This window comes from Streptomyces sp. NPDC048637 (assembly GCF_040650675.1).
Taxonomy (GTDB): Bacteria; Actinomycetota; Actinomycetes; order Streptomycetales; family Streptomycetaceae; genus Streptomyces.
On the sequence record NZ_JBEZHQ010000012.1, the window covers coordinates 1 to 114,548 of the forward strand.

96 protein-coding genes, 3 pseudogenes and 1 riboswitch are annotated in these 114,548 nt (G+C 71.5%); of the genes and pseudogenes, 52 read left to right on the forward strand and 47 right to left on the reverse strand.

Annotated elements, in window-relative coordinates; translation table 11 throughout:
* Positions 1–65: 65 nt before the first annotated feature.
* Positions 66–716: an NAD(P)H-dependent oxidoreductase gene (locus tag AB0C46_RS17495; protein ID WP_362828665.1), complete on the reverse strand. Its 651-nt coding sequence runs from the start codon at positions 714–716 to the stop codon at positions 66–68.
* A 126-nt stretch (positions 717–842) separates the two neighbouring features.
* Here AB0C46_RS17495 and AB0C46_RS17500 point away from each other — a divergent pair, with 126 nt between their 5' ends.
* A complete protein-coding gene (locus tag AB0C46_RS17500; RefSeq protein ID WP_362828666.1) occupies positions 843–1,205 on the forward strand; it encodes a helix-turn-helix domain-containing protein in 363 nt (120 codons plus the stop codon).
* 80 nt (positions 1,206–1,285) lie between these two features.
* Here the strand turns inward: AB0C46_RS17500 and AB0C46_RS17505 are convergent, their stop codons facing one another.
* Complete coding sequence (locus AB0C46_RS17505) at positions 1,286–1,720, reverse strand: MarR family transcriptional regulator (protein WP_362828667.1); 435 nt, start codon at positions 1,718–1,720, stop codon at positions 1,286–1,288.
* Between the two features lie 121 nt (positions 1,721–1,841).
* Between AB0C46_RS17505 and AB0C46_RS17510 the strand changes: the two genes are divergently transcribed.
* From AB0C46_RS17510 to AB0C46_RS17525, 4 genes are all read left to right on the forward strand, one after another.
* A complete protein-coding gene (locus AB0C46_RS17510) occupies positions 1,842–3,242 on the forward strand; it encodes an ABC transporter permease (RefSeq protein ID WP_362828668.1) in 1,401 nt (466 codons plus the stop codon).
* Positions 3,243–3,374: 132 nt separating this feature from the next.
* Entirely contained in the window at positions 3,375–4,817 is a 1,443-nt protein-coding gene (locus AB0C46_RS17515; protein ID WP_362828669.1) for a DUF2252 domain-containing protein, read from the forward strand.
* Between the two features lie 412 nt (positions 4,818–5,229).
* Complete coding sequence (locus AB0C46_RS17520) at positions 5,230–6,309, forward strand: J domain-containing protein (RefSeq protein ID WP_362828670.1); 1,080 nt, start codon at positions 5,230–5,232, stop codon at positions 6,307–6,309.
* 10 nt (positions 6,310–6,319) lie between these two features.
* Positions 6,320–6,664 carry a rhodanese-like domain-containing protein gene (locus AB0C46_RS17525; RefSeq protein WP_362828671.1) on the forward strand — a complete coding sequence of 115 codons (345 nt, stop codon included), beginning with the start codon at positions 6,320–6,322 and terminating at the stop codon, positions 6,662–6,664.
* A gap of 350 nt (positions 6,665–7,014) precedes the next feature.
* Here AB0C46_RS17525 and AB0C46_RS17530 read toward each other — a convergent pair whose 3' ends face one another.
* The 6 genes from AB0C46_RS17530 to paaA form a co-directional block, all read right to left on the reverse strand.
* Positions 7,015–8,148 (reverse strand): acyl-CoA dehydrogenase family protein, encoded by a 1,134-nt coding sequence (locus AB0C46_RS17530; protein ID WP_362828672.1) that lies wholly within the window; start codon positions 8,146–8,148, stop codon positions 7,015–7,017.
* Between the two features lie 502 nt (positions 8,149–8,650).
* Entirely contained in the window at positions 8,651–9,694 is a 1,044-nt protein-coding gene (paaE, locus tag AB0C46_RS17535; protein ID WP_362828673.1) for a 1,2-phenylacetyl-CoA epoxidase subunit PaaE, read from the reverse strand.
* Complete coding sequence (paaD, locus tag AB0C46_RS17540; protein ID WP_362828674.1) at positions 9,694–10,191, reverse strand: 1,2-phenylacetyl-CoA epoxidase subunit PaaD; 498 nt, start codon at positions 10,189–10,191, stop codon at positions 9,694–9,696. Before paaD ends, paaE begins: the two co-directional genes overlap by 1 nt.
* Positions 10,185–10,904, reverse strand: a complete 720-nt coding sequence (gene paaC / locus AB0C46_RS17545; protein WP_362828675.1) for a 1,2-phenylacetyl-CoA epoxidase subunit PaaC — start codon at positions 10,902–10,904, stop codon at positions 10,185–10,187. The genes paaD and paaC overlap by 7 nt, the downstream gene beginning before the upstream one ends.
* Entirely contained in the window at positions 10,901–11,227 is a 327-nt protein-coding gene (paaB, locus tag AB0C46_RS17550) for a 1,2-phenylacetyl-CoA epoxidase subunit PaaB (protein ID WP_362828676.1), read from the reverse strand. The genes paaC and paaB overlap by 4 nt, the downstream gene beginning before the upstream one ends.
* Positions 11,224–12,174 carry a 1,2-phenylacetyl-CoA epoxidase subunit PaaA gene (gene paaA / locus AB0C46_RS17555; protein WP_362828677.1) on the reverse strand — a complete coding sequence of 317 codons (951 nt, stop codon included), beginning with the start codon at positions 12,172–12,174 and terminating at the stop codon, positions 11,224–11,226. The genes paaB and paaA overlap by 4 nt, the downstream gene beginning before the upstream one ends.
* 170 nt (positions 12,175–12,344) lie before the next feature.
* On the opposite strand from paaA, the gene AB0C46_RS17560 reads away from it, so the two are divergent.
* The 3 genes from AB0C46_RS17560 to AB0C46_RS17570 are packed head-to-tail and all read left to right on the forward strand — an operon-like array spanning position 12,345 to position 15,135.
* A complete protein-coding gene (locus tag AB0C46_RS17560) occupies positions 12,345–13,016 on the forward strand; it encodes a DUF5819 family protein (protein ID WP_362828823.1) in 672 nt (223 codons plus the stop codon).
* Complete coding sequence (locus AB0C46_RS17565) at positions 13,013–14,464, forward strand: HTTM domain-containing protein (RefSeq protein ID WP_362828678.1); 1,452 nt, start codon at positions 13,013–13,015, stop codon at positions 14,462–14,464. The genes AB0C46_RS17560 and AB0C46_RS17565 overlap by 4 nt, the downstream gene beginning before the upstream one ends.
* Complete coding sequence (locus AB0C46_RS17570) at positions 14,461–15,135, forward strand: TrmH family RNA methyltransferase (protein ID WP_362828679.1); 675 nt, start codon at positions 14,461–14,463, stop codon at positions 15,133–15,135. The genes AB0C46_RS17565 and AB0C46_RS17570 overlap by 4 nt, the downstream gene beginning before the upstream one ends.
* Before the next feature lie 72 nt (positions 15,136–15,207).
* Here AB0C46_RS17570 and paaN read toward each other — a convergent pair whose 3' ends face one another.
* Positions 15,208–16,890: a phenylacetic acid degradation protein PaaN gene (gene paaN, locus AB0C46_RS17575; RefSeq protein WP_362828680.1), complete on the reverse strand. Its 1,683-nt coding sequence runs from the start codon at positions 16,888–16,890 to the stop codon at positions 15,208–15,210.
* A 160-nt stretch (positions 16,891–17,050) separates the two neighbouring features.
* On the opposite strand from paaN, the gene AB0C46_RS17580 reads away from it, so the two are divergent.
* A complete protein-coding gene (locus AB0C46_RS17580; RefSeq protein WP_362828681.1) occupies positions 17,051–18,571 on the forward strand; it encodes a 3-hydroxyacyl-CoA dehydrogenase in 1,521 nt (506 codons plus the stop codon).
* Between the two features lie 2 nt (positions 18,572–18,573).
* Positions 18,574–19,164, forward strand: coding sequence for a TetR/AcrR family transcriptional regulator (locus AB0C46_RS17585; RefSeq protein WP_362828682.1), 591 nt, complete (start codon positions 18,574–18,576; stop codon positions 19,162–19,164).
* Between the two features lie 124 nt (positions 19,165–19,288).
* Here AB0C46_RS17585 and AB0C46_RS17590 read toward each other — a convergent pair whose 3' ends face one another.
* A complete protein-coding gene (locus AB0C46_RS17590; protein ID WP_362828683.1) occupies positions 19,289–19,825 on the reverse strand; it encodes an Lrp/AsnC family transcriptional regulator in 537 nt (178 codons plus the stop codon).
* Positions 19,826–20,050: 225 nt separating this feature from the next.
* On the opposite strand from AB0C46_RS17590, the gene pdhA (AB0C46_RS17595) reads away from it, so the two are divergent.
* From pdhA (AB0C46_RS17595) to AB0C46_RS17635, 9 genes are all read left to right on the forward strand, one after another.
* A complete protein-coding gene (gene pdhA / locus AB0C46_RS17595; protein WP_362828684.1) occupies positions 20,051–21,244 on the forward strand; it encodes a pyruvate dehydrogenase (acetyl-transferring) E1 component subunit alpha in 1,194 nt (397 codons plus the stop codon).
* On the forward strand, positions 21,241–22,275 hold the full coding sequence (locus AB0C46_RS17600) for an alpha-ketoacid dehydrogenase subunit beta (RefSeq protein ID WP_362828685.1): 1,035 nt from the start codon (positions 21,241–21,243) through the stop codon (positions 22,273–22,275). Before pdhA (AB0C46_RS17595) ends, AB0C46_RS17600 begins: the two co-directional genes overlap by 4 nt.
* Positions 22,275–23,882 carry a dihydrolipoamide acetyltransferase family protein gene (locus AB0C46_RS17605; RefSeq protein WP_362828686.1) on the forward strand — a complete coding sequence of 536 codons (1,608 nt, stop codon included), beginning with the start codon at positions 22,275–22,277 and terminating at the stop codon, positions 23,880–23,882. Before AB0C46_RS17600 ends, AB0C46_RS17605 begins: the two co-directional genes overlap by 1 nt.
* A 126-nt stretch (positions 23,883–24,008) precedes the next feature.
* Positions 24,009–24,929 carry an NTP transferase domain-containing protein gene (locus AB0C46_RS17610; RefSeq protein ID WP_362828687.1) on the forward strand — a complete coding sequence of 307 codons (921 nt, stop codon included), beginning with the start codon at positions 24,009–24,011 and terminating at the stop codon, positions 24,927–24,929.
* Positions 24,926–26,584, forward strand: coding sequence for a molybdopterin molybdotransferase MoeA (locus AB0C46_RS17615; RefSeq protein ID WP_362828688.1), 1,659 nt, complete (start codon positions 24,926–24,928; stop codon positions 26,582–26,584). Before AB0C46_RS17610 ends, AB0C46_RS17615 begins: the two co-directional genes overlap by 4 nt.
* Entirely contained in the window at positions 26,581–27,720 is a 1,140-nt protein-coding gene (locus AB0C46_RS17620) for a potassium channel family protein (protein WP_362828689.1), read from the forward strand. The genes AB0C46_RS17615 and AB0C46_RS17620 overlap by 4 nt, the downstream gene beginning before the upstream one ends.
* Positions 27,721–27,813: 93 nt before the next feature.
* Positions 27,814–28,791 (forward strand): NAD(P)H-quinone oxidoreductase, encoded by a 978-nt coding sequence (locus AB0C46_RS17625; protein ID WP_362828690.1) that lies wholly within the window; start codon positions 27,814–27,816, stop codon positions 28,789–28,791.
* A gap of 152 nt (positions 28,792–28,943) precedes the next feature.
* A complete protein-coding gene (locus AB0C46_RS17630; protein WP_362828691.1) occupies positions 28,944–29,867 on the forward strand; it encodes a hypothetical protein in 924 nt (307 codons plus the stop codon).
* A gap of 140 nt (positions 29,868–30,007) precedes the next feature.
* On the forward strand, positions 30,008–30,571 hold the full coding sequence (locus AB0C46_RS17635; RefSeq protein ID WP_362828692.1) for a bacterial proteasome activator family protein: 564 nt from the start codon (positions 30,008–30,010) through the stop codon (positions 30,569–30,571).
* Positions 30,572–30,707: 136 nt separating this feature from the next.
* Here the strand turns inward: AB0C46_RS17635 and AB0C46_RS17640 are convergent, their stop codons facing one another.
* Complete coding sequence (locus AB0C46_RS17640; RefSeq protein ID WP_362828693.1) at positions 30,708–32,366, reverse strand: protein kinase; 1,659 nt, start codon at positions 32,364–32,366, stop codon at positions 30,708–30,710.
* A gap of 313 nt (positions 32,367–32,679) precedes the next feature.
* Between AB0C46_RS17640 and AB0C46_RS17645 the strand changes: the two genes are divergently transcribed.
* Positions 32,680–34,251, forward strand: coding sequence for a protein kinase (locus tag AB0C46_RS17645; RefSeq protein WP_362828694.1), 1,572 nt, complete (start codon positions 32,680–32,682; stop codon positions 34,249–34,251).
* A 19-nt stretch (positions 34,252–34,270) separates the two neighbouring features.
* On the opposite strand, the gene AB0C46_RS17650 is transcribed toward AB0C46_RS17645, so the two are convergent.
* Both AB0C46_RS17650 and AB0C46_RS17655 read right to left on the reverse strand, forming a co-directional pair.
* Positions 34,271–35,314, reverse strand: coding sequence for a phosphotransferase (locus tag AB0C46_RS17650; RefSeq protein WP_362828695.1), 1,044 nt, complete (start codon positions 35,312–35,314; stop codon positions 34,271–34,273).
* Between the two features lie 168 nt (positions 35,315–35,482).
* Positions 35,483–36,142, reverse strand: a complete 660-nt coding sequence (locus AB0C46_RS17655; RefSeq protein ID WP_362828824.1) for a response regulator transcription factor — start codon at positions 36,140–36,142, stop codon at positions 35,483–35,485.
* 327 nt (positions 36,143–36,469) lie between these two features.
* Here AB0C46_RS17655 and pdhA (AB0C46_RS17660) point away from each other — a divergent pair, with 327 nt between their 5' ends.
* From pdhA (AB0C46_RS17660) to AB0C46_RS17680, 5 genes are all read left to right on the forward strand, one after another.
* Positions 36,470–37,687: a pyruvate dehydrogenase (acetyl-transferring) E1 component subunit alpha gene (gene pdhA / locus AB0C46_RS17660; RefSeq protein ID WP_362828696.1), complete on the forward strand. Its 1,218-nt coding sequence runs from the start codon at positions 36,470–36,472 to the stop codon at positions 37,685–37,687.
* Between the two features lie 2 nt (positions 37,688–37,689).
* Complete coding sequence (locus tag AB0C46_RS17665) at positions 37,690–38,673, forward strand: alpha-ketoacid dehydrogenase subunit beta (protein WP_362828697.1); 984 nt, start codon at positions 37,690–37,692, stop codon at positions 38,671–38,673.
* A gap of 23 nt (positions 38,674–38,696) precedes the next feature.
* Positions 38,697–40,175 carry a dihydrolipoamide acetyltransferase family protein gene (locus tag AB0C46_RS17670; RefSeq protein WP_362828698.1) on the forward strand — a complete coding sequence of 493 codons (1,479 nt, stop codon included), beginning with the start codon at positions 38,697–38,699 and terminating at the stop codon, positions 40,173–40,175.
* Between the two features lie 257 nt (positions 40,176–40,432).
* Positions 40,433–40,621 (forward strand): hypothetical protein, encoded by a 189-nt coding sequence (locus AB0C46_RS17675; RefSeq protein WP_362828825.1) that lies wholly within the window; start codon positions 40,433–40,435, stop codon positions 40,619–40,621.
* A gap of 50 nt (positions 40,622–40,671) precedes the next feature.
* Positions 40,672–41,094 carry a VOC family protein gene (locus AB0C46_RS17680; protein ID WP_362828699.1) on the forward strand — a complete coding sequence of 141 codons (423 nt, stop codon included), beginning with the start codon at positions 40,672–40,674 and terminating at the stop codon, positions 41,092–41,094.
* Between the two features lie 27 nt (positions 41,095–41,121).
* Here AB0C46_RS17680 and AB0C46_RS17685 read toward each other — a convergent pair whose 3' ends face one another.
* On the reverse strand, positions 41,122–41,298 hold the full coding sequence (locus AB0C46_RS17685) for a hypothetical protein (protein ID WP_362828700.1): 177 nt from the start codon (positions 41,296–41,298) through the stop codon (positions 41,122–41,124).
* A 197-nt stretch (positions 41,299–41,495) separates the two neighbouring features.
* Between AB0C46_RS17685 and AB0C46_RS17690 the strand changes: the two genes are divergently transcribed.
* From AB0C46_RS17690 to AB0C46_RS17700, 3 genes are all read left to right on the forward strand, one after another.
* Positions 41,496–42,359 carry a GNAT family N-acetyltransferase gene (locus AB0C46_RS17690; protein ID WP_362828701.1) on the forward strand — a complete coding sequence of 288 codons (864 nt, stop codon included), beginning with the start codon at positions 41,496–41,498 and terminating at the stop codon, positions 42,357–42,359.
* Between the two features lie 167 nt (positions 42,360–42,526).
* Positions 42,527–43,210 (forward strand): GntR family transcriptional regulator, encoded by a 684-nt coding sequence (locus AB0C46_RS17695; RefSeq protein ID WP_362828702.1) that lies wholly within the window; start codon positions 42,527–42,529, stop codon positions 43,208–43,210.
* 122 nt (positions 43,211–43,332) lie between these two features.
* Positions 43,333–44,586 carry an MFS transporter gene (locus AB0C46_RS17700; RefSeq protein ID WP_362828826.1) on the forward strand — a complete coding sequence of 418 codons (1,254 nt, stop codon included), beginning with the start codon at positions 43,333–43,335 and terminating at the stop codon, positions 44,584–44,586.
* Between the two features lie 168 nt (positions 44,587–44,754).
* Here the strand turns inward: AB0C46_RS17700 and AB0C46_RS17705 are convergent, their stop codons facing one another.
* Both AB0C46_RS17705 and AB0C46_RS17710 read right to left on the reverse strand, forming a co-directional pair.
* Positions 44,755–45,579: a maleylpyruvate isomerase family mycothiol-dependent enzyme gene (locus AB0C46_RS17705; protein WP_362828703.1), complete on the reverse strand. Its 825-nt coding sequence runs from the start codon at positions 45,577–45,579 to the stop codon at positions 44,755–44,757.
* A gap of 151 nt (positions 45,580–45,730) precedes the next feature.
* Positions 45,731–46,261 carry an LURP-one-related family protein gene (locus AB0C46_RS17710; protein ID WP_362828704.1) on the reverse strand — a complete coding sequence of 177 codons (531 nt, stop codon included), beginning with the start codon at positions 46,259–46,261 and terminating at the stop codon, positions 45,731–45,733.
* A gap of 64 nt (positions 46,262–46,325) precedes the next feature.
* Between AB0C46_RS17710 and AB0C46_RS17715 the strand changes: the two genes are divergently transcribed.
* The gene (locus tag AB0C46_RS17715) at positions 46,326–48,134 is read left to right on the forward strand and encodes an NHL domain-containing thioredoxin family protein (protein WP_362828705.1); all 1,809 of its coding nucleotides are present in this window, start codon (positions 46,326–46,328) and stop codon (positions 48,132–48,134) included.
* Between the two features lie 113 nt (positions 48,135–48,247).
* On the opposite strand, the gene AB0C46_RS17720 is transcribed toward AB0C46_RS17715, so the two are convergent.
* From AB0C46_RS17720 to AB0C46_RS17750, 7 genes are all read right to left on the reverse strand, one after another.
* Entirely contained in the window at positions 48,248–48,895 is a 648-nt protein-coding gene (locus AB0C46_RS17720; RefSeq protein ID WP_362828706.1) for a DUF4232 domain-containing protein, read from the reverse strand.
* Between the two features lie 242 nt (positions 48,896–49,137).
* A complete protein-coding gene (locus AB0C46_RS17725; RefSeq protein WP_362828707.1) occupies positions 49,138–50,031 on the reverse strand; it encodes a helix-turn-helix transcriptional regulator in 894 nt (297 codons plus the stop codon).
* A 167-nt stretch (positions 50,032–50,198) separates the two neighbouring features.
* Complete coding sequence (locus tag AB0C46_RS17730) at positions 50,199–51,227, reverse strand: hypothetical protein (RefSeq protein WP_362828708.1); 1,029 nt, start codon at positions 51,225–51,227, stop codon at positions 50,199–50,201.
* Positions 51,228–51,599: 372 nt separating this feature from the next.
* Positions 51,600–52,421 (reverse strand): DUF4232 domain-containing protein, encoded by an 822-nt coding sequence (locus AB0C46_RS17735; RefSeq protein ID WP_362828709.1) that lies wholly within the window; start codon positions 52,419–52,421, stop codon positions 51,600–51,602.
* Between the two features lie 156 nt (positions 52,422–52,577).
* Positions 52,578–54,638: a BTAD domain-containing putative transcriptional regulator gene (locus tag AB0C46_RS17740; protein ID WP_362828710.1), complete on the reverse strand. Its 2,061-nt coding sequence runs from the start codon at positions 54,636–54,638 to the stop codon at positions 52,578–52,580.
* A gap of 1 nt (position 54,639) precedes the next feature.
* Positions 54,640–55,935: a M18 family aminopeptidase gene (locus tag AB0C46_RS17745; RefSeq protein ID WP_362828711.1), complete on the reverse strand. Its 1,296-nt coding sequence runs from the start codon at positions 55,933–55,935 to the stop codon at positions 54,640–54,642.
* Between the two features lie 306 nt (positions 55,936–56,241).
* Entirely contained in the window at positions 56,242–58,068 is a 1,827-nt protein-coding gene (locus AB0C46_RS17750; RefSeq protein WP_362828712.1) for an acyl-CoA dehydrogenase, read from the reverse strand.
* Positions 58,069–58,230: 162 nt separating this feature from the next.
* Between AB0C46_RS17750 and AB0C46_RS17755 the strand changes: the two genes are divergently transcribed.
* From AB0C46_RS17755 to AB0C46_RS17765, 3 genes are all read left to right on the forward strand, one after another.
* Positions 58,231–58,704, forward strand: coding sequence for an SseB family protein (locus AB0C46_RS17755; protein ID WP_189096659.1), 474 nt, complete (start codon positions 58,231–58,233; stop codon positions 58,702–58,704).
* A gap of 211 nt (positions 58,705–58,915) precedes the next feature.
* The gene (locus AB0C46_RS17760) at positions 58,916–59,869 is read left to right on the forward strand and encodes a pirin family protein (protein WP_362828713.1); all 954 of its coding nucleotides are present in this window, start codon (positions 58,916–58,918) and stop codon (positions 59,867–59,869) included.
* A gap of 98 nt (positions 59,870–59,967) precedes the next feature.
* A complete protein-coding gene (locus AB0C46_RS17765) occupies positions 59,968–61,104 on the forward strand; it encodes an AI-2E family transporter (RefSeq protein WP_362828714.1) in 1,137 nt (378 codons plus the stop codon).
* Here the strand turns inward: AB0C46_RS17765 and AB0C46_RS17770 are convergent.
* Positions 61,044–63,215, reverse strand: a complete 2,172-nt coding sequence (locus AB0C46_RS17770) for a SpoIIE family protein phosphatase (RefSeq protein WP_362828715.1) — start codon at positions 63,213–63,215, stop codon at positions 61,044–61,046. The two genes, AB0C46_RS17765 and AB0C46_RS17770, sit on opposite strands and share 61 nt — an antisense overlap.
* A gap of 279 nt (positions 63,216–63,494) precedes the next feature.
* Here AB0C46_RS17770 and aspS point away from each other — a divergent pair, with 279 nt between their 5' ends.
* Both aspS and AB0C46_RS17780 read left to right on the forward strand, forming a co-directional pair.
* Complete coding sequence (gene aspS, locus AB0C46_RS17775; RefSeq protein WP_362828716.1) at positions 63,495–65,258, forward strand: aspartate--tRNA ligase; 1,764 nt, start codon at positions 63,495–63,497, stop codon at positions 65,256–65,258.
* 234 nt (positions 65,259–65,492) lie between these two features.
* Positions 65,493–67,202, forward strand: a complete 1,710-nt coding sequence (locus AB0C46_RS17780) for a hypothetical protein (protein WP_362828717.1) — start codon at positions 65,493–65,495, stop codon at positions 67,200–67,202.
* A gap of 155 nt (positions 67,203–67,357) precedes the next feature.
* Here AB0C46_RS17780 and metG read toward each other — a convergent pair whose 3' ends face one another.
* From metG to AB0C46_RS17795, 3 genes are all read right to left on the reverse strand, one after another.
* On the reverse strand, positions 67,358–69,073 hold the full coding sequence (metG, locus tag AB0C46_RS17785) for a methionine--tRNA ligase (RefSeq protein ID WP_362828718.1): 1,716 nt from the start codon (positions 69,071–69,073) through the stop codon (positions 67,358–67,360).
* Between the two features lie 139 nt (positions 69,074–69,212).
* Positions 69,213–70,682 (reverse strand): MFS transporter, encoded by a 1,470-nt coding sequence (locus tag AB0C46_RS17790; protein WP_362828719.1) that lies wholly within the window; start codon positions 70,680–70,682, stop codon positions 69,213–69,215.
* 343 nt (positions 70,683–71,025) lie between these two features.
* Positions 71,026–72,936 (reverse strand): VWA domain-containing protein, encoded by a 1,911-nt coding sequence (locus AB0C46_RS17795; RefSeq protein ID WP_362828720.1) that lies wholly within the window; start codon positions 72,934–72,936, stop codon positions 71,026–71,028.
* Between the two features lie 541 nt (positions 72,937–73,477).
* Between AB0C46_RS17795 and AB0C46_RS17800 the strand changes: the two genes are divergently transcribed.
* From AB0C46_RS17800 to AB0C46_RS17810, 3 genes are all read left to right on the forward strand, one after another.
* Entirely contained in the window at positions 73,478–75,553 is a 2,076-nt protein-coding gene (locus AB0C46_RS17800) for a PhoX family phosphatase (RefSeq protein WP_362828721.1), read from the forward strand.
* A gap of 293 nt (positions 75,554–75,846) precedes the next feature.
* Complete coding sequence (locus AB0C46_RS17805; protein WP_362828722.1) at positions 75,847–77,142, forward strand: alpha/beta hydrolase-fold protein; 1,296 nt, start codon at positions 75,847–75,849, stop codon at positions 77,140–77,142.
* A gap of 172 nt (positions 77,143–77,314) precedes the next feature.
* Positions 77,315–77,884, forward strand: coding sequence for a VanZ family protein (locus tag AB0C46_RS17810; RefSeq protein WP_362828723.1), 570 nt, complete (start codon positions 77,315–77,317; stop codon positions 77,882–77,884).
* A 48-nt stretch (positions 77,885–77,932) separates the two neighbouring features.
* Here the strand turns inward: AB0C46_RS17810 and AB0C46_RS17815 are convergent, their stop codons facing one another.
* Positions 77,933–78,757, reverse strand: a complete 825-nt coding sequence (locus AB0C46_RS17815; RefSeq protein ID WP_362828724.1) for a polysaccharide deacetylase family protein — start codon at positions 78,755–78,757, stop codon at positions 77,933–77,935.
* A 323-nt stretch (positions 78,758–79,080) separates the two neighbouring features.
* On the opposite strand from AB0C46_RS17815, the gene AB0C46_RS17820 reads away from it, so the two are divergent.
* Genes AB0C46_RS17820 through AB0C46_RS17830 form a run of 3 tightly spaced genes read left to right on the forward strand, consistent with a single transcriptional unit; the run spans position 79,081 to position 81,451 of the window.
* On the forward strand, positions 79,081–79,833 hold the full coding sequence (locus tag AB0C46_RS17820) for an ABC transporter permease (protein ID WP_362828725.1): 753 nt from the start codon (positions 79,081–79,083) through the stop codon (positions 79,831–79,833).
* On the forward strand, positions 79,830–80,504 hold the full coding sequence (locus AB0C46_RS17825) for an ABC transporter permease (RefSeq protein ID WP_362828726.1): 675 nt from the start codon (positions 79,830–79,832) through the stop codon (positions 80,502–80,504). The genes AB0C46_RS17820 and AB0C46_RS17825 overlap by 4 nt, the downstream gene beginning before the upstream one ends.
* Positions 80,501–81,451, forward strand: a complete 951-nt coding sequence (locus tag AB0C46_RS17830) for an ABC transporter substrate-binding protein (RefSeq protein WP_362828727.1) — start codon at positions 80,501–80,503, stop codon at positions 81,449–81,451. Before AB0C46_RS17825 ends, AB0C46_RS17830 begins: the two co-directional genes overlap by 4 nt.
* A 193-nt stretch (positions 81,452–81,644) precedes the next feature.
* Here the strand turns inward: AB0C46_RS17830 and AB0C46_RS17835 are convergent, their stop codons facing one another.
* Positions 81,645–82,802: a betaine/proline/choline family ABC transporter ATP-binding protein gene (locus tag AB0C46_RS17835; protein ID WP_362828728.1), complete on the reverse strand. Its 1,158-nt coding sequence runs from the start codon at positions 82,800–82,802 to the stop codon at positions 81,645–81,647.
* 74 nt (positions 82,803–82,876) lie between these two features.
* A complete protein-coding gene (locus tag AB0C46_RS17840) occupies positions 82,877–83,584 on the reverse strand; it encodes a response regulator transcription factor (protein WP_362828827.1) in 708 nt (235 codons plus the stop codon).
* A 345-nt stretch (positions 83,585–83,929) separates the two neighbouring features.
* On the opposite strand from AB0C46_RS17840, the gene AB0C46_RS17845 reads away from it, so the two are divergent.
* Positions 83,930–84,871 carry an NADP-dependent oxidoreductase gene (locus AB0C46_RS17845; protein ID WP_362828729.1) on the forward strand — a complete coding sequence of 314 codons (942 nt, stop codon included), beginning with the start codon at positions 83,930–83,932 and terminating at the stop codon, positions 84,869–84,871.
* Between the two features lie 7 nt (positions 84,872–84,878).
* Here the strand turns inward: AB0C46_RS17845 and AB0C46_RS17850 are convergent, their stop codons facing one another.
* The 3 genes from AB0C46_RS17850 to AB0C46_RS17860 all read right to left on the reverse strand — a co-directional run bounded on the left by AB0C46_RS17850 (position 84,879) and on the right by AB0C46_RS17860 (position 87,866).
* Positions 84,879–85,877 carry a hypothetical protein gene (locus AB0C46_RS17850; protein ID WP_362828730.1) on the reverse strand — a complete coding sequence of 333 codons (999 nt, stop codon included), beginning with the start codon at positions 85,875–85,877 and terminating at the stop codon, positions 84,879–84,881.
* 165 nt (positions 85,878–86,042) lie between these two features.
* Positions 86,043–86,654, reverse strand: coding sequence for a hypothetical protein (locus AB0C46_RS17855; RefSeq protein ID WP_362828731.1), 612 nt, complete (start codon positions 86,652–86,654; stop codon positions 86,043–86,045).
* Positions 86,655–86,846: 192 nt separating this feature from the next.
* Complete coding sequence (locus AB0C46_RS17860; protein WP_362828732.1) at positions 86,847–87,866, reverse strand: cation diffusion facilitator family transporter; 1,020 nt, start codon at positions 87,864–87,866, stop codon at positions 86,847–86,849.
* Positions 87,867–88,092: 226 nt separating this feature from the next.
* On the opposite strand from AB0C46_RS17860, the gene AB0C46_RS17865 reads away from it, so the two are divergent.
* The 3 genes from AB0C46_RS17865 to cobM all read left to right on the forward strand — a co-directional run bounded on the left by AB0C46_RS17865 (position 88,093) and on the right by cobM (position 90,611).
* Positions 88,093–88,365 (forward strand): hypothetical protein, encoded by a 273-nt coding sequence (locus AB0C46_RS17865; RefSeq protein WP_362828733.1) that lies wholly within the window; start codon positions 88,093–88,095, stop codon positions 88,363–88,365.
* A 111-nt stretch (positions 88,366–88,476) separates the two neighbouring features.
* Positions 88,477–89,817, forward strand: coding sequence for a precorrin-6y C5,15-methyltransferase (decarboxylating) subunit CbiE (cbiE, locus tag AB0C46_RS17870; protein WP_362828734.1), 1,341 nt, complete (start codon positions 88,477–88,479; stop codon positions 89,815–89,817).
* Entirely contained in the window at positions 89,814–90,611 is a 798-nt protein-coding gene (gene cobM, locus AB0C46_RS17875; protein ID WP_362828735.1) for a precorrin-4 C(11)-methyltransferase, read from the forward strand. The genes cbiE and cobM overlap by 4 nt, the downstream gene beginning before the upstream one ends.
* A gap of 206 nt (positions 90,612–90,817) precedes the next feature.
* Here the strand turns inward: cobM and AB0C46_RS17880 are convergent, their stop codons facing one another.
* Positions 90,818–91,033, reverse strand: a complete 216-nt coding sequence (locus tag AB0C46_RS17880; RefSeq protein ID WP_362828736.1) for a hypothetical protein — start codon at positions 91,031–91,033, stop codon at positions 90,818–90,820.
* A gap of 642 nt (positions 91,034–91,675) precedes the next feature.
* On the opposite strand from AB0C46_RS17880, the gene AB0C46_RS17885 reads away from it, so the two are divergent.
* Positions 91,676–92,041, forward strand: coding sequence for a hypothetical protein (locus tag AB0C46_RS17885; RefSeq protein WP_362828737.1), 366 nt, complete (start codon positions 91,676–91,678; stop codon positions 92,039–92,041).
* Positions 92,042–92,063: 22 nt separating this feature from the next.
* On the opposite strand, the gene AB0C46_RS17890 is transcribed toward AB0C46_RS17885, so the two are convergent.
* Positions 92,064–93,257 (reverse strand): cobalt-precorrin-5B (C(1))-methyltransferase, encoded by a 1,194-nt coding sequence (locus AB0C46_RS17890; RefSeq protein WP_362828738.1) that lies wholly within the window; start codon positions 93,255–93,257, stop codon positions 92,064–92,066.
* Positions 93,258–93,274: 17 nt separating this feature from the next.
* On the opposite strand from AB0C46_RS17890, the gene AB0C46_RS17895 reads away from it, so the two are divergent.
* A complete protein-coding gene (locus AB0C46_RS17895; RefSeq protein WP_362828739.1) occupies positions 93,275–94,054 on the forward strand; it encodes a cobalt-precorrin-6A reductase in 780 nt (259 codons plus the stop codon).
* A gap of 114 nt (positions 94,055–94,168) precedes the next feature.
* Here the strand turns inward: AB0C46_RS17895 and AB0C46_RS17900 are convergent, their stop codons facing one another.
* The 5 genes from AB0C46_RS17900 to AB0C46_RS17920 all read right to left on the reverse strand — a co-directional run bounded on the left by AB0C46_RS17900 (position 94,169) and on the right by AB0C46_RS17920 (position 99,647).
* The gene (locus AB0C46_RS17900; RefSeq protein ID WP_362828740.1) at positions 94,169–94,396 is read right to left on the reverse strand and encodes a hypothetical protein; all 228 of its coding nucleotides are present in this window, start codon (positions 94,394–94,396) and stop codon (positions 94,169–94,171) included.
* 361 nt (positions 94,397–94,757) lie between these two features.
* On the reverse strand, positions 94,758–95,528 hold the full coding sequence (locus tag AB0C46_RS17905; RefSeq protein ID WP_362828741.1) for a DUF817 domain-containing protein: 771 nt from the start codon (positions 95,526–95,528) through the stop codon (positions 94,758–94,760).
* A gap of 128 nt (positions 95,529–95,656) precedes the next feature.
* Complete coding sequence (locus AB0C46_RS17910) at positions 95,657–97,264, reverse strand: precorrin-2 C(20)-methyltransferase (RefSeq protein WP_362828742.1); 1,608 nt, start codon at positions 97,262–97,264, stop codon at positions 95,657–95,659.
* A gap of 2 nt (positions 97,265–97,266) precedes the next feature.
* Complete coding sequence (locus tag AB0C46_RS17915) at positions 97,267–97,935, reverse strand: precorrin-8X methylmutase (protein WP_362828743.1); 669 nt, start codon at positions 97,933–97,935, stop codon at positions 97,267–97,269.
* Between the two features lie 71 nt (positions 97,936–98,006).
* Positions 98,007–99,647 carry a cobalamin biosynthesis protein CobG gene (locus tag AB0C46_RS17920; protein ID WP_362828744.1) on the reverse strand — a complete coding sequence of 547 codons (1,641 nt, stop codon included), beginning with the start codon at positions 99,645–99,647 and terminating at the stop codon, positions 98,007–98,009.
* 189 nt (positions 99,648–99,836) lie between these two features.
* Positions 99,837–99,948: riboswitch (cobalamin riboswitch) on the forward strand.
* A 44-nt stretch (positions 99,949–99,992) separates the two neighbouring features.
* Between AB0C46_RS17920 and cobN the strand changes: the two genes are divergently transcribed.
* Positions 99,993–103,595: a cobaltochelatase subunit CobN gene (gene cobN / locus AB0C46_RS17925; protein ID WP_362828745.1), complete on the forward strand. Its 3,603-nt coding sequence runs from the start codon at positions 99,993–99,995 to the stop codon at positions 103,593–103,595.
* An 18-nt stretch (positions 103,596–103,613) separates the two neighbouring features.
* On the opposite strand, the gene AB0C46_RS17930 is transcribed toward cobN, so the two are convergent.
* Both AB0C46_RS17930 and AB0C46_RS17935 read right to left on the reverse strand, forming a co-directional pair.
* Positions 103,614–104,750, reverse strand: a complete 1,137-nt coding sequence (locus AB0C46_RS17930) for an MFS transporter (protein WP_362828828.1) — start codon at positions 104,748–104,750, stop codon at positions 103,614–103,616.
* Between the two features lie 281 nt (positions 104,751–105,031).
* Entirely contained in the window at positions 105,032–105,763 is a 732-nt protein-coding gene (locus tag AB0C46_RS17935) for a DUF4097 family beta strand repeat-containing protein (RefSeq protein ID WP_362828746.1), read from the reverse strand.
* 218 nt (positions 105,764–105,981) lie between these two features.
* On the opposite strand from AB0C46_RS17935, the gene AB0C46_RS17940 reads away from it, so the two are divergent.
* From AB0C46_RS17940 to AB0C46_RS17955, 4 genes and pseudogenes are all read left to right on the forward strand, one after another.
* A complete protein-coding gene (locus tag AB0C46_RS17940) occupies positions 105,982–106,254 on the forward strand; it encodes a DUF1876 domain-containing protein (RefSeq protein ID WP_362828747.1) in 273 nt (90 codons plus the stop codon).
* Between the two features lie 433 nt (positions 106,255–106,687).
* Positions 106,688–107,215 (forward strand): CGNR zinc finger domain-containing protein, encoded by a 528-nt coding sequence (locus tag AB0C46_RS17945; protein WP_362828748.1) that lies wholly within the window; start codon positions 106,688–106,690, stop codon positions 107,213–107,215.
* A gap of 44 nt (positions 107,216–107,259) precedes the next feature.
* A pseudogene (locus tag AB0C46_RS17950) lies at positions 107,260–107,434 on the forward strand (IS5/IS1182 family transposase); the annotation flags it as partial.
* Between the two features lie 906 nt (positions 107,435–108,340).
* The gene (locus tag AB0C46_RS17955) at positions 108,341–109,672 is read left to right on the forward strand and encodes a hypothetical protein (protein ID WP_362828749.1); all 1,332 of its coding nucleotides are present in this window, start codon (positions 108,341–108,343) and stop codon (positions 109,670–109,672) included.
* 82 nt (positions 109,673–109,754) lie between these two features.
* Here AB0C46_RS17955 and AB0C46_RS17960 read toward each other — a convergent pair.
* The 5 genes and pseudogenes from AB0C46_RS17960 to AB0C46_RS17980 all read right to left on the reverse strand — a co-directional run.
* Positions 109,755–109,863, reverse strand: a pseudogene (locus tag AB0C46_RS17960) (leucine zipper domain-containing protein); the annotation flags it as partial.
* A 133-nt stretch (positions 109,864–109,996) separates the two neighbouring features.
* Complete coding sequence (locus AB0C46_RS17965; RefSeq protein WP_362828829.1) at positions 109,997–111,325, reverse strand: LCP family protein; 1,329 nt, start codon at positions 111,323–111,325, stop codon at positions 109,997–109,999.
* Positions 111,326–111,637: 312 nt separating this feature from the next.
* Positions 111,638–111,883, reverse strand: coding sequence for a hypothetical protein (locus AB0C46_RS17970; protein ID WP_362828750.1), 246 nt, complete (start codon positions 111,881–111,883; stop codon positions 111,638–111,640).
* 142 nt (positions 111,884–112,025) lie between these two features.
* Positions 112,026–112,986, reverse strand: a pseudogene (locus AB0C46_RS17975) (M56 family metallopeptidase).
* Positions 112,987–112,989: 3 nt separating this feature from the next.
* Positions 112,990–113,469 (reverse strand): BlaI/MecI/CopY family transcriptional regulator, encoded by a 480-nt coding sequence (locus AB0C46_RS17980; protein ID WP_362828830.1) that lies wholly within the window; start codon positions 113,467–113,469, stop codon positions 112,990–112,992.
* Positions 113,470–113,764: 295 nt separating this feature from the next.
* On the opposite strand from AB0C46_RS17980, the gene AB0C46_RS17985 reads away from it, so the two are divergent.
* A complete protein-coding gene (locus AB0C46_RS17985; RefSeq protein WP_362828751.1) occupies positions 113,765–114,340 on the forward strand; it encodes a TerD family protein in 576 nt (191 codons plus the stop codon).
* Positions 114,341–114,548 lie beyond the last annotated feature (208 nt).

Here is a 114,548-nt window from a genome sequence, read left to right on the forward strand (position 1 = left end):
CGGCCCCCCGCACCGCGGGCCCGGGGTGCGGGCTGCCGGCACCTCGGCCCGGGGCCCGGCCGGGCTCAGGCGGCGAGGCGCTCGGCGAGGGCCTTGGCCTTGGCCGCCGCGTCCTCGTGGGCCTTGTCGCGGGAGGTCTCGTACAGCGGGACCAGCTCGGCCATCGCCGGGTTGTTCGGGGCCATGGTCAGCTCGGGGACGATGAAGTCGACCTCGAGGCCCAGCCCGCCGTTCAGCACGGCCTCCAGGTAGTTCTGGACGTACTCGAAGGGCTCACGGGGCGTGCCCGGCGCGTAGGAACCGCCGCGGCTGGCGACGACGGTGACCGGGGTGCCCTTGGCCGACGGCTGCTCACCCGCCGTGCGGCCCATGATGATCACCTGGTCGAGCCACGCCTTGAGCGTGGAGGGGATCGTGAAGTTGTACATCGGCGCGCCTATGACGATCGCGTCGGCCTGCTCCAGCTCCTCGGCGAGCTTGACGCGCAGTGCGAAGGCCGCCTGCTGCTCGGGGGTGTGGGTGGCCGGGTCGGAGAAGCCGGCGGCGGCGGCGACGCCGTCGAGGTGCGGCAGCGGATCGGCGGCCAGGTCGCGGTGGATCACGGTGCCGTCGGGGTGCTGCTCCTCCCAGGCCTTGCGGAAGGCCGTGGTGACCGAGCGGGAGGCGGAGCCGCCCTCGGGGAAGACGGAGGAGTCGATGAGCAGAAGCGTGGCCATGGGGATCGGTCCTTCGACGGGCGGCCGGGCGGTGCTCGACCACTGATTGAATTCCGTACGTCCCTATTGATAGCACAGGAACTTACTTTTCCGCAGTACCCAACGGGAAGGCGGTACTCTGGGTGTATGGCGGACCACGGCGAGGCGATGTGCAGGCAGGTCGACGGCGGTATGACGCGCGTCTTCGAGCTGTTCGGGAAGCGCTGGACGGGGTTGATCGTCGCCACCCTGATGCCGGGCCCGGTGCACTTCGCCGATCTGCGGCGGGCCATTCCCGGGATCAGTGAGCGGATGCTCTCCGACCGCCTCATGGAGCTGGCGGCGACCGGTCTGGTCGTCCGCGAGGTGGATGCGGGGCCGCCGCTGCGCGTCTCCTACCGGCTGACGGAGGCCGGTCTGGCGATGGAGCCGGCGCTCCAGGAGCTGGGGCGCTGGGCGGAGACCTATCTCGCCGACGGCGGGCAGTGTCCGGAGCGGTTCCGGAAGTAGGCGCCGGGGGCCGGGAGTGCCGGCGGGCCGTGCGGCGGCCTCCGCTTCTGGGCGCGTGTTCGGGTGGGTGTGTGGGTGTCTTAGCCCAGCCGTTCCTGGGCGGCGTTGTAGCGGCGCAGGTAGCTCGCAAAGCGGTCGAGATCGTCCTCGTCCCAGTCGGCCAGCCGCTCGTGGAACGCCTGGCGGCGGCTGGCGGTGACATTGGCGAGTACCTGGGCGCCCTTCTCGGTGGGGTGCAGCACCTGCACGCGGTGGTCCTCGGGGTCCAGGCGGCGCTCGACGAAGCCGAGCTTCTCCAGTGCGGCGATCTGCCGGCTGACCGTGGACTTGTCCAGGAAGTAGTGCGCCGCGAGATCCGTGGCGCGGCATCCCTGCTGGTCGTCGAGGTGCGCAAGCAGGGTGTAGGAGACCAGTGACAGCTCGGGATGCATCCGGGCGGCGGTCGCGCGGGCCCGGCGGGCGAACGCGGTCATCTCCTGCTGGATGGTCTCGACGGAGTCCTCGCGGTGAGCCACGGGTTGCCTTTCGTAGAGGTAGTTGTATAGTACAACGTGGTTTGAGAGTTGTAATAGCCAACTACGGCTTCCGGCCACCTGGTGGCCACAGCTGATCCGACGAGCCGAGAAGGCCTGGCCCATGAGTACGGTCCGACGTCCCGACCACCGAAGCGAGCACCGTTCCGCGCGCGGCGCCCACGCCGCCGGGCTGCGTCACGTTCTGACGCAGCTGATCACCCCGCTGCTGATGTGTATCGGGATGGGACTGGCGTATCTGGGTGCCTTCGCGCACCCCGCGCCGCACCATCTGCCCGTCGCGGTCGTCGGATCGGGCCGAAGCGCCCAGCTGCTCGCCCAGTCGATCAACGACAAAGCGGGCGGCGACCTGCAGGTACGGACCGTCGGTGACCGGTCGGCGGCGGTCGACCGGCTCAGGCACCAGGACATCTTCGGCGCGTATGTGATCCCTGCGCCTGGTGCGAAGGGTGCGAAGGGTGCGGCGGGCTCGGCGGATGCGTCGGTTTCGACGGGTGCTTCGAGCGGGGCGGATGGAGCTGGTGAGGCGGGTGCTTCGCGTGCGGCGGCGGGCAGGTCCGGTGCAGGCGGGGCGGCTGCCCCGGGGAAGCCGGCGCCGGAGCTGCTGGTGGCGACGGCCGGTTCCGACACCAGCGCAACCGTCGTCCAGAAGGTCTTCACCCCGATCGCGGCGCAACAGGGCGCTCCGCTGACGGTCACGGATGTGGCGCCGACCACCGAGGACGACCCGACCGGGCAGGGCATCTTCTTCCTGCTGGTCGCGATCAGCATCGGCTCGTACGCTTCGGTGGCGGTGATCGGCGGTGCCGGAGCCGCGCTGCCGCTCCGGCTGCGGGCGGCGCTGGCCCTCGGCACCTCCTTCGTCGTCGGCCTCATCGGGACGGCGTTCGCCGGTCCGGTCTTCCACCTCGTCGACCACGGTCTCGGCGGACTGTGGAGCATGGCCTGGCTCTACTCCGCGGGCGTTCTGCTGATCGGCACCGGTTTGCACACCTTCCTCAAGCGCTGGACGACGCTCGGTGTGATGACTCTCTTCGTGATGCTCAACTTCACGTCCTCCGGCGGGATCTTCCGCCCCGAGATGCAGAACGGGTTCTTCGCGGCGCTGCACTCCTTCTGGAACGGTGCGGGCTTCGTGGAGGGCACCCGCAGCCATGTCTACTTCGACGGCTACGGGCTGTCGGGACACGTCTGGACGCTGGTGTGGTGGCTGGTCGCCGGCCTGGTGACGATCGGTGTGGCGGCCCTGGCCGAGAAGCGGCGGCGTGCCGCGGAGGCGGAGGCGGCGGCCCATGCCGCGGCGGTGGCGGCGGCCGCGGTGGCGGCGACGGTGCCGGAACCGGCTCAGGAACGGGGCCGTCGGCGGATGCGGACGGCAGGGGGAGCGGGCCACGGGGCCGTGGATGCAGCCGCGGCGTCGGAGGAGGAGAGGGAGAGGCGGTGGGCGTATAGCGGTCCGGAGAGTTATCCACAGGCTCTGCGGGCCGCGCCGGGACCTCGGTAACGTCATGTGCGTCGGCAGGCCGGAACCGCCCGGCGCGCGGACGAACGCAGAGCACAGAGACACTGAAGCGCAGAGACACTGAAGCGCAGAGACATCAAGAACAACAGGTCGTGAAGGGGGAGGTGGCCCGCTATGCCGCGTGTGCCGTACGTACCGGGGTTTGCCCATCCGGATGCCCAGGGGCCGTCGCCCAAGGCCGTCGGCCGGGCGCTGCGGGAGCGCCTTCCGCGTTCCGAGCAGGCCGTGCTGTCGATCGCGGACGGGCGGCCGGATGCGGCCGCGGCGGTTGAGGAGTCCAACGCCGGCCGGCTGCCCGAGCTGACGCCGATACGGGTGGGGCGGATGGCCGCGAGCCCCTTCGCCTTCCTCCGCGGCTCCGCGGGCCTGATGGCGTACGACCTGGCCGCCGGCCCGGTGACCGGTATCGGCACGCAGATATGCGGAGATGCGCACGCCGCCAACTTCGGCCTCTACGGCGACGTCCGCGGCGGCCTCGTTATCGACCTCAACGACTTCGACGAGACCCTGCACGGGCCGTGGGAGTGGGATGTGAAGCGGCTCGCGACATCGATCGTGCTGGCCGGCCGGGAGGCCGGCGCCGATGAGGACGACTGCCGCAAGGCGGCGCGCGACGCGGTGGGCTCCTACCGGCGCACGATGCGGCTGCTGGCCAAGCTGCCGGCCATCGAGGCGTGGAATGCGATCGCCGACGAGGAGTTGGTCTCGCACGCCGACGCCCGGGATCTGCTGGGGACGCTGGAGCGGGTCGCGGAGAAGGCCCGCAAGAACACCAGCGCACGGTTCGCGGCCAAGGCGACGGAGCCGACGGCGGACGGCGGCCGCCGGTTCGTGGATGCACAGCCGGTGCTGCGGCGGGTACCGGATGCGGAGGCGGCAGCCGTCGCCGCGTCCCTCACCGGCTATCTGGACACGGTCACCGAGCACCGGTTGCCCCTGCTGGCCCGGTACGCGGTGCACGATGTGGCCTTCCGCGTGGTCGGCACGGGCAGTGTGGGCCTGCGGTCGTATGTGGTGCTGCTGCAGGACCACCGGGGCGAGCCGCTGGTCCTGCAGGTGAAGGAGGCCCGCAGTTCGGTGCTGGCGCCCTTCGCGGAGAAGGCCGGCTTCCCGGTGCCGTCGGTGGTGCACGAGGGCCGCCGGGTGGTGCTCGGGCAGCGCCGGATGCAGGTGGTCAGCGACATCCTGCTGGGCTGGACGACGGTGCAGGGCGTGGCGTCGTCGGCCACGGGTGGCGCCGCCTCGGGCAGCGGTCCACAGGAAGGGCTGCCCTTCCAGGTCCGCCAGTTCAGAAACCGCAAGGGCAGCGTGGACCCGACGCAGCTGTCCGGCGACCAGATGGACGACTACGCCCGGATGACCGGCGCCCTCCTGGCCCGAGCACACTCCCACAGCGCCGACCCGCGCCTGCTGGCCGGCTACTGCGGCAAGAACGAAGAACTGGACGAGTCCATAGCGGCCTTCGCGGTGTCCTACGCGGACCGCACGGAAGCAGACCACGCGGCACTGACCGCAGCGGTGAAGAGCGGACGGATCGAGGCAGAGATGGGGGTGTGAGGAGGGGAGGGGGCGGACGGGGGGCTCTGGGGCCGGGGCTGGCGTGGGGCGTCGGCGGGGCCGGGCCGGTGGGGCCACGGGCTGGCGGGCCGAGGCTGGCGGGGCCGGGATGGGTGGTCGGGGGTGCTCTGGCAGGTCCGGGGATTGGCGGTCGGGGGGACTGGCTTCGCTGGCCGGGGCTCGGTGGTCGGGTTCGGCGGCGCGGTGGGGCGTGTGTTGGGTCGGGTTGAGTCCGGGGCTCCGTTGGGGGCGTGGGGTCGGTTGAGTCGTGGAGTTGGCCGGGGTGTGGGGGCCGGTGTGGGTGGGAGGCAGGAGGGGTGGGTGGGCTGGGGGGGGGAGGGGCCCCAAGCGCAGTAGGAAGCGACCGAATGGCCATGGCGGGCCGCGCTCGGCGGGGCCGTACGCTGGCCGGGTGACGAACTCGCACGCGGAGAACGCGCAGGACGGCCAGCACCGACCGGACGTACCGGGCACCCCGGACGCCCAGGCCGACCCGCAGGCACCGGACGCCCGCGGCGGCGGGCAGGACGCTCAGCTCGGGCACGGCGGCGGCCCGGAAGATCAGGTCGCGGGCCCGGAGGGGCCGGACGTCGGCCGCGTGGCCCGGACCGATCCACCCGTGGGTCAGGCCGCAGCAGAGCCTGACCCGGGCGTCGGTCAGGCCGCGGAAGGGGCCGATCCGGGCGGGGCGCCGAGCGAGCAGGCGACCGCGGCGCAGGACGAGGCGACCCGGCGGCTCGCGAAGGCAGTACTGGCCGCGGAACAGGCGCTGATCGAGTTCGAGATCGCGGTGGAGACCTTCCGGGTGGAGGTGGAGAACTTCTCCCGTCTGCACCACCAGCGGCTCGGCCCCATGTATGCACGGCTGGACGAGCTGGACGCGCAGATCGCCGAGGCGGTGGCGGCACGGACGGGCGATCCCGCGGACATCCGTAAGGCGCGGGAGGCGCGGGCGTCGGTGCTGCCGATGCCGGAGGTCGAGGAGCTCTTCCACGGCTGGATGGGTTCGGACGGGCTGTATCCCGAGGCTCAGGCGATGCTCACCGAGCAGTCGGTGCGGCCGCCGCAGAAGGTGCGGCCCAGCGAAGAGACCCGCAAGGTCTACCGCGACCTGGTGCGCAAGGCCCACCCGGACCTGGCGCGGGACGACGCGGAGCGGGCGCGGCGGGATGCGTTCATCGCACGGGTCAACTCGGCGTACGCCCGGGGCGACGAGACGGTGCTGCGCGAGCTGGCGCGGGAGTGGGAGGCCGGCCCCGCGCCGGTCGAGGAGCGGCTCAGCGAGAGCGAGGAGCTCTACGCGCGGCTGGAGTGGCTGGCCGAGCGCAAGGAGCTGCTGGCCGCCATGGCAGCCGAGCTGGAGGAGAGCGCGATCGGCGCGATGATCAAGATGGCACCGGAGGACCCGGACGCGCTGTTGGACGAGATCGCCGAGAAGCTGCTCGCCGATGTCGCGGAACGCGAGACGTACCTCGCGCAGCTGGTCGGGTAGCGTCGAGACCATGCAATTTGGTTCTGTGCCCACGGTCGGTGTCGACGCTCTCACGTCGGAGGATTTCCTCCTGGATGTGCGCGAGGACGACGAGTGGGAGGCGGGGCATGCCGAGGGCGCGCTGCACATCCCGATGAGTGAATTCGTCGCCCGCTACGGGGAGTTGACCGAGGCGGCTCCCGAGGCCGGCAAGGTGTACGTGCTGTGCCGGGTCGGCGGGCGCTCGGCGCAGGTGGCGCAGTACCTGGTCCAGCAGGGCGTTGACGCGGTGAACGTCGCGGGCGGCATGCAGGCATGGGAGGCGGCCGGCCGTCCCGTCTCGGACGGCAAGGGCGGCTCGGGGTCGGTCATCTAGGCGGAGCGCCGGAGCGCCGGAGAGCTGGGGAGTCGGGCTGCCGGGCGGTCGGGCGGTCGGTTAGCTGGAGGTCGTCCCGTCGTGCGGCCGTCAAGCGCCCCCGGGGACAGCCGTCAGCGCCCGAACAGTCGTCAGTCGCCTCCTCCCGGAGGGGCGGCGGAGGCCGCACGGGGTGATCGTCCGGGGTGTCGAAGGAGTAGGGGGCAACCGCAGGCCGCCGGCGCTACCGGGACGAGCGGCGGCCGTGGCCAGAGCCCTGAAACCCGGCGCCGGCACGGCGACCCGACCGACGCGCCCCGCCCCGCCCTGGCCCGGCACAGGCGCCGGCCCGGCTCCGGCTTGCACTCGACTCAGCCCAGCGGGTGTGCCGCGAGCAGCTCGCCGAGGGACTCCTCGTGGGCGGCGGCGGGGCCGAGGGACAGCTCGAGCTGTTTGGCCCAGGCGTGGTAGCGGTGCAGCGGGTAGTCGGTGTCGGCGCCGAAGCCACCGTGTAGATGCTGGGCGGTCTGGACGACGCGGCGTACGCCCTCGGAGGCCCAGATCTTGGCGACCGCGACATCTCCGGCGAGCGGTAGCGGGCCGGTCGCTTCGGTGGTGAGGCGCCAGGCGGCCTGCCAGAGTGTGGCCTCCATCGCGCACAGGTCGATGAAGCGATCGGCGGTCTGGCAGGCGACGGCCTGGAAGGTGGCCACGGGGAACCCGAACTGTTCGCGCTTGCCGGTGTAGTCGCTCGTCATGGCCAGTACGCGCTCCCCGAGCCCCAGGGCGAGTGCGCAGGTGCCGGTGGTCAGAATGTTGCGCAGTGAGTCCCAGGCGGCGGGATCGGTGATCGTTTCCCGGGCGCTGATACGTACGGAATCCAGCTGGACCTCGGCGTGCGGTTCTCCGCTGGTCGACACCTGGTCGTCGAGCCTGATGCCCGGGTGGGAGCGGGGGACGAGGGCGAGGACGGTGTGGCCTTCGGAGGTGTGGGCGGGGAGCAGGATCCGGTCCGTGGTCCGGGCCCAGGGCACAGCGGTCTGTACGCCGTCGAGGACCCATTCGGGGCCCTCCTGACGGGCTTCCACGGCGAGCTCGGCCGGTTCGTGCCCGGTGCGGCCGTGGGCGCCGACGGTCACGACGAGGTTCCCGGCGCCGATCCGGGGGAGCACCTCCGCACAGAGCTCGTCGGTCGCATAACGCTGCATGGTGAGCGCGGCGGCTCCGGACTCCAGCAGTGGTACCCGTGCCAGCACTTTGGCCGACTCGCGGAGTACGAGGCAGAGTGCGATCGGGTCCAGGCCTGCGCCGCCGTGCTCGGGCGCGATCGGCAGGCTCAGCAGGTCGGCGTCGGCGAGCTTGTGCCAGAGCGCGCGGTCGAAGTCGTCGGCGACCGCACCGGGGGCGATCGCCGGGCTGGGCACACTGTCCGGAGCGACCCCCGAGAAGACGGCCCTCGCCGCTTCGACGGCGGCCTGCTGCTCCTCGGTGAAGGTGAAGTCCACTGCTCTGTCCTCCCACGCGGCGCCTCGATCTGACGAAGCGTCAAGGTAGAACAGGTTGCAGGAATTGGGAATGGCGGAGGCGGTGCAAGGGGGAGGGAGTTGGGGCGGGCGGGGAGCGACCCGGGGAGCGGGTGGCCGTGCTTGCGGGGTTCGGCCGGCACCGGCTTCGGGACCGCCTCGGTGCCGGTTCCTGCCGGAACGAAGCCGAGAGCCGAGAGCCGAAGCCGATGGCGATGGCGATGCCGACGCGGAAGCTGGTGCCGGTGCCGGTTGCTGACGTCGGGGCCTTGGGCACGTGGAACCTTGGGCATGTGGATCAGCGGCGGGTCTTCGGCGGTGAAGGCGGGGCCTTGTGGTGGCGAAGTGGCTCGGGCAGCGTCCCGGATTCAGCTGGGCACGGCTCCGAGGGGCGCCCGGGGCTGTGGCGCCGCCCTGAGGGGCCGGGGCGGCGCCTGGGGCGGCGCCGCGCCCGGTGCGTGGGGCCGCTTCGCTCGGGTCGGTCCTATCGGTCGAAGTCCAGCTCGACCTTCTCCGTGACCGGGTGGGACTGGCAGGCCAGCACATAACCCGCGTCGACCTCGTCGGATTCCAGGGCGAAGTTGCGGTCCATGCGGACCTCGCCCGAGACCAGGAAGGCGCGGCAGGTGCCGCAGACGCCGCCCTTGCAGGCGTACGGGGCGTCCGCGCGGTTGCGCAGGACTGCTTCGAGCAGCGATTCGCTGTCGTGGACCGGCCAGCTGCCGGAGCGGCCGTCGAGGGTGGCGGTCACGGTGCTGTGCGCGGGGGTGGCGGCTGCGGGGGCGGTCGGGGTGCCGTTGTCGACGTGGAAGATCTCTTCGTGGATGTGGGTGCGGGGCACATCGAGGGCGCGCAGGGCGCGTTCGGCGCCCTGGACCAGGCCGTAGGGGCCACAGAGGTACCAGCCGTCGACGGCGTCGATCTTCAGGAGCGCGGGCAGGAGGGAGCGGAGGCGGGTCTCGTCCAGGCGGCCGGAGGGCAGGCCGGCCTGTTGTTCCTCGCGGGAGAGGGTGTGGATGAGCTGGAAGCGCTGGGGATGGCGGTCCTTGAGATCGGCCACCTCCTCCAGAAACATCGTCGATGCCGCCGTGCGGTCACTGCGGATGAGGCAGAAGCGGGCGTCCGGCTGCTGGGCGAGCAGGGTGGCGGCGATGGACAGCACGGGGGTGATGCCGCTGCCGCCGACGATTCCGACGAAGTGGCCGGGGCGCGGTTCGAGGGTGAACCGGCCTGCCGGGGCCATGACCTCCACCGTGTCACCGACCGCCAGTTCCTTGAGCGCGTACGTCGAGAACGCACCGTCCTCGACCAGCCGGATGCCTACACGCAGTACCGGCTGGTCGGTGGCCGGGGTGCAGATGGAGTACGTACGGCGGATCTCCTGGCCGTCGACCGATCTGCGCAGCGCGATGTGCTGCCCGGGGGTGTGCCGGAAGGTCGTGCGCAGCTCGGGCGGGACCGCGAAGGTGACGGCCACCGCGTCGTCCGTGAGCCGCTCGATCTCCCGGACCTGGAGCGGGTGGAACATCACAACTCCTTGAAGTGGTCGAAGGGTTCGCGGCAGGACTCACAGCGGCGCAGTGCTTTGCACGCCGTGGAGGAGAACCGGCTCAGCAGGGTGGTGTCGGTCGATCCGCAGTGGGGGCAGCGGATGGTGAGGTCGACGGTGACCGGTCCGCCGGCCGGTCCCGTGGGGCGTGGCGGTGCGATACCGAATTCGGCGAGCTTGCGGCGGCCCTCGGCGGTGATCGCGTCCGTGGTCCACGGCGGGCTGAGGACCGTACGGACCTCGACCTCGGGTATGCCGTGGTCGTGCAGCACCCGCTCGATGTCGGCCGACATCGCCTCGATGGCGGGGCAGCCGGTGTACGTCGGGGTGAGCTGCACCTCGACCCGGCCGGGGGCCGTGAGCTGCACACCGCGCAGCACGCCCAGCTCGGCGAGGGTGAGCACCGGCAGCTCGGGGTCGGGAACGGAGCCGGCCAGCGCCAGCAGTTCCTCTTCGAGGGCGGTGGTGGTCACCATGTCGCCCCCGGGTGGCTGCGGTGGAGGTGCTGCATCTCGGCGAGCAGCCGTCCGAACGATTCGGTGTGCAGGCCCTGGCGGCCCGCGCCGGCCCTCCAGGCGCCGTGCCGGGGGCCTTCGGGGACGGTGAGGGTGGCTTGCTCCAGGGTGGCGGTGATGCGGGTGGTCCAGGTGTCGTGCAGGGCCGCCCAGGGCACCGTTTCCAGTCCGTCCACCGGCTCGAAGAGTTCGCCGGTGAACTGCCACAGGGAATCCAGGGCGCGTTGCATCCGGGCGTGGCTCTCGTCCGTGCCGTCGCCCAGGCGCAGCGTCCACTGGTGGGCGTGGTCGCGGTGGTAGGCGACCTCCTTGACGGCCTTCCCGGCCAGTGGTGCCAACTCGCTCTCGGTTGCGGCGAGATGGTCGAACAGCAGCTCCTGGTAGGTGGAGAAGTAGAGCTGGCGGGCGATGGTGTGGGCGAAGTCGCCGTTGGGCTGTTCCACGAGCTGGAGATTGCGGAACTGCCGCTCCTCGCGCAGATAGGCCAGCTCGTCCTCGTCACCGGCCAGGGAGAGCAGCACGCGGGCTTGGCCGAGCAGGTCCAGCGCGATATTGGCCAGGGCGACCTCCTCCTCCAGGACCGGGGCGTGGCCTGCCCACTCGCCCAGGCGGTGGGAGAGGATCAGGGCGTCGTCCCCGAGGGGCAGGGCCGGGGTGGCGGTGATGTTCCTCAAAGGTGATGCACCCCGTCCGGGATCTCGTAGAAGGTCGGGTGGCGGTAGGGCTTGTCGCCGGCCGGCTCGAAGAAGGCGTCCTTCTCGTCCGGCGAAGAGGCGGTGACCTGCGCCGAGGGCACCACCCAGATGGAGACGCCTTCGGAGCGGCGGGTGTAGAGGTCGCGGGCGTTGCGCAGTGCCATCTCGGCGTCCGGTGCGTGCAGGCTGCCGGCGTGGGTGTGCGAGAGACCGCGGCGGCTGCGGACGAAGACCTCCCACAGGGGCCAGTCGGTGGGCGCTGCGGCGGTGGCGGCGGTTTCGGCGGGGCGTGGTGTCGTCATCGGGTGGCCTTCCCGTGCTTGGCCGCGTGGGCGGCGGCTGCGTCGCGCACCCAGGCGCCTTCCTCATGGGCCTGTCGACGGCGGCTGATCCGTTGTTCGTTGCAGGGGCCGTTGCCCTTGAGGACCTCGCGGAACTCGGCCCAGTCGATCGGGCCGAAATCCCAGTGGCCGCGCTCTTCGTTCCACGTCAGATCCGGGTCGGGGAGCGTCAGTCCGAGGGCCTCGGCCTGGGGGACGCAGATGTCCACGAAGCGCTGGCGCAGCTCGTCGTTGGAGTGCCGCTTGATCTTCCAGGCCATGGACTGCGCGGAGTGCGACGACTCGTCGTCCGGCGGGCCGAACATCATCAGGGACGGCCACCACCAGCGGTCCACCGCGTCCTGCGCCATGGCGTGCTGTGCCTCGGTGCCGCGGCTGAGGGTCAGCAGGAGTTCGTAGCCCTGGCGCTGGTGGAAGGACTCCTCCTTGCAGATGCGGACCATGGCGCGGGCGTAGGGACCGTACGAACACCGGCACAGCGGGACTTGGTTGGTGATCGCCGCGCCGTCGACCAGCCAGCCGATGGCGCCGACGTCGGCCCAGGTCAGGGTCGGGTAGTTGAAGATCGAGGAGTACTTCTGGCGGCCGGAGTGCAGCTTGTCCAGCAGCTCGTCGCGGCCGGTGCCCAGGGTCTCGGCGGCGCTGTAGAGATACAGGCCGTGGCCGGCCTCGTCCTGCACCTTCGCCATCAGGATCGCCTTGCGGCGCAGGGACGGCGCCCGGGTGATCCAGTTGGCCTCCGGCTGCATGCCGATGATCTCGGAGTGGGCGTGCTGCGCTATCTGCCGCACGAGTGTCGAGCGGTAGGCGTCCGGCATCCAGTCCCGCGGCTCGATGCGCTCTTCCGCGGCCACGGTGGCGTCGAATACGGCCTCTCGGGCCGTCTCTTCCGGCGCGATCGTCGTCATGTGGTGCCCCCTCGCTGCTCCCGACCGACCGATCGTTCGGTTCAATGGTGAGTGGGCGGACCTCGGGTGTCAAGCCTGTGGATAACCCGGGGAAGGTGTGCCCGGCGGGGTCCGCATAGGTACGGTTCCGAAGCGGAGTCAGCCGCATGGATTCTGGGAACGGGGCGGGAATGGAGTCATACGGGGACGAATCGCGGTCACTGGCCGCGCTCTCGCTGCCCTCGCGGATCGTTATAGGAGTGGCGGCCTGTGCCATCGCGGTCATCGTCGCGATTCATCTCGCCATGATGTTCCTGCATGTCGCGCCGTCGAACACGCTCAGCAAGCAGCAGGGCGCCCTGATCAGCGACTATGTCTATCCCGAGTACGAGCAGAACTGGAAGCTGTTCGCACCCAATCCCCTCCAGCAGAACAGCGACGTCCAGGTCCGCGCACAGCTGCGCACCGAGGACGGCGCCGTGCGGACCACCGGCTGGACCGATCTGACCGCCCGCGACGGCCAGGCCATCCTCCACAACCCGATGCCCAGCCATACCCAGCAGAACCAGCTGCGCCGCGGGTGGGAACTCTTCCTCAACACCCACAACGCGCAGAACCGCCCGGTCGGCCTGCGCGGTGAGCTGTCCGAGCGCTACATCCGGCGGATCGTGCTGCTGCGGATGGACGGTGAGTGGACCAGGAGCGGCGGCCGGGTCGAGCGGATTCAGGTCCGCTCGCAGACGACGGCGGTCCGCCCGCCGCCGTGGAGCTCCGAGAAGATCAGCGACAAGCCCGTGTTCCGCGTGCTGCCCTGGTGGCAGGTCACCGCAGACGACCTGCCCGAGGGAGCGAACCACCAGTGACGTCACCGACGCCCCAGCAGCCTCAGCAGACGCCCGGCACACAGCATTCCGCGCACCCCACGGAGCCGACCGAAGTGCCCCAGCATGCGCAGGCACCGCAGGCACCGCAGGCACCGCAGGCACCGCAGGCACCGCAGGCACCGCAGGCACCGCAGGCGCCCCAGGAGTCCGCCCCCTACGAAGAGACCCGTATCGAGCGCGCCATCGGCCGGGGCTTCCGGTATGCCACCGATCGGGTGCTGGCCCCGTACCAGACCGCCGTGATCCGGATCGGCTTCTCGGCGACCTGGCTCCTGTTCCTGCTGCGGGAATGGCCGCACCGCGCGGTTCTCTACGGGCCCGACAGCCCCTGGAGCCTGGACATGGCGCGCCGGTTGCTGGACGGCAACCACGCCTTCTCCGTGCTGCCCTGGTCCGACGGCCGCGGCTGGTTCGAGTGCATCTATCTGCTGGCCATCGTGGCCGGCGCACTGCTGATGCTCGGCTGGCGCACCCGCACCATGTCGGTGCTCTTCATGGTCGGCGTGATCTCGCTGCAGAACCGCAGCATCTTCATAGGGGACGGCGGCGACAACGTCATCCACCTGATGTCGATGTATCTCGTGCTGACCCGGTGCGGGCAGGTCTGGTCGCTGGACGCACGCCGCGCGAAGCGGGCCGCGGCCGCCGCGGACGAGACCGGCGGCGCTCCCACCGGCTCCCGCGATCTGCCCGGCGTCATCCTGTGGGCCGTGCTCGGCCTCGCCCTGGCCGTCGCCCAGCTGGGCGGCAACTACGGCCTCAGCTGGTTCGAGAACGGTCCGTTCCCGCACATCGGCTGGAGCCTGGTGCTGTGGGGACTGTGGGCGACGCACGGTCTGTGGTGGGCGGTGCAGCGGTACGCGCCCGGCGAGCCGCGCGTCGTACTGGACACCCTCGCCAAGCTCGCCCACAACGGCGCCCTGCTGGTGATCATGGTCGAGGTCTGCCTGATCTACGCCACCGCGGGTTGGTACAAGATCCAGGGCAGCCGCTGGCAGGACGGCACCGCGGTCTACTTCCCGATGCACCTGGACTACTTCTCCCCCTGGCCGGCGCTGTCCGAGCTGCTGGGCAGCAACGGCGTGATGATCATGCTGATCACCTACGGCACAGTGATCGTGCAGGTCGCCTTCCCGTTCACGCTCTTCAACCGCCGGCTGAAGAATGTGCTGCTGGTCGCGATGATCTGTGAGCACCTCTCCATCGCGTTCCTGCTGGGGCTGCCGTTCTTCTCGCTCGCGATGATCACCGCGGACGCGGTCTTCCTGCCGACGAACTTCCTGACCTGGCTCTCCGGGCGCATCTCCGGCCTGCGCAAACGGCTCTTCTCGCGCGGCGGACCGGCCCGCTCGGCCACCGGATCCGGCGGCGGTGAGCCGGACACCCGTACGGAGCACAGCGGCGGTGGCCATACGCTCGTGGGGTGAGCAGCGAGAAAACCGCCCCCGCCGAGCCCCTCCAGTACGACGAGGGGTACGGGCCCCAGATCGGCGTCGGACCGCATCCGCAGCCCTGGCCGCAGGGCGAGCGGTTCGACCCCGAGCTGCTCGCGCACGGTGACCGCCGCAATGTCGTCGACCGGTACCGCTACTGGACGCGCGAGGCGATCATCGCCGACCTCGACACCCGCCGCCATGACTTCCATGTGGCCGTCGAGAACTGGGGCCACGACTTCAACATCGGCTCGGTCGTCCGGACCGCGAACGCGTTCCTGGCCAAGGAGATCCATATCGTCGGGCAGCGCCGCTGGAACCGCCGCGGCGCGATGGTGACCGACCGCTACCAGCACGTCCGCCACCACCCGGACACCGCCGACCTCACCGCCTGGGCGGCGGCCGAGGAGCTGCCGATCATCGGGATCGACAATCTCCCCGGCTCCGTACCGCTGGAGACGACCGAGCTGCCGCGCCGCTGTGTGCTGCTGTTCGGCCAGGAGGGGCCGGGGCTGACTGAGGAAGCGCGCCGGCACACCTCGCTGGTCTGCTCGATCGCGCAGTTCGGCTCGACGCGCTCGATCAACGCGGGGGCCGCGGCCGCCATCGCGATGCACGCCTGGATCGGCCGCCATGCGCGGATCGAGGGGCCGGGCGCCCTCTGACAGGCCTGGCCCCGTCTGCGGCCCGGCGGGGCCCAGGACAGGTCCCGGGCCCGGGGCCGGCCCCGACGCCGGTCACGCCGGCCGGCGCACCTCCACCGTCCGGAAGCGGTTCGCCACAAAGGCGCCGTCGCACAGCGCCGCATTGGCCGCCGGGTTGCCGCCCGAGCCATGGAAGTCCGAGAACGCCGCGGTCTGGTTCACATAGACGCCGCCGGTGAGATTCAGCGACAGCTGGGCGCACTCCTCCAGGCAGGCCTCCTCCACCAGCTGCTCGACCTCGGGCGAGGTGGTGTACGCGCCGACCGTCATGGCGCCCTTGTCGCGGACAGTACGCCGCAGCAGATCCACCGCGTCGGCCGCGGAGTCGACGGCCACCGCGAACGACACCGGGCCGAAGCACTCCGACAGATAGGCCGCCTCGTCGTCCGGCTTGGCGCCGTCCAGCTTGACGATCACCGGAGTACGGACCGTGGCCCCGGGGAATTCGGGGTTGGCCACCTCACGGGAGGGCAGCGCCACCTCGCCGAGCCCGACAGCCGCGTCGATCCGCTCCTTGACCTGCGGATTGACGATGGCGCCCAGCAGGGCGTTGGCCCGTGCGTCATCGCCCAGCAGGCCGCTCACCGCGCCCGCGAGATCGCTGACGACCTCGTCGTACGACTTCGGTCCGGCGTCCGTGCTGATGCCGTCGCGCGGGATCAGCAGATTCTGCGGGGTGGTGCACATCTGGCCGCTGTAGAGCGACAGCGAGAAAGCGAGGTTGCTGAGCATGCCCTTGTAGTCGTCGGTGGAGTCGATGACGACGGTGTTGACGCCGGCCTTCTCCGTGAAGACCTGCGCCTGCCGGGCGTGCGTCTCCAGCCAGTCGCCGAAGGCGGTCGAGCCGGTGTAGTCGATGATCCGGACCTCGGGACGGACGGCCAGCGTCTTGGCCAGGCCTTCACCCGGCTTGTCCACGGCCAGGCACACGAGATCGGCGGGGAAGCCGGCCTCGGTGAGCACCTCGCGGGCCACCTTGACGGTCAGCGCCAGCGGCAGCACGGCGCGCGGATGCGGCTTGACCAGCACCGGGTTGCCGGTCGCCAGAGAGGCGAACAGGCCCGGATAGCCGTTCCACGTCGGGAAGGTGTTGCAGCCGATCACCAGGGCGACACCGCGCGGCACGGCCGTGAAGCTCTTGGTCAGTTCGAGCGGGTCACGCTTGCCCTGCGGCTTGGACCACGGCGCCTGCTCCGGGATGCGGACCTGCTCGGCGTACGCATACGCCACCGCCTCCAGGCCACGGTCCTGGGCATGCGGCCCGCCCGCCTGGAACGCCATCATGAAGGCCTGGCCGCTGGTGTGCATCACGGCCTGCGCGAACTCATGGGTACGGGCACTGATCCGGGCCAGGATCTCCAGGCACACCGCCGCCCGCGTCTCGGGACCGGCGTCCCGCCAGACGGGGAGGGCGGCGCGCATGGCCGGCAGCAGCTCGTCCACATCCGGATGCGGATAGCTGATGCCCAACTCCGGGCCGTACGGCGAGACTTCCCCGCCCGTCCAGTCGTCCGTGCCGGGCTGGTCGAGCTCGAACCGCTTGCCGCGCAGCGCCTCGAAGGCGGCCATCCCGTCGGGTGCGGCGGTCTCGCCGTACGCCTTCGGGTGCTCGGGGTGCGGGGACCAGTACGCGCGGGTGCGGATCGCCTCCAGCGTCTGGTCGAGGGTCGGGCGGTGCTTCTCGATCAACTGCGCTGCGGTCATTTCGGCGGCCATCGATGACCAACTCCTCGTCGAGCCGGGCGGAGAGTGGATGCGGAGAGCGGATAAGGGCTGGGAGCGGACAAGGCAACGGAGTTAGAGTAACCGAACGATCGGTCGGGGCAAGAGGGCCCGGCCAGCCTGTGGAAAAGTCGGTCGGGGAGGATCAGCAGGCATGACGGCAATCGGGACCAGCAGCACCGTGGCAGTGGTGGGCACCGGCACCATGGGACAGGGCATCGCGCAGGTGGCGCTCGTCGCCGGCCATCGCGTACGCCTCTATGACACCGCCCCCGGGCGCGCCGGGCAGGCCGCCGAGGAGATCGGGCGGCGGCTGGACCGGCTCGTTGAAAAAGGCCGGATCTCGGCGGACGGGCGGGACGACGCCCGCGCGCGCCTCTCCCCCGCCACCGCCCTCGCGGAGCTGGCCGACGCCGCGCTGGTCATCGAGGCGATCCTGGAGCAACTTCCCGCCAAGCAGGAGCTGTTCACCGCCCTGGAGGACATCGTGGCGGCGGACTGCCTGCTGGCCACCAACACCTCCTCGCTGTCGGTGACCGCGGTCGCGGGCCGGCTGCGCCACCCCGGCCGCTGCGTGGGCCTGCACTTCTTCAACCCCGCGCCGCTGCTCCCCCTGGTCGAGGTGATCAGCGGCTTCGCCACCGACGAGGCGTCCGCCACCACGGCGTACGACACCGCCGCGGCCTGGGGGAAACAGCCGGTGCGCTGCGCCGACACCCCCGGTTTCATCGTCAACCGCATCGCCCGCCCCTTCTACTCCGAAGCCCTGCGGGCCTACGAGGAACGGGTCGCCGACCCCGCCACCATCGATGCGGTGCTGCGGGACGGCGCCGGATTCAAGATGGGGCCCTTCGAGCTGACCGACCTCATCGGGCAGGACGTGAACGAGGCGGTCACCCACTCCGTGTGGCAGGCCTTCTTCCAGGACCCGAAGTTCACCCCCTCCCTGGCGCAGCGCCGGCTGGTCGAGTCCGGGCTGCACGGCCGTAAGGCGGGGCGGGGATGGTTCGATTACTCCGAGGGCGCCCGCCGGCCGGAACCGCGGACCGCGGAGCCCTGCCCGGCACCCGTGTCCGTCGGTCTGCACGGGAAGCTGCCCGGCCCCGCGGTGCTGCTGCGCGAGCTCATCGAGGAGGCCGGCATCAAGGTCACCCGCGACCGCACGCCGGGGGTGCCGGAGGGCTTCATCCGGCTTCCCGGCGGGGCCTGTCTGGCGCTGACCAACGACAGTCCGGCCACGACCCCGGTCCATGGGAACTGCATCCGCTTCGACCTGTCCCTGGACTACCGTGCCGCGACCCGGATCGCCCTGGCGGCCTCGGCGGCGGTCTCCGAGGAGGACCTCGCGGAGGCTGTCGGGCTGTTCCAGGCGCTGGGCAAGCAGGTCAGCGTGGTCGAGGACGTGCCGGGAATGATCGTCGCCCGGACGATCGCGATGATCATCGACTTCGCCGTGGACGCCGCGGCCCGCGGAGTCGCGACCCCTGAGGACATCGACACGGCCATGCGGCTCGGCGTGAACTACCCCGGCGGCCCCATGGAGTGGGTCGAGCGGCTCGGAGCCCATTGGGTGCGGGATCTGCTGGACTCGATGCACCACCAGAACGCCGGCGGACGGTACGCACCGTCCTGGGCGCTGCGGCGCCGTGCAGACCTCGAGGAATGGGTGCTCTAATCATGACCATGGCCAAGCGAGACACCTATACGCCCGATTCGCTGCTCGCGGTCGCCGTCGAGGTGTTCATCGAGCGCGGCTACGACGGCACGTCCATGGAGCACCTCTCCAAGGCGGCCGGTATCTCGAAGTCCTCGATCTACCACCATGTGCGCAGCAAGGAAGAGCTGCTGCACCGCGCCATAAGCCGGGCGCTGGACGGGCTGTTCGGCGTGCTGGAGGAACCGGGCGCCCGCCAGGGACGGGCGATCGAGCGGCTGGAGCATGTCACCCGGCGGGTGGCCGAGGTGCTGATGGACGAATTGCCCTATGTGACGCTGCTGTTGCGGGTGCGCGGAAACACGGACACCGAGCGGTGGGCCATGGAGCGCCGCCGGGAGTTCGACCACGAGGTGTCCGACCTGCTCAAGCAGGCCGCCGCCGACGGCGACCTACGGGACGACGTGGACATCCGGCTGGCCACCCGGCTGCTCTTCGGCATGATCAACTCGATTGTGGAGTGGTACCGGCCGGGGCGCGGTGGCGCGGTGAGCCGTGACGAGGTCGCCGAGGCCGTGGTGCGTACGGCGTTCGCGGGGCTGCGCAAGCAATGATCCGCGCCCTCGCCGGCCCCTGAGAACCATGGTCCGGGAGCGGGGTTCCGGCATTTTCCGAGGGGCCCGTGCCCGGCGAGGGCCCGTGCCCGGCGAGGGCTCACTCCAGCGGCGGCCGGGCCGGTCATTCCTCTTCGGGGCCGAGGTCGGTCTCCTCGAAGACCAGCAGGGTGCGGGTGCTCAGTACTTCCGGTATCGACTGGATACGGGTGAGGACCAGCTCGCGCAGCTCGCGGTTGTCCTTGGTGTGGACCAGCAGCAGCACATCGAAATCGCCGCTGACCAGTGCGATATGTGTGGCGCCCGGCAGGGCCGTGAGCTGCTTGCGCACGGTCCGCCAGGAATTCTGCACGATCTTCAGCGTGATGTAGGCGGAGGCACCCTGACCTGCCCGTTCCTGGTCGATAAGGGCGCTGAAGCCGCGGATCACACCGTCGTCGATCAGCCGGTTGATCCGGGCGTAGGCATTGGCGCGCGAGACATGCACCCGCTCTGCCACGGAGCGTATCGAGGCCCTGCCGTCGGTCTGCAGCATGCGCAGGATCGAGCGGTCGATGGTGTCCAGCGGGCGCGCGGCCGGCGCGGGCGGGGATGCCGTCGGCGGCGGGCCGGCTGCTGTTGCAGGTTGCCCACCGGAATTGGCCATCTGTTCGTCCGGCATATGGTCCCGCCTCCCCTTTGTGGACGCCCTGGCTTCATCTCAAGCTGTGGAGAACCGTTTGTCCACAGGCTGAGCCCGCCTGTAGCCAAAATGCATCAGCGACCGAACAATCGGTAGGGCAGGGCGTACCCGCCCTGGCCGATTCCATCCTGCCCACCCGCCGTCCGCCCACCACCCCTATGAGGCGCCTCGCGCCACCCCCTTCGATCCGAGGAGGTGCTCGACATGACGGTCCTTGAGCAGCCCGGCAGCAGCAGGAACAAGAGCAGCCTGGCCGGCCCGCCGCCCGCCTGGCAGCCGCGCGTCGACCCCGCGCCCCTCCTGCCCGACGCGGAGCCGTACCGCCTCTTGGGTACGGACGCCGCGGCCAGGCTCGACTCCGGACTACTGACCCGGCTGTACACCCAGCTGGTCCGCGGCCGCCGGTACAACGCCCAGGCCACGGCCCTGACCCGGCAGGGGCGCCTGGCGGTCTACCCGTCCTCCACCGGGCAGGAGGCCTGCGAGGTCGCCGCGGCGCTGGCTCTGGAAGACCGGGACTGGCTCTTCCCCAGCTATCGCGACACCCTCGCCGCCGTGGCCCGCGGCCTCGACCCCGTACAGGCCCTGACCCTGCTGCGCGGCGACTGGCACAACGGCTACGACCCCCACGAACACCGCATCGCCCCCCTGTGCACCCCGCTCGCCACCCAGCTCCCGCATGCCGTGGGCCTGGCGCACGCCGCCCGCCTCAAGGGCGACGAGGTGGTCGCGCTGGCCATGGTCGGCGACGGCGGCACGAGTGAGGGCGACTTCCACGAGGCGCTGAATTTCGCGGCGGTCTGGCAGGCACCGGTCGTCTTCCTCGTCCAGAACAACGGCTTCGCGATCTCCGTGCCGCTCGCCAAGCAGACCGCCGCGCCGTCCCTCGCCCACAAGGCGGTCGGATACGGCATGCCGGGCCGCCTGGTCGACGGCAATGACGCCCCCGCGATGCACGAGGTGCTCAGCGAGGCCGTGGAGCGGGCCCGCAGGGGCGGCGGCCCCACCCTGATCGAGGCCGTCACCTACCGCATCGAGGCGCACACCAACGCCGACGACGCCACCCGCTACCGCAGTGACGCCGAGGTCGAGACCTGGAAGGCACACGACCCGATAGCCCTGCTGGAGCGTGAGCTGGCCGCCCGCGATCTGCTGACCGACGCCTTCGTCAGCGCCACCCGGGACGGTGCCGAGCAAATGGCGGCCGATCTCCGTGAGCGGATGAACGCCGACCCGGAGGTGGACCCGATGGACCTGTTCACCCATGTATTCGCCGAGCAGACCAGCCAACTGCGGGCACAGGCCGCACAGTTGCGCGCCGAGCTGGACGCCGAGGCCGCCGGACACACCGAGGACGCAGCGGGCACCGACGGGTCCGCCGAGGAGGCCAGGCCATGACGACCACCGCTCCGGCGACCGCGCGCAAGCCCGCCACCATGGCGCAGGCGCTGACCCGCGCACTGCACGACGCCATGGCCGACGACCCGTCCGTGCATGTCATGGGCGAGGACGTCGGCGCCCTGGGCGGCGTCTTCCGGGTCACCGACGGCCTCGCCAAGGAATTCGGCGAGGACCGCTGCACGGACACCGCGCTCGCCGAGGCCGGCATCCTGGGCACCGCCGTCGGCATGGCGATGTACGGGCTGCGGCCGGTCGTCGAGATGCAGTTCGACGCGTTCGCCTACCCGGCGTTCGAGCAGCTGATCAGCCATGTCGCCCGGATGCGCAACCGCACCCGCGGCGCGCTGACGATGCCGCTGACCATCCGGGTCCCCTACGGAGGCGGGATCGGCGGGGTCGAGCACCACAGCGACTCCTCCGAGGCGTACTACCTCGCCACCCCGGGGCTCCAGGTCGTCACCCCGGCGACCGTCGAGGACGCCTACGGACTGCTGCGTGCCGCGATCGCCTCCGACGACCCGGTCGTCTTCCTCGAACCCAAGCGGCTGTACTGGTCCAAGGCCGACTGGTCGCCCGATGCACCCACCGAGGTCGCCCCCCTGGGCCGCGCCGCGATCCGGCGCCGCGGCAGCAGCGCCACGCTGATCACCTACGGTCCGTCGCTCCCGGTCTGCATGGAGGCCGCCGAGGCCGCCCGCGCCGAGGGCTGGGACCTGGAAGTGGTCGATCTGCGGTCCCTGATGCCGTTCGACGACGAGACGGTCTGCGCCTCGGTGCGGCGGACCGGGCGGGCCGTGGTCGTCCATGAGTCCAACGGGTTCGGCGGCCCCGGCGGCGAGATCGCCGCCCGGATCACCGAACGCTGCTTCCACCACCTGGAAGCGCCGGTGCTGCGCGTCGCCGGCTTCGACATCCCCTATCCGCCGCCGATGCTGGAGCGGCACCACCTTCCGGGCGTGGACCGGATTCTGGACACCGTCGCCCGCCTCCAGTGGGAGTCGGACTGGACCGAGGGACGTGGTGAGTGATGGCCGTGGTCCGCGAATTCACCCTGCCCGACCTGGGGGAGGGCCTCACCGAGGCGACGATCGTGCACTGGCTCGTCGAGGTCGGTGAGGTGGTGGCCATCGACCAGCCGGTGGTGGAGGTAGAGACCGCCAAGGCGATGGTGGAGGTGCCGTGCCCGTACGGGGGCGTGGTGACCGCCCGCTTCGGCGAGGAGGGGGCCGAAGTCCCGGTGGGGGCCCCGCTGGTGACGGTCGCCGTGGGAGCCGTGCCGGATGATCTGGCGGGGGACGGTCCCGGGACGGGTCCGGGCTTTGGGGCGGGTGCGGAAGGTGAGGCGCCCGCGGACGGCGCGGCGGATTCCGGGTCCGGGAATGTGCTCGTCGGGTACGGCACGAGTGCGGCGGCGGCACGGCGGCGCCGTATCCGGCCGGGGCCGGGAGCGGGCCCCGTGGCGGGAGTGCCACGGCCGCCCGGCCGGGTGGCGGACGGTTCGGCCGGTGCCGGAGCGGCCGAGGGGGCGCCTGGCGGTTCAGGGGCGGTTGCCGCCGGGGCGACGGCCCTTGGGGCGGTCGGCGTCACCGGAGCAGCCGGGACCTCCGGGGCGGACGGTCCGGCGAGGGCGGACGGTTCGGCCAGGGCCGGTGCGGTGGAGGACGACAGCCGTACGGTGGCCGTCATTTCGCCGCTGGTGCGCCGGATGGCGCGGGAGAACGGCCTGGACCTGCGGGAGTTGACGGGGTCCGGACGGGACGGGCTGATCCTCCGTACGGACGTCGAGTGCGCGCTCCGGGCGCGGCGGGAGCGGGAGACGGCCGGTGCCGCCGGAGCAGCCCCCACGGCCGGGGCCGGTGAGCTGACCGGTGCCGGTGTGACGGGCGTGGCGGGAGCCGGGGCCGTGACGGCCGTTGGATCCGCGGCCCGGGCCGGTGCCATGGCGGGTGAGGAGCGGATCCCGCTGAAGGGGATGCTCGGTGCGGCCGCCGAGAAATTCAGCCGCAGCCGCCGGGAGATCCCGGAGGCGACCTGCTGGGTGGAGGCCGATGCCACCGAACTCCTCGCCGCCCGTAAGGCGATGAATGTGCCGGGCGCCCCCAAGGTGTCGCTGCTCGCCCTGCTGGCCCGGATCTGTACGGCCGCGCTCGCCCGGTTCCCCGCGCTCAACTCCACCGTCGACACCAAGGCCCAGGAGATCGTCCGGCTGCCCGCCGTCCATCTGGGCTTTGCGGCGCAGACCGACCGCGGCCTGGTGGTGCCGGTCGTACGGGACGCCCATGCCCGCACGGTCGAGGGGCTGTCCGCCGAGATCGTCCGGCTCACCGAAACCGCCAGGGCCGGCGGGCTCTCCCTGGCCGAGCTGACCCACGGCACCTTCACCCTCAACAACTACGGCGTCTTCGGCGTCGACGGCTCCACGCCGATCATCAACCACCCGGAGGCGGCGATGCTCGGCGTCGGCCGGATATCTGCCAAACCCTGGGTGCACGAAGGTGAGTTGGCCGTCCGGCAGGTCGTCCAGCTCTCGCTCACCTTCGATCACCGGGTGTGCGACGGTGGCACCGCCGGCGGCTTCCTCCGGTTCGTGGCCGACTGTGTGGAACAGCCCGCGCTGTTGCTCCGGACGCTGTGACGGGGAGTGCGGCGGGTGGCGGCGACGCCGGGGCAGCCGCCCCGGCTGCGCCCGCTGTGGTGGAGATGACATCTGCTGCCGCTCCGGCAGCGGTGTGATTCCGGCGCCCCCGGCGATACTCAAGGGGTGAACGAGCTCACCGACCACGACGCCATCGTGCTGGCCGGCGGCGCGGCCCGGCGGCTCGGCGGGGCGGACAAACCCGCCCTGCCCGTCGGTGGCCGCCCGCTGCTGGACCGGGTGCTCGCCGCCTGCCCCGATGCGGCGACCACCGTCGTCGTCGGCCCGGCCCGCCCGACCACCCGCGCCGTCGTCCACGCCCTGGAGGACCCGCCCGGCGGCGGCCCGCTCGCCGCACTGGACGCCGGTCTGCGGCACACCACCGCCCCTACGGTGCTCGTCCTCTCCGCCGACCTCCCGTTCCTGACGGCCGCGACCGTACGGAGCCTCCTGGCGGCGGCGACGCGAACGGCAGGCGGTGCCGGACCGGGCGAGGGCTCCGCGCCTCGTGACGGGGCGATGCTCCGGGACGCCTCGGGGCGGGACCAGCCGCTGGTGGCCGCCTACCGGGCCGAGCCGCTGCGCCGTGAACTGGCGCGGTTGCGGGCCGCACACGGCAGTCCGGCCGGACTGCCGCTGCGTGCGCTGCTGGCCGAGTTGGTGCTCGAACGGGTTCCGGACGCCACCTCCACGGCCTCCTTCGACTGCGACACCTGGGAAGACATCAGCGTGGCACGCGCCCGTATCAGGGAGCATGGGAGTGTGTTGGATGAATGGATCACCGCAGTCAAGGCCGAACTGGGCATCGAGCTCGATGTCGACACGGTGGCGCTTCTCGATCTCGCGCGGGACGCGGCACATGGCGTGGCCCGCCCCGCCGCGCCGCTGACGACCTTCCTGATCGGTTATGCGGCGGGCCGCCAGGACCGGGATGTGAAGGAACTGGCCGATGTGGCCGCCGCGCTGGCCCATCGCTGGGCGGCCGAGGCCGGGGGCGCGTCCGACGCCGGCGGCGCCCCGGGTGCCGAAGCGAAGCCCGCGGAATGACCGACGGGGAGTGCGGCGGGAGGCCCGGCGGCGTGGCGGGCGGGCCGTGGGGCGGCCCCTCGGCCGAGGGGCGCGGCGACCCCTTCGACGATGCGCTCGCGCTGGCCAACGGCACGGCGCCGACGCGGGTACGCCCCGGGGCCGGGTCCGAGGCCACGACCGCAACGGCGCCGTACACCGCCGGCGGGGCCGCGGCCGCCACCTCCTCGGCGACCGACAGCGGCGGCGACGCCCCCTACACACCGGACGACCCGTTCTCCCCTGACGACCCCGCCGCTGTCCGGAGCGGCCCCTCCGGCCCCGCTGGCCCCGTACCTCCCACCGGCCCCGGCCCGCGCACCACCCCGGCCGCCGTCCCCTGGCACACCGCCCGCGAGCGCGCCGAGCGCGCCGTACCCGGGCCGCCCGCGCCCGAGACCTCGGCGTTCGGCGAGGCGCTCGGCCGTGCGCTCGTCGCCCCCCTCACCGCGCTCACCGATCTGCCGTCGTTCGACACCTCGGCGATGGACGGCTGGGCGGTCTCCGGCCCCGGCCCCTGGCGCCTGGAAAAGCCCGCCGACGCCCCCGAGGCGGGCCCCCCGTCCGGCATCCTCGCCGGTCACGCCCCCACCGAGGCGCTCCTCGACGGCCATGCGATCCCGATCGCCACCGGCGCGCGCGTACCGTCCGGCGCCACCGCCGTACTGCGCAGCGAGCACGGCGAGGTCCGTGAGCTGAGCGACGGCGGACGACGGCTGTACGCACCACGGCCCGCGCCGCCCGGCCAGGACATCCGCCCGCGCGGCCAGGAGTGCCGCCGCGGCGACCAACTGCTGCCCGCGGGCGCCCTGGTGACCCCCGCCGTCCTCGGCCTGGCCGCGGCGGCCGGCTACGACGAGCTGACCGCCTACCGCCGGCCGCGGGCCGAAGTGTTCGTCCTGGGCGATGAGCTGCTGGACCACGGGCTGCCGCAGGAGGGCCGGATCCGCGATGCCCTCGGCCCGATGCTCGCCCCCTGGCTGCAGGCGCTGGGCGTCGAGGCGGCGCCGCCGCGCCGTCTCGCCGACGACGCCGACACCTTGTACGCCGCCCTGGTGGAGTCCACCGCCGACGTGGTGATCACTACGGGCGGTACCGCCTCGGGCCCCGTCGACCATGTGCACCCCACCCTGCGCCGGCTCGGCGCGGAGGTGCTGGTGGACGGAGTGGCGGTACGCCCCGGGCACCCCATGCTGCTGGCCCGCCTGGCCCCGCGCCGGCATCTCGTCGGCCTGCCGGGCAACCCCCTCGCCGCCGTCTCCGGCCTGCTCACCCTCGCCGAACCGCTGCTCCGTACGCTCGCCGCCCGCCGGCCCGCCGCGCCGTACCGCACGCCGCTGGCCGCCGCGGTCCCCGGGCATCCGCACGACACCCGGCTCGTTCCGGTGGCCTACCGCGACGACGAGCGGCACGGCCTGATGGCGGTACCGTTGCGCTTCCACGGCCCGGCCATGCTGCGCGGGATCGCCTCCGCCGATGCGCTGGCCGTCGTCCCGCCCGGTGGCGCGGAGCGCGGCACCGAGCTCGAAATCCTGGAATTCCCCTGGTCAGCGGGCTGGTCGGGGGGATGGACGCCCGGCTGGGCGGCCCCCGGGGGCCCGTACGACCCCACTGAAGCCACCGGAGGCAGTGCGTGAAGCTCCCGTCCCAGGACGCCGCGGCGCGTGAGGTGCCCGAGGAGCGTTCGCACCGGGTGCTGCTGCCGCGCCGCGCCCCCATGCCGCCGCTGCGGCAGGTCGCCCGCCGGCTGCTGATGGCGCTGTTCGTCCTGCTCGCGACGGTCTTCATCGTCTGGATCGACCGCAACGAGTACCACGACAACGCCGACGGCCGGGTCGACCTGCTCGACTGCTTCTACTACGCGACCGTCACGCTCTCGACCACGGGATACGGCGACATCGTCCCGTACGGCGACAGTGCGCGGCTGCTGAACATCCTGCTCATCACGCCGCTCCGCGTGCTGTTCCTGATCATCCTGGTCGGCACCACACTGGAAGTGCTGACCGAGCGCACCCGCGAGCAGTGGCAACTGAAACGCTGGAGAAACGCCTTGCGCGACCACACCGTCATCGTCGGCTTCGGGACGAAGGGCCGTTCCGCCGCCCAGACCCTGTGTGCGACGGGCCTGAACCGCGACCGCGTCGTCATCGTCGACCCCAGCAGCAAAGTGATCGACGCGGCGGTGGCCGACGGGTTCGCGGGGGTGGTCGGCGATGCGACCCGCAGCGATGTGCTCCTCCGGGCCGAGGTTCAGCGCGCCCACCAGGTCGTGATCGCCACGCAGCGCGATGACACCGCCGTGCTGGTCTCGTTGACCGCCCGTCAGCTCAACAAGAGGGCGAACATCGTCGCGGCGGTGCGGGAGGAGGAGAACGCCCCGCTGCTGCGGCAGTCCGGCGCCGATGCCGTGATCACTTCGGCCAGCGCGGCCGGCCGGCTGCTGGGGCTCTCCGTCCACAGCCCCAGCGCGGGCACCGTCATGGAAGATCTGATCCAGCAGGGCAGCGGCCTCGACCTGGTGGAACGCACGGTGGTGAAGGCGGAGGTCGGCAAGTCCGTACGGGAGACCAACGACTTGGTCGTGTCCGTGCTGCGTGGCCACCGGCTCCTCGGTTACGACGATCCGGAGGCCAGCCCGCTGCAGATCACGGACCGTCTGATCACCATTGTGCGGGCGGCCCCGACGGAGGCGGTGGACCACTCCGGCAAGCAGCCCGCGAAGCCGACCCTCCCCGGCACCGGCGTCGCCCCGATGCGCCGGGCGGATGAATAACCGCACGTCGTGCGGGGGCAACCGGCCGACCCGGCGGTAGTTTTCGGCGCCCGCACCTTCGCCCCGTGCGCGGACGGCGAGTAGCCTCGCGCCATGCGAGCGATCACTATCCCGGAGCCCGGTGGCCCCGAAGCACTTGTCTGGGCGGACGTCCCCGATCCGCAGCCCGCCGAGGGCGAGGTCCTGATCGAGGTCGCGGCCAGCGCCGTGAACCGCGCCGATCTGCTCCAGCGCCAGGGCTTCTACGACCCGCCGCCCGGCTCCTCCCCCTATCCGGGTCTGGAGTGCGCGGGGCGGATCAGCGCGCTCGGCCCCGGCGTGCACGGCTGGGCCGTCGGTGACGAGGTGTGTGCGCTGCTGGCGGGCGGCGGATACGCGGAGAAGGTCGCCGTCCCGGCCGGACAGGTGCTGCCGGTGCCGGCCGGCGTGGACCTGGTCACGGCCGCCGCGCTGCCCGAGGTGACCTGCACGGTCTGGTCGAACGTCTTCATGATCGCGCACCTGCGGCCCGGTGAGACGCTGCTGGTCCACGGTGGTGCCAGCGGCATCGGCACGATGGCGATCCAGCTCGCCAAGGCCGTCGGCGCACGGGTCGCGGTGACCGCGGGCGGTCCCGAGAAGCTGGCCCGCTGCGCCGAGCTGGGCGCGGACATCCTCATCGACTACCGCGAACAGGACTTCGTCCAGGAGATCCGCAAGGCCACCGACGGCACGGGCGCGGATGTCATCCTCGACATCATCGGCGCCAAGTATCTGCAGCGGAACGTCAAGGCGCTGGCGGTCAGCGGACGGCTGGCGATCATCGGCCTGCAGGGCGGGGTGAAGGCGGAGCTGAATCTCGCCGCCCTGATGGCCAAGCGCGCCGCGATCACCGGTGCCGGGCTGCGCGCCCGCCCGCTGAACGAGAAGGCGGCCATCGTCGCCGCGGTACGGGAACACGTCTGGCCGCTGATCGCCAACGGTCAGGTCCGGCCGATCGTGGACCGCACGCTCCCGATGGCGGACGCCGCCGAGGCGCACCGGGTCGTGGACGCGAGTGCGCATGTCGGCAAGGTCGTGCTGACGGTCTGAGCCGACGGCCGCCCCCTCCGTAAGCCGCGCCGTCCGCGCCCGCCCCTCCCGCATATCGCCCGGTAACCCGGCCGACATGTCCAAGATGCCGTGAATCTCATCACATGTGACGCTGAACAGGTCACTCGACGGCTCGGCACGGGAGGGGCACTGTGGTCGCTCCAGGATTCCGTTCGCGCATCGCCACCGGCTTGTTGGTGGCTGCCGTCGTCCTGCCCGTTCCGATAGGAGCCACCTCCGCGGCGGCTGCCGACCGGCGGGCCACACCGGTCGACCGTCCCCCGCATCTGGCCCGCCCGGGCGATCCGCCCGACGGCGTCCCGGGTGATGCCGGCGCCGACGGTTTCGGTCTCGACGGATACGGCGCCGACGACTTTGCGGCCGGCCCGCCACCGGTCGAGGGGCCTGGGGACGGAGCGGGCCGGGCGCGCGCCGGGCACCCCGGTCACCCGGGGGCCCCGGCACGTGTCCCGGAGCTGCCGGACCGCTTCCCCGGCCTGCCGTACGGCCTTCCGGGCTTCCCGCACCGGCCGCATCACCACTTCGGGGGGCTCCGCGGGCACGGACGGTGGCACCACCACCCGCGTCACCCGTTCGGCCCTGCGTTCTCCGTACCGGGCCCGCCGTACTCCGTCCCGGGGTCCGATGGCGGACGATCCGACCTCCCGAGGCCCGGCAGGCACGGGCCCCCCGCCGCGACGGGCTCGCCCGACACCGACCGTGCGCACCCGCGGCCCGGTCGGCGTGCCCCGAAGCCGAAGCACCGCAAGCCTTCGGCGTCCGAATCCTCCGCGGCAGCGGCCACCCCGCCACGGCCCGCCCCTTCGCGCCGCTTCGATGTCGCGGACCGGTTCACCCGGCGCTCCTACGAGGCATTGCCGCCACTCCCGACGCCCGCCCCGGAGGAGTCCCGCTCCGCACCGGGGAGCACGGACGACGACTCGGCGGCAACGGCGACCCCGTACGCCATGGAGACCCCCGGGGCCCCGGTCGAGCGGGTTCTGCCGATGGGTGCCGGCCTTGCTCTCACCGGCCTGGGGCTGGCCTTCTTCGCCCTGCGGCTGCGCCGGAACTGATGATTTCCGTGGTTTCACGTGAAACGGCGAGAATCCGCTGTTTCACGTGAAACAGCGGCAGCCGGATCCGTTCGGAACGGTGGATCACGTTCTCCCAGGGGCACCACTTGTCAGGAGCCCACGTACGAGAGAATGGCGGCATGGATATGCCGATGAACGAACGGTCGCAGGAGAATCCGCACGTCCTGGTTGTCGGCCCGGACGGCATGGCGCTCGGTGGCGGCGGCTCCGGCGGCGGGGACGACGGCGAAGAATCCCGGGAGACCCCCTTGACGGACATGGTCGAACAGCCTGCGAAGGTCATGCGCATCGGCAGCATGATCAAGCAGCTGCTGGAGGAGGTGAAGGCCGCTCCTCTGGACGAGGCGAGCCGGGTCCGGCTCAAGGAGATCCACTCCAGCTCGGTCAAGGAGCTGGAGGACGGCCTGGCGCCCGAGCTGGTCGAGGAGCTGGAGCGGCTGTCGCTGCCGTTCACCGAGGAATCGGTGCCGACGGAGGCGGAGTTGCGGATCGCCCAGGCCCAGCTGGTCGGCTGGCTGGAGGGGCTCTTCCACGGCATCCAGACCGCACTGTTCGCCCAGCAGATGGCGGCCCGTGCCCAGCTGGAGTCGATGCGCCGTGCGCTGCCGCCCGGTGCCGTTCCGATGGACGGCGAGGAGGGCACGCCCGGTCACGGGGGCGCCCGCTCGGGCCCGTACCTCTGAGCCTCCGCCCGGTATCTGCGCGGCAGGCCGGAGCGCACCGAGGAGCCACAAGCAACCGGACAGACGGAAGGGGCCGGCACGCGGAATGCGTGCCGGCCCCTTCCGTCTGTCCAGGAGGCCCGTGGGCCGTATGCCGTCAGCCGCTCCGGCCGGTCGAGACGGTCAGCTCGATGGTCTCGCCGTCACTCGGATCCCACCGCCCGAACGGGTCCGGGGACTGGTCCGTGACGGTGTTCTTACCCCAGAGCGCGCTGTCCTCGTGCTCGATCTTGTACTTCCAGCCGGCCGCCGCGATGCACTTCTTCACCGAGTCCAGATTCTTCAAGCGGAACGAAGGCATATAGATCTTGCCTTCATCGCCGTAGACCTTGGACGGGTTGGTGCACTCGGAGGTCAGGATCGTCGCCGTCTTGTCCTCGGGCCGGACGCTCTCGGTGGTGTCGGGCAACGCCGACGTCGGGAGAATGTCCTCGTCGTTGCTGCCGCTGGAGCCGGCGCTCAGACCGATGCCGATCGCGATCGCGGTGACCACGATGACGCCGACGATCGCCGAGACGACGATCACCGGGGTGTTGTTCTTCCGGCGGGCGGGGCCGCCGACCGGCGACATCGAGGACGTCACCGGAGGCGGGGTGTACGCCGGGGGCTGGTAGCCACCCGTGTTGAACGGCGCCGGGCCCGGAACGGGGCCCGGAATGGGGCCCGGCGCGGGCGTCGGGTAGGTGTTGTTCGGCGGCGGGGGTGTCGAGGGGCCGAAGGCGGCCGCCTGAGTCGGCTGGTACGGCTGCTGCACGTTCGGCGGGGCCGGGGTGTGCGGGTTGCCGGAGGCGGTGGGAAAGACCGCGGAGGAGACCGACGCCCCGCTGGTACGCGCCCGCGGGCCCTCGCCGATGATCAGCGGCGTCGCACCGGACTGCCCGGACCCGACGATCCGCAGACACTCGTCCCGCATCGCCTCGGCGGTGGGGAAGCGTTCGTTGGGGTTCTTCTTCAGCGCACGGGCCACCAGCGCGTCCACGGCCGGCGGCAGCGAGCTGTTGATGCTCGACGGGACCGGGGGCTCTTCCTGGACATGGGCGTAGGCGATGGCGAGCGGGGAGTCCGCGTCGAACGGCAGCTGGCCGGTCAGCAGCTCGAAGAGCATGATGCCGACGGAGTAGAGGTCGGAGCGGGCGTCCACACTGCGGCCCAGGGCCTGCTCGGGCGACAGATACTGCGGGGTGCCGACGACCATGCCGGTCTGCGTCATGGACGTCACACCGGACTGCATGGCGCGGGCGATGCCGAAGTCCATGACCTTGACGACGCCGCGCTTGTTCAGCATCACGTTGCCGGGCTTGATGTCCCGGTGGACCAGGCCCATTTCATGGCTGACCTCGAGCGCCGCCAGCACATCGCCCGTGATCTTCAGGGCCTTTTCCGTCGGCATCGCGCCATGTTGAGCGATGTCGGTGTCCAGATCGGAGCGCAGCGGCTGGCCCGCGACGTACTCCATGATGATGTACGGCACCATGCCGCCGTCGAGCTCGTCCTCGCCCGAGTCGAAGACGGAGACGATATTGGTGTGCGTGAGCTTCGCCACGGACTGGGCCTCACGGCGGAAGCGCTCACGGAAGGCCTGCTCGCGGCCGAGCTCGGTGTGCAGTGTCTTGATCGCGACCTCGCGGTCCAGGACGCTGTCGTAGGCGAGGTGAACGGAAGCCATACCGCCGGCGCCGAGAAGATCACGAAGCTGGTAACGTCCTCCGCCGACCGAACGGCCCTCGAATTGGCCCTGAGTGCCGTCCTGGCTCATCGTTCCGCTTCCCCCTAGGCGCACTACCCGTACGTATAGCGATCAAAATCTGGAATTTCGCAGCCAAGTCTGCCCCAGGCCTCGGACACGTCAAGCTGTGTGCCCGTTCCGTGACCAGATGTGCAAGATCCCGTCACGGCCGTGAGACGTTTTGGCGCCCGATTACCCCCGGTGAACTTGCCACGTTTGGCTTCCGGCGGGTTTGATGGCCGGTCCACGACGGACCGGTGGGTGCCGCGGAACCTGTAGCGTGCTCTAGCGAAGACCGATGACCTTACCGCTCTCATGCGGATCGATTCGACGGCGAGGACCGATGGCACCGACGCAGAGCCCCCAGGGCCCGTCCGATCCTGACGCCACCGGCTCCAATATCCCCGACGCACCGGAGATGTGGGGCAACGGCGGGCTGGTCGGCGATGGCCGCTACCGGCTCACGCGACGGCTCGGCCGCGGCGGTATGGCGGAGGTGTTCGCGGCCGAGGACGTACGTCTTGGCCGGACCGTCGCCGTGAAGCTGCTGCGTGCCGACCTCGCCGAGGACCCGGTTTCCAAGGCCCGCTTCACGCGGGAGGCACAGTCCGTGGCCGGGCTGAACCACCACGCGGTGGTGGCGGTATACGACTCCGGTGAGGACCTGGTCGGCGGCAATACCGTGCCGTACATCGTGATGGAGCTGGTCGAGGGCCACACCATCCGCGATCTGCTGCTCAACGCCGACGCCCCGCCGGCGGACCAGGCGCTGATCATCGTCTCCGGTGTGCTGGAGGCGCTGGCCTACAGCCACCAGCACGGCATCGTGCACCGGGACATCAAGCCCGCGAACGTGATCATCACGAACAGCGGCGCCGTGAAGGTCATGGACTTCGGCATCGCCCGCGCCCTGCACGGCGCCGCGTCCACCATGACCCAGACCGGCATGGTCATGGGCACGCCCCAGTACCTCTCCCCGGAGCAGGCGCTCGGCAAGACCGTCGACACCCGCTCCGACCTCTACGCCACCGGCTGTCTGCTCTACGAACTCCTCACCCTGCGGCCGCCGTTCACCGGCGAGACCCCGCTCTCGGTCGTCTACCAGCACGTGCAGGACATGCCGGTGGCGCCGTCCCATGTCGCCGACGCGGTGCCGCCGGAGCTGGACGGCCTGGTCATGCGGTCGCTGGCGAAGGACCCCGACGACCGCTTCCAGTCCGCCGAGGAGATGCGCGGCCTGGTCCAGTACTCGCTGCAGATGCTGCACGAGCAGGGCGGCCACACCGGCACCTGGAGCACCGGCCCCGTCGCCGTGCACGGGGGCGGCCTCACCCCGCCCATGGGCACCGCGGCCACCACGGCGCTGCCGCACCCCGACGCCGGCCAGACCACGGCGCAGCCGATTCTGACGCCCGGCAGGCGCGACGACGACGGCGGTTTCGACGGCGGGCCCCGGCCGGCCAAGGGTGGCCGCGGCAAGATCTGGCTGATCGCGGCGCTGGCGGTGATCGCCATTGCGGTGGGGGTGGCCTTCGCGATGCAGAACACCGGCGGCCAGGGCGAGAAGAAGGAGACTCCCACCACGCAGTCGCCGACGCCGTCGAAGGACGACAAGACGAGCGAGCCGCCGACGGAGGAGCCGAGCACCCCGGAGACCGAGCCCGACGACACGGGCGGTGACACCGGCACCTACTCCGAGCCGCCGACGCAGGAGCCCAGCACGCCGGAGACGTCCCAGCCGCCCACGTCGGAGCCGCCGACCTCGCAGCCGCCGACGTCCGAGCCGCCGACCGACGAGCCGTCGACCGAGCCCACGGACCCCACCGACCCCACCGACCCCACCGGCGGGACCGGTGACGGTGGCGCGGACACCGGTGGCCCGGACACCGGCGTGACGTCGGGCACGACCGGCTGACGGGGTCTCCCGCCGCAGTTCAGCGGGTGAACGCGTTCCGTACGGCCCGGTACTCGCGGGTCCACCACACGGCCAGTGCGGCCGCCGCCGGGAACTGTGGATCGGTGCGGCGGTCGCCCAGCTGGTAGCGCCAGGTGAGCATCCAGAAGTCGTTCAGCCGCTCCCACCACACCCGGTGGACGGCCGCCGCGAGTTCTTCGGCACCGGCTCCGCAGGCACTGCGGTAGGCGCCCGCGTACGCCGCCACCTTGGCCAGGTCCAGCGTGCCGCAGGGGCGTACGAAGAAGATCGCGGCGGCGCGTACCGCCTCCTCGGCGCGCGGCTGGACGCCCAGCCGGTCCCAGTCGACGATCGCGGTCGGTTCCGTGCCCCGGTAGAGCACATTCAGCGGGTGGAAGTCGCCGTGTGCCCAGCCCGCCGGGGGCTCCGCGCCGGCGTCCGGGCGGCGGTGCGCCTGCTCCGCCAGTAAGGCCCGGCGCTCCAGCAGACGGTGTTCGGCGAGCTCGTCGAAGCTGGTGCGCGGCCGGGCGCCGCGGGCCAGGGCCAGCAGCTCGTCGATCATCTCGAAGGTCCGCTCGGGGTCGGCGCCGGCGTCCGCGCAGGGCGGCCGGGGCGGATGCGGTTCGTCCGCCATGACCTCCTCCAGTGCGGTGTGCACGACCCCGAGCAGGGCGCCGAGCCGCCGGGACTGGCCGCGGGTCAGTGCGGCGCCGCCGAGGTGGCGCCCTTCGACCCAGGGGTGCAGGGCGTAGCAGCGGCCGTCGAGGACCGTGACGGTGCGGCCGTCCCCATGGGCGACGGGCGGGGCGACCGGCAGGCCGAGCGCGGCGAGCCGGTAGGTGGCGCGGTGCTGGCGGGTGAGGGCGGCGCGGTCGCCGTCGAGGTGGTGCTTGAGGAAGTAGCGGCCGCGGGTGGTGGCGAGGAAGTAGCCGTGGTTGAGCAGGCCCTCGGCGACGGGTTCACAGGACAGCGGCGCACCGGCGCCCGGGTAGTGGCGGAGCAGGGATCCGAGGGTGTCTCTGTCGGGCGTCGCCGCCGTCCGGACTACAGATGAGCGCAGCACGCGCCAGATGTTAGATCAACTAGGCCGGTCGGAGTGGGTGTGACGGAAGGCCTTACGCAGAGTGCGCGCGGGGGCGGACGGTACATCGGCTCCCGTTCGGCGAGGCCTGTCGGCAGCCGTGGCCCCGGTGCGGCCGTGCGCGGGGAGCGCGTGCCACCCCCTGCCGGTTCAGTGCCGTTCCGCCTGCATGCGGGCGACATAGGCGGCGGCCTGGGAACGGCGCTCCATTCCGAGCTTGGAAAGCAGGCTGGAGACGTAATTCTTGATCGTTTTCTCGGCGAGATGGAGCCGCTCACCGATGGCGCGATTGGTCATTCCCTCGCCGATCAGATCGAGGATCCTGCGCTCCTGATCGGTGAGGCTCGCCAGCCGGTCGTCGCCCTTCGCGGAGTTGCCGTCGCGCAGCCGCTCCAGCACCCGGGCGGTGGCCACGGGGTCGAGCAGTGACTTGCCGGCTGCCACCTCGCGCACCGCGGAGAGCAGTTCGTTCCCCCGGATGGCCTTGAGGACATAACCGGCCGCACCGGCCATGATCGCATCGAAAAGGGCCTCGTCATCCGCGAACGAGGTGAGCATCAGGCAGTTGATGTCCTCGTCCTGCGAACGGATCTCGCGGCAGACCTCGACACCGCTCCCGTCGGGCAGCCGGACATCGAGCACCGCGACGTCCGGACGGGTCGCCGGGATCCTGACCAGGGCATCTGCGGCCGTGCCCGCCTCCCCGACCACCTCGATGTCCTCCTCGACCGACAGCATTTCGTGGACGCCACGCCGGACGACTTCGTGATCATCGAGCAGGAATACCGTGATTTTTCCGTCTTCGCGCACCTCACCAGTCTCACACATCAACCCTTCCCGTGCTCCAGGTCACCGATATAACGTGCCGTTGTCCCGGCGGCCTGCAACGCTGTGACCAGGAGTTGTTCCAAGCCTTTGCGATTTACTTGGAAATCCAAGCAAAATCGCAGGTCAGCGCCGTTTCCACTTCGGCTTTGACAATGGGTAACGTGCAATGAGCAGGCCACTGTCCGGGAGCTTTGTTCCACCCGGATCCGGCCGCGATCGCACACACCCCGTGCGCCGTATCGGATACCGGGTGAGCCGCAATACGGCCACCGGCGGACCCCGGGGGCCGGACAGACGGAGGAGCAGCACGTGACCGTGGAAGGCACTGCGCAGCGGAAAAACGCCCGCGGCAGCAGCAAGCGCACCACCGCCAAAAAGGCGACGTCGGCGAAGAAGGCGTCCCCGGCCAAGGCCCGGAACTCCGGCCGGCCCGACCAGGCGGAGCAGGATCAGCTCGTACAACTGCTGACGCCCGAAGGTAAGCGGGTCGAGCACCCGGATTACTCGATCGACCTTTCGCCTGAAGAACTGCGCGGGCTCTACCGCGACATGGTGCTGACGCGGAAGTTCGATGCCGAGGCGACCACCCTCCAGCGCCAGGGCGAATTGGGCCTGTGGGCCTCGCTGCTGGGCCAGGAAGCCGCCCAGATCGGCTCCGGCCGCGCGCTGCGCGACGACGACTACGTCTTCCCGACCTACCGCGAACACGGTGTGGCCTGGTGCCGCGGGGTCGACCCGACGAACCTGCTGGGCATGTTCCGCGGTGTCAATCACGGCGGCTGGGACCCCAGCACCAACAACTTCCACCTCTACACCATCGTCATCGGCTCGCAGACGCTGCATGCGACCGGCTATGCGATGGGTGTGCAGAAGGACGGCGCGGATTCCGCGGTCATCGCGTATTTCGGTGATGGCGCCTCCAGCCAGGGAGATGTCGCGGAATCCTTCACCTTCTCCGCGGTCTACAACGCCCCGGTCGTGTTCTTCTGCCAGAACAACCAATGGGCGATTTCCGAACCCACCGAGAAGCAGACCCGGGTGCCGCTCTACCAGCGCGCCCGCGGCTTCGGATTCCCCGGCGTACGGGTCGACGGCAATGACGTACTGGCCTGTCTGGCGGTGACCAAGGCGGCGCTGGAGCGGGCGCGCACCGGCCAGGGCCCGATGCTCATCGAGGCGTTCACCTATCGCATGGGCGCGCACACCACCTCCGACGACCCGACGAAGTACCGGGCGGACGAGGAGCGGGCGGCCTGGGAGGCCAAGGACCCGATCCTGCGGCTGCGGACGTACCTGGAGGCCGAGGGCATCGTCGACGAGGCGTTTCTCGCGTCGATCGAAGAGGAGAGCGAGGCCCTGGGCAAGCGGGTCCGCGACGCCGTACGCGCCATGCCCGACCCGGACACCATGGCGATCTTCGAGAATGTCTATGCCGACGGGCATGCGCTCGTCGATGAGGAGCGCGCGCAGTTCGCCGCGTACCAGGCGTCGTTCGCCGACGCCGATGCTGTCGCGGAGGGGAACTGACCATGGCCGTCTTCGAGAAGATCACCATCGCCAAGGCGATCAATGAGTCGCTGCGCGCCTCCATGGAGGCCGACCCCAAGGTCCTCGTCATGGGTGAGGACGTCGGCAAGCTCGGCGGCGTCTTCCGCGTCACCGACGGTCTGCAGAAGGACTTCGGCGAGGACCGGGTGATCGACACCCCGCTCGCCGAGTCCGGCATCGTCGGTACCGCGATCGGTATGGCGCTGCGCGGCTACCGCCCGGTCGTCGAGATCCAGTTCGACGGCTTCGTCTTCCCCGCCTACGACCAGATCGTCACCCAGCTCGCGAAGATGCACGCCCGCGCGCTGGGCAAGGTCAAGGTGCCGGTCGTCATCCGCATCCCGTACGCGGGCGGCATCGGCGCGGTCGAGCACCACTCCGAGTCCCCCGAGGCGCTCTTCGCGCATGTCGCGGGCCTCAAGGTCGTCTCCCCCTCGAACTCCTCCGATGCCTACTGGATGCTCCAGCAGGCCATCGCGGGCGACGACCCGGTCATCTACTTCGAGCCCAAGCGCCGCTACCACGACAAGTCGCGGCTGGACACCGAGTCGATCCCGGACCCGCTGCACAAGGCGCGGGTCGCCCGGACCGGCTCCGACCTCACGCTGGCCGCCTACGGTCCGATGGTCAAGGTCTGCCAGGACGTCGCCAATGTCGCGGCCGAGGAGGGCAAGTCGCTCGAGGTCGTCGACCTGCGCTCGCTCTCCCCGATCGACTTCGACACCGTGCAGTCGTCGGTGCAGAAGACCGGCCGGCTGGTCGTCGTCCATGAGGCCCCGGTCTTCTTCGGCGCGGGTGCCGAGATCGCCGCCCGGATCACCGAGCGGTGCTTCTACCACCTGGAGGCCCCGGTCCTGCGGGTCGGCGGTTTCCACTCCCCGTACCCGCCCTCCCGTCTGGAGGACGAGTACCTTCCGGGACTGGACCGGGTGCTCGACGCGGTCGATCGCGCGTTGGCGTACTGAGGGTTTGAGGAGAGTTCGTGACCATGACTGCAAGTACCGCCAACGCTCAGCGCTTCCGCGAGTTCAAGATGCCCGACGTCGGCGAGGGGCTGACCGAGGCCGAGATCCTCAAGTGGTACGTCCAGCCGGGCGACACCGTCACCGACGGCCAGGTCGTCTGTGAGGTCGAGACCGCCAAGGCCGCCGTCGAGCTGCCCATTCCCTACGACGGGGTGGTGCACGAGCTGAACTTCGGCGAGGGCGTCACCGTCGACGTCGGCACCGTCATCATCTCCGTGGACACCGACCCCGGTGCCGGGCCCGCCACGGCACCGGCGCCGGCGCCGCAGGACGCCGCCAAGTCCGAGGAGGAGGCCGAGCCGCAGGGCCGGCAGGCGGTGCTGGTCGGCTACGGCGCCGCGCCGTCCTCGACCAAGCGCCGGGCCCGCAAGCCCCAGACCGGGGTTCCGGCCCAGCCGGAGCCCGTGAGCGCCGCGCTCCAGGCGGAGCTGAACGGGCGGACGGCACCGGCACCGGCCGCACCGCCCGCACCGGCCGCTCCCGTGACTCCGGTCGCGAACGGCGCAGCCGCCGGAGGCGTCGGCCGGCCGCTGGCCAAGCCGCCGGTGCGCAAGCTCGCCAAGGACCTCGGGATCGATCTGGCGACGATCGCCCCGACCGGGCCGGACGGCATCATCACCCGCGAGGACGTCCATGCGGCCGCCGCCCCGGCAGCGGCGCCCGCGGCCGCCGGGGTGCCCGGTCCGGCCCCCGCCGCCGAGGCCGTCGCCCCGGCCGGGACCGGTGTCCTCGACACCGCCGCCCGTGAGCGGCGGGTCCCGGTCAAGGGCGTACGCAAGGCCACCGCCCAGGCGATGGTGGCCAGCGCCTTCACCGCGCCGCATGTCACGGAGTTCATCACCGTCGATGTGACCCGCACGATGAAGCTCGTCCAGGAGCTCAAGCAGGACCCGGACATGGCGGGGCTGCGCGTCAACCCGCTGCTGCTCGTCGCCAAGGCCTTCCTGGTGGCCCTCAGGCGTCACCCGGAGGCCAATGCGTCCTGGGACGAGGCGCGTCAGGAGATCGTCTACAAGGACTACGTGAACCTCGGGATTGCGGCGGCCACCCCGCGTGGGCTGATCGTCCCGAACATCAAGGACGCCGGGGTCAAGACGCTGCCCCAACTCGCCGCGGAACTGGGCGATCTGGTCGCCACCGCCCGCGAGGGCAAGACCTCCCCGGCGGCGATGAGCGGTGGCACGGTCACCATCACCAACGTCGGCGTCTTCGGCGTCGACACCGGTACGCCGATCCTCAACCCGGGGGAGTCGGCGATCCTCGCCTTCGGCGCGGTCAAGCTCCAGCCGTGGGTCCACAAGGGCAAGGTGAAGGCACGCCAGGTCACCACCCTCGCGCTGTCCTTCGACCACCGGCTCATCGACGGCGAGCTGGGCTCCAAGCTGCTCGCGGATGTCGCGGCGGTGCTGGAGCGGCCGAAGCGGCTCATCACCTGGGGATGACGGAATGCGGGGCCGGGCGGTTCGGAGCGGTGTTTCACGTGAAACGCCGCCTCGGGTCCGCACCGGCCCTGTGGATGAGCAGCCGGTCGGCTGCCCCGCGCCACCGCTCCGGCCGTATGTCAGCTCCTACGCCGGATACCGGCAGGCCGGGCTGCCACCGGGCCGGCACCGTGGGCTTCCCTCGCCGCGGCTGACCCTGATCTGGTCTGGCGCCCAAGACCGCCGCCCGGGTCATCCGCTTCGACCGGGCGTGCCGGCTGCTCGGCGCCGAGGCCCGTACCGGCCGCGCACCGCTGCTGGCCGATCTGGCCGTGCGCTGCGGCTACTTCGACCAGGCCCATCTCGCCCGGGAGTTCCGCTCGCTGGCCGGCTGCCCGCCCAGCCAGTGGCTCGCCGAGGAGTTCCGAAACGTCCAAGCCGCCGGGGACGCCATCGGGGAACGCTGAAGCCGGCGGCCCACCGGGGGCCGCGTTCCGATCCAGGAGGTCCGGCGACCATGCCCGAGAACCTGTCCGACACCACACCCGCACCCCAGGTATGGCCGACGCTGCGGGCCCGTGATGCCCGTGCGCTGATCCGCTTCCTGGTCGATGCGTTCGGCTTCGAGGAGACCGTGGTCCACGGGGTGGGCGAGCGCGTCGAGCACGCCCAGCTCTCCTGGCCCGAAGGCGGCGGCATCATGCTCGGCTCCGTCAAGGAAGCGGAGAACGACCGCTGGCCGCTGCGGCCCGGGACGTTCGGGGGTTATGTCGTCACCGAGCGTCCCGACGAGCTGTGCGCCCGCGCCAGAGCGGCCGGAGCGGAGATCATCGAGGAGCTGACCGACACCGACTACGGCTCGCGGGGCTTCGGTGCCCGTGATCCCGAGGGCAATCTCTGGTCGTTCGGCACGTATCGCGGCGAGCCGCGCAAGGCGTAGCGGGCCGGCGACGGGGCCGGTGGCCGGTCAGCCGCGGATGAGTTGCACCGCGCGGCTGAAGTGCCCCACCGGCCCCGTCGGACCGGACTCGCCGGTGCGGGCGGCGCCGCGGGTCAGGGCGACGCCCGCCCACAGGCCGGCGACGATCAATGCCAGTACGACGGTGTTCCGCGTACGGCGGCCGGCGTTCGTCCTGGGCTGCATGGTCAACTCCCCTTGGGTGTCGGAGCCTCCCCGGCTCCCTGCCTCCATTCACCCATGAGATTCGCTGCGGTCCGTACGCGGCAGGTACGGACTCCTGTCCGCCTTGAGGTGGACTCGACATCCCTCTGGGGTCCCCCGTCCCGCCGTGGCCCGGAAAGGGTTTGCCGCAATCGGCCACCCTGTTTACGGTCGGCGAAATGAGCAGCGAAATGATCATCCGGCGCTATCGCCCGTCCGACCAGGACGTGGTCACCGACCTGTGGTCCCGGGCCGTGCGGCAGGCGCATCCGTTCCTTGACGGGGAGGGTGCGGGCGAACGGGCCCGGCTCCTCCGCGAGAGGTACCTCGTCCAGGCGGAGAACTGGGTGGCCGAACGTGAGGGCAGCGTCATCGGGCTGCTCGGAGTGCTGGCCGGGCCCGGGGACGGCAACGGGCCCGGGGCCGAGGTCGGCGGGCTGTGCGTGGCACCGGAGGCCCAAGGCGGCGGAGCCGGGCGGGAGTTGCTGGAGCATGCGGCGGCGCGGCACGGCGCGCTGACCCTGGAGGTCTTCGAGGACAACGGCCGGGCCCGCCGCTTCTGCGCGCACCTGGGCTTCTCGGAGCGGGGGCGGCGGACGGACGAGGAGACCGGCCGTCCGCTGATCACCCTGGAGCGCGCCGCGCCGCTGAAGTCGGTGGGCTGGCTGCACCTGCGGGAGGGGCGCCTGCTGAGCGTACGGACGCGGGGCAACGACACCTTCTATCTCCCGGGCGGCAAGTACGAGCCCGGGGAGACCGCACGCGAGGCGCTGTCGCGTGAACTCGGTGAGGAACTCGGCCTGGTGGTGCCCGTCGAAGAGCTGTCGGAGGCATTCGTCATCCATGACGTCGCCCACGGGAAGAACGGGCGCCGGCTGCACATGACCTGCTTCACCGGCGGGCCCCAGGACATTGCACCGGTCCCCGGCCGGGAGATCGCCGAATACGCCTGGTTCGACCGCCGGGAGGGGCGGGAGCGCTGTGCGCCCGCCCATGCGCAGGTCGTGGACCGGTTGGTCGCGCAGGGGCGGATGCCGGGCTGAGGGCACCGCGGGGCGGCGGACGGGCCGGGGCGCCCGCGCACGGGAGCCGGCTGCCGCTCCGCCGCCACGACCGCCCATAACGCCTCTACCAGGACAAACGTGGCCTCCTCTGTCCGCATCGCGGAATGAGGTGCCGCACGCATACCTGTTGTATCTATCCTGTGCACATGCCCTCAGCGTCCACGCCCACCGCTCCTGTCAGAGAGTCCGCCGCCAAGCAGCCGCCCGCCGCCGAGCGGGTCTATGCGCACATCAAGGACGCCGTCCTGGAGCGCCGCTACGAGGGCGGCATGCTGCTCACCGAGGGGGAGCTGGCCGATGCCGTGGGGGTGTCGCGGACGCCGGTGCGCGAGGCGCTGCTGCGGCTGGAGGTCGAGGGGCTGATCAAGCTCTACCCCAAGAAGGGCGCACTGGTCCTGCCGGTCTCCGCGCAGGAGATCGCCGATGTCGTCGAGACCCGGCTGCTGGTGGAAAAGCATGCCGCGGCCAAGGCGGTGCCCGCGAGCGAGGCGCTGGTGGGCGAGCTGACCGAGCTGCTGGAGACGATGCGGGAGCAGGCCGCCTCCGGCGATCTGGCCGCGGTGTCCGTCACCGACCGCGCCTTCCACGCCGCCATCGTGCGCAGCGCCGGCAATCAGATCCTCGACCGGCTGTATGAGCAGCTGCGCGACCGTCAGCTGCGGATGGGCGTTGCGGTGATGCATGCCCACCCGGACCGGATTGCCAAGAACATCACCGAGCATGCGGAGATCCTGGAGGCGCTGCGCGCCGGTGACGCGGACGCCGCGACCGATGTCGTGCAGCGGCACGTCAGTTGGGTCCGCAACCTCGCGCAGGGCGACGTGCGATGAGCGCCGGCGGTGGAAGTGCCGGCAGCGGAAGCGCCGGCGGCTCCCTCGGTTCGGACGGCTCCGGTATAGGCGGCGGCTCCGCCCGGCTGATGCCCGCGGACCCGCCCGGCGGCTGTCGGGCGATGGCCGTCTGGGGCATCGGCGTCGCGGTCTACTTCGTCGCGATCACCTACCGCACCAGCCTCGGTGTGGCCGGGCTGGACGCCGCCGAGCGCTTCCACATCAACGCCTCGGCGCTGTCGACGTTCTCCATCCTCCAGCTGCTGGTGTACGCGGGGATGCAGATCCCCGTCGGCCTGCTGGTCGACCGGCTCGGCGCCAAGAAGGTGCTGACGCTCGGCGTGGTGCTCTACACCGTCGGCCAGTTCGGCTTTGCGCTCTCCTCGTCGTACGCCATGGCCCTCGGCTCGCGGGCGCTGCTCGGCTGCGGGGACGCATTGACCTTCATCAGCGTGCTGCGGCTCGGCTCCCGGTGGTTCCCGGCCCGCCGTGGCCCGATGATCGCCCAGATCGCCGCGCTGGTCGGGATGGCGGGCAATCTGGTCTCCACGCTCGTCCTCGCCCGGTTCCTGCACTCCTTCGGCTGGACCCCGACCTTCGCCGCCAGCGCCGTCGGCGGGATCGTCGTGCTGATCGTGCTGCTGCTCTTCCTCAAGGACCACCCCGAGGGCTTTGAGCCGCCGCCCGCATCCGCCGAGCACACCGGCGCCGGGTTCGTGCGTCGGCAGATCGCGGACGCCTGGCGTGAGCCCGGCACCCGGCTGGGGATGTGGGTGCACTTCACCACCCAGTTCCCCGCGATGGTGTTCCTGCTGCTCTGGGGCCTGCCGTTCCTGGTCGAGGCGCAGGGGCTGTCCCGCGGCACCGCCGGTGAACTGCTCACCCTCGTGGTGCTCTCCAACATGGCGGTGGGGCTGGTCTACGGCCAGGTCATCGCCCGCCACCACGCGGCCCGTACCCCGCTGGCACTGGGCACCGTGGGCGCCACGGCGCTGATGTGGGCGGTCGTGCTGGCCTGGCCGGCCGCTCATGTGCCGATGGGGCTGCTGATCGCGCTGTGTACGGTGCTGGGCGCCTGTGGCCCCGCCTCGATGATCGGCTTCGACTACGCGCGGCCCGCCAATCCGCCCGAGCGTCAGGGCACCGCCTCCGGCATCGTCAACATGGGCGGCTTCACCGCCTCGATGACGACTCTGCTCGCCGTCGGTGTGCTGCTGGACGCGACCGGGGACAACTACCGGATCGCCTTCGCCTCGATCTTCGTCCTGGAGGCGCTCGGCGTTTCGCAGATCCTGCGGCTGCGCCGGCGGGCGGCGCGACGCGAGCGTGAACGGCTCGTCGTCAGCCGGGTCGAGGCGGTTCACGTTCCCGCGTAAGGCGGCCGGGGGCTCGGTGGCCGGGTCCGTTTCACGTGAAACGGACAGGGCTGTTTCACGTGAAACGGCTCATGCTCCGGGGTCGGCTCTCGTTCTCCGGCCGTCCGACGTCCGCAGGGGCGTGGATGAGGCGGATGCCCGCCGGGGTCCCTCCACCCGCCCCTGGCGCTACGGCGTGACGGCGAAGTGGTCCAGGATCGCTGCGGCCAGTTCGGCGTCGCCCTCGATCTTGACCTGCTCGGCGACAGCCGCCGGACGCACCCGGCCGCAGGCCAGCTGGTGGAAGGTGTCCCAGTCCAGGGCGAGCGTCACGGTCGGGCCGAGCGAGACACTGCCGTCGATCGTGGCGTTGCCCTCGGCGTCGATGCGGACCGTACGCAGGAATTCCAGTGGTCCGCTGACGTCGAAGACCACCGCTGAATCGGCGGGCGCCTGGGCCCGCTTGGCGACGACGCCGGGCAGCGTCTTCACCAGCAGATCGCGCGTCACCTGCGCGCCGGGGGAGTCGAGATTGCCGGGCTTGCCGAGCGCCCGGCGCAGGTCCTGCTCATGCGCCCAGACATCGAACGCCCGCTGCTGCAGCACGAATTCCAGCGAACGGTCCTCGCCGAGCGGGCTGCGCACCACGGCGTCCGGCTGGCGGGACTCGTTGCGCAGCTGCCGGGAGCGGCGGATGACGGTGTATTCGAGCTCGCCGAGCATCTCCGGCGCAGTGTGGTGCCGACGGACATCGACCTGCACCTCCATCCGTCGCGCCGACTCGCTGCGGACGTGGTAGAGATCGCGCGGCAGGGTGTGGATCGGCCGTGGGTCGCCCAGCATCTCGCATTCCAGGCCGATGACATGGGAGACGACATCGCGCACGGACCATCCTGGCAGGCCCGTCGCCCTGTTCCACTCGCCCTCGACGAGCGGAGTAACCAGCTCGGCTATCGCTTCTATGGAGTGAGTCCAGGCATCGATGGAGGACTGAAGGCTGGGATGGACGGTCACGGGACCCCTCGGACGGTTCGTACGCGGGCTGCTTGTCTGTGCAGTTAAGTTACGCTGCGCACGGGCACCCCGGCAGTGCTTTCGGACGACCATCGTAGGCCGATGTTTCCCGGCCGCAGAGGGGTGCGCCGTACGCCCGGAACGCGTGCTTCTAGTCCTCCCCGCGCTCCCGCTCCGCCAGCCGGATCACACACACCGCGATGGCGATCAGCAGTGGCGGATCCGCGTCGTCCCGTACGACATTGACCGCATAGGAGTCACGCACCGTCAGCCAGCGCCGCGAGATCTCGGCGAGCAGTTCGCCCTCGTACTCGATCGCGAACTCCCGGTCCAGGATCTTTCCGCTGACGTCCAGCTCGGTGCCGTCCACCAGCTCCACGCGGTAGTGGTTGCGCAGCAGCGAGAGCCGTTTGCGCTTGATCGTGGCCAGCGGCTGGTCGTCCCGCTCGATGGTCATCGTGTCGCGCAGGCTGAGCATCTTCTTGCGGATGGTGATCAGCACCCGCCGCTCGGGGTCCTTCAGCTCAAAGGTCTCCCGCAGCCGCAGCGCCTTCCCGTCCACGAGGAAGGCGTGCCGTCCGTGCTCGTCCTCGATCCAGTAGTCGTCACCGATGCCGAAGATGCGGTCGCGTACCACGTACTTACCAGGGCGCGGGGATGCTTCCCCGGGAGATTGCTGCATGGCTGACGTGTTCCCCCGGGGCCCTGCGGAATGCGCACGCACCGGAGTGACGTTGAATGTCCACATGGCTTCACGTGCACGCGTCCGCGCCCCCGAGCTGACCGGCAAGGGCGGCTGGCTGAACACCGGCAACAAGGCTCTGACCCTCTCCGACCTGCGAGGACGCATTGTCGTCGTGGATTTCTGGACCTTTTGCTGTGTGAACTGTCTGCATGTCCTGGATGAGCTGCGGGAGCTGGAGGAGCGGCACCGCGACACGGTCGTGATCATCGGCGTGCACTCCCCGAAGTTCGTGCATGAGGCCGAGCACCAGGCCGTCGTGGACGCCGTGGAGCGGTACGGCGTGGAGCACCCGGTCCTCGACGACCCCGAGCTCAGCACCTGGAAGCAGTACGCGGTACGGGCCTGGCCGACGCTCGTGGTGATCGACCCCGAGGGATATGTCGTCGCCCAGCACGCCGGCGAGGGCCATGCGCACGCCATCGAGAAGCTCGTCGAGGAGCTGGAGGCCGAGCACACGGCGAAGGGCACTCTGCGCCGCGGGGACGGTCCCTACGTACCGCCGGAGCCGGTCGCCACCGATCTGCGCTTCCCCGGCAAGGTGGTCCGGCTGCCGGGCGGCAGCTTCCTCGTCTCGGACACCACCCGGCATCAGCTGGTGGAGCTGGCGGCGGACGGTGAGCAGGTGCTGCGCCGGATCGGCACCGGCGAGCGCGGGCTGACCGCGGACTCCTTCAACGAGCCGCAGGGCCTGGCGCTGCTGCCCGACGGCAGGGTGGCCGTCGCGGACACGGTCAACCACGCCCTCCGCGTCTTCGACCCCGGCAGTGGCGCGCTGGAGACGGTGGCCGGCACCGGCAAGCAGTGGTGGCAGGGCTCCCCGACCGCGGGCCCGGCCCGCGAGGTGGACCTCTCCTCGCCGTGGGACCTCGCCTGGTGGCAGGACCGGCTGTGGATCGCGATGGCCGGGGTGCACCAGCTGTGGACGTACGACCCGGCCGCCGGCACGGTCCAGGTCGCGGCCGGCACGACCAACGAGGGCCTGGTGGACGGCCCGGCGGCCGAGGCGTGGTTCGCCCAGCCGTCCGGGCTCGCGGCGGCCGGCGACCGGCTGTGGATCGCGGATTCGGAGACCAGCGCGGTCCGCTGGGTGGAGCGCGCCGACGCGGGCGACGGCTATGTCATCCGTACGGCCGTCGGCACCGGCCTGTTCGACTTCGGACACCGCGACGGCGCCGCCGACCAGGCGCTGCTGCAGCATCCGCTGGGGGTGACCGCGCTGCCCGACGGCTCGGTCGCCGTCGCGGACACCTACAACCACGCACTGCGCCGCTTCGACCCCGCGAGCGGCGAGGTGACGACGCTGGCGAAGGATCTGCGCGAGCCGTCCGCCGCGGTGCTCGTCGATGGCGACATCGTGGTGGTGGAGTCGGCGCGGCACCGGCTGACCCGGCTGCGGCTGCCGGAGGAGGCGATCCGCGTCGAGTCGGTGGCGCACCGGACCCAGCGCGCGGCCACCGAGGTCGCTCCGGGCGCGCTGCGGCTGGAGGTGGTCTTCCAGGCCCCGGCGGGCCAGAAGCTCGACACCCGCTACGGGCCCTCGACGCGGCTGCTGGTCAGCGCGACGCCGCCGGAGCTGCTCGCCGACGGCGCGGGCGCCGGCACCGACCTCACACGGGATCTGGTGTTTGCGGACGGCGTGACCGAGGGCGTGCTGCATGTCTCGGCGATGGCCGCGTCCTGTGACGACGCCCCGGACATCGAGTACCCCGCCTGCCATGTACACCAGCAGGACTGGGGCGTCCCGGTCGAGATCACTGAGGGCGGGGTGGCCCGGCTGGGGCTCGTCCTGGCCGGGCTGGACGCCGAGTAGGAGCGCGGACCCCGGGCTCGTCGCCCCACCCCGGGGCTGGTCGACCGGATCCTGGGGCTCGCTGACGAGCCCCGGGCCGGGGCCGGCGGGCAGGGACGCCCGAGGCGCCGGGGTTACTTCCCGACGCCGCCCGCCAGCTGTGCCCCGTGAATGCTGGAGCTCCAGTTGGTGACCTTGCTCTTGCCGACGGAGATGTGGAGCCGCTTCTCCGCGAAGTTCACGGTGGCCGGGCCGTGCGTGACGGAGCTCGCCGAGATGCCCATGAAGTCGATGGCCACCGACTTCTGCTCGCTGCCCTTGGTGGCCGCGCTGTTGGTGGGGATCACGGCGTAGGCGTAGCCGTGGGCGGGCACGGTGATCCGGGTGCCGTCGAGGTGGCCGGGCGTGCCCTGCAGCAGGGGCAGCGGGTCCTTGGCGTTGCTGAAGCGCAGCAGCGGCGCGTTGTAGAGCTTGCAGTCGCGGCTGGTGGAGTTCTTGAACTTCACGGCCACATGGCTCTTCGGGCCGGTCTGCTGGGAGAACGTGACCTTGTACGTGCTGGGGTAGCAGTCCGGCACCCGCCGCGACGCCGCTCCCGTGCCCGCCTCTGCCGCACCGCCACCGATGATCTTGCGCTTCTTGCTCTTGGAAGACGAGGAGGACGACTTCTTCGACTTCTTCGAGGAGTGGCTGTTGCAGCCGGTCAGCGCGAGCGAGCCGGCCAGCCCGAGGGCCAGCGCGGCGTATGCGGCGGAGCGGTGGCGGGAGCGGCGTGCGGTCATGGGTGGTTCCCCCAGTGAGTTGCTGCGTACCAGCGAGGTGTGTCTGTCATGGCACGGCCACGATATCCATTGCCGGTCAATGCGCCAGGGTGGGTGCGTCGTGCGCCCTGACGAAATGGCGTCATCGCAGGTCATAGGGGGTTTGTGTGGCGTCGGGGCCGGTCCGTGACGGGGGTGAAGATCAACCTGATGAGGGGTGAAGATCCGGTCCGGAGCGGGGCTGTTCGGAGCGGGCCGAAGAGTCAGCCCGGGCAGCCGGGCAGTGCGGTGTTCTCGACCTGTTCCGGGCGAATGTGGATGGCCGGCACCCACACCTGGTCGCCGTCGTGATCGACCCGGAACCACATGCTGCTGTGCCCGCCCACCTCATCGGTGACCGTGATCCCGTTGGCGATCCGGCAGACTGCGCGCAGTATCTCGCCGTGCCAGACATGGCCCACGACATTGGAGCGGCGATAGAGCCGGTACGGATCGCGGGCCAGCCCGAGCGCGCAGTTCTCGGTGCGCCGGTGCTGACAGCCCCGTTCGACATTGTGGACGGTGATCCGGGCGGACCCGGTGGCCGACGCCGCGCTCTTCGCGCCCGGTGCCCGGCCGTCACCGACGTGCTCCGGCGACCCGTTCGAGCTGGTCAGCGCTGGTACGGCCAGCGCCGCGGCGATGAGCACCGCGGCGGTCCCGAGCCCGGCGAGCAGCATCCGCCGCCGGCGCCGACCGGCCGTCGCCGCGGCCCCGGCGTCCGTCCCGGCGCCGTCGGCCGGGTCCTCGGCGTCCGCCCCGGGCCCCCCGCCGGACGCACCGTCCCGCTCCGCCGCCCGCTCTCCCGCGTCCGCCGCCTCCTGGGCGCGGTGCAGCAGTTCGACGAGTGCGGGCAGCCGGTTCTCACCGGTGAAGGAGAGCTTGCACCACTGCACCAGCAGCCGTTCGTCGGGCAGGCTCTGACCCCGCAGATAGCGGGACAGGGAGGAGCGGCTGGCGGGCAGCCGACTCTCCAACTGCTTCAGGCTGTAGCCGAGTTCGCCGTGTATGTGACGTAAGGCGGTGACGAAGTCCCGTACCGGGCCGGAGAGTTCGTCGGGCAGCGGGGCCAGGGGTTTGCGGCGGACATGAGCGGCGTGGTTCTGATGGCCGGGCACGTCTCGCATTCCAGCACAGCGGGCATGCACGCGCGAGGGGTACTTCCGCTCCCCTGTGGCGGAAGTACCCCTCGTGACGCGATCCGGATCGCACCCGGACCAGATGGTGATGTTTCACGTGAAACAGCGTGAGCTCTTCCGTCGGACCTCGCGCACCCCGGCCCGGGTCAGTCGCCGAACTTCACCGGACGGTAGGGCTTGAACTCGGCGTCGCCGCCGGGCAGGCCGTAGGTCAGCGTCCGGTGGTCGGTGCCGTGGTCGCCGCGCTGCTCATAGGCGGTGTACGAGGCGTGGGCGTCGTTGTTCCACTTCTCGAAGATCACCACATGCCGGGTGTTGTTGTCACCGGAGGCGTCGATGAGCAGGTCACCGGGCTTGAGTGCGCCCACGGAGAGGGGCCGGGTGATGCCGCGGTCGGTGGCCAGCCCCACGGTGTTCGTGCCGGGCGCCGGCAGACCGAGCGCCATCGACACATAGCCTGAGCAGTCCTGACGGTAGCCGTCCTTCCAGACCTTGGCCTGGCTGTACGGGACCTGGGAGCCGTTGTCGGCGGTCAGCCAGGTGGCGGCGCGGTTCAGCATCTCCTCGCGCGAACCACCGGGCTGCGGTTGCGGCTGCCCACCGCCGCCCTGGACCGGTACGCCCGGCAGCCGGTCCTGCGGGATGTCCACCGCGACCACGCTGAGGAAGCCGCTGACCGGCCCGGTGAGGTGCGCCATGAATGCCGAGCAGGAGCTGCCCTCGCACGCCTTGCGGCCGGTGTCGACTTGGTAGTCGGCGGTGATCCGGTCCTGTCCCGGCGCCGTCTTGTTGATCATCCCGACGGCGGGGGAGCTGGTGTCCGCGGTGGCGTGCACCACCCAGCGGGTGCCCCACGTGGGGAAGTCGGCAGCGGCGGCCTGCCGTATGGAGCCGGTGCCCGCGGCGCGGACGGTGCGGGCGGAGCCGGTGGGAGAGCTGTCGTGGGAGAGCTTGTCGGCGGTCGCGGCGTGTCCCTCGGCGGTCGCGCTGCTCACCTCACTGCCGTGGGCGAACCCCGCGAACCCGGCGACGCTGATACCGGCCGCGGCCACCGCGGGCAGGACCGTGCGCCACACGGTCCTGCGGAACGGGGACTGCGGGTGACGCGTCATGGGGGCGCTCCGGCCCGCGGGGGTGGTGGTGTCTGCCGGGTGCGTGCTGCTGTGCTCGTCCATGCCGATTCCCCTCCGTACACGGCCGGTTGACCGATCGGTGAGCCGCCGTTCGGGCTGCTCACGGCGACGGAGACCATCGTGGAGCGGGGCACCGGGGCCGCCCGGAGGTTCCTTGTCCCCTGGGATGTCCCGGCCGTGCGCACGGCGGTGACCTGCAACATCGCAGGGAGCCCGGGACGGGACGGGCCGCGGTGTGAGACATGACGGGACAGCGGGCAGAGGAAAGGGCGCCCGCTGGGGGATGCGGGCGCCCTGGTTCAAGGGGGCTGTGCCGTCGGTCTCTTCAGCCGGCGTCAGACACCTGACGGCCTGCCGGGATCGGCTCACCGGGGACCACGGTTCGGGACCGCGGATGACGGACCACCGGCCGATTCACCACGCCGTCGCGGCACTCGCGTCCGACTGCCAGTACGTCACCCATGCGCTGTCGTCGACGTACACCGAGCCTCCGGGGAGCGCCACCGTCGTCGAGCCGCCGACGCTGCCCTTGCCGTCGCGGCCGGGGAGGCTGACGGACAGTGCGGTCGTGGTGTGGCCGTTCCGGCCGGAACCGTCGGCGGACGAGGTCAGCACGCCGGCGTAGCCGGACTCGCCGGGGGCGAGGGTGACCACGGACTGCGGCCGGCTGTCCGGCAGCTCGGCGAGGGGGGACTGCGCGTCGCCGAACCGCAGATAGGGGGAGAGGTGGAGGTCGCAGGTGGCGCCGGAGGTGTTGGTGGCTTCCAGCAGCAGATGGTTGACCGGCCGCTGCAGCGGCTTGGCGACGATCCGGATCTTCGCGGCGTCGCAGGCGGTGCGCCGGGGGCCGGCGGCGCTGCCGCTCTTGCCCGCACTGCTCGTGCCCGCCACGGCGCCGCTCCGTCCGGCAACCGTGCCGGGGCCGCCGTGTCCGGCGGCGGCCTGCTCCGTCCGGCCGCGTTCGGTCCGTGTACCGCCCTGGGGGCCGCCGTCAGCCTTCGCCGTCAGGTCCTTGGAGACCTGGGGCGCCGGGTTGAACGGCTTGGCGGCGCCGGTCTGGAGCGGATTGTCCTGACCGCCGCAGGCGGTGAGGGTGAGCGCGGCGACCGCGGTCAGCCCGGCCGCGGCGATCCGCAGCGTACGGCGGTGGACCACACGGGACGGATGAGCGGCGCCGGTGGCGGTCCGGGCGCCGGTCTCGATGACGGCTGCGGAGTGGTGGTGGCTGCGCGGCATTCCGGTCTCCCCCGGTCGGTGGCCCGCACCGCGCCGGCGGTACGTCCTGCGGTCTGGCCTGTGGCCTGTCCTGCGGTGCTGACCACAAGACTGCCGCTCGCCGCTGGCGTGCCACTAACGTGCGCCTAACGTCCCCGCACGGGGGCAGCAACGGGCTCAGCCGCGCCCGTCACTCCCCTTGCTCCCGTCACCCGTACCGCTCTTGCCCCCTTCACCGCTCTCCCCGCGCTCATCCCGCGCGAACAGCTGCGTCAGCGTGCTGATCGTGTAGACATCGGTGGCCTCTTCGTCCACCAGGTGCATCTCCGCGAGCCGGTCCAGACCGTCCTGGGTGCGCTCCGGGTCGTATCCGGCGAGCGCCGCCGCCAGCGACGCATTGAGGTGCCCGTCCGCGCTGGTCGCCAGCGCGCTGAGCAACTGTGCGTCGTCGGCCGACAGCCGGGCGACGGACATCCGCAGGGCCGCCGCGATCCCGGTGTCCTCCGCGGACAGCAGCGCCAGCCGCCGCCGTTCGTCGCGCAGCGCCGCGGCCAGCCGGGCCAGCCGCCAGCGCGGCCGGGCGGTCAGCTGGGCCGCCGCGGCCCGCAGCGCCAGCGGCAGACCGTCACACAGATCGACCAGCTCGCGTGCGGCCGCCGGGTCCTCCGCGACCCGCTCCGGGCCGAGCATGGCGCCGAGCAGTGCGGCGCCTTCCTCATGGCCGAGCGTCTGGAGGCCGACCGGCCGGGCGCAGTCGGTGGCGACCAGCCCGTCGAGGCGGCTGCGGCTGGTGACCACCGTGGCGCAGTGCCGGCCGCCGGGCAGCAGCGGCCGTACCTGCGCCGAGCTGCGCGCATTGTCGAGGACGACCAGCAGCCGGCGCTCCGCGACCAGCGACCTGAACAGCGCGGACGCGGCCTGAGCCGAACCGGGCACCCGCTCCGGCGGAGTGCCGAGCGCCAGCAGGAAGTCGCGCAGGATCTCGGCCGGCGGTGCCTCGTCGCCCTCGCCGAAGCCGCGCAGATCGGCGAAGAGCTGGCCGTCGGGGAAGGCCCCGGCGTGCTGATGCGCCCACTGCACGGCACAGGCGGTCTTGCCGACACCGGCCGGTCCCGCCACCACCGCGAGCGGGCTCTCCCCGGTCGCACGGTCCGTCAACACGGCCGTCAGCGCGGTGAGCTGGTCCTCCCGCCCCAGGAAGCGGGCCGGCGGCCGGGGCAGCAGCCGCGGTGCCGCACCGGCCCGCCCCGAGCCGGACCCGGGACGGGCGCCGTCCGCCGCCCCCGTCCGTGTCCCGCCGGCCCCTGGCGCGGCCTCGCCGCCGCGGGTGTTCTCCGCGCCGGTGCCGCCCGGTACGGGCACCTGGGCCGCACCTTCAACGGGCCGCGGCCCACCGCCCGTACGACTTCCGCCGGAAGCCGTGGCTCCGGCGGACCCACCGGAAGCGGCGCCCGCCGCACGGGCCTCACCCGTCGGCTTCGCCCGTGCTCCGCCGGCCGCCTCCGCCCGCAGAATCTCCTCGTAGGCGCCGCGCAGCCGCTCGCCGGGATCGACGCCCAGCTCCTCGTTGAGCAGCCGGCGGGTGCGGTGGAACCACTCCAGCGCATCGGACTGCCGCCCCGTACGGAACAGCGCCCGCATCAGCCCGGCGATCAGGCCTTCCCGCAGCGGGTGGTTGACCGCCGCGGAGTAGAGGATGGCCGCGGCCTGTTCATGCTCGCCGAGCGCGCCGTGCGCCCGCCCCAGCGCCTCCACGGCCGTCAGCCGCCGCTCCTCCAGCGCATGGGCGGCGGCCGCGAACGGCGGGCTGGTGACCGTGCCGGTCAGCGCGGGCCCGCGCCACAGGCCGAGCGCCTCGCGCAGCAGGGGTACGGCGTCGGCCGGCGCTGCCTCGGGGCGCGCCAACGTCACCAGCTCACCGAACCGGTGAGCGTCGATCAGTTCCTCCGGCAGCCGCAGGAGATAGGCGGAGCCGTGCGTGGTCAGCTCGATGCCGTACGCCTCCGCACCGCCCTCGGCGAGCGTGGCACGCAGCCGCGAGACATGCCCCTGGACGACCGTGCGGGCGTGTTCGGGTGGTTCGTCCTCCCACAGGGAGTCGATCAACTGCTCCAATGGGACGGTGGTGTTGGGCTGCAGCAACAGCAGTGCCAGCACACTGCGCCGTTTGGCGGGCCCGAGCGACAGCTCGGTGGAGCCCGTCGTGACGGCGATCGGGCCGAGCAGTGAGAATTCCAACTCAGCCCTCCAGGAAGGCCGTCAGGGCATTCGCCAGCAGATACGGGTCCTCGGCGCCGCACAGCTCGCGCGCCGAGTGCATGGACAGGATGGCCACGCCGATGTCGACCGTCGAGATGCCGTGCCGGGCCGCGGTGATCGGCCCGATGGTGGTCCCGCACGGCATCGAGTTGTTGGACACAAAGCTCTGCCACGGCACCCCGGCCCGCTCGCAGGCCGCCGCGAAGACGGCCCGTCCGCTGCCGTCCGTGGCATAGCGCTGATTGACGTTGACCTTGAGGATCGGTCCTCCGTTGGGCATCGGGTGGTGGCCCGGCTCATGCCGGTCGCTGTAGTTGGGGTGTACGGCGTGCCCGGTGTCCGACGACAGACAGAGGGTGCCGGCGAAGGCCCGTGCCCGGTCCTCGTACGAGCCGCCGCGGGCGAAGACCGAGCGCTCCAGTGCCGTGCCGAGCAGCGGGCCGTCCGCACCGGTGTCGGACTGGCTGCCATTCTCCTCGTGGTCGAAGGCGGCCAGCACCGGAATGCTGGTCAGGGCGGTGCCGGTGGCCGCCGCGGCGGTGAGCGCGGCTGTGCCGGCGTGGACGGAGAGCAGGTTGTCCATCCGTGGACCGGCGACCAGCTCGCGGTCGCGGCCCAGATAGGCGGGTGGTTCGATGCTGTGCACCATCAGGTCCCAGCCCTTGATGTCGCCGGCCGGGATACCGGTCTCCTCGGCGACGAAGGAGATCAGATCGCCCTCGGCCACCTCGCCCAGGCCCCAGATCGGCGTCATATGGCGCTGCTTGTCCAGCTTCAGACCGTCGGAGTTCACCGAGCGGTCGAGGTGCACGGCCAGTTGTGGCACCCGCAGCAGCGCCCGGTCGACATGGACGAGCCGGTGGCTGCCGTCCCCCAGCGTCACCCGGCCGCTCAGCCCCAGATCGCGGTCGAGCCAGGTGTTGAGCAGGGTGCCGCCGTAGATCTCGACGGCGATCTGCCGCCAGCCGCGGGCGCCGGTGTCCGGAATCGGCTTGACCCGCAGATTGGGAGAGTCGGTGTGAGCCCCGACAATTCGGTACGGAGTGGCCGCGTTCGCGCCCTCGGGCACGTACCAGGCGACTATCGCGCCGCCGCGCAGGACATACTTCCCGCCGCTCTCGCCGTCCCATGCGTCGACCTCGGCGACCTGCCGGAAACCGGCCTTCTCCAGCCGCTCCGCCGCATTTGCCACCGCGTGGTAGGGCGACGGACTGGCGGCGAGATAGGACATCAGGTCGTCGGTGTGGCCGCGATCGAAGCGGGCGGAGTTGGTCATGGATTCAGCATAAGGAGCCGGACCCCGCATTCCTCGTGCGCATGCGTCGCGACTGCACACCCTTCCGGCCAGGATTGCGGTGCGCCGGACCGGTAATCGTTGCGGAGCGGTGGATTCCGGGTTTTCCGGTCGAGGTACCGGCATACGAGGGGCATGCCCGCTGCGATGTCCTGCCATCCGTCATACCTCCACCGGACATGACGGAGCCCGTCTCTCCGGGGGAAGAGAGACGGGCCCCGTCAGTCTGGACGGTCAATCTGAGAGATCTCTAAGAGAAACGCCGCAGCCGGGCCGCGGAATGTGCTCTCAGAAAGCGGCCTCGTCGAGCTCCATCAGCGACTGGTCGACGGACTCGGCCAGGCCCCGCTGGACGCCGACACCCGGCAGGACGTTGTGCGCGAAGAACTTCGCCGCGGCGATCTTGCCGGTGTAGAAGGGCTTGTCCTTCGCCGAGGCGCCGGCCAGCTTCTCGGCGGCCACGGCCGCACCCTTGAGCAGGAGGTAGCCGATCACGACATCGCCGGAGGCCATCAGCACGCGGGTGGTGTTCAGACCGACCTTGTAGATGGACTTGACGTCCTTCTCGGTCGCCGCGAGGTCGGTCAGCATGGCGCCGACGATCGCCTCCAGGTCGGCGGCCGCCTTGGCCAGCTCGCCGCGGGCCTGCTCCAGCTCCTCGCCGCCGACGCTGTCGGCGAGGAACTTCTTGATCTCGTCGGAGAGTGCGGTGAGCGCCTGGCCCTGGTCGCGGACGATCTTCCGGAAGAAGAAGTCCTGGCCCTGGATCGCGGTGGTGCCCTCGTAGAGGGTGTCGATCTTGGCGTCCCGGATGTACTGCTCGATCGGGTACTCCTGCAGGTACCCGGAGCCGCCGAAGGTCTGCAGCGACTGCGCCAGCTGCTCGTAGGACTTCTCCGAGCCGTAGCCCTTCACGATCGGCAGCAGCAGGTCGTTGAGGCGGATCGCGGCGCTCGCGTCCTCGCCCGCGGCCTCCTTGACGAGGATCTCGTCCTGGACCGTGGCCGTGTAGAGCACCAGGGAGCGCATGCCCTCGGCGTACGCCTTCTGCGTCATCAGCGAGCGGCGCACGTCGGGGTGGTGGGTGATGGTGACGCGCGGGGCGGTCTTGTCGGTGAAGGCCGCGAGGTCCGGGCCCTGCACGCGCTCCTTGGCGTACTCCAGCGCGTTGAGGTAGCCGGTGGAGAGGGTGGCGATGGCCTTCGTGCCGACCATCATCCGGGCGAACTCGATGATCTTGAACATCTGGCGGATGCCGTCGTGCTTCTCGCCGAGCAGCCAGCCCTTGGCCGGGTGGTTGGCGCCGAAGGTCATCTCGCAGGTGTTGGAGGCCTTCAGGCCCATCTTGTGCTCGACGTTGGTGGCGTAGGCGCCGTTGCGCTCGCCCAGCTCGCCGGTCTCCCAGTCGAAGTCGTACTTCGGCACGATGAAGAGCGACAGGCCCTTGGTGCCCGGACCGGCACCCTCGGGGCGGGCGAGGACGAAGTGCACGATGTTCTCGGACATGTCGTGCTCACCGGAGGTGATGAAGCGCTTGACGCCCTCGATGTGCCAGGTGCCGTCCGCCTGCTGCACGGCCTTGGTGCGGCCGGCGCCGACATCCGAACCGGCGTCCGGCTCGGTGAGCACCATCGTGGAGCCCCACTGCTTGTCCACCATCAGCTGGGCTATGCGGTGCTGCTCCTCGGTGCCCTCCTCGTGGAGGACGCCGGCGAAGGCGGGGCCGGAGGCGTACATCCACACGGCCGGGTTGGCGCCCAGGATCGTCTCGGCGAAGCCCCAGAGGAGGGAGCGGGGTGCGGTGGTGCCGCCGAGCTCCTCCGGGATGCCCAGGCGCCACCACTCGGCGTCCATGAAGGCCTGGTAGCTCTTCTTGAACGTGTCCGGAACCGGCGCGGTGTTGGTGTCCGGGTCGAAGACCGGCGGGTTCCGGTCGGTGTCGGCGAAGGACTCCGCCAGCTCGTTCTCGGACAGCCGGGCGATCTCGGACAGCACGCTCTTGGCGGTGTCGACATCCATCTCCGCGAACGGTCCGGTGCCGTACACGCTGTCACGGCCGAGCACCTCGAAGAGGTTGAACTCGATGTCGCGGAGATTCGACTTGTAGTGCCCCATGGATACGGCTCCGTAAGGGTTCGGGAGGGAGGACCTCAAACGCAATACCAGCAAGTAGCAAGTGCCTACGATGATGCTACCCACCGGTAATAAGAATCAACCCCTACCGCCCATCTGTGACGAGCGTCCCCCGGCGAATCGCGGACTCAGTACGCTGTGGCCATGTACGGCTACGACCAGAACGCGGGTGCCGGGCAGCAGCAGTACGGAGCGCCGCCGCCCCCGCAGCAACCGGCCCCCGGGGGTTACGGCGAGCAGCCGCTGTATCCCGAGCCGTCCCCGCCTTCCCTCGCCGACGCGGTGCGTGCCTTCACCACCGGCTCGATGTCGGCCGAGGACTTCCAGGGCATCTTCTCCACGTCCAAGATCTACTGCCCGCGCGGTGACAACCCCGGCTTCCTGGCGCTGCACAACACGCAGCAGCCGGTGATCCCGATGTTCACCTCGCTCAAGGAGCTGCGGCGGTATGCGGGCAAGGAGTCCAAGTACTTCGTGATCACCGGCGCCGAGGTGCTCGACCTGCTGCCGACCGGCTACGGGTTCGTCCTCGACATGGAGGGTGACCACCGGATGGTCTTCGATGCGAAGGCCGTGGAGCAGATGGTCGACTTCGCGATGCGGCGGATGTATGGCTAGCCGCCCTGGTGTGCGGCGGGCCGATGGCTGCTGTCGCGGCTGATGCGCGGGCCGGTCCCCTGGAGGGGGCCGGCCCGAAGTCTGTCGGGGTGCGCGCCCTTATGGGCTCCGGGTCACCCCTTCGACCTGGGGATATGCGGGTGGGAATACCGGCGGCCTTGCGAGTCGTTCACCATTCAACTAAGTTGGTCGAACGACCGAGGAGGCCGCCATGCCCGCTGTGACCGTAGAGAATCCGCTGACCCTGCCGCGTGTGGCGGCGCCCGTCGCGGCGCACACCCGTCCCGTGCTGGCCGTTGCCACCGCTCCGAGCGGATTCGAGGGCGAGGGCTTCCCGGTGCGCCGTGCGTTCGCCGGGATCGACTACAAGCACCTCGACCCGTTCATCATGATGGACCAGATGGGCGAGGTGGAGTACGCGCCGGGAGAGCCCAAGGGCACGCCCTGGCACCCGCACCGCGGCTTCGAGACCGTGACGTATCTGATCGACGGCACCTTTGTGCACCGTGACTCGCACGGCGGCGGTGGCGTCATCAACGACGGTGACACCCAGTGGATGACGGCCGGTTCGGGGCTGCTGCACATCGAGGCGCCGCCGGAGTCGCTCGTCATGTCCGGTGGCCTCTTCCACGGCCTCCAGCTGTGGGTGAACCTGCCGAAGAGCGACAAGATGATGGCCCCTCGCTACCAGGACATCGGTGGCGGCCAGGTCAAGCTGCTGACCTCGGGCGACGGTGGCGCGCTGCTGCGGCTGATCGCCGGTGACCTCGACGGCCATCAGGGGCCGGGCATCACCCACACGCCGATCACGATGATGCATGTGACGGTGAACCCGGGCGCCGAGCTGACCCTGCCCTGGCGCAAGGATTTCAACGCCCTCGCCTATGCCCTGGCCGGACGTGGGGCGGCCGGTGCGGAGGGGCGCCCGTTCCGTATGGGGCAGGCGGTCGTGTTCGGCACCGGAGACTCGATCACGATCCGGGCGGACGAGTCCCAGGAGTCGCGGAGCCCGAACTTCGAGGTGGTGCTGCTGGGCGGGCTGCCGATTCGCGAGCCGATGATGCATTACGGCCCGTTCGTGATGAACACCCACGCCGAACTGGCCCAGGCCTTCGAGGACTTCCAGGCCGGCCGGCTCGGGAAGATCCCCGCCGACGAGCGCTGACGCCGCGACGGCAGCAGGGGCGGTGTTTCACGTGAAACACCGCCCTTGACCCGTTTCGGGGTCCGCGCCCGGGCCTTTGGCCATGGTGGACTGTCCGGGTGCGAAACGACTCCGATGGAAATGGGCGCGGCGCCGAGCCTGAACGGCCACTGCCCGCACCGCCGTTGCTGCCGCTCCCGGCCCGCCGTGCCGCGGCCTGGTGTCTGGTGGGGCTGCTGCTCACGGCCGTGGCGGCCCTCGTGGTGTGGCTGTGCATCGAACTGAGCGCCGCGGTCACGCCGGTACTGCTGGCACTGCTCGGCAGCGGGCTGCTCGGACCGCTCTACCGGCGGCTGGTGGCGATGAAGCTCAACCGTTCACTGGCGGCCGGACTGACCTGTGCGGTCCTCGTGGTGGTGGTCGGCGGCGCCGGATACATCGTCGTCAACGCGCTGGTCGACACCGGTGACCAGATCATCTCCTCGCTCCGGCAAGCCGCCAAGGATCTCTCCCAGCACTTCGGTGCGGCCGGTACCTCGCTCGACGATCTCGCCTCCAGGTCCAAGGACCTGGTCACCAAGTTCGGCGGCACCGCGGCCTCCGGGCTGCTGGCCGGTGTCAGCATCGTCGGTCAGGTCCTGGCTGCCTCGGTCCTTGCCCTGCTGCTGACCTTCTTCTTCCTGCGCGACTCCGGCAAGGCCGTACGCACGCTGAACGACTGGGCGCCCGGCAGCTCCGCACCGCAGCTGGAGCGGATGGCCCGCCGCGGCTTCCAGTCCATCGAGGGCTTTATGCGCGGCACCACCTTCATCGCCCTGATCGACGCCATCTGCATCACCGTCGGACTGCTGATCCTCCGGGTGCCGGGCGCCGTCGGGCTGGGCGCGCTGGTCTTCGTCGGCGCCTATATCCCCTACCTCGGTGCCTTCATCTCCGGCGCGGTGGCGATCCTGGTGGCGCTGGCCGACCGCGGCTTTGTGATCGCGCTGTGGGCGCTCGGCGTCGTCCTGGCCGTGCAGGTACTGGAGGGGCATGTACTGCAGCCGATGATCCAGAGCCGTACGGTCCAGATGCATCCGGCGACGGTGCTGCTGGCGATCACTGCGGGCGCCAGCGTCGCCGGCATCCTCGGCATGCTGCTGTCCGTACCGCTGACCGCCGCCGTTACCGGCGTGCTCCACGAGCTGCGGGAGTACTACGCCGCGGGCTCGGACTCCGACGACAGCGGGCCCGCCGCCTCCCCCGCCTCCTCGTAGAGCTCGAACCATGTCGACTTGCCGTCCCCGCGCGGATCCACGCCCCATGCCCCGGCCATCAGCTCCAGCAGCATCAGACCGCGGCCCGACGACGCCAGTTCGCCGGGGGAGCGGCGGTGCGGCAGCTCATCGCTGCTGTCGGCGACATCGACGCGGATACGCCGGGCGCCGCGCTCACCGGTGATCTCGGCGACCAGCAGTGCGTCCCCGTCGGTGTGCAGCAGGACATTGGTGACCATCTCGGAGACCATCAGCACCGCCGAGTCCACTTGGTCCGGGTCGGCCCAGTCGTGCAGCACATCCCGGACCTGCCGGCGTGCCTCGGCTATCCGCTCCGGCTCGGCCTGCGCGACGGAGAGCACGGTGCGCCGGACGGGCTGCGGGGGCAGCAGACCGCCGGTGCCGACCGCGCAGCCGGCGCCCTCGCGGCGCAGCAGCAGTACGGCGATGTCGTCCTCGCGGCGGTCCACCAGCGGCCCGGTGGTGTGGTGCGACGGCGGCCCGTGCACGGCCTGGACCAGCGCGTCGGCGAGCCGCTCCAGGCTCTCGCCGTCCTCGCCGTCCTCGTCGTCCTCGCCGACCTCACATCCCTCCAGGATGTCGCGCAGTCGCGCCCAGCCGGTCTCCAGATCGTGGCCGCCGGTCTCGATCAGCCCGTCGGTGCACACCATCATGGTCTCGCCGGGTTCCAGGACGAGCCGGGTGGTGGGGTAGTCGGTGTCCGGGACGATGCCCAGCGGCAGCCCGCCCGCGGTGGGCCGGACCAGCATCGTGCCGTCGCTCATCCGGATCGCCGGATCGGGGTGGCCGGCCCGCGCGATGTCCAGCAGCCCCGTCGCCGGATCCACCTCGATGTAGAGGCAGGTCGCAAAGCGCTGGTCCTCGCCGTGGCCGCGGAGCTCGGTTTCATTGATCCCGGCCAGAAAGCGGGAGGCACGCGAGAGCACCGCATCGGGGTGATGGCCCTCGGACGCATAGGCGCGCAGCGCGATCCGCAGCTGTCCCATCAGGCCCGCGGCCCGTACGTCGTGTCCCTGGACGTCCCCGATGACCAGCGCGATCCGGCCGGACGGAAGCGGGATCATGTCGTACCAGTCGCCGCCGACCTCCAGTCCGCCGCCGGTCGGGACGTAGCGGGCGGCGACCGTCATCCCGGGGATGTCCGGCTGCACCGTCGGCATCATGCTGCGCTGCAGACCCAGCGCCAGCTCCTGCTGTTCCTCCTGCATACCGGCCCTGGCCAGCGCCTGGGCCAGCATCCGGGCGACGGTGGTCAGCACCGAGCGCTCATCGGGTGTGAACGCCACCGGCTGGGCGAACGCCGCCATCCAGGCGCCGATCGTCCGGCCCGCGTTCACCAGCGGCAGGAACGCCCAGGACGTCCGGCGGAAGCCGTCGGCCAGCGGCCAGGTGTCGGGGTAGCGGCGGCGGTACTCCTCCGGTGTGGGCAGGTAGCGGGCCCGGCCGGTGCGGACGACCTCGGCGGCCGGATGGTCGGTCGCCTGCGCCATGCCGGCGAACGGCCGCTCATCATCGGAATGGTGGCCGTGGTGGCCGATGACCGACAGCCGGTCGCCCTCGATGCCGAAGACCGCCAGCCCGTCAGGCATGAACCCCGGCATGGACAGTCCGGCCGCGACCCGCAGCACCTCGGCGGTGGACCGTGCCTCGGCCAGCGCCCGGCCCGCGTCCAGCAGAAACGCCTCGCGGGAGCGGCGCCAGTCGCCGGTTATCGGCGTGTGCGCGGCAGAGGTCCCGGGCTGTGGTCCGGGCACCTCCTGGAGGGTGCCGACCAGTTCGAAGCCGCCGTCGACGACCCGTGGGCGGGAGCGGGAGCGCACGATGCGCTGCACCCGCCCGTGCTCGTCCACGATGCGCAGCCGGGCCTCGGCGAGCGTCGTCTCGGCGACCGCGAGCTGCACGACCCCGTTGATCTCGGCGAAGTCGACGGGATGAAAACGGGAGCGCACCGCCGCCTCGGTCAGCTCCACCGGCTCGGCGGGCAGCCCGAGCAGCCGGGCCGCTTCGGCGTCGAGGGTCACCCGTCCCGATGCGTTGTCCCAGCGCCACAGGCCGGTCGCGATGGCGGCCAGGAGATCCTCGGTGCGCATTGCCTCACTTTATGTGGCTTTGGCGAGGCCCGACCAGTGAGCCGGACGTGACCCTCGTCCCAGTCGGGGCGCCCCGGTCCGGCGCGGGACGGCGCTGATGTGTATATGTCAATGAAGGCGTGCGGGCCGGGACGGTAACCTGGAGCGGTTATGTCAATCCTGGGGTGGCCTTTCGGGTGATCCACGGGGAGAGCGACCGGGCGTATGAGCCCGTATTCCTTTTCCTCTCCCTCTCCCGACAACTCCTCACCTCGACACTCGCGACGACTTGGATGAGCGATGCATCGGTACCGGTCCCATAACTGCGGCGAGCTCCGAGCCACGGACGTCGACACCGACGTCCGTCTCAGCGGCTGGCTGCACAATCGACGTGACCTGGGTGGCATCCTCTTCATCGACCTGCGCGACCACTACGGTCTCGTCCAGCTCGTCGCCCGCCCCGGCACCCCGGCCAACGAGGCCCTCGGCTCGCTGACCAAGGAGACCGTCGTCCGCATCGACGGCAAGGTCAGCGCGCGCGGTACCGACAACGTCAACCCCGACCTGCCGACCGGTGAGATCGAGATCGAGGTCTCCGAGGTCGAGGTGCTCGGCGCCGCCGACCAGATCCCCTTCACGATCAACGCGGACGACGGCGTCAACGAGGAGAAGCGGCTCGAATTCCGCTTCCTCGACCTGCGCCGCGAGCGGATGCACCGCAACATCATGCTGCGCACCGCGGTCATCTCCGCCATCCGCCACAAGATGGTGGCCCTCGGCTTCAACGAGATGGCGACCCCGATCCTGTCCGCGACCTCCCCCGAGGGCGCCCGCGACTTCCTGGTCCCCTCCCGTCTGCACGCCGGCAAGTTCTACGCGCTGCCGCAGGCCCCGCAGCAGTTCAAGCAGCTGCTGATGATCGCCGGGTTCGACCGCTACTTCCAGATCGCGCCCTGCTTCCGCGACGAGGACGCCCGGGCGGACCGTTCGCCGGGCGAGTTCTACCAGCTCGACGTCGAGATGAGCTTCGTCGAGCAGGAAGACGTCTTCCAGCCCGTCGAGAAGCTGATGACCGAACTGTTCACCGAGTTCGGCAACGGCCGTACGGTCACCTCCCCGTTCCCGCGGATCCCGTTCCGCGAGGCGATGCTCAAGTACGGCTCCGACAAGCCGGACCTGCGCGCCGAGCTGGAGCTGGTGGATGTCTCCGACGTCTTCGCGGGCTCCGGCTTCAAGGCCTTCGCCGACAAGCACGTCCGCGCCCTGGCCGTGCCGGACACCGCCGACCAGCCGCGCAAGTTCTTCGACCAGCTGGGCGACTTCGCCGTCCAGCAGGGCGCCAAGGGCCTGGCCTGGGTCCGTGTCGGCGCGGACAACGCGCTGACCGGCCCGATCGCCAAGTTCCTCACCGAGGACGACATCAAGGCGCTGGTCGTTGCCCTGGACCTCAAGCCCGGCCACGCCGTCTTCTTCGGCGCCGGTGAGTTCGACGAGGTCTCCAAGATCATGGGCGCGGTCCGCGTCGAGGTCGCCAAGCGCGCCGGCCACTTCGTCGAGGACGAGTTCCGCTTCTGCTGGATCGTCGACTTCCCGATGTTCGAGAAGGACGAGGACACCGGCAAGATCGAGTTCTCGCACAACCCGTTCTCCATGCCGCAGGGCGGGCTGGAGGCGCTGGAGACCAAGGACCCGCTGGACATCCTGGCCTGGCAGTACGACATCGTCTGCAACGGCACCGAGCTGTCCTCCGGCGCCATCCGTAACCACGAGCCCGAGGTCATGTACAAGGCCTTCGCGATCGCCGGCTACGACAAGGAGACGGTCGAGGCGGAGTTCGGCGGCATGCTCCGCGCCTTCAAGTTCGGCGCCCCGCCGCACGGCGGTATCGCCCCCGGCGTCGACCGCATCGTCATGCTGCTGGCCGACGAGCCCAACATCCGCGAGACCATCGCCTTCCCGCTCAACGGCAACGCCCAGGACCTGCTGATGGGCGCCCCGAGCGAGGTCGAGGAGGCACGCCTCAAGGAGCTGCACCTCTCCCTGCGCAAGCCGCAGGCGAAGTAGGCGCCGCTGACGGGCAAGGGGCCTCGGACAGGCTGAGGGGCGGCGTTTCACGTGAAGCGCCGCCCCGGCCCGTTCGAGGCCCCTGTGCTGTCGGACGGGCGGCGGCGGCCGGGCGGTCCCCGGCCGGAACGGACGCCGCGCGCCGGCCCGGAACGGACGCCGCGCGCCGGCCCGGGTGCCCCGACCGCTCCACTCATGTGGCCGTGCCCCCGCAGCGCCCGCACTGTGGTGCCCATGCAGCAAGCCAGCCTCCTCTCCGCTCCGCCCGGCCCGGGGCCGAGGGCCCGCGCGACGCGTTCCGTCGCGGCCCATGACCTGTGGTGGCTCACCGCCGTGGCCGCCGCCTTCACCGCCCTTCTGGTCCACTCCGCCCTGACCACCCCCGGTCTGGGCTGGGACGAGACGGTGTACGTCAGCCAGGTCGACCGCCATACGCCGGCCGCGTTCTTCAGCGCCCCGCGCGCCCGCGGTGTCAGCTTCCTCCTCGCCCCGGCCGCCGCGCTGACGACCTCGGCCACCGCGCTGCACTGCTACCTGGCGGTGCTCTCCGGTGCCGGGCTCCTGCTCAGCCTGTGCATCTGGCGGCGTCTGCTGCCCGCCCCCGTACCGGCCCTGGGCGGCGCACTGTTCGCCGGGCTGTGGATCACGCTCTTCTACGGCCCGCAGGCAATGCCCAACCTGTGGGTCGCCTACGCCGCGCTCGCCGCCACCGGCTGCTTTCTGCGTGCCGTACGGCAGCCGTCCCGGCAGCTGGCCCCCCGCGCCGGCCGGGGGGCGGCGGTCGGTCTCGCCGCCGCACTGGCGGTGGCCGCGCTGATGCGTCCCACCGACGGCGTCTGGCTGGCCGTGCCGCTCTTCGCCGCGGCGCTGTGCGTACCGTCGTGGCGGCGCCCCGCCGTGCTGCTGGCGCTGCCGGCCGGGCTGGCCCTGGGGTGCGCCGAGTGGGTCGTGGAGGCGTATCTGTCCTACGGCGGGCTGGTGGCCCGGCTGCGGGAGGCGGCGCGTATCCAGGGCGGCCTCGGCTGGCATCTGTCCTTCGACGACCATGCCCGCTCCCTGCAGGGCAAGACGCTCTGCCGCCCCTGCCAGCTGGCCTGGGACCACCCGGTGACGGCGGTGTGGTGGTTCCTGCTGCCGCTGGCGGTCGTCGGGGCGGTGTGGGTGGCGCTGCGCGCCCGGGAGTCCGGTGGCGCGCTGCACCGGTACGGCCCGGCGTGGGCGTCCGCGGAGCGGGGCGGTGGCCCGCAGCCGCTCGGGCTGGCGCCCGTCCGGCCGGGCAGCCGGGAGCCCGTCGGCGAGCCGCACCGCCACGGTCCGGTGTGGCCTGCGGTGCGGCTGCGCGACCCGGTCGGTCCGCTGCACCGCAACGGACCGGCTCCGCTCGTCGTCCCTGCCCTGGTCGGTCTCTGCCTCGCCGCCCCCTACCTGCTGACGGTGGATTACGCGGCCCCGCGCTTCCTGCTGCCCGCGTACGCCCTGCTGCTGATGCCCGCCGCGTGGTTCCTGTACTGGCTGACCCGGCTGCCGCGCCGCCGGCACGCCTGGGCGGTGGCCGCCCTCGTCGTCGCGCTGGTGAGCCATGAGGCCATCCAGCTGGCGATCCTGCACAAGATGGAGCGGGGCACCGCCCGCGCCCAGACCGGTATCGGCCGGATCACCGAAACGCTGCGCGAGGCCGGTCTGCGGCCGCCCTGTGTGGTGAGCGGTGAGGAGGCGGTACGGGTGGCGTACCAGGCGGGCTGTGCGTCCCGTCAGCCCCAGGGCCACGACGCCGGTATCACCCCCGCGGGCCTGGCCCGGCTGGCCGCGTCCCGGCCCGCCGCCGTCCTGGTCATCGGCCGTAAGCCGCCGGACTACGCCCGTGGCTGGCGGCAGGTCCCGCTGCCGCCGATGCCGGGCCTGAAATCCCTGCACGCCTTTGTGTCCCCGCCGGCCCGGCCCTGAGCCCGCCGCGGCCGTCCGGGGCCTGCACATGCTCGCGCCAGCCGCGGCCGTCCGGGGCCCGCACACGCTCGCGCCCGCCCGGCCTCAAGGGCCGGACGGGCGCGAGCATGGCTTGCTGTTCTCCCGCCGCGGAGACGACCGCGGTCAGGCGGGACTTACTGCTCCGCGCCGCCGAAGCGCTCGCGGTAGGCCTCCAGGTCGTCCTCGGTGATCTTCGCGAAGAGCACCGGCGGCACCGTGAAGGGCGTTCCGGCCGGCACCGAGGCCAGCGCCTTCGCCTCCTCCTGGGAGACCCACACCGCCGTGTCGTTCTCCAGCACGAAGGCGCCCCGCATCGCCTTGGCCGAGGACGGGATGAACGGCTCGGAGACGATCGCGTACAGATGGATCAGGTTCATCGCCGTACGCAGCGTCAGCGCCGCGGCTTCCTTATCGGTCTTGATCTCCAGCCACGGCGCCTTCTCCTCCAGGTAGACGTTGCCCGCGCTCCACAGGGCGCGCAGCGACGCCGCGGCCTTGCGGAACTGCAGCGCCTCCATGTGGCCCTCGTACTCCGCCAGCAGCCCGGCGATCTCCTCGCCCAGCTTCTGCTCCGCGGCCCCGGCCTCGGCGCCCGCGGGCACCTCGTCACCGAACCGCTTCCGGGAGAACGACAGCACCCGGTTGACGAAGTTGCCGAGGGTGTCCGCCAGGTCCTTGTTGACCGAGGACGCGAACAGCTCCCAGGTGAAGGAGGTGTCGTCCGACTCCGGGGCGTTGGCGATCAGGAAGTAGCGCCAGTAGTCGGCCGGCAGCAGCTCCAGCGCCGCGTCCGTGAAGATGCCGCGCCGCTGGGAGGTGGAGAACTTCCCGCCGTAGTAGTTGAGCCAGTTGAAGGCCTTGAGGAAGTCGACCTTCTTCCACGGCTCGCGGGTCCCCAGCTGCGTCGCCGGGAACATCACGGAGTGGAACGGCACATTGTCCTTGGCCATGAACTCCGTGTACCGGACGTCCTCGGCCTCGTACCACCACGACTTCCAGTCGCGGTTCTCCGGGTCGACGTCCGCCCACTCCTTCGTCGAGCCGATGTACTCGATCGGCGCGTCGAACCAGACGTAGAAGACCTTGCCCTCGGCCGCCAGCTCCGGCCACACATCGGCCGGCACCGGAACGCCCCAGTCCAGGTCACGGGTGATCGCCCGGTCCTGCAGGCCTTCCGTCAGCCACTTGTGCGCGATGGACGAGGCCAGTGTCGGCCACTCCTTGCTGCCGTTCCCGTCCAGCCAGCCCTCGACCTCGTGCTGCAGCTTCGACTGGAGCAGGAAGAGATGCTTGGTCTCCCGCACCTCCAGCTCGCCGCTGCCGCTGATCGCCGAGCGGGCGTCGATCAGATCGGTCGGGTCGAGCACCCGGGTGCAGTTCTCGCACTGGTCGCCGCGCGCCTTGTCGTAGCCGCAGTGCGGGCACGTACCGACGATGTAGCGGTCCGGCAGGAAGCGGTCGTCGGCGACCGAGAAGACCTGGCGGATCGCCCGCTCCTCGATGAAGCCGTTCTCGTGCAGCTTGCGCGCGAAGTGCTGCGTCAGCTCCACGTTCTCCCGCGACGAGCTCCGCCCGAAGTAGTCGAAGGCGAGGCTGAAGCCCTCGTAGATCGCCTTCTGCTTGTCGTGCTGCTCCGCGCAGAACGCGTCGACCGACTGCCCCGCGTCCTTCGCCGCCAGCTCGGCAGGGGTCCCGTGCTCGTCCGTCGCGCAGATGTAGAGCACATCGTGCCCGCGCTGGCGCATATACCGCGCATAGACGTCGGCCGGGAGCATGGACCCCACCATGTTGCCCAGGTGCTTGATCCCGTTGATATACGGAAGGGCGCTGGTGATGAGGTGTCGAGCCATTGCCGGCTGCTCCCAAGTCGCTACGGTGAGTGATGATTTGCTTTACGGAACGTCAATATCGTACTGGACGGGCCGGGGGCGACCGCGCGGGCTTTTCGGCGGTGGACGAGGCCCTGCTCACCCCGCCCGGCGCCGGTTCTCACACGGCCGTGTCCGCCGAAGGGGCGCTGTCCCCTGCTGGGGACCGGCCCTGCTTCGGCGCCCGGCCGTTGACCATGAGTCCGGCGACGAGCGCGGCGAGCAGCATGATCGCCGACGCCACCCCGATGGCGACGTTGAAGCCGTGCACCACTCCGTCCTTCAGGATCTGGTCCCGCACCGCCGGGGCGAGCCCACCGCCCTTCCGGGCCGCGTCCGCCAGGTGATCGGCGATGAACACCGCACTCGTCGAGGTCGCGATCGTATTCAGCAGCGCCGTACCGATCGAACCACCCACCTGCTGTGCGGTGTTGACCGTCGCCGACGTGACCCCGGAGTCGTGCGCGGCCACCCCGGACGTGGCCGTCGCCATCACCGGCATGAAGATCAGGCCCATCCCGAGCCCCACGAGCAGCATCGCCGGGAGCACATGCGACACATACGCGGGCACGGCCGTCAGATACCTCAGGGTGAAGAGTCCCGCGGCGGCGAGCAGCGCGCCCGGGACCATCAGGAACCGCGGCGGGATCCGGTGCAGCAGCCGCGCCGAGATCTGGGTCGAGCCGACCACGATCGCCGCCACCATCGGGAGGAAGGCCATCCCGGTCCTGACCGGTGAATAGCCGAGCACGGTCTGCAGGTAGTAGGTCATGAACAGGAACATCCCGAACATCGCAATGACCGCCAGCGCCATGGTCAGGAAGGCGCCGCCGCGATTCCGGTCCCGCACGATGTGCAACGGCAGCAGGGGATGCGGCGCCCGCGTCTGCCACCAGGCAAAGACCCCCAGCAGCACCACACCGCCCACCAGCAGCCCGATGACCAGCCCGTCACCCCACCCCCGTGGCTGTGCCTCACTGCATCCGTAGACGATCGCGACCAGACCGCCGCAGCCCAGCGCCGCACCCGGAATGTCCAGATGGACGCGGCCCTGCTCCGTCTTGTCCCGCAGAAATACCGCAGCGCCCACGAAGGCGATCACCGCGATCGGCACATTCACATACAGACACCAGCGCCAGTCCAGGTATTCGGTCAGCAGCCCGCCGGCGATCAGTCCGATGGCCGCGCCGCCGCCCGCGATGGCCCCGTAGATCCCGAAAGCCTTGCTTCGCTCCTTCCCGATGGTGAACGTCGTGGTGAGCAGCGACAGCGCGGACGGAGCCAGCAGTGCCCCGAAGGCGCCCTGCAGCGCCCGCGCCCCGAACAGCAGCCCGGACCCCGTGGCCGCCCCGCCCAGGCCCGACGCGACCGCGAACCCGACCAGCCCGATCATGAACGTCCGCTTCCGTCCCACCAGGTCGGCGATCCGCCCGCCGAGCAGCAGCAGCCCGCCGAACGCCAGCGTGTACGCGGTGATCACCCACTGCCGGTTGGCGTCCGACATCCCCAGATCCCGCTGCGCCGACGGCAGCGCGATGTTCACGATGGTCGCGTCCAGCACCACCATCAGCTGCGCGATCGCAATCACCACGAGGCCCCACCAGCGCCGCGGATCGGGTTCCGCCGGCGCGGCCCAACGGGGAATGCTGGGCCTGGGAGGGGGAGCGGGACCTCCCTCTTGGCCGGCGTCACTCATCACGACCGCCTCGCTCGGCTGGTACGGCCACCCCGGCCACCCCGCCGCCCCAACCCAGAGCAACCGGATCAAACGGAGCGCTTCACCCATTCAGCGTAGGTAGCGGCGCGGGGCCTCGCCTCTTGTGGTGCGTGTCGACGCCGTGGTCCGGGGCGCGCGCAAGACAGCGGCCGCGGCCGGGCCCGTGGGAGCCCGGCCGCGGCCGGTGAGGTGTCGGGTGTGGTGGAGGTGCGGGTGGTCAGTTGTCCTTGAGGACGCCGGCCGCGCGGGCCTCGGTGAGCCACTCGGGGAACTCGACCATCAGCTGCTGGTAGAGCTCGTCGGGGGCGAGGGCGCGCGGGTCGCGGCCGGCGTGGAAGAAGCCGGCGTTGTCGACGGCGCGCTTCTCCGGGACGGCCAGGTCGTCGAGCTTGCGGAGGAAGTCGAAGCCCTTGGCGTCCGGGTCACCGAAGCCGATGAACTGCCAGAAGATGGGGAGCTCGGCGGCCTCGCAGAGGGCCTTCTCGGCGGCCGGCTTGGAGGTCGGGGCGCCGTCGGTCTGGAAGATGACGAAGGCCGGGGCGGTGGCGCCGGACTTCTTGTAGTGGTCGACGACCGCGTTGATGGCCCAGTGGTAGTTCGTACGGCCCATGTGGCCCAGACCGGCGTGCAGTTCCTCGATGCGGCCCTCGTAATGGGTGAGGTCGAGGTCGGCGGTGCCGTCGATGTCGGTGGAGAAGAAGACGACCGGGACGGTGGCGTCGTCGTCGAGGTGGGCGGAGAGGCCGAGGGCCTGCTCGGCGAGGTTCTGGACGGTGCCGTCCTTGTAGTAGTTGCGCATCGAGCCGGAGCGGTCCAGGACCAGGTAGACGGCGGCGCGCTGGGTGGCGAGGCCGTGCTTCTCCAGGGTGCTGCCCGCGGACTTGTAGAGGCTGAGAAGAGCGGGGGCGACGGAGGGGAGCGAGGCCGCGCCGGCGGAAGCGGTGACGGCTTCGTCGGCCTTGGGCTGGGGCTGGGGCTCGGGCTTGGCTTCGACCTTGGGCTCGGGCTCGGTCTTGGACTGGTCGGCCGCGGGCTGGTCGGCCTTCGGCGCTGCCGTCTTGGGCGCTGCGGCCTTCGGCTCGTCCACGGGCTGCTCGGCCGCGGGCTCCGGCTCGGCCTCCGGCGCCACCACCACTGCCGGTTCCGGCGTGGCCTCGGGCTCGGGGGCGGGCTGCGCCTTTGCCGCCACGGCTTCCGGCTTCGCCTCGGGCTCGGCCGCCGGCTGCTGTACGGGCTCCGGCTCGGCCACCGCCTGCTTGTCCGCCTGCTTGTCCGCCTCCGACGCTGCCTCCGACGCCGCCTCCCGCTCGGCCGCGGGCTCAACGACCGCCTCGGCCTCAACGACCGCCTCGGGCTTCGCGGCTGCCTCGGCCTCGGGCGCTGCGACGGCCTTCGCCGCGGCCTCGGCCGTCGGCTCGGCCGCCACCTCGGTCTCGGCCGCCACCTCAGGCTCCGGCTCCGCGGAGCCGGCGGCCGGCCCGGCCTCGGCCTTCGGCGCCGGGTCCGGGTTGTCGAAGGCCTGGCTCACGAGGTCAGCGACGGTGTCGCCGGTGGCCGGGGCGTCGGCCGGCGAGACGTCCGCCGCGGGTGCGTCCGGCGCCTCCGCCGCAGCTGCCTCCTCGGCCGGTTCGGCCGCGGGCTTCTCGACCGCTGCGACCGCTTCGGACGTCTCGACCGCTTCGACGGGCTCGGTGGGCTCGGTGGGCTCGACGGGCGCGTCCGCGGCCGAGGGGGCGGACGGCGTGGCCGTCGCGGTGGCGTCCGCCGCGGGCTCGTCCCGTACGTCGGTGGCGTCCCGGTCGGCGGACTCCTCGCGTGCCGCGGACTCCTCCCGGGCCGGGGAGGAGTCCGCGGCCCGGTCCGCACGGTCCGCACGGTCCGCGCGGGTGCCCTGCGCGGGCAGCGTTGCGGTCGTCGGTGCCGGGTCCGTGACGGGGGCCTCCGAGGGGGCCGTCCGGGCGGCCGGAACCTCGGCTTCCGGGGTGGCGGGGGCCGGTGTGGACTCCTCGCGGGCCTCCGGGATGGTCGCGGACTCCGGCTTGTCGGCGCCGCTCGGGGCCGCGCCGGTTTCTTCACGGGTCGCCTTGGAGCGACCGAAAGCGTTGCGCAGCAGACTCCGAATGCCCATCGGCGAACCTCTCTTGCGTGTGGTGGGTGCGGCGTATGTCCGTGACGCACGGACATGTCCCTGACCAGGACGGATACGTAAGGGTAGCGGCCGGGACCGGCCTCATCGTGGGACCCCGCGCCTTGTGTGATGGGCCATCCGGGGGCTGTGGCGGGGCGGATGGTTTCAACCGGGGCGCCCGACTCCCGCCGAGGAGGCATCGGTCCTGCGTACGAGGTTGATCACCAGTGTGAAAACCACCGCGGCGCACGGTTCCGGGCGGGATTTTCGATACCGGACTGAATCCTTCCCGTATTCCGCGCCGCCGTCGTATGCGTCGTTTTGCCCTCCCTGGAACTGGGATTGACCCCTCGTACGGTGCCGGGCGGGCCTGTCGTCCCCCCGGATTCATCGCCTGTTCATGTTTGCGTCGTCATGCGGCGGATCGGCCCGTTTAGCGTCACGGCGAACCATGACCGCGAACCGAACGACGGCGCTCGAATCCTTTCGTCCGCGCTGCACACCGTTCGACCTCGTTCGACTCCGCTAAAGAGGGGGAAATGTGCGCAAGTTCCTGCCGTTGATCGGCTCGCATCCTGGTGGGCGTTCGGCCATGACGTGCCGGTACCGCTGTGGTGACGCCTGCTTCCACGAGACGCCCAACACGAGCGACAACGCCTACGTCGGCGACGTCATCGCCGGTGCGCTGTCCCGGCGTTCGATGGTGCGGGCCGCTGCGGTCGTGACGGTGGCGGCGGCAGCCGGCGGCGCGGTGGGCGGCGTGGGGGCGCCGCCGGCCGTCGCGGCATCGGCTGCCGGTCCGGCGTCCCGGGGCGGGAAGAGCCACAAGGCGGCGCGCGGGCTGCGGTTCGCCACCGTGGCGCCGAACAAGGCCGATGCGGTGGTCGTCCCGGAGGGGCACGCCCAGCACATCCTCATCCGGTGGGGCGACCCGATTCTGCGGGGGGCGCCGGCGTTCGACCCGGACCGGCAGTCGGCGAAGGCGCAGGCGGGGCAGTTCGGTTACAACAACGACTACATGGCCGTGCTGGACGTGCCGGGTGAGCAGCACCGGCAGCTGATGGTGATCAACCACGAGTACACGGACGAGCAGCTGATGTTCGCCGGGTACGACGCGGAGGCGCCGACGCGGGAGCAGGCCGAGATCGGCTTGGCGGCGCACGGGCTGTCCGTGCTGGTCGTCCAGGAGGAGCGGCACAGCGGGCGGCTCACGGCGGTGTCCCGGCACCGGCTCAACCGGCGGATCACCGGCACCACGCCGTTCGACGTCACCGGCCCCGCGGCGGGCAGCGATCTGCTGAAGACGTCCGCCGACCCCGAGGGGACGCGGATTCTCGGGACGCTCAACAACTGCGGCGGTGGCATCACGCCGTGGGGGACGGTGCTGTCCGGCGAGGAGAATTTCAACCAGTACTTCGCCAATGGGGGCAGTGTCACCGATCCGACGGCGGTGGCCCGGCTCAAGCGGTACGGCATCACCGGCGGGGCGAGCGAGCGGAAGTGGGAGCGGTTCGACAAGCGCTTCGATGCGGTGCGGGAGCCGAATGAGGCGCACCGGTTCGGCTGGGTCGTGGAGATCGATCCCTACGATCCCGAATCGACACCGCGGAAGCTGACGGCGCTGGGGCGGTTCAAGCACGAGGCGGCCGAACCGCGCCTGACGCCGGATGGCCGGCCCGTTCTCTACATGGGCGATGACGAGAAGTTCGACTACTTCTACAAGTTCGTCTCCGCCCGGCGGATGAAGCGGGGGACGTCGCGGGCCGCGCGGGAGCACAACCGGACGCTGCTGGACGAGGGGACGCTCTATGTCGCCAAGTTCACCGGTGACAGTGCGGCGGGGGAGATCGACGGGTCGGGCAAGCTGCCGAAGGACGGCGAGTTCGACGGGTCGGGGGAGTGGATTCCGCTGGCGAGCGGCGACACCTCGCATGTGCCGGGAATGACGGCGGACGAGGTGTATGTCTTCACGCGGATCGCTGCCGACAAGGTGGGCGCCACGAAGATGGACCGGCCGGAGGACGTCGAGCCCAGCCCGCGTACCGGCCGCGTCTATATCGCGCTGACCAACAACAGCGACCGGGGGAAGGCCGGCAAGGCTCCGGTGGACGAGGTCAATCCGCGCAAGGAGAACAAGCACGGGCAGATTCTGGAACTGAGCGAGCGGTGGGACGATCCGGCGGCGGACCGTTTCGACTGGCGGCTTTTCCTGGTCTGCGGTGACCCGGAGGACCCGGCCACCTATTTCGGCGGATTCCCCAAGGATCAGGTCAGCCCGATTTCCTGCCCGGACAACATCACCTTTGATGTGCACGGAAATCTGTGGATATCTACCGACGGAAATGCGCTGGGCAGCCATGACGGGCTGTTCGGGGTGGCGACCGCGGGGGAACGGCGGGGTGAGGTCCGGCAGTTCCTGACGGTGCCCACGGGGGCCGAGACCTGCGGGCCGGTCGTGCAGGAGCGACGGGTGCTGGTCGCCGTGCAGCATCCGGGCGAGGTGGACGGGGCGAGTGTGGAGCAGCCCGCATCGCAATGGCCGGATGGAGAAGGGGAGTTGGTCCGGCCGTCCGTGGTGACCGTCTGGCGGAAGGACGGGCGGGACATCGGGGTGTGAGGACAGGCGCTGGTCCGTGGGGCGGGTGCCGGCTCCCCGCCTCACGGGGTGCTGTCCCGTCCCGCGGCCCCGGGCCCGTCCCACGAGGCGCCCCCGGCGGCTCTCTCCCGGTCCCCACATCACGCCGCGGAAACGATGTGGCAAGAGCAGGGTAAGAAGTGGGTCGTTCAGGTATCCGATGCGCAGGTGTGCCCGTCTTCTCCGGTGACCATTGTCCGGAGCCGTCCGTTGTGCCTAAGGCGGCCGGTTAAGAAGGCAAGAACCCTTCCGAGGGTGACGGGAGATGTGGGCGCATGGGGCTGACCAGTCAGTCGCTCGAATACACGGTGATCGTGCTGGCGGTGGTCTGTGTGGCCGCCACGGTGTGGCTCTGGCCCCGGCTGTCGCGGCGCGGGGTGGGACCCGTTCTCGGCAGACTGGGCGCCATCATGGTCACCCAGGTGTCGATCGTGTGTGCGCTCGCCCTCGCCGTGAACACGAACTACGAGTTCTACGGCAACTGGGACGAACTGCTGGGCAATACGGACGAGGCGCCGGCATCCGTGAGCCAGGGCGGCGGACAGTACGCCTCGGTCGGCAACCTCAAGGGCGGGCTGGTCCAGCCGGCCGGTCCGCAGGGGCTCGACCGGGTGACCGGACTGCCCAAGGGGCCCGCGGACCGGGTGGGCAAGGTCGAGTCCGTGAAGATCGTCGGCCGCCGCAGCCGGGCCATCAACCCGGGCTTCGTCTATCTGCCGCCGCAGTACTTCCAGCAGCAGTTCCGCCGGCAGCGGTTCCCCGTCATGGTCGTCATCAGCGGCTACCCCGGCGGCATCATGAACCTTGCGCAGCACCTCCAGGTGCCGCAGAACGCGGGCCGGCTGATCGCGCAGAACAAGATGCAGCCGACGGTGATCGTGATGGTCCGGCCGACGATCGCCCCGCCGCGCGACACCGAGTGTGTGGATGTGCCGGGCGGGCCGCAGGCCGAGACGTTCTTCACCAAGGACCTGCCGGACGCCATGAAGTCGGCCTACCGGGTGGGCCGTGACCCCAGCGCCTGGGGTGCGTTCGGCTACTCGTCCGGTGGTACCTGCTCGCTGCAGCTGGCGATGCGTAACCCGAAGGTCTACACCTCGGCGGTCTCGCTCTCCGGTGACTACGCGATCAAGGACGACCTGACCACCGGCAGCCTCTTCGGCCCCGGCCCGGAGGGCGCCCGGCGGGAGCGTGAGCACGATCTGCTGTGGCGGCTGAAGAACCTCCCCGCGCCGCAGATCTCCGCGCTGGTGGCCAGCAGCCGTAAGGGCGAGGCGGATTACGGCGACACCATGAAGTTCCTGCGGGCCGCCAAGTCGCCGATGACGGTCGACTCGATCATCCTGCCGCAGGGCAGCCACCAGTTCACGACCTGGCGGCGTGAGGTCGCGCCGGCCCTGCAGTGGCAGAGCCAGCAGCTGACGTTCCCGCAGGACACGGAGGCCCCGCAGCGCAAGCCGGGGGTGGGGAAGGGCGGCGCCCCCGGGCAGCGGACCGCGCCGTCCCCGGCACCGTCGGCGTCCGACGACAAGGGACACCGGCGGGTGGAGGCGGAGCGCCCCCGGGGGTGAGCCGCGAGTGAGCTGAGGAGGGGCGCCGGAGCTGTCCGGCGCCCCTTCTGCATGCGGTGAGCCGGGGGCCGGCTGCGGACCGCGGACGCGCCCGTTCCGCATGATTCGGTGTGCCTCGGGTAACCGGAGTTTCCTCGGGCGCACCGCCCGTCACGCACACCGGGGAGTTCTCATGGCGCGTACGCGAGAGGGCGACGAGACGGCCTGGTCACCGGTGGCCGCGCGGGCCCCGCTGGCCGTCCGGATTCTGCTGCTGGTGCTGGCGTTCGCCGCGATGGTGGCGTTCGCGGCGGCACTGGCACGGGTCACGCTGACCCCGTCGGCGGCGTCGGTGCCGCTGACCCACCCCAACCTCCGCCCCGGCGACTCGATCCGGGGCTATCTCGGGCAGCCGCACCTGGCCGACACCGTCAAGCAGCTCGGCGGCAATGTGGTGCTGGGCGTGCCGTTCGGGGTGCTGCTGCCGGTGCTGGCGCCGCGGGCCCGGGGGCTGGTGCGGGTGGGCGCGGCGACCGCGCTGGTGATGCTGCTGGTGGAGCTGGTGCAGGGGGCGCTGATCACCGGCCGGGCGTTCGACATCGACGATGTGATCCTGAACTGCGCCGGCGCGCTGATCGGCTATCTGCTGCTGGGACGGCGGCTGGGCCGGGCGGTGCACCCGCGGCGCCGGCACTGGTGGCACCGGCTCAGCGGCAAGGGGACGGCGGGGCCGGCCAAGACCTCCGAGATCAGGCCGGGGTGACGGAAGGCGGTTCCGGCACCGGCCGTGGCGTGCGCCCCGTGCCGCGCGCTACGGCCGGTAGACCATCCCCGGCTCCGGCTTCGCCGGGGAGAGCAGCTGGGAGACCGTGACGACCGTATAGCCGCGCTTCTTCAGCTCCTTGAGGATGCCGGGCACGGCGGGCACGGTCCCTCGGTAGATGTCGTGCAGCAGGATGATGCCGTCGCGCTCGGTCTGTTCGAGCACCCGCTTGGTGATCAGGGCCGAGTCATGGGTCTGGTAGTCCTTGGCGGTCACGCTCCACAGGACCTGCGCCAGGCCGAGGTTCTTGCTGATCTCGGAGACGGATCCGTCGGTCCGGCCCTGCGGCGGGCGCATCAGCCGCGGTGTCTTGCCGGTGATCTTGCGGACCGCTTCCTGGAGGCGGGACATCTCGCGCTGGGCCGCTTCGGGCGTGATCTCGGTCAGGATCTGGTGCGACCAGGTGTGGTTGGCCAGCTCATGGCCCTCGGCGTCGATCCGCTTCACCTCTGCCGGGCGCTTTTCGACGTGGTTCTCGCCGAGCATGAAAAAGGTCGCGTGGACCTTCTCCTTCTTGAGGATGTCCAGCAGGCGGCTGGTGTTCTCGCTGGGGCCCGCGTCGAAGGTGAGCGCGACGCACTTGGCCTTGCGGCAGTCGATGTCGTCACCGGCCGCGCCCCGGGGGGCCTTGGCGTCCTTGGCCGCGGCGAGTGCGGTGTCCTTCGTCCGGACGTCGGCCGCCGGTGCCTCGGCGCGGGCGTCGGCCGGGGCGGTGACGTCGTAGGTGGCGCAGCCGCTGAGGGCCAGGACCAGGGAGGCGGCCGTCAGCAGCCCTATGGACGTGCTGCGGGCCGCGGACATCGGCTTCGGCATACGGACCTCTCTTCGGGCACGGGCGGTCGGCAGTGAGCCCGTGACCTGCGTTTTCGCGCATGGCGAAGCCGACGCGTACGGGGCGTTGCCGCGCCGCGCCGACCCTCGGTGACAGCGGTCGAAGGGACTTGAGAGGGACTATACATAGGCAGTACACACCGTGTGTATACGTGGGGTGTGTATGGGGTTGTGTACGTGGGTGCGTCGGGGCGGGAGGGGCGGAAGAGAGCGGGTGGGACGCGCGGCGGCGGAGGCCGTCCGCGTCCACCCCGATCGGACGCGTCCGCCGCGACACCCCGCCCCCGCCGCGGTGGACTCGTACCGTGACCGCACCGCCGCCGGACGACTGCCTGGCGCACAACGACTGGATCTGCGGCGACTACCTGAGCACCCGTCGGCAGATCCTGCTCGACGCGCTCGCCCAGCACCTCCAGCTGACGGTGGTCTCGGTGGCACTCGGGCTGCTGATCGCGGTCCCGCTGGCGCTGCTGGCCCGCCGCAGACGCTGGACGGTCGGACCGGTGCTCGGCATCACCACCGTCATCTACACGATCCCGTCCCTGGCGATGTTCTCGCTGCTGCTGCCTCTCTACGGGCTGTCCGCCACCCTCGTGGTGGTCGGCCTCGCGCTGTACTCGCTCACCCTGCTCGTGCGGAACATCCTGGCGGGGCTGGACGGGGTCCCCGCCGAGGCCAGGGAAGCCGCCCGGGGCATGGGGTACGGGCCGACGCGCCAACTGCTGACCGTCGAGCTGCCGCTGGCCGTGCCGGCGGCGATGGCCGGGCTGCGGATCGCCACGGTCTCGGCGGTCGCCCTCACCACCGTCGGGGCCATCGTCGGATACGGCGGGCTGGGGAACCTGATCTACGCCGGGATGAACACGTTCTTCAAGGCGCAGGTGCTCACCGCGTCCGTGCTCTGTGTGCTCATCGCGGTCGTCCTCGATCTGCTGCTGCTCGGCGTGGAGCGGCTGCTCACGCCCTGGCGCCGGGCGAACCGGCGTTCGCGGGTACCGGCCCGGGCCACCGCCGGCCCGGAGCGGCCGGCCGCCGCGGCTGCCGGGCGGCAGACATGAACACCGTCTCCGCGGTCTGGAGATGGCTGACCACCGCCGCCAACTGGTCCGGGGAGAACGGCGTCTGGCACCGTCTGGAACAGCACCTCGTGCTCACCTTCGTCTGCCTGGTCATCAGCGCCCTGATCGCGCTGCCGGTGGCCCTGACGCTCGGGCATCTCGGCCGCGGCGGCGCGCTGGCTGTCAACCTCGCCAACATCGGCCGCGCGGTGCCGACCTTCGCCGTACTTGTCCTGCTGCTGCTCACCCCGATTGGACGCTATGGGCAGTGGCCGACGATCATCGCGCTGGTGTTGTTCGCCATCCCGCCGCTGCTGACCAATGCCTATGTCGGGATGCGCGAGGTGGACCAGAACGTGGTGCGGGCCGCGCGGGGCATGGGGATGACCGGCACCCAGCTGGTGTGGCGGGTCGAGGTACCGCTCGCCTTTCCGCTCGTCCTGACCGGCATCCGGATCGCCGCGGTCCAGCTGGTGGCCACCGCCACGCTCGCCGCGCTGGTGGGCGGTGGCGGCCTCGGCCGGATCATCACCGCGGGGTTCAACCTGGCCAGCACCCCGCAGGTGGTCGCCGGAGCGGTGCTGGTCGCGGTGTTCGCGCTGCTGATGGAGGCCGCCTTCGAGCTGGCACAGCGGTGGGCACCGGGCTGGGCGCGCGGACGGACCCGATGAGGGCCGCCGTGATGGCCGGCGCGGTCGTCGCCGCCCTCGCGCTCTCGGCCTGCACCAGCGGCCCCTCCCTGGAGACCCGCTCCGCGATCACCTCCTCCCCCGGCGACAGCCGCGAACTGGTCATCGGCTCGGCCGGCTTCACCGAGAGCGAGCTGCTCGCCCAGATGTACGCGGTGCTGCTCGACCATGCCGGGTACCGGACCCGGGTCGTGACCGTCGGCAACCGCGAGCTGTACGAACCCGCCTTGGAGGTGGGGCAGATCGAGGTCGTCCCCGAGTACGCCGCCACCTTCGCGGACTGGCTGAACGCCAAGAACAAGGGCTCCAAGGCGGCCCCGGTGGCCTCGCCCGACCTCGGTGCCACCATGGCCGCGCTGCGCCGGCTCGCCGGCCTGCGTGGTCTGACCGTGCTCCCGGCCGGCCGGGCCGTCGACCAGAACGCCTTCGCGGTGCGCGCCTCCTATGCCCGCAAGCACCACCTCAAGACCCTCAGCGATCTGGGCCGGGCCAAGCTTCCGGTGCGTCTTGCCGCGGGCGATGAATGCGTCCAGCGGCCGTTCTGCGCGCCGGGGCTGAAGAAGCGCTACGGGATCAACATCACCGCCATGGACCCGAAGGGCGTCGGCACCACGCCCGCCAAACAGGCCGTGCAGAACGGGCAAGACCAGATGGTGCTGACCACCAGCACCGATGCCACCCTCGACCAGTTCGGTCTGGTGCTGCTCACCGACGACAAGAAGCTGCAGAACGCCGACTATGTCGTTCCCGTCGTCAACCGCGCCCGGGCCGGCGGCGAGCGGCCGGCCGCCGCACTCAACCGCCTCAACAAGGTGCTGACCACCGCCGACCTGGCGTATCTCAACGAGCAGGTGGACAGCTGGCGGCGGCTGCCGGCGGATGTGGCCCGCAACTACCTGAAGTCCAAAGGGCTGTTGCCCAGGAGCTGACACAGCGCAGGAGGCGTGGTCCGTGCGGTGGGCAGTGACCTGGCACGTGACGCGAGCGGTGACCTGGCCGGTGATGCGAGCGGCGACCTGGCCGGTGACGCGAGCGGCGACACGGCCGGTGTTTCACGTGAAACGCCGCGTGGGAAGGCAGGGCGGGCGTTTCACGTGAAACACCCCACCCCTCCCGGCGCCCTCACTCCGTAGGGACCGAGTCCACCTCGGCCCGCTCCCGCCGTACGCCCCGCTCGTCCGAACCGATGGTGCGGCGCAGCGCTTCATGGAGCTTGGTCGGCGTGAGGACGCCCAGGAACCGGTGGCCGTCCAGGACCGCAATCCAGCCGGCATCGTGTTTGAGCATCTCGCTGAAGGCCGCTTTGAGGGTGCCGGTCACCGGCACCCAGGCCTCCATCCGGCGGGCGTGACCGGCCACCGTGCCCTCCGCGCCCGCCAGCTCCTCCGTGCCCACCCAGCCGTGCAGTTCACCCTCCTCGTCGAGCACCACCGCCCAGCGGGCACCCTCGGCCCGCAGCCGGGCCATGGCGTCCGCGGCGGGTTCGCCGAGCCGGGCGAACGGAGGGCGTTCGAGGTCGCCACGGTCGATGCCGGTGACCGAGAGCTGCTTCAACGCGCGGTCGGTACCGACGAATTCGGCGACGTACGGGGTGGCGGGGGCGCCGAGGACGCTCGCGGGGGTGTCGTACTGCTCGATCCGGCCGGCGCCGTAGACCGCGATCCGGTCGCCGAGCCGGATGGCCTCCTCGATGTCATGGGTGACCAGCAGCACCGTCTTGTGCAGCTCGGCCTGCAGCCGCAGAAACTCCTTCTGCAGCCGGTCACGGACGACCGGGTCGACCGCGCCGAACGGCTCGTCCATCAGCAGGACGGGCGGGTCGGCGGCGAGCGCCCGCGCCACCCCGACCCGCTGGCGCTGGCCGCCGGAGAGCTGGTCGGGGTAGCGCGGGCCGTGGACGGCCGGGTCCAGGCCGACCAGATCCAGGAGTTCGGCGGCCCGCTCGCGGGCCCTGGCCTTCTTCCAGCCGGTCAGAAAGGGCACGGTCGCGGTGTTGTCGAGGACGGTGCGGTGCGGAAAGAGACCGGTCTGCTGGATGACATAGCCGATGCCGCGGCGCAGGGTAACCGGGTCGACGCCGGCGATGTCCGCACCGTCGACGTAGATCCGCCCGTGCGTGGGGTCGATGAGCCGGTTGACCATCATCATGGTCGTCGTCTTGCCGCAGCCGGACGGCCCGACCAGCGTCACCAGCTCCCCCTCGCCGACCTCGAAGGAGAGGCCGTCGACGGCGGTGGTCCCGTCGGGGTAGCGCTTGGTGACGGACTCGAACCGGATCATTGCGTCATTGAATCCCGCGGCCCGCGACCGGACCCGTCATGCGGGCAATCGGGTGGGGGCGGGGACACGACCCTTCAGACCGCTTCCCGCCGGGCGCCCGGCTCCGGCTCGCCGCCCGCCCCGGGCTCGTCGGTCATCCGGTACCCGGCGCCCGGCACGGCCTCGATCACCGGTGGGTCGCCGAGCTTGGCGCGCAGTGCGCCGAGGGTGACGCGTACGGCGTTGCCGCCGTAGCTGGTGTGCTCCTCCCAGACCTCCTCGATCAGCTCATCGCCGCTGACCACCGCGCCCTGCGCGCGCAGCAGCACTTCGAGCACCCCGAACTCCGTACGCGACAGCGCCAGCGGCCGGCCGTCGCGGGCGGCCAGCCGGCGCGCGGTGTCGACGGTGACGCCGGCCCGCTCGATGACCTGCGGCATCACGCGGCGGGCGGCCCGGCCCAGCGCCAGGATCCGGGCGACCAACTCCTCGTGGGCGAAGGGCTTGGCCAGACAGTCGTCGGCGGCCGGCTCCGGCCCCGCCACCCGGTCGTCCGGACCGGACGCGGTGAGCAGCAACACCCGGGTCGGCAGCCGCTGTTCCACCACATACCGGCGCAGGGCCTCGCTGTGCGGTGGAGGCAGCCCGCCGTCCAGGACGAGCACGTCGTACGCGCCGAGCCGCAGTCCGGCCAGCGCCGCGCGGCCGTCATGGGCGATGTCCACCACGATCGCGGCGCGGCGCAGCTCCGCGGCCATCATGTCCGCGAGGCACTCCTCGTCCTCCACCACCAGAACGCGCATGGCGTCATATGTACCCGAGGCGGACCTTCCGGCAAGCTGAACGCCGTGCGCCGCGAGCCCCGAACCGGGGAATTCACCAGGCTGGAGCCGAGCGGCGCCCGGCACGGGCCACCCGGGGTGCACGGCGCCGGTGACGCGGACCGGCACGCCGGTGACGCGGACCGCCGGCCGGGCCACGGCGGCCCGTACGGCCGCGCCCTGTCGAACGGGGCCGGACAGCCCCCGGCGTGCGGGCCGTACGAGTTGCTTCCGCCGCACCGCCTCTCCTCCTGCCGCCTCCGGCCCGGCCGGCGTGCTTACGATCCACTTCGGCCACCGGTCGGAAGGGTGGAAGGGAGCGCCACGATGAGAGCCGTAGCAGTCAGCGCATTCGGTGCACAGCCGCAGCTGATGGAACTGCCGCAGCCCGAACCAGGGCCCGGTGAGGTCCTGGTGCGGCTGTCCGCCGCCGGACTCAACCCCGTCGACTGGAAGCTCGCCGACGGCATGTTCGGCGATGCCGTGCCGGCCGCGTTCCCCCTCGTCCTGGGGTCGGACGGGGCGGGCGAGGTGCTCGCCATCGGGAGCGGGGTGCGGCGGTTCACCATCGGCGACGCGGTGTTCGGCCAGTTCCAGCGGCCCGGCCAGGGCGGCGGTTCGTACTGCGAACTCGCCGTCACCGACGAGGACCGCATCGCGCACGCCGCCCGCAGCGTCACCTACGCCACCTCCGCGGCACTGCCGACGGCCGGCATGACCGCGTACAACCTGGTCGAGGAGACCCGGATCGCCGAGGGCAGAACGGTGCTGATCGTCGGCGCGACCGGCGGTGTCGGCACCTTCGTCACCCAGCTCGCGGCCGGCCGCGGCGCCGAGGTGATCGCCACCGCGCGCCCGGCCAAGGCGGAACTGATGCGCACTCTCGGCGCCGCCGAGACCGTCGACCACACCGCGGGACCGATCGCCGACCAGGTCCTCGCGCTCCATCCGGGCGGTGTCGATGTGCTGATCGACATGGCCAGCGGCCCCGCCGAGTTCGCCGAACTGACCCGGACCGTACGCGACGGGGGGACCGCCGTCTCGCTGATCGGCTCGGCCGACGCGGACGAGCTCACCGAGCACAACCTCCGCGGCTTCAACTTCGTCAACCGCCCCTCCCCGCAGCTGCTGGAGATCCTCGCCGGCCATGTCGACGCGGGCCGGCTGACGGTCCTCGTGGGCCGTGAGGTCTCCCTGGAAGAGGCACCGGACGCCCTGGCGACCAGCCGCACCGGCCGGGCACAGGGGAAGACGGTGCTGGCGATCTGAGCGGTGGTCAGCGGCCGGTGCCGGTGCGGGCGGCGAGCCGGCGGGCGCGCAGGGCCCGGACCGCCGGCGGTCCCGCCGCGGCCAGCGCCGCGGTCAGCGTGCCCGCGCCGATGATCAGCCAGAACCCGGTGCGCAGCGGTCCGGTGAGCGCATCGGCGTAGGCGCCCGCGGCCGGCCGGGAGACCATCGCGGGCAGCGCGTCCAGGGTGCGGCTGCGGACCAGCGCGAGCGCCGCGGCCAGCAGGCCGGCCGCCGCCGCGCAGCCCAGCCCCGCACCGATCAGCGCCCGCCGCCGGCGCCGTGCCAGCAGCAGCCCGCCGGTCAGACACAGCGCCGCGGCCGGCGGCAGCAGCAGCGCCCCGGTGCGGACGACCTCGTAGACGGCCCGGATCCGTGGCACGTCCGGGGCCTTCAGCAGCACGATCTCCACCCCGGCCCGCGGCACCCGCCGGAGAATGTCGAGCCCCATGCCGTTGTGGGACAGCTGATGCTTGACCCGTTCCACGACCGGGGTGAGATCCAGGGTGACCGCGGACCGCCCGGACGCGGCCAGCCGGCCGTCCAGCGTCCGGTGGGCGGTCCGGTGCACCCCGTTCCACACCGCGGGGAAACCGCTGCCGGTGACGACCTGCCGCACCTGCTGGGCCACGAACTGGCGGATCCCCCGGGTGAAGTGCCGACGCACCGCGGGACGCTCGGTGCGCGGGACGGCCTTCAGCAGCCCGTCGAGCCGGACATGCGCCATCACACCGTCCGTGACATCGTCGACGACCGCCTCCTGGACGGCGGAGTTCCCGGCCAGCGGCGCCACCGCCGCCACATAGCTGTCGGTCTCGGTCAGCTCGGCCCGCGCCCAGATGGCGGCCAGGCTCAACGGCAGCAGCAACGTCCCCACCAGCAGCAACACCCCGCCGGCCAGCACCCGTCCGAGCCGCCGCGGCCCGTGCGGCGGCCGCTCCCCGTCCGTCACCCGCCCGCCCGGGCGTACGGGGGCGCTCGCTGACATCGCGTCCGGTCCTTCCTGCGCGGCGGACTGGGGCGCGTCCCACGGACCGGCCGGGCCGGAGGAGCTCCGCAGGACGCGCCCTACGGCCACCTCCCAGGCAAGTGGGAACCTCCGCCGCCCGCGAGCGGGGGCGGTGCCAATGGGTGACCGGGTGCGCGGCCCGGCTCAGCCCGCCCGCGCGGCGCGCCGCCGCCGGACCGCCCGCACCACCCCCGGCCCGAGCAGCGCCATGACCCCGGCGGCCACCGCCCACCCCACCCAGCTGCCGCCCCCGCCCTCCGGGGAGGTCTCCGGCAGGTCGTCCAGATCGCCCGAGCAGGCCGTGGGCGCGAAGGATTCGCCGACGTAGACACAGACCGTGGCGGCGGCGCGCAGGGTGCCGGGCGCGGCAGGGCCGGCGGAGGCGGCGAGGTCGGCGCGGCCGCCGAGGACGGCCGAGGCGGTGAAGACCTGGATGTCGTGCGCGGGCAGATCGGAGCGCCAGATGGCCTTCTGCTCGCCCACGCCGTGCCCTTCGACGGTGCCGCCGGGCGCGGTCGCCGAGGTCGTGGTGGCCGGCATCCGCTGTTCGATCCGGGCGCCGTGGACCTCGGTGGCGCCCAGGTTGTGCACGGTGATGCGGTAGTCGAGCCGTTTGCCGGACTCGGTGTCGTCGACGCCGTCGGTCACCGTCACCGTGACAGAGACGGCGGGCGGTGCCTTCGGGGCGTGCGCGGCGGCGGGCGGTCCGGGGAGCGTGGCGGCGCACAGCAGCGCGCAGACAACGGCGGTTCTCATGGCGTCATCCGAGCATCGCGGCCCCCGCCACCGGCGGCAGGCGGCTCTCTCCCGGGCCGGGTTCACCCGAGTGAGGGGACGCGGGAGCGGCGCGCCGCTCCGGTCACCCCCTCGTGCCGGGGCGCTCGCCGGTCCGCCGCTCCGGTCACCACCTCGCGCCGGGCCCGCCGATCCGCCGCGCCCCCCGGCCGTTCAATGCCGGTGCGGCCCCTGCCGGTGCACCGGACCGTGCGCGTCCGCGCAGTGGCCGGACTGCCGCTCCGGGCCGGGACCGGGCCGCGGGCTCAGTGTCAGGAGCTCATCGGGCGCGCCCTGTTCGCCGACGTGATCGACCTGGAGGGTGGCGTGGGTGATGCCGTACTCCCCGCTCAGCAGCTCCTGCAGACTGCGGCGGACCTTGTGGCAGTCGCCGCCCGGCTCCACCAGGATGTGCGCGGACAGCGCCGGCTGCCCGGAGGTGATCTGCCAGATGTGCAGGTCGTGCACCTCGACGACCTCGTCCGCGGCGACCAGATGGTCGCCCAGCGCGTCCGGGTCGATACCGGCCGGTGCGGCCTCCATGAAGATCCGGCCGGACTCCCGCACCAGCCCCGTACCGGCCCGCAGCATCAGCGCGACGACCACCAGCGAGGCGATCGCGTCCGCCCGCTCGAAGCCCGTCGTCAGCACGACCAGACCGGCGACGGCGGTGGCAACGAACCCGAACAGGTCGGTGAGGATGTGCTGATAGGCGCCCTCGACGTTCAGGCTGGAGCGGTTGGCCTTGGACAGCAGCCAGGTGCAGATCAGATTGACCACGATCCCGGCCAGCGCGGTCACCAGCACCAGCCCGCCGGTCACCTTCGGCGGTGAGATCAGCCGCTCGACCGACTCGTACGCCAGCCAGACCGACAGCAGCAGCAAAGTGATGCCGTTGGCCTGCGCGGAGAGGATCTCGGCGCGCTTGAGCCCGTAGGTGAACCCGCCGCGCGCCGGCCGCGCGGCCAGCCGCATCGCGATCAGTGCCAGCACGATCGAGACCGCGTCGGTGAGCATATGGGCGGCGTCCGAGATCAGCGCCAGGGACTGTGCCACCACACCGATGACGACCTCGACCGCCATGTACGAGGTCAGCAGGATCAGCGCGGCCCGCAGCCAGCGCCGGTCCGCGTCCGGTGAGACACCATGTGCATGGCTGTGGCTGTGCCCGTGGCTATGGGCGTGCTCGGTCATCGGCGCGCTCCTTCCTGGCTCCTTGCTGCGAAGCAAACCGCACTTCTGCGAAAGATCCAAAGGCTGCACCGGTGACCGTTGTCATTACCGTCGAACGGACGATCGTGCCTGGTCAGAGCGGTGCGGAGGCGGGCGGGAGCGGAAGCGGAAAACGGAGCCCGGCCATCCGCTCCCGGCGGGCGCGGTGCGCCGCCGAGGCTCCTCGTGCCGGGTAGCATCCGGCGCCATGAGCAACGCTACGGGCGGGACCCGGCGGCCCGCACCCGGCAAGGGACAGCTTCTGGCGCTGCTCGGCCTGCTGGCCGCCGTGGCCATCCTGTCCACCCACCACGACGGCCTCCCCTTCTGGCTGGGCGCCCTGACCGGCACGGTCGCCGTCCTCGGCTACCTCGCCTGCTTCGATGCCCCGCGCGGCATCTGGCAGTGGCTGCCGGCGCTCGTGGGTTTCTGCGCGGCGTTCCTGTTCGCGGGCCAGTTCCTGATCGCCCTGCTGGTCTGAGGGCGGGGGCGGACCTCCCCGCGGGACGGTGCGGAACGACCGGTCAGTAAAGTTCGGCTCCCGTCCCCCGGACCGGTCCCCGTCCCCTCCCGACCTCTGAGGTATCCGGCAGTGAGCCCCGCACCACCCGCCCCGGCCGCTCCTGAACCCCTGTCCGTCGTCGGCATCGGGGCCGACGGCTGGGACGGACTGCCCGCCTCCTCCCGGCAGGCCCTGTGCGCCGCCGAGGTGCTGATCGGCGGCGCGCGCCAGCTCGCGCTGCTGCCCGGGGAGTGCGCCGGTGAGCGCGTCCCGTGGCCGTCGCCCCTGCGCCCCGCCGTCCCCGGGCTGCTCACCGCGTACGCCGGACGCCGGGTGTGCGTGCTGGCCAGCGGCGACCCGATGTTCTACGGCATCGGGCGGACGCTGACCGAGGTGATTGGGGAGCAGGCGGCCGCGGGAGACACGGCGGGCGGGCCCCCGGCCACCGGCGCCGGCCACCGGCTGCGGATCCTCCCGCACCCCTCCTCCGTCTCCCACGCCTGCGCCCGCCTGGGCTGGCCGGTGGAGGACACCGAGGTCGTCACGCTCGTCGGACGGCCCGCCGAGAACCTGGTCCGCGTGCTGTACGACGGCCGCCGGGTGCTGGTGCTGTCCGCGGGCGCCGGCACCCCCGCCGAGGTCGCGGCCCTGCTGCGCGCCCACGGCTTCGGCCCGACCCGGATGCGCGTACTGGAGCAGCTCGGCGGCCCCCGCGAACGGAGCGCCGAGGGCACCGCCGACGACTGGGACGCACCGCCCGGCGACCCCCTCAACGTCCTCGCCCTCGACTGCCGCCGCGCGCCCGGCACCCCGCCGCTCTCCACCGTCCCCGGTCTCCCCGACGCCGCGTACGAGCACGACGGCCAGCTCACCAAGCGCCATGTCCGCGCCGCCACCCTCGCCGCGCTGGCGCCCGCCCCCGGCGAACTCCTCTGGGACATCGGCGGCGGCTCCGGCTCCATCGCCATCGAGTGGCTGCGGGCGCACCGCAGCTGCCGCGCCGTCAGCGTCGAGCGTGACCCCGTACGGGCCGAGCGGATCGGCCGGAACGCGGATGCGCTCGGCGTCCCGGGGCTGCGCGTCGTCCCCGGTTCCGCGCCCGCCGCGCTGGACGGTCTGCCGAGGCCGGACGCGGTCTTCATCGGCGGCGGGCTGACCGCCCCCGGCCTGCTGGCCGCGTGCTGGGCGGCGCTGCCCGCGGGCGGCCGGATCGTGGCGAACACCGTGACGCTGGAGTCCGAGGCGCTGCTCGCGGACTGGTACCGGCGGCACGGTGGCGAGCTGGTCCGGCTCGCGGTCGCCCGTGCCGTGCCGGTCGGCGGTTTCACCGGCTGGCGGCAGGCGATGCCGGTCACCCAGTGGGCGGCCGTGAAGCCGCTGCCCGCCTCCCCGTCCCCGACCGCCCTCCCTCAGGAGACCGAGCAACCATGACCGTCCACTTCATCGGCGCGGGTCCCGGCGCCGCCGACCTGATCACCGTGCGCGGCGCCCGGACGCTCGCCTCCTGCGGGGTCTGTCTGTACGCCGGCAGCCTGGTGCCGCGCGAACTGCTCGCCGAGTGCCCGCCCGGCGCCCGGCTCGTCGACACCGCTCAGCTGGACCTCGACACGATCACCGCCGAGATGGTCCGCGCGCATGAGGAGGGCCAGGACGTGGCCCGGCTGCACTCGGGCGACCCGTCCGTCTTCAGCGCGGTCGCCGAGCAGATGCGCCGGCTGGATGCGGCCGGTGTGCCGTACGACGTGGTGCCGGGCGTCCCCGCGTTCGCCGCGGCGGCGGCCGCCCTGAAGCGCGAGCTGACCGTCCCCACCGTCGGCCAGACCGTCATCCTCACCCGGGTCGCCCAGCGGGCCACCCCCATGCCCGAGGGCGAGGACCTCGCCACGCTCGGGCGCAGCGGTGCGCTGCTGGTGCTCCACCTGGCCGCCATGTACGTCGACCGGGTCGTCGCCGAACTCCTGCCGCACTACGGCGCCGACTGCCCCGCCGCGGTCGTCGCCATGGCCTCCCGCCCCGACGAACTCGTGCTGCGCGGCACCCTGGCCGATATCGCCGGCCAGGTGAAGGCCGCGGGCGTGGTCCGTACGGCCGTCATCATGGTCGGCCGCACCCTGGGCGCCGAGCAGTTCCGCGACAGCCACCTCTACTCGACGGACCGCGAGCGGCCGCACCTGCCGTGCGCCGCGCCGTCGGACGCCGCGCCGTCGGACGCGGAGACCCCGTAGCCGGTGCGCACGGGCCGTGGCTGCGGCCGCGGCCGTTCTTCCGCCCCCCATTCCGCACGGAATTCCGCCCGGGATGGCGGCGGGAATGCCGGCCGGACATGGGTGAACCCCGGAACTGGAGGTTCCGGGGTTCCGGCCGCGCCCTGCCGCAATGCCGAGGCACCGGTGGGGCGAGAGCAATACTCCTGGCCGTCAAACGGTGCCGCTCAGAGGCTGGTGGTCTCCGCCGTGGCCGCACCGGCGACCTGGCCGGGCAGGTTCGACGCGAGCGAGTCGGCGGTCCCGACGACATTGCCGACGCTCACGGCGGCACCGTGCCCGGCGACCTCGACACCGGCGCTGGCGAGCCCACCGGCAATGCCGTCCAGCTCGCTGTCGGCAATCTCGCAGGTGTCGATCTCAGGGGTGAAGCCGTTACGCATGGCGTGCCCTTCCCTTCAGAGCTATGGGTGCTGAACTCACGCGTGCCGAATTGCCCATAAAGCGAATTCGGTCAAAACAGGGCCGTCCGGCACCGGAAACGTGACGCCATAAGGGCGGCCCGTGTGCACGCAGAATGCAATCACGTCAAAGCGTGGCCCGGCAACTTGCCGGGCATTTTTTAACCGGTGTGCAATTGGGTGCAATAATCGCCCTGACCTGCAAGTTTGCCCGCGTCTTGGTGGTGCGTCAACCGTGCGGCGGGTATCGGAAAACTGTCCTGGGAAAGTCCTTCATGCGCGCCCGTCGGTCTTATCTGCGAGTACCGTCCGCCGAATCCGTGGTGAGTGTGATGGGGTGACATGTCTGTCTTCCCGCAGGAAAGGGCTTGCGCCCTCAGTCGGGGTCGTTTTCCGGGTGATGGAACACCGAGGACGAAGCCGAGCACGCGGTCCCGGAAAGTTCCGGCCCCTCCGGCCCCTCCGCCCCCTCTGGCCCCTCCGCCCCTCCGCCACTCCGCCCCCCCCGGGCCCGTCCGGATGGCTCTCCGACCGCATCAGGGTGAATACCCGTTATCCCGCCTCCGGGGGCAGGTAAGGAAGCTGCGACACCCAAGGGGGGCCGAAGCAAAGGAGTACGCCACGATGCGTACCAGACTGGCCGCCGGCGTCGTCGGCGCCGCAGCCCTGCTGACGCTCTTCGGCGGCAACGTCGCCGCGGCCGACGGCAAGGACCATGTCGCACAGGCCAAGGACACCCCGGGCCGGACGGGCGACAGCTCGCCGTGGATGCACGACAGTCCGGGCCGGATGCATGACCGGCCGGGCCGGGTGCACGACCGCCGTGAAGGGCGCTACGACCGCCGGGAGGGCCGCTACGAGCGCCCCGGGCGGTTCCGTGACAACCCGCTGCGGCTGACCACCTGTGCCCTCGGCTCGGCGCTGGGATCGCTCACCGGCAGCGGGGAGGACTGCATGGGCGGCCGGCTCGGCCGCGGGTACCGGGGCTGACGGCTGACGTGGGGGAAGCCCGTCACCGCTGAGGGCTTCCCTGCCGGGCGTCCCCCGGCCCCCGCGGCTCCGCCCGCCCCACCACCATCCCCGCCCGGTCGATGCAGATGACGTCGACCGCGACGGGCGCGCCCCGCAGCACGGCCAGCGACTCGTCCCGCGCCGTCGCCGCCACCAGATCCCCCAGCGGGACACCCGCCGCGATGCACAACTGCAGTGCCGCCAGGCCCGTGTTGGCCTCCGCGACCGCCGCCGCCAGCGCCTCGTCCGCCCCGCCCCGCCGGGCGAGCTCCGCCAGGAACCCCTTGTCCACCTGGGACCGCGCCGAGTGCAGATCCAGATGCCCCGCCGCCAGCTTGGACAGCTTGGCGAACCCGCCGCAGAGGGTGAGCCGCTCCACGGGATGGCGCCGGATGTACTTCAGCACCGCCCCCGCGAAGTCGCCCATGTCCAGCAGCGCGTCCTCGGGCAGACGGTGCAGCGCGACGGCCACCTTCTCCGACGTCGACCCCGTACACCCGGCCACATGCCGCCGCCCCGCCGCGCGTGCGACGTCCACTCCCCGCCGGATGGAGTCGATCCACGCCGAGCAGGAGTACGGCACCACGATCCCGGTGGTCCCCAGGATCGACAGCCCGCCCAGAATCCCCAGCCGCGGATTCCAGGTGCTCCGGGCGATCTCCTCCCCGTGATCGACGGAGATCTCCACCTCGACGTCGGCCACTGCGCCGGCGCCGCCGCCGTAGCGCGCCGCGACCTGCGCCAGATGCTGCCGCATCAGCTGCCGCGGTACGGGATTGACCGCCGGCTCGCCCACCTCCAGCGGCAACCCGGGGCGTGTCACCGTGCCGACCCCCGGCCCGGCCCTGAAGACGACGCCCGACCCCGCGGGCAGCGCCCGCACCGTGGCCCGGACGAGCGCCCCGTGCGTGACATCCGGATCGTCGCCCGCGTCCTTGACGACACCCGCCATGGCGGCCGTCCGGCCCGGCGCCAGCTCCTCCACCGCCAGGGCGAAGGACGGCGTCTGCCCCTTCGGCAGCGTGATCGTCACCGGATCGGGAAACTCCCCGCTCAGCAGCGCCGTGTACGCGGCCGTGCTCGCCGCCGTCGCACAGGCGCCGGTCGTCCAGCCATGCCGCAGCCCGGTGTGCGCGAGCTGCGCGCTACGCCCGCCCGCGGCCTTCCCCGTACCCTGCGGTTGCGCTTCAGCCACGGAGGAACCCACATCCCATGCCCGACGCAGCCCGCCCGCCACGCCATGTACTGATCCTCGGCGGTACGACGGAGGCCCGCCGCCTGGCCGCCGCTCTGGTGCCGGAGCCCGCCCTGCGCGTGACGACCTCGCTCGCCGGCCGGGTCGCCGCGCCACGGCTGCCCGCCGGGGAGGTACGCATCGGCGGGTTCGGCGGCCCCGAGGGCCTCGCCCGCTGGCTGCGCGAGCACGCGGTGGACGCGCTCATCGACGCCACCCATCCTTTCGCCGACACGATCAGTTTCAGCGCGGCCCGGGCCGCCGCCACCGCCCATGTTCCCCTGCTGGCCCTCCGCAGGCCCGGCTGGGTGCCGGGACCCGGCGACGCATGGCACCAGGTCACCTCCCTGGACGAGGCCGCCGCCGCCCTCCCGGCGCTCGGCAGCCGGATCTTCCTCACCACCGGCCGGATGGGCCTCTCCCACTTCGCCCACCTCACCGACCCCTGGTTCCTGGTCCGCTCCGTCGACGCCCCCGAGCCCCCGCACCCGCCCCGGATGGAGGTGCTGCTCGACCGGGGCCCCTTCACCGTGGAGGGCGAGCGCGCGCTGCTCCGCGCCCACCGCATCGACGTACTCGTGACGAAGGACAGCGGCGCCGCCGCGACCGCCGCCAAGCTGGCGGCGGCGCGGGAGGCCGGGGTCCCGGTGGTGGTTGTACGGCGCCCGCCGGTGCCCGACGGGGTGCCGGTGGCGGCGGCTCCGGACGAGGCGGTGAACTGGGTCCGCGAGGTATTCAGCGAGGCCGATTCACACTGAGCCGATTGGCTTCCCGGACCCTCTCCACCAATTCTTCCCGCCGCCTTGCGGATTCCTCTTTCGCGTCCTCGTCACTCGGGTCGTGGGCAGCGGTGGAGTCGGCCGTCTCCTCGCTCACGGGACGCACTTCCGCACCGCCTGCGCGAGCCGCCGCGCGAGCTCCGGAGTGCAGCGCCCCAGGTCCACCAGCGGGCGCGGGAAGTCCCCCACCAGCGACACCCCGTCCAGAGCCAGGGACGGCAAGGTGATGTCCGCCCCCTTCAGCGCCGCCCGCAACTCGTCCCGTGCCTGCTCGGCCTCCCTGATCCTCCCGGCCGCCGGAGTGCGCTCCGCCATTCCCATTTCCCGTCTCCGTTCGAGTCCTGACTGGGCCCTCAATGCCCTTTCCCCGTCCTGGAGTTGTCACTCCGGTCAGCTCTCGAAAGGGAGTGGCGTTGTCGTGGGCACGGGCAGTGGAGGGGTGGGGAATTGGTCGAAGAGCCAGCAGAAAACGAGCGATGCCGGCTGTCCTACGATCGCCTGCGAGACGTCGAGGTCGCCGACGGAGTGGAACGGGTATGACCCCACCGCGGCACAGCAGCAGGACGTGGACAGCGAGCTCGACCGGCGTCTGGCCGAGGCGACCGGCCGGTGAGCGATGCCCCGCACATCGTTCTGGACGACACCGCGATGACCGCACTCCTTCGGTGCATCCCTTTTGGAGTCACCCGGGGCTGCGCTGCCGCCTGGTGGCTGCCACGATCACGAACGTGACGCTGATCAGGAGCGCCCATGAGCCGAACTTCTCCAGGGCGACCGGTTGCCAGCCGTGGAGTTGGTGCGGGTAGCGCCATGCGCCCAGGTAGGTGGCGATGTTCTCGGCCAGCCACAGGAAGAATCCGATCAGCGCGAAGGACAGCGCCAGCGGCATGCGGTAGCGCGCCTTCCCCACGGTGAACCGCACCGAGGTGCCTCCCGTGACCGCAACGAGCAGCACGGCGAGGGGCCAGCGCACGTCGGGCAGCCAGTGGTGACTGAAGAAGTTCACGTAGATGGCCACGGCGACGGCAGTGGTGGCGCGGGGCCGGTAGCGGACGAGTTCCAGCTCCATCAGCTGCCATGCGCGGCAGACATAGCTGCCCACCGCGGCATAGAGAAATCCCCCGTACAGGGGCACGCCCGCGAACTTGAACACCGCGGGCTCCGGATAGCTCCAGGAGCCGAGAGAGACCTTCACCAGCTCGAAGGCCAGCCCGGTCGCGTGACAGACGGCGATGACCAGGACATCCCTGCTGCTCTCCCATCCGCGCAGGCGGAACACCAGCGTGAGCAGCAGTCCATAGACGAGCAACAGGTCGTACCTGGCCACCGGCAACTGCGGCAGCACGGTGGAAAGCGCGACCCCCGCGAGCAGAGCGACGGCGAACGCGCAGCTGCTCGTCTGGAGCCGGGTGAAGATCAGCAGTTGCTGTACGCGGGCCATATTCGCGTGCATGGTGCGAGAGACGCTTCTGTGACGGGAGAGGTTGCCGAAGGTGTGGTCGGCCGGCAGCGGCCACGAGCGGACGGACACCCCTCGGAAGAGGAAGAACGATGCAGGCACAGCCCGCCCGCCCGGCAGCCTCACCCCTCCGGATACCTCCGCGGCGTCCACACGACCTCGGTTCCGTTGTCGCGCCGTACCGCCTGTGTCTGTGACGACCCGACGATCAGGAGGGTGCGCATGTCGACCTGGTGCGGGTCGAGGTCGGCGAGGCGGACCGTGCGGACCGACTCCTCGCTGCCGCCGATGTCGCGGGCGAGGATGACGGGGGTGTCGGGGGCGCGGTGTTCCAGGAGGAGTTCGCGGGCCTTGCCGACCTGCCAGGTGCGGCTCCGGGAGCCGGGGTTGTAGAGGGCGAGGGCCAGGTCGGCGCCGGCCGCGGCGTGCAGGCGTTCGGCGATGACCTCCCACGGCTTGAGGCGGTCGGAGAGGGAGATGACCGCGTAGTCGTGGCCGAGGGGCGCGCCGGCGCGGGCGGCGGCCGCGTTGGCGGCGGTGACGCCCGGGAGGACCCGTACGGGAATGGCGCGGTAGGGGGACTGGCAGGCGACCTCCAGGACGGCGGTGGCCATCGCGAAGATCCCCGGGTCGCCGCCGGAGACCACGGCCACCCGGCGGCCGCGCCGGGCCAGGTCGAGGGCGAGTTCGGCGCGTTCGGACTCGACCTTGTTGTCGGAGGCGTGGCGGCGCTGGCCGGGGCGCAGCGGGACGCGGTCCAGGTAGGTGGTGTAGCCGACGAGGTCGTCGGCGGCGGCCAGGGCGCCGCGGGACTCCGGGGTCAGCCAGAGCGGGCCGGCCGGACCGGTGCCGACGACCACGACCTCGCCGGGGCCGGGCGAGGAGACCGCTTCGCCGAGGCCGGACGGTTCGCTGGCTGTAGCTGTAGCCGCAGCAGAAGCGGTAGCCGTAGCCGAACCAGTAGCCGCAGCCGCAGCCGTTTCCGTGACCGGGACATCGGCGATGCGGCTCGGCACGACGGTGACGGAGAAGTAGGGCACCGTCTCCGCGTCGATGTCGGCGAGCCGCTCCGTGCGTTCGCCGGACATCGTCGCGCGCTCGACGTAGTGGGCCTCCGGGAGGCGGCCGGAGCGTGCCATGGCGCGGCGGACGGTCGGGAAGGTGCGGCCCAGCTTCATGACGACGGCCGTGTCGGTCGAGGCCAGGCGGGCGGTCAGTTCCTCCTCCGGGAGCGTGCCGGGGAGGATCGTCAGGACCTCGTCGGCCTCGGCGAGCGGCTTGCCCAGGCGGGCCGCGGCGGCGCTGATGGAGGTGACGCCGGGGATGACCTCGGTCGGATAGCGGTGGGCCAGCCGCTTGTGCATGTGCTGGTAGGAGCCGTAGAAGAGCGGATCGCCCTCGGAGATGACGGCGACGGTCCGGCCGGCGTCGAGATGGGTGGCGAGGCGGGCCGCCGCGGTCTCGTAGAACTCGTCCAGCGCGCCCCGGTAGCCGCCGGGGTGGTCGGTCGACTCGGTGGTGACCGGATAGACCAGCGCTTCCTCGATGTGGTCGGCGCGGAGGTGACCGGCGGCGATGGAGCGCGCGATGGACCGTCCGTGCCGGGCGCTGTGGTAGGCGATGACGTCGGCCCCGGCGATGACCTCGACCGCCCGGACCGTCATGAGGGACGGGTCGCCGGGGCCGAGGCCCACACCGTAGAGACGACCGGTCAGCTGCTGCTCGCTCACGCTTACTCTTCCTCGCTTGCCAGGGCGTTGATCGCGGCCGCGGCCATGGCGCTGCCGCCCCGGCGCCCGCGCACCACGATGTGGTCCAGCTTCGACGGGTGGCCGATCAGCGCGTCCTTGGACTCCGCGGCGCCGATGAAGCCGACGGGTATGCCGATGACGGCGGCGGGGCGGGGCGCGCCTTCCTCGATCATTTCGAGGAACCGGAAGAGGGCGGTGGGGGCGTTGCCGAACGCGACCACGGCGCCTTCCATCCGGTCCCGCCACAGCTCCAGGGCGGCGGCGCTGCGGGTCGTCCCCATCCGGGCGGCCAGGTCCGGTACCGACGGATCGGTGAGGGTGCACAGGACGTCGTTGCCGGCCGGCAGCCGCTTCCGGGTGACGCCGCTGGCCACCATGTTGGCGTCGCAGAGGATCGGCGCACCGGCGCGCAGCGCCTCGCGGGCGCGGGCCACCACCTCGGGGGTGAAGGCCAGATCGCGTACCAGGTCGACCATGCCGCAGGCGTGGATCATCCGGACCGCGACCCGGCTGACGTCGGCGGGCAGGCCGTCGAGGTCCGCCTCGGCGCGGATGGTGGCGAAGGACTGGCGGTAGATCGCCGCCCCGTCCTTCTCGTAGTCGAACGCGGTCACTGTGGCCTCGGGGTTGTCGGATACGGGGCGGTTCATGGGGTGGGGCATGGGGCTGTGGGTCGGGGGTGGTTCATGGGGTGGGCATGGGGCTGTGGGGCAGGGGCGGTTCATGCGGTGGCGGCGGATGGCGCTGCGGAGGGTGTCGCCACCGGTGCGGGGTGCGGGGCGGCTGTGGCCGTCGGCCGTACGACCGATACCCGGTAGCCCTGCGCCGTCGCCAGCACATCGACCCAGGCGCCGTGCGGGTGGCCGCAGCGGCGTTCGCAGCCGGACCAGTACACGGGGAGCTGATGCAGGGCGGGCTGCTGTCCTGGCTCGCCGGGGACGGGGGCGCCCGCCGTCACCGCGGCCGTCGCGTCGGCCCGTACGTCGGTACGGGACTTGGCGCAGCCGGGGCGGCCGGTGCAGGCGCCGATGCGGTGCCAGGGGGAGTCCGGGCCGGTGATCAGCCCGGCGGCGGACAGTTCGCGCAGGCGGGGGGCTGCCGTGTCGGCGGACAGCCCGGGGATGACGATGCCGCGCCAGGGGGTGAGGCGGAGCGCGCCGGCACCGTCCTCGGCGGCGACGGCGGTCAGCAGGCGCCACTGGGCGACCGACAGCCGTCCCAGCGGCGCGAGCACGGAGAGCGCGCGGGCGCCGTCGCTGCCCTCGATGACGCCGGGGGAGGAGGAGTCGGCGTACGGGATGGAACCGGCGGATGGGACGGAACCGGCGTACGGGAGGGAACCGGCGGATGGGACGGAACCGGCGTACGGGAGGGAGTCGGCGTACGGCACAGGGGTGGCGTACGGCACGGAGTCGGGCGCGGCCGCCTCGGCCACAGCCGCGGTCCCGGCCACGTCCCCGGCCGCGCTCGCGTTCGTGGTCCTGGCAACGTCCCCGGCCGCGCTCGCGTTCGCGGTCCCGGCAACGTCCCCGGCCGCACACTCCGCCCCAATGCTCACAACCTCCGCCCCGATCCCCGCCGCCTGCAGTCGCTCCGCGACCACCCGGGCCGTCAGGCCATGTCCGTCGGGGAGTTCACGTACCCGCCAGGCGCCGCTGCCGCTCGCCCCGGCGGCGGTCAGGAAGGCCTCGGCGGCGGTGAGTGCGGCGCGCGGGACGTCCGGACCGGCGATCCGCAGCGCCGCCGGATCGTCGCCGACCCGTAGCAGCGCGGTGCCCCCGGACCCGGCCGGGCACCCGGAGCCGGGCAGGTCCCCGTGCTCCGCCGGCGCCCCGGTCCCGCCCGGTTCTGCGACCAAGCTCACATCGCCGCCGAGCGCCGCCACATCGCCCCGTCCGTCGTCCAGGACGAAGAGGAAACGGCCCGACAGCGCGGTCGCGGACTCGCTCGCGCAGAGCAGTCCGTCCAGCTCACGGGCCCACAACCGCACGTCAGAAGGGGTGTGCCGGTCCAGTCCTGCCAGCGGGGAGGCGAGGATGTTGCGGATGCGTTCGTGGCGCTCGGAGGGCAGCAGACCGGCGTCGCGCAGCAGGGCGGCGAGCCGGCCGCCGCAGCCGTCCGGGAGGCCGCGGAGTTCCGCGTTGCCGCGGGAGGTGAGCGAGAGATGGCCGTCGCCGAGCCGGTCCGCGGCGTCGGCCAGCGCCGCTGCCTGACGCACCGTCAAATCTCCGGCGGGCAGTCGCACTCGGGCGAGGTGACCGTCGGCGGCGGAGTGCAGCCGCAGCGCTCCCGGGCAGGCGTCACCGCGGTCCCGTATGGGCGGTTCGGTCCCTTGGGGCCGTATCGAGGGGGAGGGCGGCATGGCCGCGAGCATACCCACGGAGAGGGGTGGCCCATCCGGGCCGGATCCGGCCACGGACCCCGGCCCGGATCCGCGTACGGAGGTGTGCGCCCCCGTCCCGGTACGGCTGCTCCGGAGGCCCGCTTACCTCCCCCGTCCACAGCCCTTACTATGCAGGTCGGTGGGTCGGCTGGCCCGCCGGACGCCAGCGACGGCGCAGGGCCTTACGGCCCAAGGGAGGAAGCCCGGTGCGAATCCGGCGCGGTCCCGCCACTGTGAACCCGGCAGCTGCCGGGTGAGCCAGGAACTCCCGCCGTCCATACGACCACCCGGGGCGCGGATACCCCGAGGAAGGCCTGCGCTCGCATGCTTCTGCTGCTGTCGACCTCCGACACCGACCTGCTCAGCGCCCGCGCGGCCACGGGTCCCGTGCCGTACCGGCTCGCCAACCCCGCCCGCCTCGACGTCGCCGAACTCCCCGCGCTGCTGGAGGGCACCGACCTCGTCGTCGTGCGCCTCCTCGGCGGCATCCGCGCCTGGGAGGAGGGCCTGGAGGTGCTGCTCGCCGAGGACCAGCACCGGCCCGTCGTCGTGCTCACCGGTGAACAGGCCCCCGACGCCCAGCTCATGGAGCAGTCCACGGTCCCGGTCGGTATCGCGGCCGAGGCGCACGCCTACCTCGCGCACGGCGGTCCCGCCAACCTCGACCAGCTCGCCCGCTTCCTCTCCGACACGGTGCTGCTGACCGGCCATGGCTTCGAGCCGCCGGAGCCCGCCCCGTCCTGGGGCCCGCTGGACTGGGAAGGCCGCAACGAGAGCGGCCCGCTGGTCGCCGTGCTCTACTACCGCGCCCACCACATGAGCGGCAACACCGCCTTTGTCCGGACCCTGTGCGAGCAGATCGAGGCGGCGGGCGGGCGCGCCCGGCCGCTGTTCGTGGCCTCCCTCCGCGCCCCCGAGCCGGAGTTGATCGAGGCGCTGGGGGCCGCCGACGCCCTGGTCACCACGGTTCTCGCGGCGGGCGGCACCAAGCCTGCCGAGGCCTCCGCCGGCGGCGACGACGAGTCCTGGGACGCGGGCGCGCTGGCCGCCCTGGACGTGCCGATCCTGCAGGCCCTGTGCCTGACCGGGCCGCGCAGCGCCTGGGAGGAGAACGACGAGGGGCTGTCGCCGCTGGACGCCGCCTCGCAGATCGCGGTCCCCGAGTTCGACGGCCGGCTGATCACCGTCCCGTTCTCCTTCAAGGAGGTCGACGAGGACGGCCTGCCGGTCTACGCCGCCGACCCCGAGCGCGCCGCCCGGGTCGCCGGGATCGCCGTCCGGCACGCCCGGCTGCGCCACATCCCGGCCGCGGAGAAGCGCCTCGCGCTGGTGCTGTCCGCCTACCCGACCAAGCACTCCCGGATCGGCAACGCGGTCGGCCTGGACACCCCGGCCAGTGCCGTGGCCCTGCTGCGCCGGCTTCAGGCCGACGGCTACGACTTCGGCACCGAAGAGGTTCCCGGCCTCGTCTCCGGCGACGGTGACGAGCTGATCTACGCCCTCATCGAGGCCGGCGGCCACGACCAGGAGTGGCTCACGGAGGAGCAGCTCGCCCGCAACCCGGTCCGTATCCCGGCCGCCGACTACAAGCGCTGGTACGCCACGCTGCCGCAGGAACTCCGGGACTCCGTCGAGGGGCACTGGGGCCCGCCGCCCGGCGAGATGTTCGTCGACCGCAGCCGGAACCCCGACGGCGACATCGTGCTGGCCGCCCTGCGCCGCGGCAATCTCCTGATCCTCATCCAGCCGCCGCGCGGCTTCGGCGAGAACCCGATCGCGATCTACCACGACCCCGATCTGCCGCCCTCGCACCACTACTTGGCGGCCTACCGCTGGATCGCGGCCTCCGCGGACGACGGCGGCTTCGGCGCGGACGCCATGGTCCACCTGGGCAAGCACGGCAACCTGGAGTGGCTGCCCGGCAAGAACGCGGGCCTGTCCGCGGCCTGCGGCCCGGACGCCGCCCTCGGTGACCTCCCGCTCGTCTACCCCTTCCTGGTCAACGACCCCGGCGAGGGCACCCAGGCCAAGCGCCGGGTCCACGCCACCCTCGTCGACCACCTCGTCCCGCCGATGGCCCGCGCCGAGTCCTACGGCGACATCGCGCGCCTGGAGCAGCTCCTCGACGAGTACGCCGCCATCTCCGCCATGGACCCGGCCAAGCTGCCCGCGATCCGCGCCCAGATCTGGACGCTGATCCAGGCCGCCAAGCTCGACCACGACCTGGGCCTGGAGGCCCGCCCCGACGACGACGGCTTTGACGACTTCCTGCTGCACGTCGACGGCTGGCTGTGTGAGGTCAAGGACGCCCAGATCCGCGACGGACTGCATGTCCTGGGCGGGGCGCCCACCGGCGCGGCCCGGGTCAATCTTGTCCTCGCCATCCTTCGCGCCCGGCAGATCTGGGGCGGCACTTCCGCCCTGCCCGGTCTGCGGGAGGCGCTGGGTCTCGACGAGTCGGCGGCCACCCGGACGACCGCCGACGCGGCCGAGGAAACCGCCCGCGGCCTGGTCCAGGCGATGGAGGACGCGGCCTGGGACCCGGCGGCGGTGTCCGCGGTCGCCGAGGGGCACCCGTCCGCGGTCGCCGACATCCTCGACTTCGCCGCCCGTCAGGTCGTCCCGCGGCTCGCCGCCACCACCGACGAGATCGACCACGCCGTGCACGCCCTCAACGGCGGCTTCGTCCCGGCCGGCCCCTCCGGCTCCCCGCTCCGTGGCCTGGTCAACGTGCTGCCGACGGGCCGGAACTTCTACTCCGTCGACCCCAAGGCCGTGCCCTCCCGCCTCGCCTGGGAGACCGGCCAGGCCCTCGCCGACTCCCTCCTGGCGCGCTACCGCGACGACAACGGCGACTGGCCGCAGTCCGTCGGTCTGTCGCTGTGGGGCACCAGCGCCATGCGGACGTCCGGTGACGATGTGGCCGAGGCGCTGGCGCTGCTGGGTGTCCGCCCCGTCTGGGACGACGCCTCGCGCCGGGTCAACGGGCTGGAGCCCATCCCCCTCGCCGAACTCGGCCGTCCCCGTGTCGATGTCACGCTGCGCATCTCCGGCTTCTTCCGGGACGCCTTCCCGCATGTCATCGGCCTGCTCGACGACGCGGTACGGCTCGCCGCCGGACTGGACGAGCCGGCCGCGGACAACTACGTCCGCGCCCACACCCAGGCCGACCTCGCCGACCACGGCGACGAACGCCGCGCCACCACGCGCATCTTCGGCTCCCGCCCGGGGACGTACGGCGCGGGCCTGCTCCAGCTGATCGACTCCCGCGACTGGCGCACCGACGCGGACCTCGCCGAGGTCTACACGGTGTGGGGCGGCTACGCCTACGGCCGCGGGCTGGAAGGCCGCCCGGCCCGCTCCGAGATGGAGACCGCCTACAAGCGCATCGCGGTGGCGGCGAAGAACACGGACACCCGCGAACACGACATCGCCGACTCCGACGACTACTTCCAGTACCACGGCGGCATGGTCGCCACCGTCAAGGCGCTCAAGGGCAAGGCCCCCGAGGCGTACATCGGTGACTCCACCCGCCCGGAGACGGTCCGCACCCGCACCCTGGTCGAGGAGACCTCCCGGGTCTTCCGCGCCCGGGTGGTCAACCCCCGCTGGATCGAGGCGATGCGCCGCCACGGTTACAAGGGCGCCTTCGAACTCGCCGCCACCGTGGACTACTTGTTCGGCTATGACGCCACCACGGGCGTCGTCGCCGACTGGATGTACGACAAGCTCGCCCAGACCTACGTCCTCGACCCCGAGAACCGTGCCTTCCTGGAGGAGGCCAACCCCTGGGCCCTGCACGGGATCGCCGAACGCCTCCTGGAGGCGGAATCCCGCGGGATGTGGGAGAAGCCGGACGCCGAGACGCTGGCGGCCCTGCGCCAGGCGTTCCTGGAGACCGAAGGGGAGCTGGAGGGGGAGGACTGACCTGCGGCGGGGCGGAGCTCAGTCGCTGCCTCGCTGCCAGTCATGGCGTCCGGCGAAGTGCAGCCATGCGGTCAGGGCCACCAGGACCGCTGTCGCTCCGCCGAGCGCCATGACCGCCGAGGGGGAGGTGCGGTCCAGGACGACCCCGCCGACCAGCGCGCCGAGCGAAAGGGTCGCCTGGAACGACGCGGTGAAGAGCACCGAGGCCGCCTCCGGGGCGTCGGGGGCGGCCTTGACGAACCAGGTCTGCGACGAGACCGGTACCGCTCCGTAGGCGATTCCCCAGACGATCAGCAGCGTCAGCGCACCCCACGCCCCCCGGCCGAGGAGGGGCAGCAGCAGGGTGGCACCGGCCAGCAGGGCCGCCGCGGTCCCGAAGGTGGCCCGGGGGCGGCGGGTCACTGTGGCACCGCCCAGGAAGTTGCCGGCGATCCCGGCGGCTCCGTACGTCAGCAGGAACACGGTGACCAGGCCGGGGGACGCCAGGTGGGTGACCTGCTCCAGGAACGGAGTGACATAGGTGTAGGCGCCGAAGTGCGCCAGCACGATGAGGAAGGTCATCAGCAGCGCGAAGCGGGTGGGGGTGCGGCGCAGCACCTCACGCAGTACCCGGGGCCGGGTCAGCTGCCGGGCAGGCAGTGCGGGGGTCACCAGAGCCATCAGGACGAACACCCCGATGGCCACGGCCCCCATGACGGCGAACGCGGTCCGCCAGTTGGCGAGATCCCCGATGAAGGTGCCGGCAGGCAGCCCGAGCACGGAGCCCAGGGGCACCGCGGAGAAGATCACCGCGGTGGCCCGGCCGACCGCTTCCGGTCGTACCAGCCGCTCGGCCAGACCCGCCCCGATCGACCAGAAGCCGCCGATGGTGATGCCCACCATGACGCGGGAGAGCAGCACGAGCCAATAGGCGGGGGCGGCCGCGGCGAGGAGGTTCGCCAGCGCCAGCAGGAGGACGAAGGCACACAGCATCAGCCGCCGGTCGATCCGGGCGGTGGCCACGGTGACGGTGGGAGCGGCGAGGGCGGCGAGGACTCCGGGGATGGTCATCATCAGCCCCGCGGTGCCGTCCGAGATGCCGAAGTCGGCCCCGATGACGGTCAGTAGGCCGATCGGCAGGATCTCGGTGGTGACGATGGCGAAGAGCCCCAGCATCACCGCGAGCACGGCGAGCCGGCCGTCCCACGGCGACCGGGCCGGTACGGCGGTGGCCTCGGGGGCGGTGGCATCGGCGGTGGTGGCATCCGGGGTCGCGGAGGGCACGGGGGTGGTGCTGCCGGAGCGGGCCGCGCCGGACGTACGGGTGGCGGGTGACATGGATTCCGTCCTGGTGGGCGAGCGAAAGCGGTGCCCTCCAGTCCAGCGCGCCCGGCGCCCCGCGTCTGGCAGCTATCCGACGTGGTGGTGGCCCGCCGCCCCGACGGCGGCGGCTCCCGTCAGGCGGCCTTCGCGGTGATGTCCCCGTTGCTGGTGGCCAGATCCAGCTGGAAGCGTGCCGCCGGGTCCTGGGCGATGCCTATGTGCTTCTCGCCGTTGTCGGTCTCGGCGGACAGCCGGTACGGGCCCTTCGGCAGCCGCACCGTGATCTCGCCGTTGGACGTCCTCGCCCGGACGTTCTGCGCGGCGGCGGGGGTGAGGTCGATCGCTCCGTTGGAGGTCTCGGCCGAGGTGCGCGCGCCCGACAGGCCGCGGCCGGTGATCCGGCCGTTGCTGGTCCGCGCGTCGACCGCGCCGGCCACGCCGTCCAGCTGGATATCCCCTGAGGAGGTGGTCATCTTCACCGGGCCCACCTTGGTCAGCTCCACCGAACCGGCCGAGGTCTCCCCGCTCACCGGGATGCCGGCCGGCAGCTCGACCGTGTAGTCCACGGTGCAGTGCGTGCCACAGCCGGCGAGCATCAGCACACCGTCCTCGACGCGGTGGGTGGCGCCCTGGGGACGGTCGCCGCGGTACGACACCGCGCGGTGGACCGACGCCGTGCCGCCGCCCTTGCCGCCGCGCACGGTGAGGCCCCCCGAGCCGCTGTCCAGCCGGATGGACGTGATCTTCTTCGACACCGTGGCGTCGTCCTGAAAGGTCTTCCCGGTCAGCAAGCCACAGGCGCTGAGCGCGCACACCCCGATGCCGGCCATCGCGACGACCCCGATGAAGCGGACCTGCTGACGCATGAATTCCCCCGGAAATGGTCGGTAGTTGACGAGGTGAGGGCCCTGCCCCGCCTGCTCCCCCGCTATGACGAGGCTATGGCCGCGGTCGCGGCCGGACCATGGGGAAATCCCCCGGATCGGGGTGTGGTGAGCCCCAGGTGCGGCCCGCGGGCGCCGGTGCGACGATTTTTGTGGGGGTGGTTCCTGTGCTGCTCATGGGGTGGACGAGGAGGCTTCCGGTGACTGCCACGAAGACATGGAACGCCGAGATCAGCATCACCGAGACCGACATGGAGGTCAGGGCCGAGGCCAGGCTGCGCGGCAAGGAAGGCGGGCAGATGGTCGGCCAGGGAGCGGCGCGCTGCAATCCCGCCGACGAGAACGTCCCGGCCATCGGCGACGAGCTGGCGGTGGCACGGGCGATGTCGGACCTCAGCCACCAGCTGCTCCAGCGGGCCGCGCACGATATCGAGGTGCACACGGCCCGGCCGGTGGAACGCCTGCGCGCCTGAGCCATCGGCACACCGGACGCCGTCCGGCAGACCCGGCCCGGCGTCCTTTCGGTGTGCCGTGACCGGTGTGCCGTGACCGGTGTGCCGTGACCGGTGTGCCGTGAGGCGCCCGCCCTGTCCGCAGGACTGACGCCCTGCTCCCGCCGCACATGTAATGGTTGAATGTATTTGACCCATGACCGCACGCTGGCGGACATGGCACGAATCCCAGATGCGCAGTGTGAACCGTGGTGGTGTCCCGCATGCGGCCTCTCCTCCGAATCCTGCCGACCGATCTCGGAACACCTCACGTCCGAGGGAATGGTGCGGTACCTGTGGTGCCACACCAGCGGATGGCTCATCGCTCTCTCCGACGTCCAGCTGATCCGGGTGAGCCCGGATGGGAAGCGCCAAACCACCGGCAGTGGGGTTCCGTAATGCCCGGGAAGGTCACGTGAAGCAGAATCACTACGGCCGTCTCGGGGCCGTACTGTCGGCCGATTTGATCAATCTGCCCGAGATGAGCGCGGCAAGCGTGCAAAGCCTGCTGGAGGCGCACGAGATCCGCCGCCCGGCAGTCGGCGACGCCGATGTGGACGGCTTTCGGTGCTGGCGGGACCAACTGGCCCGCGTTTTCGGTTCCACCGATCCCGCTGAGCAGTGCTCAGCCGTGAACGACCTGCTGATGGCGGCGACCATCCGCCCCTGGGTGACCACCCACGACGGCCTCCAGCCCCATCTTCACTTCGTCCCCGACTCGGCCGACGTGCTCTCCCGGGTCAAGGCGGTCACCGCCGGCGGCCTCGCCTTCGTCCTGTGCTGGGAAGGGGGCGCAAGACTCGGGCGATGCCTGCGCGCCGAGTGCTCCCGCGCCTATGTGGACACGTCCAGGAACGGGCGGCGGCGGTACTGCACGGCACGCTGCGGAAACACCGAAGCGGTGTTGCGCCATCGTTCCCGGTACCCGGGCGGCAAGCGGTAGCGGCTGACGAGAGCCATGGGCCAGGCCATGAGGAACGCCGTGGGCGGTCTCGCTGGGGAGCCCGTCGGCCCGTCGGCCACGACGCCGACCTCTACAAGGAACGGCACTGTCGAGCGCCTGATCAACAAGCTCAAGCCCTGGCGAGGCATCGCCACCCGAGACGACGAGACCCCCGACAGCTGCCTCGCCGGCCTCCACCTGCGTGCCTCGATGATCTGAGGCAAAGACTCCACTCGGACCGCTCATTGATCACGACTCACTATGCGTCCTAGTCGACGGCTCCCTCGGGCAAGGGGACCTCGCGGATCAGCGACGTGGAGAGTTTGGCGCCGCTCTCGGCGACGACCGGGGGAGAACAGACGGGCGGGCAGTTGGGCGCGGGTGAGGCCGACGGCATGGAGGGCTTCGGTGGAGGTCCGGTTCCGGGATATCCGTCAGGTGACGGATGTATGCGGCCAGTACGTCAACGAGAATCCTGCACGCAACTCGTGATCGATATTTGCGGAGGGGAGAGCTGAGGTACCGCATGGGCCCGCGGTTTCTGGTCCCGGATGGCCTCTCTGCTAACGGGTGGGTGCGCGCCAGCGGTTCGTACCGAGTCCTCCACAGGTCCAGGGAAGTCGATTTCTGCAAGTCAGCTGCGTTCGGTGATCTTTAGGACCGGAGACAGCCTCACCTGCGCTTGTCGCGAAATGGGTTGTTGGCAGTCAATCTTCATTTCGAATCCGGAAAGTCTCAACTCTTGATGATGACGATGCAGATACGCACGTGACGGTCGCGGTCGGAAACTGGTAGACACCGGCGCGGGAGGGGGTGGGCTCCTCGTGCCGGGTGGGGCGTAGCGGTTGTGCTGACGCTCGCTGGCGCCCGAATTGTTGGCCATCACGTCACTTTCGTCATTCCCTTTCTCCAACATGCATCCCAGCACCTTCGACATGGAGGGAATAACTAATGTCACGTAGACCTGGTTTCAACTATTGCTCGCGAAGACGGTCCCTGGCGGCGTTCACGGCCGTGCTCTGTGCGGCGATCGTCACCCTGGTGCTCGGCCCGTTGCCGGCTCATGCCGATGAGGCCTCGCCCAGCTTGCGAGCGGATGCGAGCGCCTATGCATTGGGAGCAAGCGTGACCTTGGACTACGCATCTCCCAGCGATCAAAGTTCGATCACGATCTACAAGGTCGGGTCGACTCCCGGAAAAGATCAATGGATCGCTCAATCAATGCTAGGTAAGTCCAGCGGCTCGTTTCATCCCCAGGTGACGGGGAGAAGCGGACGCTACTACGCAACGCTGAACGTCGCCGGCTCTGAGATCGCCAGGACCTCATTCACCGTTGGCAAATTCGACGAGCGGGCGCCGACGATCATGCAGGCCGGCCTACCGGAAGACAAGCCGCTGGAGAAGGCGCAAGCCGCACTCGACCGTGGATCAGTTCCCGGGAATGAGGTGGCGCTGGACGACGCCATGGACATGGGCTCCGGATACTTTCGCATCAGAAGCACAGCTGCCAACACCTGCCTCGCTCTTCCCGCGGACAACGCCGCCGGCGGTCCGACAACGTGGACCACGTGCAACGAGTCCTCACAAGTGTTCTACGCGGCCCCGGGCCTGCGCCCCGGAGGCTACTTCGTCAGGCCGCTGGACCTGGACGGATGCCTCAAATCTGACCGATCGCAGGAGCCCCAGGTGGGTTCCTGGGCGCCCCAGTACGGGAACTGTTCCGATGGCCAAGATGGAAAAGACGCACTCACCACCAAAGACAAGGCCAATGAGGCGGCTGCGGACCTGACCTGGAACTTCTTCCCGGTACAGGAAGGAAAAGCCGTAGAGAACAATCAGGTTGATTCGATCCCGTTCTCTGTCACGGAGCGATGGGCCAACTCCGTTCGCATGTGCAACTGGGGCGCATTCACCGCCTACTTCGTGTTCGACTACACCACCACCAATGCGGAAGGAGTCGGCACTGACGGGCACTATCAGTCCGGCACCGTCACCGCCGGGCAGTGCGTCGAGGCGGACCCACCGAGCGGGTACATAGTCGGCGCAGTCACCCCGGTTCTCCAAATGGAGGGCACTGGCTCCTGGGCCGCAATGGGCGCCACCACAATCGCCGGCTGGAAGGCCGATCTGACCGTCCACACCGACGGCAACCTGTGCAAGAGCTTTGCCTGGACCACTGCCCGCTCGTCCAACGCCGCCGTCGCCATGGATGCATACCCCGGAACAGACTGCTGGAACAACACTACGAACGGAGTCAAGAACACCTTCACCATGGACGACGCCTACACCTACGTGGTCGGCATGCTCCCGTTCATCTACCCCGGGAAAAAGTCGTTCGGATCCTCCCCGGAATCTCTCTTCTCGGGTCTCGGGAAGACCTTCGGGGCAAAGGTTCCTAACGCCACCAACAACATGTACAAGAACATCTCCTCACTCGGCTGGCACGCAGCCAAGTAACGACCGAGGGGTGTGCCCAGACGTGAGGTGGCCGCGAGGGTGAGGTTGTGCAGGCGGGCGTTGCCCTGCGGGCCGAGCCTCACCGGCGCAGCACGCGGACCTTGATGATCCGGGCGTTCGGTCCGGGTCGGGGTGCGGTGCGGGCTGCGCCGGGGGCGGGAGGACCGGTCCGTCATGCCCGCCTCGCCCAGGGCCCTGGGCACGAGGGCCTTCCGGGTTCGGTGTGGACGTCGTCATCCACACCGAACCCGGAAGGCCCTCACCCGTTCAAGATCCCGCAGCCGAGACCTGCCTCAGCATCCACAACCTCCCCGGACCGCACACCTAGGGCTTGTCCGCCGGGAAGTCCGGTCCGATCGTCAGTGTTACCGCGCCCGGTGCCGCGTCGGCCGATTCCGTCGCCTTGGTGCCGGGGAGGCGGCCGGCGAGGACCGCGCTCCGGTCCTTGAGCGCGGCCGGGTAGGTGAGCGTCGTCTTGTCCGTCGCCGGGGCGTTGCCGGTGGCGATGACCGTGAAGCCGAGCTTGCGCAGCTGCTCGGCGGCGGCGGCCGCCCGGCCGGGAGTGCCGGTGCCGTTGAGCACCCGGACCTGCACGGAACGGGCGGTCACCGGGTGCTTGGCGGCCTCGGCGAACTTCTTCTTCTCGGCGGCGCCGACCTCCCGGTCGTGCGCGAGGTCGGCGAACAGCCCGCCGGCCTGCGGGTATTGCCAGACGACATTGGCCTTGTCGGTGGGGACGTCGGCCTCGCGCGAGTAGTTGGGGACGGTCAGGAAGGTGAGGCGGTCGGTGGGGACGTCCTGGACGGTCGACGCCAGGTCGTACAGCGGCTTGAGGCCGTCCAGGTCGTTGTCGGTGGTGATGGACTTGGTGGCCGACTTGAGGAAGTCGTAGAGCTCACCCGGGCTGGTGAGCTTCGACTGGGCCTTCGCGGCCAGTGCCTTCATGAATTCCTGCTGACGGCCGATGCGGCCGAGGTCGGAGCCGTCGCCGACGCTGTAGCGGGTGCGGACATAGCCGAGCGCCTTCTCGTCCTGGACGTTCTGGCAGCCCGCGTCCATGTCCAGGTGGGCCTTCTTGTCGTGGATGGCGTACTTGGGGCAGACCTCTATGCCGCCCAGGGCGTTGACCATCCCCTTGAAGCCCTGGAAGTCGACCGAGGTGAAGTGGTCGATGCGCAGCCCGGTGTTCTGCTCGACGGTCTTGATGGTGCAGGCCGCGGCCTTTTCGATGCTCCCGGAGTCCCCGCCGATCGAGAACGCCTCGTTGATCTTGAAGTGGTGCGGGGACGACTTCGAGCCGTTGCCGCGGGTGCACGCGGGGATCTGCACCCAGGAGTCACGGGGGAAGGACACCGCGGTGGCCCACTTACGGTTGGCGGCGATGTGCAGCACCATCAGCGTGTCCGACTGCATGGTGGTCAGGTCCCTGCCGTACTTGGCGTTGGCGCCCGCGCGGCTGTCGGAGCCGACGACCAGGATGTTCTTCGAGCCGGGGCTGAGGTTGGCCGGCCGGTCGCCGTCGACCCCGATGTCCACGCCGCGGATGTTGCCGTCCAGCTCCTGGTAGACCCACGCCCCGACACCGGCCGTGGCGAGCAGCAGGACGCCGAGTACGCCGCCGGTCCAGGCGAGGATGCGGCCCCGGCGGGTCATCCGCAGGGTGCCCGGCCGGCCTCCCTTACGGGAGCCATCCCCGGACCGGCGGCCTGATTCGGTGGGTTTACGGCGCGATCCGGTGCCGGACGCGCGGGAGCCGCCGGGGGCGCGGGAGTCGTCGCCGGTGGGAGAGGACGAGCCGGGTGCGCCGTCGGCGCCCCGTCGGGCCGTCTGCTGGTGCGTCTGCCTGTCATGCACGCCGATGGCCCTTCTGGTCCTTCTGATGCTGGTGATGCGGGTGGTGCTGTACGGGGGAGGGGGTGGTCCCGGCAGCCGGGGGGACCGGCGGCGTCGGCAGGGGGTGGCGGTTCAGATGCCGGCGCTGGGCAGCAGCAGAATGGACTCGGGGTCGTAACGCAGCCACTGCGGACAGGCGCCGGGCAGGGTACGCAGCCGGCACCACAACTCGCCCGCGCCGTCCGTCCACCAGGCGTTGATCCGGCCCAACGTCCATCTGCCGTCCGGGTATTGGACCTCCACCGGCTGATAGACCCATCGCACCTCCGCCTCTGGAGGCGGGCAGTCCCAGGTCAGGAGTCCGCACCTCGTCGCCATCTCCCCCTCCGGCCGCGCCTGTTGCGCAATCTGCGCGCACTCTACCGGGAAGATCTACAGTGTTGTAGAAGTTGCCTGCTGTGGAGCGTTCGCCGCGCGGTGCGCCGGGTCCGGCCCGGCGAGGTCAAGGATCAGTGTGCACTCAGAGCGGCGTTGCTGCCTTGAGAACGACGAACAGCGCAACCGCTGCGTTGAGCGCGGAGAGCGCGGAGGCGGCCGTGCCCGCCGCGGCGACCAGAGCCGCCAGGCCCGCCGGGGTCAGCGCCGGCGGCCAGTGGCGGGCCGGCGGCACGGGCCCGAGCAGCGCCGCCACCCGGCGTGGCACCGGCCCCGGTTCGGGCGCGGCGAACTGCGCCAGTTCCACGGCCGGCGCCGGCCGCGCGACCAGCGCCGCCCGCCCCACGGCACGGGCGGTCAGCCGCCGGTCGCCGACCACCCGCGCCGCCTCCTCGTCCGCCCAGCGCTCGGTGGCGAAGGCGACCGCGGAACGCAGCGGCAGCAACAGCGGGTTGACGCAGCCGGCCAGGCGTACGACGAGCAGAGCGCGGTGGTGACGGCAGTTCAGATGTGCGCGCTCATGGGCGAACAGGGCGCGCCGCTCGTCGCCGTCCAGGCTGCGCAGCATGCCGCGGGAGACCGCGATCCGGCCGGGCCGGGCGTCCGGGGCGGGCGGGAATGCCGGGCACGGCGTAGGCGTACGGGTCGTCGTCCGGCAGCACCGCGGGGTCGGCGCAGGCCGGCAGTACCTCCAGCGCACGGTGGGCACGGGCGCGGACCCGGCCGTACCGGCGCAGCGCGGCGCCGCCCACGGTGAGCGCGGAGGCCAGCGCCGGGATCGCGGCGACACCGGCGATCTCGGCGTAGGGGACCGCGGCCCGCACCTGTGGGTCCGACCAGCCGTCGGGCAGCGGATTGCCGGGCAGTTGGGCGGTGCCGACGACCATCAGCAGCCCCAGGCAGAGGGTGCTGCACAGGCCGAGGACCGCGGCGAGCAGGGTCAGCAGCCGGGTGGTGGCGCGCGGGTGGAGGTGCTGTTCCGCGAGCCGGGCGATCGGCAGCGCGGTGAGTGGCAGGACGAGCGGCAGGAACACGAAGACGCCCACCGGTCAGCCTCCGCGTGCTTCGTCCGAGGGGTGGTGCCGGCGGGGCGCCGGGTCCGGGCCGGGCTCCGCGGGCGGGGCGCCGGCGGGTGCCGGGCCATCGGCGGGTGCCGGGCCATCGGCGGGCTCCGGGGCGTCGGCGGGCGCCGGGCCGTCGGCCGTGGCGCGGTCGAGGAGGGCGCGCAGCAATTGCTCGTCGTGTGCGGAGAGCGCGGAGACAAAGCTGGTCAGTACGGCGTCCCGGTCCGGTTCCCCGTCCAGTACGCGGCGCATCCGCAGTGCCGCGAGACCGGCCTCGTCGGCGGCCGGGGTCCAGACGTAGGCGCGGCCGGACCGTTCACGGGTGACGGCCTGTTTGGCGTGCAGCCGGGACAGGATCGTCATCACGGTCGTGTACGCGAGGCCGTCGCCGAGCCGTTCCTGCACCCAGGCGGCGGTGGCCGGGCCGGACGCCTCGTGCAGCGCGGCCAGCACCTGGGCCTCCAGCTGGCCCTGTCCGCGCCGGCGGGCGCGCTCCCGTCCGGGGCCGCCGAACTCCCCCGGCCCAGGGGTTCCCCCACTGCCCAGCGCCTTCCCGAAGGACTTCCCGCCCACTGTCGTCGCCTCCCGTCGCGCCGGGTGTCCCGTCGGCCGGGACGTCCGGGCATCTTACTGAGTGGCCGGATCCGGACGGTGGTTTGTCCGGCCCGCAGCCTGCGCCGCCGATCCCCCTCACTTTACTTCTACACTCCTGTAGATTTTGAGGCTCACCCGGAATGCAGGCAACACCTGGAGGGAAGCCATGGGAGTCTCGCTGGGCAAGGGCGGCAACGTCTCCTTGTCGAAGGAAGCACCCGGACTGACCGCGGTCACGGTCGGCCTCGGCTGGGACGTCCGCACGACCACGGGCGCGGACTACGACCTGGACGCCAGCGCGCTGCTGTGCACCGAGGCGGGCAAGGTCGCCTCGGACGCGCACTTCGTCTTCTACAACAACCTCACCAGCCCCGACGGCTCGGTGCAGCACACCGGCGACAACCTGACCGGCGAGGGCGAGGGGGACGACGAGTCCATCGATGTCACGCTGTCGGGAGTGCCTGCCGAGATCGCGAAGATCGTCTTTCCGGTCTCCATCCATGAGGCGGAGGGCCGGGGACAGAGTTTCGGCCAGGTCCGTAATGCCTTCATCCGCGTCGTCAACCAGGCGGACGGGGTGGAGCTGGCCCGCTACGACCTGAGCGAGGACGCCTCGGCCGAGACCGCGATGGTCTTCGGTGAGCTCTACCGGCACGGCGAGGAGTGGAAGTTCCGCGCGGTGGGCCAGGGCTATGCGTCCGGTCTGGCGGGCATCGCGGCGGACTTCGGCGTCAACGTCTGAGGCCGGGACCTCCGGGCGGGGAGGGCGGCCGCCGTCGGCGCCGTCCCTCTCCGGCCCCTTGCCGGGACGGTGCAGCAGCGGACGGTCGTCGCGACCGCCGTCTACAGCCATGTAGAAGTTCCCTGGCCGTGGCCCCTCAACGGAGAGTGCCCGGCTATTACCGCCTATAGAGGGATTTGCCCGGCCGGTGCGGGGTACCGTGAAGACA

Excerpts from the sequence above, each read along its gene's own strand:
- AB0C46_RS17970 (WP_362828750.1), bottom strand. The coding sequence starts at position 111,883 with ATGGCGACGAGGTGCGGACTCCTGACCTGGGACTGCCCGCCTCCAGAG.
- AB0C46_RS17840 (WP_362828827.1), bottom strand. The coding sequence starts at position 83,584 with ATGCGCGTTCTGGTGGTGGAGGACGAGGAGTGCCTCGCGGACATGATG.
- paaE (WP_362828673.1), bottom strand. The coding sequence starts at position 9,694 with ATGTTCCACCCGCTCCAGGTCCGGGAGATCGAGCGGCTCACGGACGAC.
- AB0C46_RS17750 (WP_362828712.1), bottom strand. The coding sequence starts at position 58,068 with ATGGGGCACTACAAGTCGAATCTCCGCGACATCGAGTTCAACCTCTTC.
- AB0C46_RS17895 (WP_362828739.1), top strand. The coding sequence starts at position 93,275 with ATGCCCGACGCAGCCCGCCCGCCACGCCATGTACTGATCCTCGGCGGT.
- AB0C46_RS17930 (WP_362828828.1), bottom strand. The coding sequence starts at position 104,750 with ATGCTGGGGCTCTTCGCCATCGTCACCACCGAGATCCTGCCGATCGGC.
- AB0C46_RS17685 (WP_362828700.1), bottom strand. The coding sequence starts at position 41,298 with ATGCAGCCCAGGACGAACGCCGGCCGCCGTACGCGGAACACCGTCGTA.
- AB0C46_RS17715 (WP_362828705.1), top strand. The coding sequence starts at position 46,326 with ATGGCTTCACGTGCACGCGTCCGCGCCCCCGAGCTGACCGGCAAGGGC.
- AB0C46_RS17590 (WP_362828683.1), bottom strand. The coding sequence starts at position 19,825 with ATGCCGGACGAACAGATGGCCAATTCCGGTGGGCAACCTGCAACAGCA.
- cobM (WP_362828735.1), top strand. The coding sequence starts at position 89,814 with ATGACCGTCCACTTCATCGGCGCGGGTCCCGGCGCCGCCGACCTGATC.
- AB0C46_RS17825 (WP_362828726.1), top strand. The coding sequence starts at position 79,830 with ATGAACACCGTCTCCGCGGTCTGGAGATGGCTGACCACCGCCGCCAAC.
- AB0C46_RS17640 (WP_362828693.1), bottom strand. The coding sequence starts at position 32,366 with ATGAGCCAGGACGGCACTCAGGGCCAATTCGAGGGCCGTTCGGTCGGC.
- AB0C46_RS17985 (WP_362828751.1), top strand. The coding sequence starts at position 113,765 with ATGGGAGTCTCGCTGGGCAAGGGCGGCAACGTCTCCTTGTCGAAGGAA.
- AB0C46_RS17745 (WP_362828711.1), bottom strand. The coding sequence starts at position 55,935 with ATGACCAACTCCGCCCGCTTCGATCGCGGCCACACCGACGACCTGATG.
- AB0C46_RS17795 (WP_362828720.1), bottom strand. The coding sequence starts at position 72,936 with ATGGGCATTCGGAGTCTGCTGCGCAACGCTTTCGGTCGCTCCAAGGCG.
- AB0C46_RS17665 (WP_362828697.1), top strand. The coding sequence starts at position 37,690 with ATGGCCGTCTTCGAGAAGATCACCATCGCCAAGGCGATCAATGAGTCG.
- AB0C46_RS17900 (WP_362828740.1), bottom strand. The coding sequence starts at position 94,396 with ATGGGAATGGCGGAGCGCACTCCGGCGGCCGGGAGGATCAGGGAGGCC.
- AB0C46_RS17680 (WP_362828699.1), top strand. The coding sequence starts at position 40,672 with ATGCCCGAGAACCTGTCCGACACCACACCCGCACCCCAGGTATGGCCG.
- AB0C46_RS17885 (WP_362828737.1), top strand. The coding sequence starts at position 91,676 with ATGCGTACCAGACTGGCCGCCGGCGTCGTCGGCGCCGCAGCCCTGCTG.
- AB0C46_RS17810 (WP_362828723.1), top strand. The coding sequence starts at position 77,315 with ATGGCGCGTACGCGAGAGGGCGACGAGACGGCCTGGTCACCGGTGGCC.
- AB0C46_RS17525 (WP_362828671.1), top strand. The coding sequence starts at position 6,320 with ATGCAATTTGGTTCTGTGCCCACGGTCGGTGTCGACGCTCTCACGTCG.
- AB0C46_RS17830 (WP_362828727.1), top strand. The coding sequence starts at position 80,501 with ATGAGGGCCGCCGTGATGGCCGGCGCGGTCGTCGCCGCCCTCGCGCTC.
- AB0C46_RS17920 (WP_362828744.1), bottom strand. The coding sequence starts at position 99,647 with ATGCCGCCCTCCCCCTCGATACGGCCCCAAGGGACCGAACCGCCCATA.
- metG (WP_362828718.1), bottom strand. The coding sequence starts at position 69,073 with ATGGCTCGACACCTCATCACCAGCGCCCTTCCGTATATCAACGGGATC.
- AB0C46_RS17670 (WP_362828698.1), top strand. The coding sequence starts at position 38,697 with ATGACTGCAAGTACCGCCAACGCTCAGCGCTTCCGCGAGTTCAAGATG.
- AB0C46_RS17700 (WP_362828826.1), top strand. The coding sequence starts at position 43,333 with ATGGCCGTCTGGGGCATCGGCGTCGCGGTCTACTTCGTCGCGATCACC.
- AB0C46_RS17735 (WP_362828709.1), bottom strand. The coding sequence starts at position 52,421 with ATGCCGCGCAGCCACCACCACTCCGCAGCCGTCATCGAGACCGGCGCC.
- paaD (WP_362828674.1), bottom strand. The coding sequence starts at position 10,191 with ATGGTGACCACCACCGCCCTCGAAGAGGAACTGCTGGCGCTGGCCGGC.
- AB0C46_RS17865 (WP_362828733.1), top strand. The coding sequence starts at position 88,093 with ATGAGCAACGCTACGGGCGGGACCCGGCGGCCCGCACCCGGCAAGGGA.
- AB0C46_RS17625 (WP_362828690.1), top strand. The coding sequence starts at position 27,814 with ATGCGAGCGATCACTATCCCGGAGCCCGGTGGCCCCGAAGCACTTGTC.
- AB0C46_RS17880 (WP_362828736.1), bottom strand. The coding sequence starts at position 91,033 with ATGCGTAACGGCTTCACCCCTGAGATCGACACCTGCGAGATTGCCGAC.
- AB0C46_RS17805 (WP_362828722.1), top strand. The coding sequence starts at position 75,847 with ATGGGGCTGACCAGTCAGTCGCTCGAATACACGGTGATCGTGCTGGCG.
- AB0C46_RS17730 (WP_362828708.1), bottom strand. The coding sequence starts at position 51,227 with ATGGACGAGCACAGCAGCACGCACCCGGCAGACACCACCACCCCCGCG.
- pdhA (WP_362828684.1), top strand. The coding sequence starts at position 20,051 with ATGACGGTCCTTGAGCAGCCCGGCAGCAGCAGGAACAAGAGCAGCCTG.
- AB0C46_RS17615 (WP_362828688.1), top strand. The coding sequence starts at position 24,926 with ATGACCGACGGGGAGTGCGGCGGGAGGCCCGGCGGCGTGGCGGGCGGG.
- AB0C46_RS17965 (WP_362828829.1), bottom strand. The coding sequence starts at position 111,325 with ATGACCCGCCGGGGCCGCATCCTCGCCTGGACCGGCGGCGTACTCGGC.
- AB0C46_RS17645 (WP_362828694.1), top strand. The coding sequence starts at position 32,680 with ATGGCACCGACGCAGAGCCCCCAGGGCCCGTCCGATCCTGACGCCACC.
- AB0C46_RS17720 (WP_362828706.1), bottom strand. The coding sequence starts at position 48,895 with ATGACCGCACGCCGCTCCCGCCACCGCTCCGCCGCATACGCCGCGCTG.
- AB0C46_RS17710 (WP_362828704.1), bottom strand. The coding sequence starts at position 46,261 with ATGCAGCAATCTCCCGGGGAAGCATCCCCGCGCCCTGGTAAGTACGTG.
- cobN (WP_362828745.1), top strand. The coding sequence starts at position 99,993 with ATGCTTCTGCTGCTGTCGACCTCCGACACCGACCTGCTCAGCGCCCGC.
- AB0C46_RS17600 (WP_362828685.1), top strand. The coding sequence starts at position 21,241 with ATGACGACCACCGCTCCGGCGACCGCGCGCAAGCCCGCCACCATGGCG.
- AB0C46_RS17845 (WP_362828729.1), top strand. The coding sequence starts at position 83,930 with ATGAGAGCCGTAGCAGTCAGCGCATTCGGTGCACAGCCGCAGCTGATG.
- AB0C46_RS17515 (WP_362828669.1), top strand. The coding sequence starts at position 3,375 with ATGCCGCGTGTGCCGTACGTACCGGGGTTTGCCCATCCGGATGCCCAG.
- AB0C46_RS17815 (WP_362828724.1), bottom strand. The coding sequence starts at position 78,757 with ATGCCGAAGCCGATGTCCGCGGCCCGCAGCACGTCCATAGGGCTGCTG.
- paaA (WP_362828677.1), bottom strand. The coding sequence starts at position 12,174 with ATGACGACGATCGCGCCGGAAGAGACGGCCCGAGAGGCCGTATTCGAC.
- AB0C46_RS17860 (WP_362828732.1), bottom strand. The coding sequence starts at position 87,866 with ATGACCGAGCACGCCCATAGCCACGGGCACAGCCACAGCCATGCACAT.
- AB0C46_RS17850 (WP_362828730.1), bottom strand. The coding sequence starts at position 85,877 with ATGTCAGCGAGCGCCCCCGTACGCCCGGGCGGGCGGGTGACGGACGGG.
- AB0C46_RS17585 (WP_362828682.1), top strand. The coding sequence starts at position 18,574 with ATGACCATGGCCAAGCGAGACACCTATACGCCCGATTCGCTGCTCGCG.
- AB0C46_RS17760 (WP_362828713.1), top strand. The coding sequence starts at position 58,916 with ATGCCCGCTGTGACCGTAGAGAATCCGCTGACCCTGCCGCGTGTGGCG.
- AB0C46_RS17915 (WP_362828743.1), bottom strand. The coding sequence starts at position 97,935 with ATGAACCGCCCCGTATCCGACAACCCCGAGGCCACAGTGACCGCGTTC.
- AB0C46_RS17635 (WP_362828692.1), top strand. The coding sequence starts at position 30,008 with ATGGATATGCCGATGAACGAACGGTCGCAGGAGAATCCGCACGTCCTG.
- AB0C46_RS17560 (WP_362828823.1), top strand. The coding sequence starts at position 12,345 with ATGGAGTCATACGGGGACGAATCGCGGTCACTGGCCGCGCTCTCGCTG.
- AB0C46_RS17580 (WP_362828681.1), top strand. The coding sequence starts at position 17,051 with ATGACGGCAATCGGGACCAGCAGCACCGTGGCAGTGGTGGGCACCGGC.
- AB0C46_RS17770 (WP_362828715.1), bottom strand. The coding sequence starts at position 63,215 with ATGCGCACCGAGGATCTCCTGGCCGCCATCGCGACCGGCCTGTGGCGC.
- AB0C46_RS17510 (WP_362828668.1), top strand. The coding sequence starts at position 1,842 with ATGAGTACGGTCCGACGTCCCGACCACCGAAGCGAGCACCGTTCCGCG.
- paaN (WP_362828680.1), bottom strand. The coding sequence starts at position 16,890 with ATGGCCGCCGAAATGACCGCAGCGCAGTTGATCGAGAAGCACCGCCCG.
- AB0C46_RS17495 (WP_362828665.1), bottom strand. The coding sequence starts at position 716 with ATGGCCACGCTTCTGCTCATCGACTCCTCCGTCTTCCCCGAGGGCGGC.
- AB0C46_RS17935 (WP_362828746.1), bottom strand. The coding sequence starts at position 105,763 with ATGCGTCAGCAGGTCCGCTTCATCGGGGTCGTCGCGATGGCCGGCATC.
- aspS (WP_362828716.1), top strand. The coding sequence starts at position 63,495 with ATGCATCGGTACCGGTCCCATAACTGCGGCGAGCTCCGAGCCACGGAC.
- AB0C46_RS17500 (WP_362828666.1), top strand. The coding sequence starts at position 843 with ATGGCGGACCACGGCGAGGCGATGTGCAGGCAGGTCGACGGCGGTATG.
- AB0C46_RS17855 (WP_362828731.1), bottom strand. The coding sequence starts at position 86,654 with ATGAGAACCGCCGTTGTCTGCGCGCTGCTGTGCGCCGCCACGCTCCCC.
- AB0C46_RS17605 (WP_362828686.1), top strand. The coding sequence starts at position 22,275 with ATGGCCGTGGTCCGCGAATTCACCCTGCCCGACCTGGGGGAGGGCCTC.
- AB0C46_RS17755 (WP_189096659.1), top strand. The coding sequence starts at position 58,231 with ATGTACGGCTACGACCAGAACGCGGGTGCCGGGCAGCAGCAGTACGGA.
- AB0C46_RS17695 (WP_362828702.1), top strand. The coding sequence starts at position 42,527 with ATGCCCTCAGCGTCCACGCCCACCGCTCCTGTCAGAGAGTCCGCCGCC.
- paaB (WP_362828676.1), bottom strand. The coding sequence starts at position 11,227 with ATGACGACACCACGCCCCGCCGAAACCGCCGCCACCGCCGCAGCGCCC.
- AB0C46_RS17835 (WP_362828728.1), bottom strand. The coding sequence starts at position 82,802 with ATGATCCGGTTCGAGTCCGTCACCAAGCGCTACCCCGACGGGACCACC.
- AB0C46_RS17690 (WP_362828701.1), top strand. The coding sequence starts at position 41,496 with ATGAGCAGCGAAATGATCATCCGGCGCTATCGCCCGTCCGACCAGGAC.
- AB0C46_RS17905 (WP_362828741.1), bottom strand. The coding sequence starts at position 95,528 with ATGCACGCGAATATGGCCCGCGTACAGCAACTGCTGATCTTCACCCGG.
- AB0C46_RS17780 (WP_362828717.1), top strand. The coding sequence starts at position 65,493 with ATGCAGCAAGCCAGCCTCCTCTCCGCTCCGCCCGGCCCGGGGCCGAGG.